At 54.4% G+C, this 110,440-nt stretch carries 92 protein-coding genes and 2 tRNA genes (1 of these 94 only partly in view); 55 read left to right on the top strand and 39 right to left on the bottom strand.

Annotation, left to right across the window (positions count from 1 at the left end; translation table 11 throughout):
• From Q8902_08380 to Q8902_08360, 5 genes are all read right to left on the bottom strand, one after another.
• On the bottom strand, positions 1-3,148 hold a 3,148-nt coding region (locus Q8902_08380), incomplete at its 3' end, for a hypothetical protein (protein ID MDP4199572.1).
• A gap of 735 nt (positions 3,149-3,883) precedes the next feature.
• Positions 3,884-4,222, bottom strand: a complete 339-nt coding sequence (locus Q8902_08375) for a DNA-directed RNA polymerase subunit omega (protein MDP4199571.1) — start codon at positions 4,220-4,222, stop codon at positions 3,884-3,886.
• A gap of 76 nt (positions 4,223-4,298) precedes the next feature.
• Positions 4,299-4,874 (bottom strand): guanylate kinase, encoded by a 576-nt coding sequence (gmk, locus tag Q8902_08370; protein ID MDP4199570.1) that lies wholly within the window; start codon positions 4,872-4,874, stop codon positions 4,299-4,301.
• 131 nt (positions 4,875-5,005) lie between these two features.
• Positions 5,006-6,523 (bottom strand): replicative DNA helicase, encoded by a 1,518-nt coding sequence (gene dnaB / locus Q8902_08365; protein ID MDP4199569.1) that lies wholly within the window; start codon positions 6,521-6,523, stop codon positions 5,006-5,008.
• A gap of 263 nt (positions 6,524-6,786) precedes the next feature.
• Positions 6,787-7,038, bottom strand: a complete 252-nt coding sequence (locus Q8902_08360; protein ID MDP4199568.1) for a hypothetical protein — start codon at positions 7,036-7,038, stop codon at positions 6,787-6,789.
• A gap of 204 nt (positions 7,039-7,242) precedes the next feature.
• Here Q8902_08360 and Q8902_08355 point away from each other — a divergent pair, with 204 nt between their 5' ends.
• The 4 genes from Q8902_08355 (at position 7,243) to Q8902_08340 (ending at position 12,045) form a co-directional block, all read left to right on the top strand.
• The gene (locus Q8902_08355; protein MDP4199567.1) at positions 7,243-7,707 is read left to right on the top strand and encodes a Rieske (2Fe-2S) protein; all 465 of its coding nucleotides are present in this window, start codon (positions 7,243-7,245) and stop codon (positions 7,705-7,707) included.
• Positions 7,708-7,711: 4 nt separating this feature from the next.
• Positions 7,712-8,980, top strand: a complete 1,269-nt coding sequence (locus Q8902_08350) for a hypothetical protein (GenBank protein ID MDP4199566.1) — start codon at positions 7,712-7,714, stop codon at positions 8,978-8,980.
• Positions 8,926-10,176, top strand: coding sequence for a hypothetical protein (locus tag Q8902_08345; protein MDP4199565.1), 1,251 nt, complete (start codon positions 8,926-8,928; stop codon positions 10,174-10,176). Before Q8902_08350 ends, Q8902_08345 begins: the two co-directional genes overlap by 55 nt.
• Before the next feature lie 114 nt (positions 10,177-10,290).
• Positions 10,291-12,045, top strand: a complete 1,755-nt coding sequence (locus Q8902_08340; protein MDP4199564.1) for a TIR domain-containing protein — start codon at positions 10,291-10,293, stop codon at positions 12,043-12,045.
• Positions 12,046-12,123: 78 nt separating this feature from the next.
• Here Q8902_08340 and Q8902_08335 read toward each other — a convergent pair whose 3' ends face one another.
• Complete coding sequence (locus tag Q8902_08335) at positions 12,124-12,606, bottom strand: hypothetical protein (protein MDP4199563.1); 483 nt, start codon at positions 12,604-12,606, stop codon at positions 12,124-12,126.
• A gap of 296 nt (positions 12,607-12,902) precedes the next feature.
• Here Q8902_08335 and atpD point away from each other — a divergent pair, with 296 nt between their 5' ends.
• Entirely contained in the window at positions 12,903-14,309 is a 1,407-nt protein-coding gene (gene atpD / locus Q8902_08330) for a F0F1 ATP synthase subunit beta (GenBank protein ID MDP4199562.1), read from the top strand.
• Positions 14,310-14,450: 141 nt separating this feature from the next.
• Positions 14,451-15,980: a tetratricopeptide repeat protein gene (locus Q8902_08325; GenBank protein ID MDP4199561.1), complete on the top strand. Its 1,530-nt coding sequence runs from the start codon at positions 14,451-14,453 to the stop codon at positions 15,978-15,980.
• On the opposite strand, the gene Q8902_08320 is transcribed toward Q8902_08325, so the two are convergent.
• Positions 15,977-16,558, bottom strand: a complete 582-nt coding sequence (locus Q8902_08320; GenBank protein ID MDP4199560.1) for a TMEM175 family protein — start codon at positions 16,556-16,558, stop codon at positions 15,977-15,979. The two genes, Q8902_08325 and Q8902_08320, sit on opposite strands and share 4 nt — an antisense overlap.
• A 57-nt stretch (positions 16,559-16,615) precedes the next feature.
• The gene (locus tag Q8902_08315; protein ID MDP4199559.1) at positions 16,616-17,044 is read right to left on the bottom strand and encodes a hypothetical protein; all 429 of its coding nucleotides are present in this window, start codon (positions 17,042-17,044) and stop codon (positions 16,616-16,618) included.
• A gap of 331 nt (positions 17,045-17,375) precedes the next feature.
• Between Q8902_08315 and Q8902_08310 the strand changes: the two genes are divergently transcribed.
• From Q8902_08310 to Q8902_08280, 7 genes are read left to right on the top strand one after another with little or no spacing between them, the layout of a single operon-like run.
• Positions 17,376-18,005: a 2-oxoacid:acceptor oxidoreductase family protein gene (locus Q8902_08310; protein ID MDP4199558.1), complete on the top strand. Its 630-nt coding sequence runs from the start codon at positions 17,376-17,378 to the stop codon at positions 18,003-18,005.
• Positions 17,999-19,186 carry a transketolase C-terminal domain-containing protein gene (locus Q8902_08305; GenBank protein ID MDP4199557.1) on the top strand — a complete coding sequence of 396 codons (1,188 nt, stop codon included), beginning with the start codon at positions 17,999-18,001 and terminating at the stop codon, positions 19,184-19,186. The genes Q8902_08310 and Q8902_08305 overlap by 7 nt, the downstream gene beginning before the upstream one ends.
• Positions 19,183-20,244, top strand: coding sequence for a thiamine pyrophosphate-dependent enzyme (locus tag Q8902_08300; GenBank protein ID MDP4199556.1), 1,062 nt, complete (start codon positions 19,183-19,185; stop codon positions 20,242-20,244). The genes Q8902_08305 and Q8902_08300 overlap by 4 nt, the downstream gene beginning before the upstream one ends.
• The gene (locus Q8902_08295) at positions 20,241-21,899 is read left to right on the top strand and encodes an NAD(P)-binding protein (protein ID MDP4199555.1); all 1,659 of its coding nucleotides are present in this window, start codon (positions 20,241-20,243) and stop codon (positions 21,897-21,899) included. The genes Q8902_08300 and Q8902_08295 overlap by 4 nt, the downstream gene beginning before the upstream one ends.
• Before the next feature lie 33 nt (positions 21,900-21,932).
• Positions 21,933-22,220, top strand: a complete 288-nt coding sequence (locus tag Q8902_08290) for a type II toxin-antitoxin system HigB family toxin (protein MDP4199554.1) — start codon at positions 21,933-21,935, stop codon at positions 22,218-22,220.
• A gap of 3 nt (positions 22,221-22,223) precedes the next feature.
• Positions 22,224-22,445 (top strand): hypothetical protein, encoded by a 222-nt coding sequence (locus Q8902_08285; GenBank protein MDP4199553.1) that lies wholly within the window; start codon positions 22,224-22,226, stop codon positions 22,443-22,445.
• Between the two features lie 3 nt (positions 22,446-22,448).
• A complete protein-coding gene (locus Q8902_08280) occupies positions 22,449-22,559 on the top strand; it encodes a 4Fe-4S binding protein (GenBank protein ID MDP4199552.1) in 111 nt (36 codons plus the stop codon).
• A 21-nt stretch (positions 22,560-22,580) separates the two neighbouring features.
• Here the strand turns inward: Q8902_08280 and Q8902_08275 are convergent, their stop codons facing one another.
• Entirely contained in the window at positions 22,581-23,339 is a 759-nt protein-coding gene (locus Q8902_08275; GenBank protein MDP4199551.1) for a TMEM175 family protein, read from the bottom strand.
• A gap of 678 nt (positions 23,340-24,017) precedes the next feature.
• On the opposite strand from Q8902_08275, the gene Q8902_08270 reads away from it, so the two are divergent.
• A complete protein-coding gene (locus Q8902_08270; GenBank protein MDP4199550.1) occupies positions 24,018-25,637 on the top strand; it encodes a hypothetical protein in 1,620 nt (539 codons plus the stop codon).
• Between the two features lie 467 nt (positions 25,638-26,104).
• Here Q8902_08270 and acs read toward each other — a convergent pair whose 3' ends face one another.
• The 15 genes from acs to Q8902_08195 all read right to left on the bottom strand — a co-directional run bounded on the left by acs (position 26,105) and on the right by Q8902_08195 (position 48,441).
• Positions 26,105-28,147 (bottom strand): acetate--CoA ligase, encoded by a 2,043-nt coding sequence (gene acs / locus Q8902_08265; GenBank protein ID MDP4199549.1) that lies wholly within the window; start codon positions 28,145-28,147, stop codon positions 26,105-26,107.
• A gap of 139 nt (positions 28,148-28,286) precedes the next feature.
• Entirely contained in the window at positions 28,287-30,917 is a 2,631-nt protein-coding gene (locus Q8902_08260) for a T9SS type A sorting domain-containing protein (protein ID MDP4199548.1), read from the bottom strand.
• Positions 30,918-31,119: 202 nt separating this feature from the next.
• On the bottom strand, positions 31,120-33,147 hold the full coding sequence (locus Q8902_08255) for an OmpA family protein (protein ID MDP4199547.1): 2,028 nt from the start codon (positions 33,145-33,147) through the stop codon (positions 31,120-31,122).
• 43 nt (positions 33,148-33,190) lie between these two features.
• Positions 33,191-38,434, bottom strand: coding sequence for a T9SS type A sorting domain-containing protein (locus Q8902_08250; protein ID MDP4199546.1), 5,244 nt, complete (start codon positions 38,432-38,434; stop codon positions 33,191-33,193).
• A 32-nt stretch (positions 38,435-38,466) separates the two neighbouring features.
• On the bottom strand, positions 38,467-39,543 hold the full coding sequence (locus Q8902_08245; GenBank protein MDP4199545.1) for a hypothetical protein: 1,077 nt from the start codon (positions 39,541-39,543) through the stop codon (positions 38,467-38,469).
• Positions 39,544-39,547: 4 nt separating this feature from the next.
• On the bottom strand, positions 39,548-40,114 hold the full coding sequence (locus Q8902_08240; GenBank protein MDP4199544.1) for an RNA polymerase sigma factor: 567 nt from the start codon (positions 40,112-40,114) through the stop codon (positions 39,548-39,550).
• A gap of 221 nt (positions 40,115-40,335) precedes the next feature.
• Positions 40,336-40,407 (bottom strand) — tRNA-Gln (locus Q8902_08235).
• A gap of 45 nt (positions 40,408-40,452) precedes the next feature.
• A complete protein-coding gene (gene yidD / locus Q8902_08230) occupies positions 40,453-41,655 on the bottom strand; it encodes a membrane protein insertion efficiency factor YidD (GenBank protein ID MDP4199543.1) in 1,203 nt (400 codons plus the stop codon).
• A 91-nt stretch (positions 41,656-41,746) separates the two neighbouring features.
• Positions 41,747-42,217: a PEGA domain-containing protein gene (locus tag Q8902_08225; GenBank protein ID MDP4199542.1), complete on the bottom strand. Its 471-nt coding sequence runs from the start codon at positions 42,215-42,217 to the stop codon at positions 41,747-41,749.
• A 123-nt stretch (positions 42,218-42,340) separates the two neighbouring features.
• Complete coding sequence (locus Q8902_08220; protein ID MDP4199541.1) at positions 42,341-43,009, bottom strand: outer membrane beta-barrel protein; 669 nt, start codon at positions 43,007-43,009, stop codon at positions 42,341-42,343.
• A 33-nt stretch (positions 43,010-43,042) separates the two neighbouring features.
• Positions 43,043-43,786 (bottom strand): hypothetical protein, encoded by a 744-nt coding sequence (locus Q8902_08215; protein ID MDP4199540.1) that lies wholly within the window; start codon positions 43,784-43,786, stop codon positions 43,043-43,045.
• A 31-nt stretch (positions 43,787-43,817) separates the two neighbouring features.
• Complete coding sequence (locus Q8902_08210) at positions 43,818-44,600, bottom strand: hypothetical protein (protein ID MDP4199539.1); 783 nt, start codon at positions 44,598-44,600, stop codon at positions 43,818-43,820.
• Between the two features lie 102 nt (positions 44,601-44,702).
• Positions 44,703-45,251, bottom strand: coding sequence for an ankyrin repeat domain-containing protein (locus Q8902_08205; protein ID MDP4199538.1), 549 nt, complete (start codon positions 45,249-45,251; stop codon positions 44,703-44,705).
• Positions 45,252-45,307: 56 nt separating this feature from the next.
• Positions 45,308-46,594 (bottom strand): ATP-dependent Clp protease ATP-binding subunit ClpX, encoded by a 1,287-nt coding sequence (clpX, locus tag Q8902_08200; GenBank protein ID MDP4199537.1) that lies wholly within the window; start codon positions 46,592-46,594, stop codon positions 45,308-45,310.
• A complete protein-coding gene (locus Q8902_08195) occupies positions 46,591-48,441 on the bottom strand; it encodes a M3 family metallopeptidase (protein MDP4199536.1) in 1,851 nt (616 codons plus the stop codon). The genes clpX and Q8902_08195 overlap by 4 nt, the downstream gene beginning before the upstream one ends.
• Before the next feature lie 84 nt (positions 48,442-48,525).
• On the opposite strand from Q8902_08195, the gene Q8902_08190 reads away from it, so the two are divergent.
• From Q8902_08190 to Q8902_08175, 4 genes are read left to right on the top strand one after another with little or no spacing between them, the layout of a single operon-like run.
• A complete protein-coding gene (locus Q8902_08190) occupies positions 48,526-49,011 on the top strand; it encodes a hypothetical protein (protein MDP4199535.1) in 486 nt (161 codons plus the stop codon).
• Between the two features lie 12 nt (positions 49,012-49,023).
• Positions 49,024-49,392, top strand: a complete 369-nt coding sequence (locus Q8902_08185) for a hypothetical protein (protein MDP4199534.1) — start codon at positions 49,024-49,026, stop codon at positions 49,390-49,392.
• A gap of 12 nt (positions 49,393-49,404) precedes the next feature.
• The gene (locus tag Q8902_08180) at positions 49,405-49,860 is read left to right on the top strand and encodes a hypothetical protein (protein ID MDP4199533.1); all 456 of its coding nucleotides are present in this window, start codon (positions 49,405-49,407) and stop codon (positions 49,858-49,860) included.
• A gap of 3 nt (positions 49,861-49,863) precedes the next feature.
• On the top strand, positions 49,864-50,631 hold the full coding sequence (locus Q8902_08175; protein MDP4199532.1) for a hypothetical protein: 768 nt from the start codon (positions 49,864-49,866) through the stop codon (positions 50,629-50,631).
• Between the two features lie 25 nt (positions 50,632-50,656).
• On the opposite strand, the gene Q8902_08170 is transcribed toward Q8902_08175, so the two are convergent.
• Positions 50,657-54,130: a DNA translocase FtsK 4TM domain-containing protein gene (locus Q8902_08170; protein ID MDP4199531.1), complete on the bottom strand. Its 3,474-nt coding sequence runs from the start codon at positions 54,128-54,130 to the stop codon at positions 50,657-50,659.
• Between the two features lie 223 nt (positions 54,131-54,353).
• Between Q8902_08170 and Q8902_08165 the strand changes: the two genes are divergently transcribed.
• Genes Q8902_08165 through Q8902_08155 form a run of 3 tightly spaced genes read left to right on the top strand, consistent with a single transcriptional unit; the run spans position 54,354 to position 56,235 of the window.
• Complete coding sequence (locus Q8902_08165; protein ID MDP4199530.1) at positions 54,354-54,971, top strand: sigma-70 family RNA polymerase sigma factor; 618 nt, start codon at positions 54,354-54,356, stop codon at positions 54,969-54,971.
• Between the two features lie 52 nt (positions 54,972-55,023).
• Entirely contained in the window at positions 55,024-55,593 is a 570-nt protein-coding gene (locus Q8902_08160; protein ID MDP4199529.1) for a hypothetical protein, read from the top strand.
• 36 nt (positions 55,594-55,629) lie between these two features.
• A complete protein-coding gene (locus Q8902_08155) occupies positions 55,630-56,235 on the top strand; it encodes a hypothetical protein (GenBank protein ID MDP4199528.1) in 606 nt (201 codons plus the stop codon).
• A 3-nt stretch (positions 56,236-56,238) separates the two neighbouring features.
• Here Q8902_08155 and Q8902_08150 read toward each other — a convergent pair whose 3' ends face one another.
• Positions 56,239-56,643, bottom strand: a complete 405-nt coding sequence (locus Q8902_08150; protein MDP4199527.1) for a DUF1761 domain-containing protein — start codon at positions 56,641-56,643, stop codon at positions 56,239-56,241.
• Positions 56,644-56,872: 229 nt separating this feature from the next.
• Here Q8902_08150 and Q8902_08145 point away from each other — a divergent pair, with 229 nt between their 5' ends.
• Complete coding sequence (locus Q8902_08145) at positions 56,873-57,256, top strand: Spy/CpxP family protein refolding chaperone (protein MDP4199526.1); 384 nt, start codon at positions 56,873-56,875, stop codon at positions 57,254-57,256.
• A 74-nt stretch (positions 57,257-57,330) separates the two neighbouring features.
• On the opposite strand, the gene Q8902_08140 is transcribed toward Q8902_08145, so the two are convergent.
• Both Q8902_08140 and Q8902_08135 read right to left on the bottom strand, forming a co-directional pair.
• A complete protein-coding gene (locus tag Q8902_08140; GenBank protein MDP4199525.1) occupies positions 57,331-58,575 on the bottom strand; it encodes a Glu/Leu/Phe/Val dehydrogenase dimerization domain-containing protein in 1,245 nt (414 codons plus the stop codon).
• Between the two features lie 103 nt (positions 58,576-58,678).
• Entirely contained in the window at positions 58,679-59,695 is a 1,017-nt protein-coding gene (locus tag Q8902_08135; protein ID MDP4199524.1) for a BadF/BadG/BcrA/BcrD ATPase family protein, read from the bottom strand.
• Between the two features lie 230 nt (positions 59,696-59,925).
• Here Q8902_08135 and Q8902_08130 point away from each other — a divergent pair, with 230 nt between their 5' ends.
• From Q8902_08130 to Q8902_08115, 4 genes are read left to right on the top strand one after another with little or no spacing between them, the layout of a single operon-like run.
• Positions 59,926-60,339: an NADH-quinone oxidoreductase subunit A gene (locus Q8902_08130; protein ID MDP4199523.1), complete on the top strand. Its 414-nt coding sequence runs from the start codon at positions 59,926-59,928 to the stop codon at positions 60,337-60,339.
• Complete coding sequence (locus Q8902_08125) at positions 60,336-60,833, top strand: NADH-quinone oxidoreductase subunit B family protein (protein ID MDP4199522.1); 498 nt, start codon at positions 60,336-60,338, stop codon at positions 60,831-60,833. The genes Q8902_08130 and Q8902_08125 overlap by 4 nt, the downstream gene beginning before the upstream one ends.
• Positions 60,830-61,333, top strand: a complete 504-nt coding sequence (locus tag Q8902_08120) for an NADH-quinone oxidoreductase subunit C (GenBank protein ID MDP4199521.1) — start codon at positions 60,830-60,832, stop codon at positions 61,331-61,333. The genes Q8902_08125 and Q8902_08120 overlap by 4 nt, the downstream gene beginning before the upstream one ends.
• A 25-nt stretch (positions 61,334-61,358) precedes the next feature.
• On the top strand, positions 61,359-62,558 hold the full coding sequence (locus Q8902_08115; protein MDP4199520.1) for an NADH-quinone oxidoreductase subunit D: 1,200 nt from the start codon (positions 61,359-61,361) through the stop codon (positions 62,556-62,558).
• Positions 62,559-62,581: 23 nt separating this feature from the next.
• On the opposite strand, the gene Q8902_08110 is transcribed toward Q8902_08115, so the two are convergent.
• The gene (locus tag Q8902_08110; GenBank protein MDP4199519.1) at positions 62,582-63,013 is read right to left on the bottom strand and encodes a phage tail protein; all 432 of its coding nucleotides are present in this window, start codon (positions 63,011-63,013) and stop codon (positions 62,582-62,584) included.
• Positions 63,014-63,204: 191 nt separating this feature from the next.
• On the opposite strand from Q8902_08110, the gene Q8902_08105 reads away from it, so the two are divergent.
• The 14 genes from Q8902_08105 to Q8902_08040 all read left to right on the top strand — a co-directional run bounded on the left by Q8902_08105 (position 63,205) and on the right by Q8902_08040 (position 76,931).
• Complete coding sequence (locus Q8902_08105) at positions 63,205-64,311, top strand: NADH-quinone oxidoreductase subunit H (GenBank protein ID MDP4199518.1); 1,107 nt, start codon at positions 63,205-63,207, stop codon at positions 64,309-64,311.
• A gap of 11 nt (positions 64,312-64,322) precedes the next feature.
• Positions 64,323-64,532: a hypothetical protein gene (locus Q8902_08100; protein MDP4199517.1), complete on the top strand. Its 210-nt coding sequence runs from the start codon at positions 64,323-64,325 to the stop codon at positions 64,530-64,532.
• Between the two features lie 149 nt (positions 64,533-64,681).
• On the top strand, positions 64,682-64,942 hold the full coding sequence (locus Q8902_08095; protein ID MDP4199516.1) for a hypothetical protein: 261 nt from the start codon (positions 64,682-64,684) through the stop codon (positions 64,940-64,942).
• Entirely contained in the window at positions 64,926-65,333 is a 408-nt protein-coding gene (locus Q8902_08090; protein MDP4199515.1) for a PIN domain-containing protein, read from the top strand. The genes Q8902_08095 and Q8902_08090 overlap by 17 nt, the downstream gene beginning before the upstream one ends.
• A 68-nt stretch (positions 65,334-65,401) precedes the next feature.
• Positions 65,402-66,076, top strand: coding sequence for an NADH-quinone oxidoreductase subunit I (locus tag Q8902_08085; GenBank protein ID MDP4199514.1), 675 nt, complete (start codon positions 65,402-65,404; stop codon positions 66,074-66,076).
• Positions 66,076-66,699: an NADH-quinone oxidoreductase subunit J gene (locus Q8902_08080; protein MDP4199513.1), complete on the top strand. Its 624-nt coding sequence runs from the start codon at positions 66,076-66,078 to the stop codon at positions 66,697-66,699. The genes Q8902_08085 and Q8902_08080 overlap by 1 nt, the downstream gene beginning before the upstream one ends.
• The gene (gene nuoK, locus Q8902_08075; GenBank protein ID MDP4199512.1) at positions 66,696-67,007 is read left to right on the top strand and encodes an NADH-quinone oxidoreductase subunit NuoK; all 312 of its coding nucleotides are present in this window, start codon (positions 66,696-66,698) and stop codon (positions 67,005-67,007) included. The genes Q8902_08080 and nuoK overlap by 4 nt, the downstream gene beginning before the upstream one ends.
• A gap of 17 nt (positions 67,008-67,024) precedes the next feature.
• Positions 67,025-69,238 (top strand): NADH-quinone oxidoreductase subunit L, encoded by a 2,214-nt coding sequence (gene nuoL, locus Q8902_08070; protein MDP4199511.1) that lies wholly within the window; start codon positions 67,025-67,027, stop codon positions 69,236-69,238.
• Positions 69,239-69,269: 31 nt separating this feature from the next.
• Entirely contained in the window at positions 69,270-72,257 is a 2,988-nt protein-coding gene (locus Q8902_08065) for a S8 family serine peptidase (protein MDP4199510.1), read from the top strand.
• A 164-nt stretch (positions 72,258-72,421) separates the two neighbouring features.
• Positions 72,422-74,071, top strand: a complete 1,650-nt coding sequence (locus tag Q8902_08060; GenBank protein ID MDP4199509.1) for an NADH-quinone oxidoreductase subunit M — start codon at positions 72,422-72,424, stop codon at positions 74,069-74,071.
• 9 nt (positions 74,072-74,080) lie between these two features.
• Complete coding sequence (locus Q8902_08055) at positions 74,081-75,826, top strand: NADH-quinone oxidoreductase subunit N (protein ID MDP4199508.1); 1,746 nt, start codon at positions 74,081-74,083, stop codon at positions 75,824-75,826.
• Between the two features lie 129 nt (positions 75,827-75,955).
• Positions 75,956-76,279, top strand: a complete 324-nt coding sequence (locus Q8902_08050; protein MDP4199507.1) for a rhodanese-like domain-containing protein — start codon at positions 75,956-75,958, stop codon at positions 76,277-76,279.
• A gap of 129 nt (positions 76,280-76,408) precedes the next feature.
• Positions 76,409-76,669, top strand: coding sequence for a DUF4160 domain-containing protein (locus Q8902_08045; protein ID MDP4199506.1), 261 nt, complete (start codon positions 76,409-76,411; stop codon positions 76,667-76,669).
• Position 76,670: 1 nt separating this feature from the next.
• Entirely contained in the window at positions 76,671-76,931 is a 261-nt protein-coding gene (locus Q8902_08040) for a DUF2442 domain-containing protein (GenBank protein ID MDP4199505.1), read from the top strand.
• A gap of 643 nt (positions 76,932-77,574) precedes the next feature.
• On the opposite strand, the gene Q8902_08035 is transcribed toward Q8902_08040, so the two are convergent.
• Complete coding sequence (locus Q8902_08035; protein MDP4199504.1) at positions 77,575-78,417, bottom strand: DUF2279 domain-containing protein; 843 nt, start codon at positions 78,415-78,417, stop codon at positions 77,575-77,577.
• Between the two features lie 18 nt (positions 78,418-78,435).
• Positions 78,436-79,875 carry a right-handed parallel beta-helix repeat-containing protein gene (locus Q8902_08030; GenBank protein ID MDP4199503.1) on the bottom strand — a complete coding sequence of 480 codons (1,440 nt, stop codon included), beginning with the start codon at positions 79,873-79,875 and terminating at the stop codon, positions 78,436-78,438.
• A 13-nt stretch (positions 79,876-79,888) separates the two neighbouring features.
• Between Q8902_08030 and Q8902_08025 the strand changes: the two genes are divergently transcribed.
• The 6 genes from Q8902_08025 to rlmB all read left to right on the top strand — a co-directional run bounded on the left by Q8902_08025 (position 79,889) and on the right by rlmB (position 85,521).
• The gene (locus Q8902_08025; protein ID MDP4199502.1) at positions 79,889-80,248 is read left to right on the top strand and encodes a hypothetical protein; all 360 of its coding nucleotides are present in this window, start codon (positions 79,889-79,891) and stop codon (positions 80,246-80,248) included.
• Between the two features lie 221 nt (positions 80,249-80,469).
• A complete protein-coding gene (locus Q8902_08020) occupies positions 80,470-81,309 on the top strand; it encodes a 2-phosphosulfolactate phosphatase (protein MDP4199501.1) in 840 nt (279 codons plus the stop codon).
• Between the two features lie 158 nt (positions 81,310-81,467).
• Complete coding sequence (locus Q8902_08015) at positions 81,468-81,956, top strand: hypothetical protein (protein MDP4199500.1); 489 nt, start codon at positions 81,468-81,470, stop codon at positions 81,954-81,956.
• A gap of 16 nt (positions 81,957-81,972) precedes the next feature.
• Positions 81,973-84,162 (top strand): hypothetical protein, encoded by a 2,190-nt coding sequence (locus Q8902_08010; protein MDP4199499.1) that lies wholly within the window; start codon positions 81,973-81,975, stop codon positions 84,160-84,162.
• Positions 84,162-84,734, top strand: a complete 573-nt coding sequence (locus Q8902_08005) for an LOG family protein (protein MDP4199498.1) — start codon at positions 84,162-84,164, stop codon at positions 84,732-84,734. The genes Q8902_08010 and Q8902_08005 overlap by 1 nt, the downstream gene beginning before the upstream one ends.
• Positions 84,727-85,521, top strand: coding sequence for a 23S rRNA (guanosine(2251)-2'-O)-methyltransferase RlmB (rlmB, locus tag Q8902_08000; GenBank protein ID MDP4199497.1), 795 nt, complete (start codon positions 84,727-84,729; stop codon positions 85,519-85,521). Before Q8902_08005 ends, rlmB begins: the two co-directional genes overlap by 8 nt.
• Here rlmB and rnr read toward each other — a convergent pair.
• A complete protein-coding gene (gene rnr, locus Q8902_07995) occupies positions 85,418-87,697 on the bottom strand; it encodes a ribonuclease R (protein MDP4199496.1) in 2,280 nt (759 codons plus the stop codon). The genes rlmB and rnr overlap by 104 nt on opposite strands.
• A 14-nt stretch (positions 87,698-87,711) precedes the next feature.
• A complete protein-coding gene (locus Q8902_07990; protein MDP4199495.1) occupies positions 87,712-88,554 on the bottom strand; it encodes an aldo/keto reductase in 843 nt (280 codons plus the stop codon).
• Between the two features lie 157 nt (positions 88,555-88,711).
• Between Q8902_07990 and Q8902_07985 the strand changes: the two genes are divergently transcribed.
• The 6 genes from Q8902_07985 to Q8902_07960 all read left to right on the top strand — a co-directional run bounded on the left by Q8902_07985 (position 88,712) and on the right by Q8902_07960 (position 96,247).
• Positions 88,712-88,784: transfer RNA gene (locus Q8902_07985), tRNA-Ala, on the top strand.
• Between the two features lie 10 nt (positions 88,785-88,794).
• Complete coding sequence (gene def / locus Q8902_07980; GenBank protein ID MDP4199494.1) at positions 88,795-89,388, top strand: peptide deformylase; 594 nt, start codon at positions 88,795-88,797, stop codon at positions 89,386-89,388.
• A gap of 104 nt (positions 89,389-89,492) precedes the next feature.
• Positions 89,493-90,506: an ABC transporter ATP-binding protein gene (locus Q8902_07975; protein ID MDP4199493.1), complete on the top strand. Its 1,014-nt coding sequence runs from the start codon at positions 89,493-89,495 to the stop codon at positions 90,504-90,506.
• A gap of 39 nt (positions 90,507-90,545) precedes the next feature.
• Positions 90,546-92,171, top strand: a complete 1,626-nt coding sequence (locus tag Q8902_07970; GenBank protein ID MDP4199492.1) for a hypothetical protein — start codon at positions 90,546-90,548, stop codon at positions 92,169-92,171.
• Between the two features lie 75 nt (positions 92,172-92,246).
• Positions 92,247-93,146 carry a class I SAM-dependent methyltransferase gene (locus Q8902_07965; GenBank protein MDP4199491.1) on the top strand — a complete coding sequence of 300 codons (900 nt, stop codon included), beginning with the start codon at positions 92,247-92,249 and terminating at the stop codon, positions 93,144-93,146.
• 35 nt (positions 93,147-93,181) lie between these two features.
• Positions 93,182-96,247, top strand: a complete 3,066-nt coding sequence (locus Q8902_07960) for a S8 family peptidase (GenBank protein ID MDP4199490.1) — start codon at positions 93,182-93,184, stop codon at positions 96,245-96,247.
• 6 nt (positions 96,248-96,253) lie between these two features.
• Here Q8902_07960 and Q8902_07955 read toward each other — a convergent pair whose 3' ends face one another.
• On the bottom strand, positions 96,254-97,195 hold the full coding sequence (locus tag Q8902_07955; GenBank protein ID MDP4199489.1) for a PfkB family carbohydrate kinase: 942 nt from the start codon (positions 97,193-97,195) through the stop codon (positions 96,254-96,256).
• Positions 97,196-97,375: 180 nt separating this feature from the next.
• Between Q8902_07955 and Q8902_07950 the strand changes: the two genes are divergently transcribed.
• Both Q8902_07950 and Q8902_07945 read left to right on the top strand, forming a co-directional pair.
• The gene (locus Q8902_07950; protein ID MDP4199488.1) at positions 97,376-99,901 is read left to right on the top strand and encodes a patatin-like phospholipase family protein; all 2,526 of its coding nucleotides are present in this window, start codon (positions 97,376-97,378) and stop codon (positions 99,899-99,901) included.
• An 8-nt stretch (positions 99,902-99,909) separates the two neighbouring features.
• Positions 99,910-100,611 carry an SDR family NAD(P)-dependent oxidoreductase gene (locus Q8902_07945; GenBank protein ID MDP4199487.1) on the top strand — a complete coding sequence of 234 codons (702 nt, stop codon included), beginning with the start codon at positions 99,910-99,912 and terminating at the stop codon, positions 100,609-100,611.
• Positions 100,612-100,734: 123 nt separating this feature from the next.
• Here Q8902_07945 and Q8902_07940 read toward each other — a convergent pair whose 3' ends face one another.
• From Q8902_07940 to Q8902_07920, 5 genes are all read right to left on the bottom strand, one after another.
• Positions 100,735-101,736 carry a hypothetical protein gene (locus Q8902_07940; GenBank protein MDP4199486.1) on the bottom strand — a complete coding sequence of 334 codons (1,002 nt, stop codon included), beginning with the start codon at positions 101,734-101,736 and terminating at the stop codon, positions 100,735-100,737.
• A 600-nt stretch (positions 101,737-102,336) separates the two neighbouring features.
• Positions 102,337-103,296: a hypothetical protein gene (locus Q8902_07935; protein ID MDP4199485.1), complete on the bottom strand. Its 960-nt coding sequence runs from the start codon at positions 103,294-103,296 to the stop codon at positions 102,337-102,339.
• Between the two features lie 459 nt (positions 103,297-103,755).
• Positions 103,756-104,844, bottom strand: coding sequence for a hypothetical protein (locus tag Q8902_07930; GenBank protein ID MDP4199484.1), 1,089 nt, complete (start codon positions 104,842-104,844; stop codon positions 103,756-103,758).
• A gap of 569 nt (positions 104,845-105,413) precedes the next feature.
• Positions 105,414-109,301, bottom strand: coding sequence for an AAA family ATPase (locus Q8902_07925; protein MDP4199483.1), 3,888 nt, complete (start codon positions 109,299-109,301; stop codon positions 105,414-105,416).
• A gap of 288 nt (positions 109,302-109,589) precedes the next feature.
• Complete coding sequence (locus Q8902_07920) at positions 109,590-110,177, bottom strand: hypothetical protein (GenBank protein ID MDP4199482.1); 588 nt, start codon at positions 110,175-110,177, stop codon at positions 109,590-109,592.
• 185 nt (positions 110,178-110,362) lie between these two features.
• Here Q8902_07920 and Q8902_07915 point away from each other — a divergent pair, with 185 nt between their 5' ends.
• Positions 110,363-110,440: the 5' end (the start) of a hypothetical protein gene (locus Q8902_07915; GenBank protein MDP4199481.1), read on the top strand. 498 nt of this gene lie beyond the right edge of the window; the window shows 78 of its 576 coding nt (coding positions 1-78); its start codon is at positions 110,363-110,365; its stop codon lies off the right edge, out of view.

Here is a 110,440-nt window from a genome sequence, read left to right as displayed (position 1 = left end):
CGTTCGCAATCGCGAGTACATTCTTCCATGTCGGAGCGCCGCCGCTGGCGGTCGTCTGGAGGAACGCACCGGCTCCGGCACTCGCGCCGCTATTGAGCACGGCGCTTGTTCCGTTGCCATAGAGTACCGCGTTGCTGGTCAATGTCGCATCGCCCGTGCCGCCATTGGCGACAGCAAGGACGCCAGTGACATCGCCACCCGCGCCGTTCGAGGCGAGATTAACCGGGCCACTGGTAAGATTTGTGCTGGCACCGGTCGAGTGCACGACACCGGAGGCAAGCTGCGTGTTGATCGCACCGCTAAACGTCGCGGTGTTGGTGACCGTCAATGCGTTGAGGGTGGTCAGGCCGGTCGTACCGTTCAGAGTGGCGACGGTCGTTCCGCCCGCATTACCTGTAAAGGTCAGCGTGTGCGTATCGAGATTGACATCGCGGTTGCTCTGGAAAGGATTCTCGGTAGTCGTTGTGCCGCCGAGCCGGTAGGCATTGGTGCCTCCAACGTTTGTGAAGACGACGCCTTCATTGGCTGTCCCGGACAGGGTCGTTACATGCGCGTGATTCGACGCGTCGAGTGTAACGGTCTGTGTCGGAATAGGATCGTTGGTCAATCCGACAATATTGAGATTGGCGCTGGTAGCATTGACCGTTGTGGTCGAGCCGCCCGCCACGGCACCGAGCGTGGTCGAGCCGTTAAAGCTCTTGTCACCATTGATCGTCTGCGCACCTTCGGTCATCACGAAGTTTGCGCCGGTCGTGACTGCTGGGATCGTGTAGCTCTTCGCACCGCCCATGTTGGCGACGGTCTGGACCTGTGTGTAGTTACCGTTGGCATCGGCGATCGTCACAGTACCCGCCACATTCGGAGCCACGTGACCCGCCTGAAGCGTACCACCCTGGGCAAGAACATTACCTGCCTGTGCTACGACATTTCCGGTGCTGGTCGTGATGTCGGTGACTGCAGACAAGCCTCCGGTGGTTGCAATAAAGCCGTTGATACCGTTGGAGTAGATGTCTCCATCGCCGGTGATGTCGCCGCCGACTTCCAGTGCAGTGGTCGGGGCATTCATTCCAACGCCGAGACGATGGTTCGTCGCGTCGTAGAAGAGATTAGCATTGTCTTGGGTCAGCGTAGTCGCGCCGGCGAAGACAACGCTTCCTGGTGTGAAGCTCGTCACGCCCGTACCACCGTTGGCTTCGGGGAGTGTGTTCGTCACGTCGGCTGTCAGATCGACCGCGCCGTAGGTCGGTGCACCGGCAGCATTGCCATGCAGGACCGTCGTTGTTGTTCCGAGCGGGCCTTGCACGATCTGCGTGCCGTTCGAGACCATGACAGCGGAAGCAGTCAAAGCCGTGCTGGAATTCGTACCGCCGTTAGCGATCGGGAGCACGCCGGTGACGGCTGCGCTCTGATTGAGTGCGACTTGCGTGAATGTCGGAACACCCAGCGAGTTGACCGCGAGCACATTGTACTGCGATCCCGCTGCCGTGACACCCGCGGCGCTTGTGCCATTGCCGAAGACTACGCCATTTGTCGTCAAAGACGCATCGCCAGTGCCGCCATTGGCCACCGGGAGAACGCCTGTCACATCGCTCGTTGCGGCATTGAGGTCGACCGCGCCGTATGTCGGGTCGGCGCCGGTATTGCCATGCAACAGTGTATGCGTTGCGCCGACGGCCGTCATATTAACCGCACCGGTACCGTTACCGACGAGCAGTCCATGCGCCGTGAGTGTGCCCGCAGCGACCGTCGCGCCGTTAACATCTGGAAGATTGAACGTATTCTTATTTCCCAAGGTCCAAAGACCTGCGGGACCGAAGAAGGCCTGATTCCCGCTCGCCGCTACAGGCTTGAACAAGGTAAACTGGGCATCCTGTCCAGCGTCCGGAATAGCCACAAACTCATTCGCAGCCATATTCCCAATCTTGATCGTCACACTGTTGGCGGACGTTCCAGCAACTAATCTGATTTGTCCCTGATGTCCGGCTCCGTCTCCAGCAACGAATGCAGGCGCAGTGGTAGCAACGTTATTCGTAGGATTACCGATTGAGGTTACCTGGCCTGTCCCGGTCGCACTGATATTGCCTGTGCCGGTTGTCGTGATGTTGCCTGTCGTCGAAACGTTCGTGCCATTGCTGGTCACATTCGCGGCCTCAATGATTGCGCCTCCACTGGAGACCATTATCTTGCCGTTTGCCAGAGCAGCACCAGAATTTGTACCGCCATTTGCCACCGGCAGAATCCCACTTACCTCAGAGGTGAGGCTGGTCGCGCCAGTCGTGAGCACGCCTGCTGCACCCGTACGAACTGGTGCATTGGCGGTAAGCCCACTCAGAGTCAGTCCGGTAAACGTCGGGCTGTCTGCTGTGCCGAGGCCAATATCCGAACGGGCACCGGCTGTATTAGCGAGCGTCATTACACCGGTCGGTCCAACGCCGTTGAAGACGATCGTTGCGTCTCCGCCTAATGTAACGTCGGTCGCGACATTGGTGGCATTACCAACGAAAATATGGTTCGTCGTCAGAGCACCAGAAGTCGGCACAACACCGGCGGCGGTCAAACGACCCTTGGCATCGACAGTGAATGTCGGATAATGAGTTGCATCGCCGTATGGGCCTGCCGTTACGGTCGTATTCGCGAGCGTCAGCGCACCGGTATTGTCGATTGTAGCATCCCCGGACATTGCGACGTCCGTGGCGATGTTACTGGCATTGCCAACAAAGATGTGGGCGTCCGTCAGCGCATTGTCCAGCAATCCGAGCTGTGATGATGTCGCGTAATCCCATGCGCCACCGGAGCCGCCGCTGTTATTGAAGCCCGTCTGATTCGGATACAACCAGTATGGGTAAAGATGTGCCGTCGGATAGACTGGCGCCGTTGGCGTCAGAGGTCCGGAGAAAATAAACCCACCTTGCGCGCCAGCCGCAGGAGGGATTGGTGCCGTCCAGGTATAGCTGGGGAATCCATTCGCCTGCCAGTTAAGCCAGGCTTGACTTCCAAATTGAGGTGTTTGAACGGTGATCGTGTGCCCCAGATAATCGTCGAGCACAAGGGCGCCGGCTCCGATGGAGCGGGTTTGAGCGAAAGCGCTCGTGGTGAGTCCGAGTCCGACGAAAGCGCCGGTTGCGAGCAATGCTAAAAATCGTTTCATACGAGTTGCTGTCTATGAGTTCAAGGTCTCGTTAGAGTACCGGATGATTTAAACTTGTTTATGCGAAGGAAGTTGATGCAACAGTGCTCGATGCGGGTATGCACACGAACCGCCGAGATGGATCCTGGCTATGCCGGAATGAGAAATCAACGGGTATCCGAATCATCGAGAAAAGATGCTGCTGCGGTGACCAGAGCGTTGAAACGGCCATGAATGGTCGATCATATAAGGGCCTCAGAGCCGAGCACAGCGAAGTTGCAGTCAAATCCTTTTGTGTTGAAGAAGGCTTATTAACGAACCAGCAAAACGGACGATCGCTCGTCCCGCCCGAATCAGATTACCGTTACGATCGGCATCCTGAATGCATGCCAGGTGTGTGGGCACCGAGCACAAAACCGGACTTCCGGAACCCCATCTCGGAATTCCGTCCCTCAAATATAACATATTCTTCGAGGGCTACGCAAGGAATCACAGAAAATTTATCTTTTGGTATTATGGGACGCTCCAACACGCGGATCATTCATTGAATGGGAAGTTCTGAGTCGGGGACGTATGAAGCCTTTGATAATAAAGGACTTTCTGAACTATTCGCCTAAGAAAAGCATCTTCGTTATCGCGAATTATGCGAAATTCATGTGGTTTTCCATTCCATGCGATTTTTTTGTCCCAGAGACACAAATGCCACTCCCCTTTGATGGGAGTGGCGAAAGAGGTAAATATTACCGGGGACCGATTTTACTCCTGATCCCGGAATCGGAAATCGAGTTTGTCGTTCTGAAACTCCTCAAGCGCTTCCAAAGTGGGCTTGCCCAGTTTATCAATTTCGAGTGAGATTTTGAGTTGATCGAAGTTCGGGGCCTCGAACTCCTCGTCCTCATCGAGTTCGACCGGCACAAGTGTCGAGATGCGCGCCTGATATTCGGTCTTGATCTCATCGTTGATCTGGCGTGCGCGCCGCGCCGTGACTGCAATCGCCTGGTAGAGCGACTTGCCCTTGATTGCCATTTCCCGCAAATCCACCGGCGTAATGCTTACGTGCTGCTTGTCGATCTGTTTTTCTTGCTTGATAGCCATTGGATAGTCTTTTCGTGTTCGACCGAGTTCTTAAGGCGGGCATCAAACGCTGAAAGTGCCGGTCGGGTTTCTCGGGCTAGGGATTTGGCTCGAAGATGATCTTTTCGACATCCGCGATAGCCTCTTCCAAGTTATCATTGACCACAATGTGGTCATAATCCAAGGCCCAATCCATCTCCATATTCGCGCGTTCGAGCCGGTGCCGGATGGTTTCCTCCGGCTCGGTTTTGCGCTCTCGCAGCCGGTGTTCCAGGATATGCATGTCTGGCGGCGCAATAAAAATCAGCATGCTGTCATCCGGGAATTTGTCGCGAATCGAAAGTCCGCCTTTCACATCAATATCAAAAACGAGCCGCTTGCCCATCTGCCGAGCGCGATCGATCTCCGCGACCGGGGTGCCATAGTAATTGCCAAAAATCTCTTCATGCTCGATGAGGGAGCCCGTGCGGATCAAATCTTCGAACTTCTCCCGAGTGACATAATAGTAGTCAATGCCGTCGCGCTCTCCTTCGCGCATTGCGCGTGTCGTCGCTGAGACACTAAAGATTAAATCCTGCGGATGTCGCGCGAGGATCGCGTGGGCGATCGTAGTCTTTCCTGCGCCGGATGGAGCTGAGAGAACGATGAGGGACGGCGCCTTTTTCTGAACCATGATGATATGAGATTAAGAAGATGCTTGAGATTGAACTCCGGTGGGATAACAACAAACTGATTGATCTCAAAAATCTCACAAAATCGGGGTATCACGGGCTTATTGTTCGCGGGCAAGGCGGATCGGTAGGATCAGAATGCCGCCTCGCCGCCAATCGAGGATTCCGGCAGCGCTTCAAACGAAGGCCAGTTCGTGTAGTTCTCGAATCGACCGTAGTGCTTTTGGAACGTCGCGGCCACTTCGCCGATCGGGCCATTACGCTGCTTACCGACGATGATTTCCGCGATACCTTGCGAGTCGACGGCTTCCCCGCGAACCATGGTCTTTTCCAGGCCATAAGTCTCTGCGCGATAAATGAACATAACGATATCTGCGTCCTGCTCGATGGCGCCGGATTCGCGCAAGTCGCTCAGCATGGGGCGCTTGTCGTTGCGCGATTCGACGCCGCGATTAAGCTGGGAGAGTGTCATCACGGGAATATCGAGTTCCTTCGCAAGCGCCTTCATCGAACGGGAGATCATGGAGATTTCGCGCTCACGGGACTCCATGTTATGTCCCCCACTCATGAGCTGCAAATAGTCAATGATGACAAGTCCGATATTGTGCTGCGCTTTCAATCGTCGGCATTTTGCGCGGACTTCAAGCGGCGTGATGGCCGGAGTATCATCAATAAAAATTGGCGCATCGGAGAGACGGCCAATCGCCATCGACATATTTCTCCATTCGGCATCATCCATGCGGCCGGTTCGCGCGCGCTGCATATCGACCTTCGCTTCGGCACACAGCAAGCGAAGCACAAGCTGCATGGCGCCCATTTCAAGAGAGAAAATCGCGACCGGAGTTTTGAAAATTGGATTCGAGTGCATTGCGGTAGCACGAGCGAAATTCAACGCGAGCGCCGTTTTGCCCTGCGAGGGCCGTGCGGCGAGTACGATGAGATCGGACTTCTGCCAGCCGCTTGTCAGGTTATCGAGATCAGTGAGGCCCGTTGTAACGCCGGTCAGGCCATTGTGCTGACCTTTGATCCGGTCCAACATCTTCATCGTGTCGAATGCAAGCGTCTTCATTTGCTTGAAGCTGCGCTTGTGCCGTGTTTCCGAGAGCTTAAACAAAAAGCTCTCGGCTTCATCGAGCAAGTCGAACGTATCGAATTCGCCTTCGAACGCACGGAGCTTGATCTCCTCGCAAATCCGGATGAGTTCGCGCGCGACGTGCTTTTCGATGACCACCCGAGCGTGGCTTTCGATATTGACCGTCGTAACTACCTGCGTTGTGAGCTCGACGAGATACGAGGGCCCTCCAACTTCATCGAGACGGCCATCCAAACGCAACTGGTTCGTAACAGTAAGTAAGTCGATCGGCTCAGCGCGGTTATCGAGCGTGACCATGGCGCGATAGATCATGGTGTGGGCTTCGCGATAGAATGGCGAGTCGTCATATCCACGGTCCCCCATGATTTCCAGGGACTTGTTCGCCGAGGCCTTGTCGATCATCATCGCGCCGAGCAGTGATTGCTCGAATGCGACAGCCTGCGGCGGGACGAGCCCGCCCGGAGCGAGTTTTTCGAATAGCTCGCTGAACGACTTTAAATAATTTCGGCTGGTCCGGAATCCCGGACTCATTTTCTGCGGAATTGGCTCGAGGCTCACGGATTCAAATTACGAATGACGAATGACGAATGGGGTCCACCTCTGTCATCCTGAGCGAAGCAAATCGAAGCGTTAGCGGAGATTTGCGTTTTCGAAGGATCTCCTTAGGGGATTACCGCGACGAGTCACTCAATCCCGCATGACTCAGTTAAGATTCCAACACACAGGGCGTGGATACTAACTTGTTAACGATTCGCGAATAGAAAGACTCAAGAAGCCTCATGAACGCCCGTGTGTTTTTTGCAGCTTGTTTCGAGAACATTTTATTCGTCGTGTTTTGAAGCCTCGCGGAGCCGGCGCTCGATCTCGCTCAATTCACCCGGCTCCATTGTGGTCGTGCCGAGACTGTGTCCCTGCCATGCTCCGTATATTGGACCGAGGGCCGTGTGTTCGCCGGTCTTCTTCTGCTCGGCCCACGTACGGAATGACCGATAGATGATATAGATCAAAAAAAGGACGGCCACGATGAGCATCGCCCACATCATAATTAGCTCAAAAATATCGGCTGCATCCATGACTTCAACTCATTTGGGGCACACGTTGGGCAACAGCGGTCTGCCCAGTTTCGTTGAATTCGATTCATGAGCATGCTTTAGCGTGTGAAAATTGAGATCATTCGGTGTTTTGATACATAGGCAGCATGAAGATCCGCTTCTTGTTGCGCTGTTTTTCATCGGCAAGTTGTTTCTTTTCGAAGATCCTCCATATTAGGCGTATAGATGACAAGACGCGACTTCATTGTACGGTCAGGAACGGCCCTTTCAGCGGGGGCATTGGTGCTGCCTGTCCTTTTGAATAGCTGTGCACCGACGTCCATTCCGATTATCGCGACCCAGAATCCACCACCGCCTCCCGGCCCGGACGGCCGCGTGCCCGTTGATGTCTCGGACCTTTCGAGCGCCAATCCAATGAAGGTAGTACCATCGATGATGGGTTCAGATGGAATGCCGGTGCTCGTGACGTTTGTTGGGGCTGGTGATTATCGCGCATTTTCCAGTAAGTGTACCCATCAGGCCTGCCAGGTAAATTCGACACTCACGAATGGGTATATCCTTTGCGCATGTCATTTGTCCCACTTTGGGCTCGATGGTTCGGTGCTTCAAGGTCCGGCGTCGAGTTCGTTGCTGCGATACGATGGAGTTTACGATGCGCCGAACAGCCAATTGCGTATTAAGTTAGTCTAAAGCCATGACTTTCATCCCAACCACAATCAGGCCTTGGCTGCACCGTTACGGTCATGCGGCATTTTTCTTGTTCGTCGCCATTGTTGCGTTCAAAGCCGCCGGCTGCGACTATAGAATCATTGCTCCTGCTAATGGAAGCAGTGGTCCGGTCACTGGACTTCAGGTTGCTGTATCGCCGAAAACCGCGACGATCATGCCCAATAGTGTGGTTACACTCACGGCTTACGTGAGCGGCTGGAAGCACGATAGTACTGTGCAGTGGTCGATTCTCGCAGGTGGTGTGGGCGCCCTGTCATCCAACGGGAATACAACTGTATTTGCCGCACCTGCAGCGATCGCGATGAGCCCGGTCCTGGTTACCGTGCGCGCTCGCTCGACCGAAGACACTTCACAGTATGCCGACGCGGTTATTACGATCTCGAAACAGCCGATCGACACGTCGCATCATGTCATGATTTCACTCTCGCCACTGTCTGTCACATTGCAGGCTGGGCAGACCCAGCAGTTTATTGCAACAGTCACTGGTACGACCAATACCGGAGTAACCTGGCTTCTCGTCAGTGGCCCGGGGGTTCTGACCTCGACCGGACTCTACACTGCACCAGGTTCTATTTCGCAGAAGTTGACGGCGATCGTCCGAGCGACTTCGCTTGCTGACACGTCCGCGTGGGCGCAATCCTCAATTACCATTTCGTTGCCCGACACGATGCCGTGCTTCACGCGAGATATCCAGCCGATCATCAACAGCAATTGCACGATGAGCGGATGCCATAGTGGTGGTGGCGGCGAGGCCCGCGACCTGACGACCTATGCGGGTATTATGTCATACGTACGGGCAGGGAATGCCGGTTCATCACGATTGTATCGTTCGATCACAGGCAGTGGTGAGGATGCGATGCCACCGTATCCACGCACGCCGCTGACCAGTGCCCAGATCAATCTGATCGCTCGATGGATCAATGATGGTGCACTCAACTCCACGTGCCCGGCAGACACATCGAACTGTGATACGACGGCCGTTAGTTTTTCTGGTTTCGTAAACCCAATCATTCAGAACGCGTGCCTCGGATGTCACTCCGGATCCAATCCATCTGGCGGCATCTCTCTCTCAACCTATTCGGGAGTCCAAACTGTTGCGAATAACGGCCAACTCGTCGGTGGAATCACCGGCACTCCTCCTTACTTCATCATGCCGCAAACCGGCTCGCCACTCGACGCATGTACGATCGCAAAGATCCGCGCGTGGGTAAACCACGGCGCACCCAACAACTGACATTCACTCGCACCGCTGCCATCCTGGCAGCGGTGCTGCTGTTCTCACATCTTACCTCGCCACTCGCTCGCGCGATCCCGCGGTTCTCGCTGTTGACAGGCACGCGATGCTCCGTCTGCCACTTCAATCCGCAGGGCAGTGGCGTCCGAACGCAGCTCGGATGGGAGATGATGAATGAGACCGGACTCTTTAAATGGCATGGCCCTTCGGAGGATACTTCTGCTGTTGTATCGAGTCCGACGAATACGTTATTTGGCGGTACACTAATCCCGGGTTTCGATGGCCGGTTGCAGCAAGTGCGGCTTTCGCGCACCGGGGAATCGATGCTGATTCCCATGCAGACGTCCGTGTCGCTTGGCATTCAGGCGAGTCATCAACTGACCGCCTACACGAACTGGAATATTGCGAGTATCATCGAGCGGGCGCGTAATGGCTCGCTCTATCCGGGCGAGACCGATTACGATGCCGCGATTCAATACCAACCGGCTGTGACGCTGCCAAGCATTCGGGTCGGCATGATCGAGCCGAGCCTCGGCATCCGGCAAGATGACCATACACTCTTCGCGCATGATGAAGCGGCGATGAACGGCATCGCGCTCATCCCACCCTACTATAACGAACTCGGCGCCGAACTGACTTTCGAAGGCATCCGCTGGATGACCGTGAACGCTGGTCTGTACAATTCGTACAATCTTTCACTTATCGATCCCTCGATCGGAACGGTCAAGTCCAATCTCGATTTCTCGCTTCCGAGTGTTTCCGCACGCGTCATGTTCTGGCCGCAACTTCTGGATGAAGGCATCAACGGGGAAATAGGCGGGTCCATCTTATCCAATGGCTCACTACTAATGGTCAACGGATTTGCGGGATTCGGACTCGCGGATAAGTCTACTCTCTATCTCGAAGCACTCTATGCCGAGAATGCGGACAATCGGATCATTCGAAATTTCAGTGTGATCGGCAGCTACGAACTCGCGCCATGGCTTGCGGCTGAATGGCGATACGATTGGGGACAAACCGAAATGTATCCGAGTGTCTCGCTCGCATGGGCGCAAGGATTTCTGTTCGGACTCGAGTTCTTCCCGTTGCCGATGATCGAAATTCGGCCCGAGTACAGGATTCTTCACAAAAATCCATACGCGCAAAATGCCACGTACACCGGCCAGTGGACCGGGCAGGTGCATGTGTTCTATTGAGGCAGTCTTGACTATCTGAGAGAGTCTGCTCTGAATGAACTTTGGCATTCTTGAAACAGTTGATTTTGTTCATACGAGGTTAATCGTCGCCGATTTTACTGCTTTTGAACACCTGTGCCTGACATATTTATTTCCTACTCGCGAAAGGACTCGGGTCACGCGGTCGAATTAGCGGACCGGCTTCGCGCACGTGGTTTCGACGTGTGGATCGATCAGCATGGCATCGAAGTAGCCACGCAGTGGTCCAAGCAGATCGTCGAAGCAATTGAGACATGCCGAGCCTTTCTTCTTCTCTTATCACCTGCGTCGCTTGCATCGCGGAATGTCGTGCGCGAACTATCCATCGCCAGTGAATGCGAGCGTAGAATCCTTCCTGTCGAACTTGAGGCGGTCAGTCTTACCAGCGAATTCAAGTATGCCCTCGCGGGCATTCAGCGGGCCCAGATTTCGGATTTCGAAGGCATCATCCGCTCTCTTGAGCGAACTCAGCATACCAGACCGGAATCAGAACGGGACATTGCCACAACTCCTGCGGAGCGATCGGACTTGCGAAAGAGCTTGATGGTCCTGCCATTCGAGGATCTCTCCCCGATGCAGGATAACGGTTGGTTTGCCGATGGCTTGACCGGCGAATTGATTTCCGGATTGAGCAACGTGAAATCGCTCCGCGTGATCGACCGCCAAACAACAATGTCCTTCAAGCACACAAAACTAAAAACAGTATTGCTTGCTCGAGAATTGGGCGTACGATATTTTCTCGAGGGCTCCGTGAGAAAGACCGCGATGCCCGCCGAGGCAGTGCGTGCCGATGCGGTTGCCACCGATCAGATCAAGATCAGCGTCGAACTGCTGGACATCGAGACCGGCGATCACATCTGGCAGTATGCGCACCGCGGGACCATGCGGGACATATTCGATGTGCAGGAAGAAGTCGCAAAAAAAGTCGTCGAGGGTTTTGTGCTCAAATTGACGGATCAAGAACACTCAGAAATCCGAAAGCGCGGCACGAACAACTCGGAAGCATACGAGTTCTATCTGCGTGGGACCCAACACATCCGTCGTATCACGCTTGCGGGCACACACATCGCGGCGTCACTCTTTACAGAGGCGACGAGGCTCGATCCGAACTATGTTGAGGCGTACGTTGGGCACGCCGCAGCATTAATCGAGCTCTACATTCATTACGAGCGCGACGAACATCATCTCAATCAGGCGGAATCGCTGATTGACCGGGCATTCCAGATCAATCCCATGTCGTTCGCCGCGTTTGGCCCTCGCATTGTTCTCCTCCGCGAACGAGGACGAATCGAAGAAGCTATCGCGGCTGCCAGGGAGTATGTCGCGCGCGCACCGGAGAGCCAGGACAGCCACTTCCATTTGGGCACCTTACTCTTGCGGATTGGGCGCCCGGCGGAAGCCATCGAACCGCTCGAACGGGCACTCGAACTGAAGCCCGACCTTCTGCCCACTTACTGGAATGTCATTCTTGCCTGTGAGAAGGCCGGCGATCAAGAGAAGCGAAGGTTCTGGGCCGACCGAGCGCTGCCGCTGTATGCCAAGTTCCTACGACTGAATCCCGACGATGAAAACGGACGTGTCCGCTATGCGAATATGCTCATGGACGCCGGCCGGCTCGGCGATGCGCATGACTATCTTGAACGGCTTGACGACGTCCGCGATCCGCGACAAATCTTCAATGTCGGAATCCTCGCCGTCATGCTCCACGACTACACGCTGGCCATAAAATATTTCACTCGGGCAGTCGATCTCGGGTTCCGGGATTTCAGTGAGATTCAGCCAGATGAAGATGACGAGCTATTTAAAATGCCGGAATACCAGGAGTTGATGCGGAGAATAGCCGAAGCGTGAACGGTTGACAGCGTAGGCCGGGCCCGTGCGAGTATTCGCCTGAGAAGGCTTAGCTAATCCCTCGCACGCTCGCCTTAGCTAATCCTCGTCCGCCTGCGAAGGATTGACCGGCCTGGAGCTTCCGGAGGCAATTTCCGTATGATGAATCTGGCCGCCGAAATAGGCAGTGACTCCGAAGAGGCTCGTGCTGACAGTCGTAAGTGCCAGCAAAGCCACGATGAATGAGCGCGAAGGAACAATCTGGGCACGCATTCGAAATGCCATCACGGTTGCAACGATGCCAAGCAGCACCGAAACGGCCAGAGCAATTCCGGCAATTTCTTCGTGGGCATCGATCGAGCCCGCGGCAATGCCGCTAACATGTTCGATCACGCCCTCTGCGGGTTCTCCCGTCAAATAGGCTGGAATGGCCACGAGAGCGCCGGCAATGAGGGTGAATAGACCAATCCGAAGGACCGCGGGACGATCGCCGATGCCAGATGCAATGACGAGAATAAGGCCAAAAAGGGTAGTAAAAACGGGAAGATGATTCAGAATGAGATGCAGATGTGCAAAATTCATAACGGACTCCGTTTGGTGAGAATTGACGGTCCGGACGGTGAGTGATGCTTCTTACGACCCCTGAGGCCGACTGTTACGGTTCGATTTCCGGAATTTCTCAATCGTGGAGAGAGCCCTGCTCGTAGCGGAGCAACTTACAATTTTTCGAACGGGAATGCGCCTCCAAGCGTTTGCGGGCGCGACCGAACCAGAGGAGATATCGTGCAGAGGCGAACTCTATTCGCCGGACATGGGTCGGCAACAATAATCACGAGGCACTGGGCAAACATTTGCCCCAGTACACTAATAGTTAGAGCATGAATCAGGGCGAAATCGTACAAGTCATTGGGCCGGTCATCGATGTGGATTTTTCGGGTGGGAAACTCCCCGCCATTTTGAACGCGCTCAGTATCGCGCGGAAATCGGCCGATGGTCTGGATGAAGAGCTGATTTGCGAAGTGCAGCAGCACCTTGGTGAAGACCGCGTCCGTGCCGTTGCGATGGATACAACCGATGGCCTCGTCCGCGGCACGAAGGTTACGGATACCGGCGCCCCGATCTCGGTGCCTGTCGGTCCGAATTCGCTCGGTCGTTTGATCAATGTCGTCGGAAAGACGATCGATGGTGGCGAACAAATCAAGAGCGAGTTTTCGTGGTCGATCCACCGTGATCCACCTGATTTCGAGCAGCTTACGACCAGCTCTGAAATTCTCGAGACCGGCATCAAGGTTATCGATCTTCTCGAACCGTATTCAAAGGGTGGCAAGACAGGTCTGTTCGGCGGAGCTGGTGTTGGCAAGACTGTTGTGATTCTGGAGTTGATCCACAATATTGCGACCCACCACGGCGGTTACTCGGTGTTCGGCGGCGTTGGCGAACGCACCCGCGAAGGTAATGACCTTTATATCGAAATGTCCGAAGGCGGCGTGCTGGACAAAACCGTCCTCGTGTTCGGTCAGATGAATGAACCGCCCGGAGCACGCCAGCGCGTTGGACTTACCGCTTTGACATTCGCTGAGTATTTCCGCGATGTCGAAGGCAAGGACGTGCTTCTCTTTATCGACAATATTTTCCGATTTACACAAGCTGGTTCTGAAGTATCGGCGCTGCTTGGGCGTATGCCGAGCGCGGTCGGTTATCAGCCGACGCTTGCCAGTGAAATGGGCCAGTTCCAGGAGCGGATTACTTCGACCAAGAAGGGCTCGATCACATCCGTGCAGGCGATCTATGTTCCGGCTGACGATCTTACAGATCCCGCACCGGCCACAGCCTTTGCTCACTTGGATGCTACGACGGTCCTCTCGCGACAAATCTCCGAGCTTGGTATTTATCCCGCTGTCGATCCGTTGGACTCGACAAGCCGCATTCTTTCGGTCGAAGTCGTTGGCGAAGAGCATTACTCCGTTGCTCGCGGCGTGCAAAAAATCTTGCAGCAATACAAAGATCTGCAGGACATCATCAATATCCTCGGCATGGACGAACTCTCCGACGAGGATAAAGTCATCGTCAATCGTGCCCGCCGCGTCCAGAGATTCCTTTCGCAGCCAATGTTCGTGGCTGAGCAGTTTACGGGATTGCAGGGCCGTTATGTGAAGCTCGAAGATACTGTCCGTAGCTTCAAGGCGGTGCTCGCCGGCGAATACGATCACCTGCCCGAGAATGCCTTCTATATGGTCGGCACGATCGAGGAAGCAGTCGAGAAGGCGAAGACGCTGGCTTCGTAAAGCACGGAAAGCTTAGAATAGGACAAGAGCCGCTTGGGAAACAAAGCGGCTCTTCTGTTTTTGCGTATTTTTGTTCAAACTCATTCCTCCCCGGATGACACAACCTAATGAACTCCAGCCTACTTCCCGCGAGGCTAACTCATGATCCCACTTCGACTCGCCCGTGAGTTGACGTATCAACTCGCTCGTGCCAACGAGCAGGAGCGCCTGGCAAACGCACTAGCACAAATTCCGCTCTTTGTGGCACTCTATGACAGTGAAAGCAAGTTCGATTTGCTCGCGCTATGGGCTCCGCTCTCGACAAGCGGTTACGAGCCAGCGCGATACTACTCTGATGCACTCGACCTAGTTAGAGGACAACGCTCCAGCTTATTACCCGATGCTCTGAAGTACCTGCACGCCTTCTTCGAGATTCGTGGAAGCTATGATGTTGCACTACAACTTGCTGAAGAACTGCTCGCTTGGTCGGAGAACGCGCATGCTCCGAGGTATCAATATCAAGCGCATTGTGGCATCGGCGAAATCATGCGGCGGCGTGGCGATTACGACTTGGCAATGTCTCATTTTGCTGCCTCGCTCAAAATCGCTGAAGCGCTTGGCGAGCCGCATCGCGTAATGAATAGTGTCGGGAGTATCGGCCTCATCCATTGGAGTCAAAGCCGCTATCCGGAAGCAATGTCGTATTATGAAAAGCGACTTGCACTTGCGGAATCAATCGGCGACAAGCACGGCGCATCGATCGCAATTGCAAACATTGGAAGCGTGCATGGCGAGCAGGGCCATTATAGTCTGGCGTTGGAGTGCTATGGGCGCCGCCTATCGCTTGCCGAGGCGATGGGAGACATGAGAGGAATGGCAGTGACGCTCGGCAATATTGGAATGATTGAGGTCGTTGAGGGACACTATTCAAATGCCAAGGTCAACCTGCGTCGGAGTTTATCGATCGCCGACGCACTGGGCGATGCACAATCGAGCGCAGTTGCGCTCGGCAACATGGGAACCGTTCTCCATAAAGAGGGGCATTTTGAGGAGGCGTTGGATTATCATCACCGTTATCTTGCTCTCGAGGAATCGCTTGGGGCGCGGCGCGGGATTGCGGCGGGATTCGGTGAGATTGGCGCCGTTTACGAGTCTCAAGGTCGTTACGATGACGCGCTACGGAGCTATCGCTTGGCTCTCGAGGGTCATTCACAAATTAGGTCACGATACGGGATGACAATCTGGCTACTATGCATTGCAAGAGTACTGTTGGAACAAGCCATTGAAAATAGACCAGATTCCTTTCCACGCCAGTTGGAAAAAGGTAAAGAAGAGTTGCTAGCAGAGGCACGGAGTAGCGCAATGGAAGGACTCGCTAGTGCCGTAGACCTTGGAATGTCAGATGTACTATTCACTGGCCAGCTACTTCTGGCGCGTATGGATGCCACAGAGGGCAAGGTGGAATCTGTAATAGCCAAGATGGAAGGCATGCTCGGAGATACAGTTGACGAAGAGCAGCGTGCCGAGCTTCATTATAGACTCTGGAAGTTTGAGGTGGCGGGACACGAGTCGGAGGCTCTCTCTCGGTACGTTTTACTCTATTCGAGGACTCCGGAGTTCGAATTCAGACAGCGAATCGCGGAGCTGAAGGGCGAACGAATTCCACTCAGCGCAGATGAGCTGAGAGACTAACCCTCGATCAAGATCTTCTCAACTTTCTTATCGGGAATGAACCACATCGTGAGCACCACCGCGAACAACCCGCAGGATATTGCCGGATGAACGAAGGCGAGCGGAATCGAGACTACGTAGAGTACCATTGACCATGTCCCCTTAATGCTCATACGCTGAAACACCTGCGTGAACTTGTGGTCGGTTGGGTAGTCGGCAGAGATGATCTTCGCAAGCATGAGAAAAGAGAGGCCACCACAAATGAGCAGTCCGCCATACACCGCGACCGTAACGGAATCGAAGCCGTTCTCTCCCATCCATCCCGTCGTAGTCGGTATCAAGGAGAGCCAGAAGAGGAAATGCAAGTTCGCCAGCATGATTGTACTATTCACCTGCTCGACGGCATGGAGCAAGTGATGATGGTTAATCCACCAGCTTCCGACGAATAGAAAGCTCAGAAGATAGCTCCCAAGAGTGGGCACAAGCGGCTTGACCGCGCTCCAGTCCGTGCCGTGCGGAATTTTAAGTTCAAGCACCATGATGGTGACGATGATTGCGAATACTCCGTCACTAAAGGCTTCCAGGCGAGTTTTATTCATCGGTATCTATGCAAGGAATGGCGATTGTGGAGCGCTGAATGGGTCTTAGGCCCGGGTCTACTGTACGCCAGGATTATCCTTGCCAGCACTGATCTTCGTGGCGAGCCCATATCCTATGATGAACGACATAAATGGCACCCAGAGGATGGAGTAGATTTTTAAGACGGCAATCAACCAAAACGGGTTCTCTGCCCAAATATAAACCAGGGAGGATCCCAGCCAAATTCCGGTGGTGACATGTGCTCGCTTAGACTCCACTTTATCAAAATAGTCAAGTGGGCGAAGATACCTGCCCGATGCAGCGCTTGCCTTTCGAATACTATCCCTTACGATGGTGGCCATGCGCCAAGCTCCGAAGAGCAGCGTCCCGCAAACGATCGGCGTCGCGATGTAGCTTCTCAAAAATGGTACATAGAAGGCGACGAGTATCAGCCCGCAGTACGCCATCCAAAATTCAAACAGATTGTTGGAAACGAAACGACTCATAGAGTTAGCGATCTTCACCCCGCCTGACTTGCGGTTGTTCCACTTCGTGGCAGATGGGATGTGTTAGGCGGATGCGCTCGACAGCACTCATAAATGCAACCGACGAGATTCCCGAACGAAATGTTCCTCCAGCCACTGCCCAATGCCGGTGTAAAGAATTCTAATCCACCATCCTTTTTGTGCGGAAGATTTGCCGGTTGACCGTTAAGTAGTTTTACGGTCCGAGCGACAGATTATGGGCGTTCGCGAATGGAAATATGGAAAATCGGAGCCTTTTGCGCTGATTGGTCCGCACGAGGTCACTGGCAAGATTCTGGAGCCACACGTGGGTATGTTTGAGATCCGCATTCACGGGCGCGGCGGGCAGGGCGTTGTCACCGCGGCTGAATTGCTATCGATCGCGGCGTTCCGCGAGTCGAAGCACGCGCAGGCCTTCCCGAGCTTTGGCTCCGAACGGACCGGTGCTCCCGTGCTGGCATTTTGCCGCATTGACGACAAACCGATCCGCTCTCGCGAACCAATCGCCCAGCCAGATGCACTGATTATTCAGGACCCCACGTTGCTCCACATGCCGGGCATATTCAACGGCCTTCGCAGCGATGGGTTTGTGTTGATTAATTCGAAGAAGACCCCAACGGAGCTCGGGTTGGCCAGTCTCGAGCATAAACTTCCTGAAGGTCACATGATTACCGTTCCGGCCACGGAGCTGGCGATGAATTACATTGGCCGGCCCATTCCGAACGCGGCACTACTGGGTGCGTTCGCAGCACTCACCGGCGTCGTCAGTATCAATGCTGTCGCCGAGGCGATTCGAGTGAAATTCAAAGGCGATGTCGCCGAAAAGAACATTCTGGCTGCCACGGCTGCCAGCGAAGCAGCCCGGCAAGAACGCGTATTGGAAATTGAAATGCTCGAAGAGGAAAAACTGGAATCCTCAAAGCTCGAGGAGGAGATTTGCTAAAACAGATTGAAGGCTCACGGGCCGTTGCTGAATCCATTGCGTTGTGCCGCCCCAAAGTGGTCTGCGCGTATCCGATCACGCCGCAGACACATATCGTCGAAGGCCTGGGCGAGATGGTGCGCACCGGCGAACTTCCCGATTGCGAATTTATCAATGTCGAGAGCGAGTTCGCGGCGATGAGCGTCGCCATCGGCTCCTCTGCGGCTGGCGTCCGGACCTACACCGCGACATCGAGCCAGGGCTTACTTTTTATGACGGAGGCCGTCTATAATGCAAGCGGTATGGGCCTGCCGATCGTGATGACGCTCGGCACGCGCGCCATCGGCGCGCCGATCAATATTTGGAACGACCACTCGGACGCCATGGCCCTCCGCGATGCCGGATGGATTATGCTTTTCGCTGAGTCGAATCAGGAAGCGCTGGATCTTCACGTGCAGGCATTCCGAATTGCCGAAGAACTTGGCACTCCTGTGATGGTCTGTGTCGATGGGTTTATCCTGACGCATGCCTACGAGCGTTTGGATCTTCCGCCGCTGGAACAAGTCCAGGCATTTGTCGGACCGTTCAAACCAGCTTACGAATTCGATCCGAAGCACCCGATGAGTGCTGGTTCGCTAGTCGGCCCCGAAGCATTCGCGGAGGTGCGTTATCTCGCGCACCGCAAGCAGCTCCAGGCGCTCGAACTCATTCCTCAGATCGCTGTGGAGTTCGAGGCCATGTTCGCGCGCGATTCTGGCGGACTCATTCACTCCTACGGAGTCGAGGGAGCCAGCACAATCGTCGTGGCGATGGGCTCGGTGATCGGCACCATACTCGATGTTTGCGATGAACTGCGCGAGGCGGGACACTCCATCGGGACACTAGCTATCACATCATACAGACCATTTCCGGTCGCGGCAGTGCGCGAGGCTCTCAAACATGCCGAACGCGTGATCGTGATTGAAAAGAGTATCACCGCCGGAATGGGCGGACCACTTACGGCAGACATTCGGCTGGCGCTCGATCGATTGCAGATTCCGCTCCAGAGTGTCATCGCGGGACTTGGAGGCCGGCCGATCACAAAGGACTCGCTGTTGAAGCTCCTCCAGCGTGCGCCACACGATGAGGTACCTGACACTACCTTCCTCGATCTCAATTGGGATATGATTAGAAACGAACTCGAACAACTGGAAGTCTCATGACCGAAGCGCCCCTCGTGGATGACATTCGCACCCGCGAAGACACATCCACACGAGTTAAATTCTATCAGACCGGGACATTCACCGCCGGCAATCGCTTGCTTGGTAGCGATTTGCGGACGGTCCAGTCCTCCCAGGAACGGACGAATGCGATCACGTGCGGCCACCGCGCGTGCCAGGGTTGCGGCGAAGCACTCGGTGCACGCTATGCACTCGACGCCGCGATGCGCGCGACGAACGGCAATGTGATCGCTGTGAATGCGACCGGATGCCTCGAAGTGTTTTCGACGCCGTATCCCGAGACATCGTGGCAGCTTCCGTGGCTGCATTCACTGTTTGGAAATGCTGCGGCAGTTGCTTCGGGTGTCGCAGCAGCACTACGCAGACAAGGTCGCGATAACATTCGCGTCGTCGCGCAAGGCGGCGATGGCGGCACGACCGACATCGGCTTCGGATGCTTAAGCGGCATGTTCGAGCGCAACGACGATGTGCTCTATATCTGCTATGACAATCAGGGTTACATGAATACCGGCGTCCAGCGATCAAGCGCCACGCCCCCAGCCGCTCGGACCGCAACCACACCGGCCATGGGATCAGCGCCGGGCAATCCGTTTGGTATCGGCAAGGATGTGCCGCGCATTGCGATGGCGCACAACATCCCGTATGTCGCGACAGCCAGCGTGGCCGATCTCCACGATCTCGAAGCAAAGGTGACGCGCGCGATGTCCATGCACGGCGCGCGGTACATTCATATCCTCGTGCCATGTCCGCTTGGCTGGGCACACGCAACGCGCGACACCATTCGCGTGGCCAGACTTGCGGTCGAGTCCGGCGTCTTCCCGCTGTTCGAAGCGGAGCATGGCGAAGTCGTTCGCTCGAACGCGATCCGGCGCAGAATTCCAGTCGAAGACTATTTAATGACGCAAGGCAGGTTCGCCCATCTCTTCAAGCCAAAGCGCGATGAAGCGCGCATTGCGGCACTCCAGCAAATTGCCGACAAGAACATCGACCGGTACAACCTGCTTCGTTCATCGTCGACGATGAAGGAGGTTGTAGCGTGAACGAGCACTTTGCGATTTCTCTCCCAGTCGGCTCGAGCCTCGCAAACCATACCGGTGCCTGGCGCACCGAACGGCCAAACTATATCGATCGTCTGCCCCCATGCAATCATGCGTGTCCTGCCGGCGAGAATACGCAGGGCTGGCTCTATCACGCCGAAGAAGGAAATTTCCGCGCGGCGTGGGAAGAGATCATGCGCAACAATCCATTCCCGGCTATCATGGGCCGCGCGTGTTATCATCCGTGCGAGACATCCTGCAATCGCGCCCAGCTCGATGAACCCGTCAGTATTCACGCCGTCGAGCGGTTCTTAGGCGACCGTGCGATCGAAGAAGGATGGAACGTCGAAGCTACCACCAAACCAAATGGCAAGCACGTGCTCGTTGTTGGCGCTGGCCCGAGTGGACTCTCTGCCGCATACCATCTCGCGCGACTTGGGCACGCAGTAACGATCGTCGAAGCTGGTCCTGCTGCTGGTGGCATGATGCGCTTCGGCATACCGGCATACCGGTTGCCACGCAATATCATTGACGCAGAGGTTCAGCGTATTTTGAATTTGGGTGTCACGCTTCGACTCAACGAAAAAGTCGAGGACATTCCGGCTCTGATGCAGCGGGAGAAATTCGATGCATGCTTCGTCGCGATTGGCGCGCATGTGTCAAAGCATGTCGACATACCCTCGCCGGACGCTGGTCGCGTGCTCGACGCGCTCTCGATGCTTCGCTCGCCGGGCGAGGCACAAGTTGGCCGAAAAGTAGTAGTGTATGGCGGTGGCAACACGGCGCTCGATGTTGCACGCACCGCGCGACGCTTAGGAGACGAAGCGATCATCGTGTATCGCCGGACGCGCGAGAAAATGCCCGCGCACGATTTCGAAGTGGAAGAAGCGATCGAAGAAGGCATCCAATTCCGCTGGCTCGAAACGATCAAGCACATGAACGACGAATCGATCACCGTCGAAAAGATGGCGCTCGATGCAGACGGCTACCCGCAACCGACCGGAGAGTTCGAAGTGATCTCTGGCGATATGGTCGTGCTCGCGCTCGGACAGGATGTCGATTCGTCAATTCTCGATAGTATTCCCGGCATCGAACACAACAAAGATGGCGTCGTGAAAGTCGGCGCGAACATGATGACAGGTCACGCCGGTATTTTTGCCGGCGGCGATATGGTCCCCTCTGAACGGACAATTACCGTTGCCGTCGGTCATGGAAAAAAAGCGGCGAGAAATATCGATGCGTACTTGAACGGCGTTGAGTATAAGCCGGCGCAAAAGCACGCGCTCGCGAGTTTCGAGAAGTTGAACACGTGGTACTATTCCGACGCCGAACAGACGGTGCAGCCGGTGCTTGCGATGCTCCGGCGCCGCTCGACATTCGAAGAAGTCGTGAGCGGACTCGACGAACAGACCGCGCTCTTCGAAGCGCGCCGCTGCATGTCCTGCGGCAATTGCTTCGAGTGCGATAATTGCTTCGCCGTCTGCCCGGACAACTCCGTAATCAAACTTCCAAAGAGCATCCCCTCTTCCTTGGCTCAGGGTGAGGGCTTCTCATCAACACCAAAGTTCAAGTTCAACTACGATTACTGCAAAGGCTGCGGCATCTGTGTTGCCGAGTGTCCCGCCGGTGCGATTGAGATGGTGGCGGAGGATATTTAGAGTAATAGACTGCCTCTGACGGCGTGTATAGCCATGCATGTAATCACACGCAAGCGTCTTAACGACTTTGCGCTGGTACACCCGGATGCCAGGGCGCCGCTTGCGGAGTGGTACCGCTCGATGAAACACAATACATTCTCGACATTTTCGGAGTTGCGAACGCAGTTCCCCGCTGCCGATAAGGTCGGAAAACTGACCGTTTTCAACATCGGCGGGAATAGATACCGGCTTGTCGCTGCGGTCCATTACAACCGGAAACGGATTTACATTCGGGCTGTTCTCAAACATGATGCGTACAACTCAGGAAAGTGGAAGGAGTAACTGATGTTCGTCTTAGAACAAATCGAAAGCAACTGGGGGCCGGTATCGAAGTACCTGCGCGTTCCTCATACCGAACATGAATACCACCAGCTTGTCGCGCTCCTGGATGAACTGATTGAAGAAGTCGGAGAAGAAGAGACACATCCCCTGGCTTCCTTGATGGAAGTGATCGGCACACTCATCGAGAAATATGAGGATGAACGTGTGCCAGAGTTGATTTCGTAATCCATTCCCTACGCCCCTTCCTTCAAGTTCAACTACGATTATTGCAGAGGCTGTGGCATCTGTGTTGCCGAGTGTCCCGCCGGTGCGATTGAGATGGTGGCGGAGGATATTTAGAGACTAATCCTGCAAGTCGATTTAATGCTCCCGCTTTCGCGCCACGGGACGAGGCTTCGCCCACGCTTTCGGTGGGATCGCAAATAGTACCGCGAGTGCGAACGTCAAGATCAGCGAAACGTAGGCATTCACGAATGCCAGGAGTAGCAGCGCAAACCGGAAGATCGGCCTCGAACGGTAGGAACGCGTGACGCCGCGCACAACCGATTGCTCCACGGACTCCGAGATCAATCGCCGCTTGTGCGCGGCGTGTTGCCACAATAGAAGAAACGCCAGCGAAATGGCAAAGAATGTGGCAGCGTACAGCACTGCGGCGGTCGTCTCCCCGCTCGATCCGAGATACTCCGCCAAGAGTGCCGTCGGGAATGGGACAAACGTCACCAGCAATAACAACAGCAGGTTAGTATAGAACAGCAAGTTGTCCGACCGTTCGATGTGCTTGAACAAATAGTGATGCGACATCCACAACATCCCGATCGTGGAGAAGCTGGTCAGGTAAGCTGCAAACTTCGGCCACTCGGCCAGCAAGTTGCGAATCAGTTGCCCATTATCAAGAACCCCGCGCGGAACTTCGATTTCCAACACGAGTAATGTCATTGCGATGGTGAATACACCATCCGAGAATGCTTCAACACGGGCGGTATCCCGTACCATGATTGTGTGAATGAGGTGAGATGTCTGCGTGCGAACGCCGACCGCGATCACACGTCTGACCGAGACCCGCACCTTCAGTCGGGGGGAGAGGAAAGCCGATTGCTGAGGCGCAGAATCCTGTGCCACCAAAACACCCGCTCCAGGAAAAACGTTAATTAGTCCCAGAAGGGAATCCTACGCGCGAAAACCGCGTGCGATCCGGCGAGTCACAGAGTGTTAAATATTTCAGAGGCTGCGACATCTGCGTCGGCGAGCGCCCGCCGGCGCAATCGAGATGGTGGCGGAGGATATTTAGGAGTAGCCCGTCATTACGAGACAGGCGGAGCATGACGAAGCAATTCCGCACTCGCTAGCTTTAAGTCTGATTCAGTTATTGGGATCCTAAGTATCGGGTATACGTATCTTCGAGAGAATCCTGACAATTGTTGGCGTAATCCCGCTTCTGTTTTGTCGAGTGTGCCTCTTCACCTTTGTCATCAGCGTTGACGCCCGAACATCGCAAGTTCTGGAAGGATCATTTCGAAAAACTTTCTTTCTATGTCCCTTTGAGCGAAATGACCCGCAGCCATCTCATATTTGATACCAGTTGAGTTTGCTCCATGTACCACTGTCTTACAACACCTTAGGTCACTTTTCGCGCCCTCACTTGCTGTTGGCATTTAAATACTGTATCTTCGTGAGATGATACGATCGTAAAACCATGGTCATTCTACTCGTTCTCACTTTCTGCCGCGCGTGGCCTCAATGATGGCCCATGCAGACAGATCCTCTCGTATTGTAATTCGTCCATTGGTCAACAACACAATGCCTACAACCAACCTAATCTCGTTGAACCGGCTGAAATCGGAATTTCACGATTGGAGTATCTCGGCTCTAATCGTTGCCCCGTTCGCATGGGTGTATGTCACACACTTTCTCTTCTCGCATGGTCAGGGTACGGGGTTTTTCGATTATGATATGCCCTATTACTCTGCGCTGGGTCGCGCCATCTTCTCGCGCGGCAATGGCATTCTCTATCCGAATCCCTATGACTTGAACGCACCGTCCATTTACTTCCAATGGTTTCCGTGGCTTCTCGGCGTCGGCACGGTGCTGCTCCACGCCGATTCCGGGTACTTATTCGATGCGCTCGGGCTCATCTTTTCAGTCGCGCTGGCACGCACAACGCTCGCGCTCATTCGGTCCTGCGTCACTATCGGCATGGACAGGAAGCATGAGATATTCTACCTGGCGCTAGCCTTTTGGGGCGGCGGACTTCTCTGCGCCGCCGGGATTGCAAACGGGTTCATCGATCGAGGCTGGCAGTTCCTGCAGTTGAATCACACCAATGCCCTCGCGATCCTCCAGTTCGATCCGGATCATGGTCTCTGGTTTCTCAATTGGGGTCGCAACACTTTCTTCACAACGGAAGCTCTATACCATCTCCTGGTCGCCATGGTTTGGCTTGGTGTTCTGCGGGATCGCTGGCGATGGGCTGCCGTCGGTCTCCTTCTGCTGGCCGCAACCCATCCGTGGACAGGGCTCGAAATGATCGCGATTATGCTCGCATATTTGGTGTGGACATATATCGCTGGACGTGCACGGCCACCGCTCTGGTTTCAAACGGTGACGGTGCTCTGCACGGCTGCGTTCATCTGGTACTATGGAGTGTACCTGAACCAGTTCGACAGTCATCGGCGAATTGTGTCATTGTGGAAGTCGGAGGTGTGGACTGTCTCCGATCTCTCATTTGTACTTAGTATTGCCTCGCTCCTGCCGCTCATTATCTATCGCATTGTCCTGCGTCCACCATTGAGGCGGGGCGACGAATTCCTGGCGGTCTGCTTTCTGATCTCTACAGTCCTTAGCATTCACCAGCATTGGATGACACCTATACAGCCGATCCACTTTCACCATGGCTATCCATGGTTCTCTCTGTTTCTCTTTGCTCTTCCGGCGATCGCAAAGCTAACGAATACAATAGCGATCAAAAGGCGGTCTCTTGGGGTCTGGGCAGTGTCAGTCATGATGCTATTCTTTATGTTCTCTGACAATGTTATTTTTGTCATCTCGCGAACCGCGGAGTCGATGAACATCATGCACACAATCCGCCTGAGTCCACCCGAGCGGCAACTCTTCCGCTGGCTGGCACAGAGCCGCGCACATGGACTGTTCCTGGCACGCGACGGTCAACTCTCGTATCTTTCATCTGCCTATACCAATGTGACTCCGTATCTCGGACAAAGCTACCTGACTCCAACCTATGAACGTCGAGTTGATACGACGACGAGGTTCTACTCGATGTCGTCTTCGGATCTTCCATTTCAACTCTCATATCTGCTGGTGGCCCCGTCCGATTCCGTTTGCGCTCCACAAGGGTGGAGCATCTGCTATGACCGTCAAGGCTATCGACTGTATCGTGTAGCAACTGGAGCTCCTCGATAGACAAGGTTCAGACGTGCCTTCTCCCTGCTGTCACGGCGTGACGTTTGAACCCGTCACGACGGGGCAGGCTTGGATTGATGCGACGCATTGGATGACTGGGAGAAGTGGTGATCTGCCGTGGCGAACATCACGTTCTTTCCACAATTTCAAAAATTCATCCAAAAATTGCGATGCCGAGGGTTTCGAACCTTGTTATATAGGGTGAAGGGCTCCCTCTTTCAATTACGAATTACGAATGAAGAATTACGAATTGGATGCAGAATAGGCATAGTGGCAACGGGCAAACTCTTGGTTGGCCAAGGGACACCGTGATTCATGAAAAATAATCGAAAACGTAATATAAAATTATTTGATGTGGCTATGCGGCAAACCTATCCAGGGGGTTGCGCTTCACACTGGGCTAAGTCCTTTCGCCCCTCCAAGGCTAAAATCATTCGTAATTCGTCGTAATTCGTCGTAATTCGTAATTACTCCTCCTCCCCCGCCCGGAGCCGTTCGAGTACGGAGAAATCCTCCAGCGTGGTCGTATCGCCGGCAACGGAGCCGGTGGATGCGAGTTCGCGGAGCAGTCGGCGCATGATCTTGCCCGAACGGGTTTTCGGAAGCGCGTCCGAGAACCGAATCTCGTCCGGCTTTGCGATGGGACCGATCATTTCGGAGACATGCTGGCGCAGCCGCTCCTTGAGTGCTTCGTCCGGCTTCCAGCCTTGCTTGAGCGTTACGAACGCGACGAGCGCGGAGCCTTTGATCTCGTCGGGACGACCAACAACGGCGGCCTCGGCAACAGCTTCGCTGCCGACAAGCGCGCTCTCGACTTCCATCGTGCCTAAGCGATGTCCGGCAACATTGATGACATCATCGACGCGGCCCATGATCCAGAAATATCCGTTCTTATCGCGGCGCGCGCCATCACCAGTGAAGTAGATGCCGGGATACTCGCTGAAGTACTGCTTTTGGAATCGCTCCGGATCTTTGTAGATGCCACGCAACATGGAAGGCCACGGCTTCTTGATAATCAGATATCCACCCTCGTTCGGCTTGCAGGGCGAGCCATCTTTGTGGACGACCTCCGGCTCGATGCCGAAGAATGGCAGCGTAGCCGATCCGGGTGTCGTTGGCACCGCACCGGGCAGCGGCGAGATCATGATCGCGCCGGTCTCGGTCTGCCACCAGGTATCGACGATGGGGCACTTGCCTTTGCCGATCACCTTATGGTACCACATCCACGCTTCGGGATTGATCGGCTCCCCGACCGTGCCGAGCAATCGCAGCGAGGAGAGATCGTGCTTATTGGGATGCTCGTCGCCGGCACGAATAAATGCGCGAATGGCGGTCGGCGCAGTGTAAAAGACGTTGACGCCGTGCCGCTCGATAATATCCCAGAACCGATCCGGCGCGGGATACGTCGGGGCGCCTTCGTACATCACGACCGTCGCGCCATTCGAAAGCGGACCATAGATGATGTAGCTGTGACCAGTGACCCAGCCGACATCGGCGGTACACCAGAAGACATCTTCATCGCGCAGATCGAAAATGTATTTCGTCGTAAGGTACGTACCGAGCAAGTACCCGGCAGTCGTATGGACGATGCCTTTGGGCTTACCGGTCGTGCCGGAAGTATAAAGAATGTAAAGCGGATGTTCGCTATCAACTGGCACCGCAGGACAATTGGCACTGGCCTCGGCCATCATGTCGTGCCACCAGACATCACGCCCGGCGATCATGTCAATCGCGCTTCCGGTCCGCTTCACGACCAGCACTTTCTCGACCGAGGGACAGCCCCCAAGGGTCTGTTCCTTCCCGTCGATCTTGATAGCCTCCAATCGGAGCGCGTGATCGACATTCTGTTTGAGTTCGACGATTTGGCCTCGACGATATGCACCATCCGACGTTACGATGAGCTTTGCATTCATGTCATTGACGCGGTCGCGAATCGCCTCCGACGAAAAGCCGCCGAAAATCACAGAATGCGTCGCGCCAATTCGCGCGCAGGCCAGCACGGCAATCGCAAGCTCGGGAGTCATGCCCATGTAAAGCGCAACGCGATCGCCCTTTGCGATGCCAAGCGACTTCAGCACGTTGGCGCACTTCGAGACTTCGCGATGCAACTGCTGATACGTGAGCGTGCGCTGCTCAAAGCCTCCGCCCACGCTCGGCTCACCCTCCCAAATCAGTGCCGCCTTGTTCTTGCGCGGAGTAGTGAGATGCCGGTCGATGCAATTATAGCTTGCATTGAGCTTGCCACCGACGAACCACTTCGCATTCGGTGCTCGCCACTCAAGAACCTTGCGCCACTTTTTGAACCACGTCAACTCTTCCGCTTGCTTCGCGAAGAACTTCTCGGGATCTTTGATGCTGGCGCGATAGAGCTTCTCGTATTGCGCTATCGAGCCGATGCGCGCCTGCTCGGCGAACGTCTTACTCGGCTTGAAGAGACGCTTTTCTCCGAGCGTGGATTCAATGGAGCGGGTATCGGATGCGGAGCGCTGTTTCGTTGATGACTTGGACATGATGCAAAACTACGACGGAAATGGCATTGCAGGCAAAGGCCCGGATAGATCAGGCCCCACAACGGATTCGTACAAAAACGCACAAGCCCTATCCACGGATGGACGGGGCTTGTGTAACTTCCCGAATTTGGCTTGAATCCTATTCCTTCACGATGCTGCATGTCATGCTGCCAACTCGGATGATGTACGTGCCGGCCGGCAATGTGCTGGCATCAAAAGTTGTACTGCCCTGCACCGAGAACCGCGCAACCTCGCGCCCGAGGAGATCGCGTACTTCCGCCGTCTGCGCAAGCCCCGAAGCAGAGCCCACGTCGATTCGGAAGACATCCGTTGAAGGATTGGGATAAACGCGCAAGTTAGCCGACTGAGCAGAAAGGTCATTCACGCCTTGATGCTCAACGGCCTTCGCGGCCAGCGTGAGTGTATCGCGTGTTTTGTTGCCGGCAATATCGACAGTACTCATGATCAACTGCGCGGCCATCGATGTATCGATCTGATGCACCGTAAAGCTGAACGATTTCAAGCCATGCACGAGTGCGCGAGTCGGCTTGACGTCAAACGATAGGTTCGTCGCAGAAGTCCGAATGCTATCGAGCCCACGGTCCCATGATAAGCTGTCGATGGCGGTGATGCTAATCATCGTATCGGTCTGTGCAAATGGCAGCCACGTCACCGCCGGCGCTCGAGTATCCGGGATTGTGCAATAGGTGATGGTGTCGAGTACCGGAATGCCAAGTGTATCCAAGAGGCGAACAACGATTCTGCCATTCTGCATGGAATCGATGACTTGAACAGAAAATGGGACTGTGTCCATGGAAGCATGCGCCGGAGTCGCCAATGTCATATTCGTAGCGCTGACCTGAGTAATACTTCGGAAGCCTACGGGCGCTGCGCTGGTGTCAATTGCTAGGAGGCTGGTCAGATGCGCATTGCACTCGCTGCCATCGAAGCTGCCAACTTGCTGTTGGACGTTAAAGATTGCATGTGCATGCGGAAGCTCCAAGCTTCCGTTACTGAGAATCAGTTGTGCATAGATGCTCGGATCCCCGCTACCTTTTCGGAAATCCGTCCACACGGCGATCGCTCCGCCAGTCCGAGGGGCAAGTGCGACCTGCCTAGCAGACCAATTCCCATGACAAATCGGAATTCCGTATGTGCTATTCGTCTTCCAGGTCGGCAAATGACGGTAACCCCACTTATCGATCACTTGCGCGTATATGCATGTGTCAGGATTCCCACCGTTTCGCGCGTCATTCCATACAGCCAGCAGAAGGCCGGTGTCCACTTTGACGGCTCTCAAGCCGATCTGTCCTAATGGCTGAGAAGCGATTTTATACCATGAACCTGGCGCCGGCAATATGCTCGATCCATCCCCACGGAGTCTTGTCATCCCGATGTCCCAATCGCTCGGCCCAGATCCAAGGGATCCAGTTCGGTACCCGACCATCAGGCCGCGAGTCTTCTTTCCACCAAACGCCGTCCAATCGGAGTCATCGGAAAATACCTGAGGATTCATCTGGTTCAGGAGGGCATCACCGGTAATTTGAACCGCACCACCGAAGGTAAATGATGTATCGGCAGGAGTTGCGCAATTCATTCGTGCTCCATACACATCTTGTGTATCAGCACTGTTGGTATTGGTGACTTCCCATACCAGCATCAGTTGGCCATTGGCCGTATCCCGTTTGATGTTGACATGCGATGCGTTTTGAGTCGTCACAGGAGCTTTATAGATCTGATAGCCCATCGGAGTTGTCCAGCGTGTGGTGCAAGTCGAGTCGAAATGCATACCACGAATCGAGATCGGAGCCGATGCGCCAGACTGCCACACTACATAACAGCCACCAAAGCCATCGCTGCAGATTGAAGGCTGAAGTTGCTTGCTTCCGGACGTATCCACTGGAATACCTTGGAGCCCGATGATATAGTATGAGAGATTATCGGCCAACGATGGATAGGTGTTGAGATCGAGCGTCGTATCGTCGATAACTGATGCGATTGGAAACCGGCCTTTTCCGACGATATTAATTTGAAGACTCGTAAGAATACCTTGCCCCTTACTTTTGAAGTGAGCATTGCCATCGAAGAACCGTATGGACGTTGAAGGCCATGGCAGTTTGCGCACCGACCCAGTATGGGACAAGGTGCTGGAGGAATCAGTGTACTTGACCGAATTCGGCCAAAGTCGATTGATAAATATGTCTGGCTGGGAGCCGGCATTCAGCGATCGGTTCTCTTCCCAAACAACGAAAGCATTACCCTTCCCATCATCAGTAATCGCCGGATTCTGCCGGCCATTCGGTCCAAGTCCCACTGGAAGGCCACTATCCGGATAGGCAAGGGCACCATTGGCCAAAACATGCTGGGCGTAGATGCAATTGCCGTAAGACGGATTTCGGCTATCGAGCCATGCCACGTAAGCTCCACCATTATTATCAGTCGTGATGATCGGGAATCGCTGGTTTGCATTGCCTCTGGCAAGCGCAATGCCCTGGCGGGGCCACATCGGAAAGCCGTATCTGTCAAGCCGCTGTCCGTATATTAGGAAGCTCCCGCTGGCCCGGGCATCTTCCCAGACGATGATTGCGCCATCGGCACCGTCAGATATCACGGCTGGATAGTCTTGTTGGCCGACCGTATCGCAGACCATGGTATTACGTGTCGAATCGCCAAACCAGTTGGTCTGAGAAATGGTGGTGCGAGGAACAGCAAAGAAGCACAGAATGGCTAAAATCGAGGCAAAACGCGCCTTAGGTTGTGAGGACCTCATAGTCGGTTCAAGTGCAAGATAATGTGGATACAGAAAAGTACAAAGCGTTCGGCCCAACGAAAATCATTCCATTTGACAGAACAGCCATGGGAAGCCGCGGGGTTACCCACTAAAACCCCGTGCATCCACGATCATAACGATGAATTCTGACGAATCGCATGGCTACTTTCGCCGCGCTCGTAATTAACGATCCCAGTATCGTTCATTGTCTCACTGGGGTTGTCACGATAACTGATACAGTACGCGAATAGAAACGGCCTTCTGGCAATGTGTTATCATAGAGCAAAACAGACCGGCCCAAGCCCTGCACATTAGTGGCCCTGACTCCAATTGTCTGCTCTGTCGTACGAGCCCGAAGTTCCGAAAGTTGCCGATTGTACTCATCCGACCCGATTCGATCGGTATAGCCAAAAATATTCGTTCGGGAATCCTGCGCAATTCTGCTCTTCACAAAATCGGCAATTCTGCGATTGCTCGCGCTCAATTCGCTTCGATCGAAATCGAAAAGGATTAGACTATACCGCGAGATGATGGTGTCCGTGGACCCTTCTTGATGCTTATCGGGCAGCGTATAGTGATGCACCGGAATCGGAACATCATTCGACTCGGCCTCCTGATCATGCTGGTTGGTCGCTTCGAGCACTGCGTGGATCGTATCGAGCTTGGCGAGCAGGGATTCAGGTTCCTTCCGCAGATCCCAGTCGAGATGCGTCGGAAGCGCTCCCTTGCCGGTGAAGTCCTTTAGCTTCCGATTGCTTTCGCCTGCTGCGATCTCCCATTCGGTCACCTCGCTCGAACTTTTGCTCGACGGCAAGAAACGGAGTATCTCTGGTTTCGGAATGTGCGCCGTGTCTCGCGTCAGGATGGGCTCCACGACGGGCCACAAATCTGAATATATTTCCACGCGGCGATTTTCTTCCGCCCCATCCGAATCATCGATAGGCGAGGGCCTCTGCGGCAATTCGCGCGACTCGATTTTCATTCGTCCGGCTTCGATACCCCATACATCATGTAGATAGCCGGAGACTGCTGTTGCTCGTGTTCGAGAGAGAGCTTTACCTCCCGGCTCGACGCCATCACTGCAACCCACGATGGTGATTTTCCCGTTGGGAATCTCCCGCAGCCGCTCGCCTATTACATTCAATAATTCATAGTAAAGCTGCAACGTCGGGTAATTATTGAACGAGTGAAAATCATAGGTTTTTAATTGCTGTGAGGTCATTGCATGGTAGCGCCCTGGAATCACAGCCGATCCCTTGTCAAAGAAGACGTAATTAAGCAAGGGGCGATATTGAATTCGGACGTAGTCCTCCACCACCAGCCGTTTCATCGGCCGAACTGCTACGGATGATGAGCCATCCACAGAGGCTGAGTCAATCGTCGTAGCCGAGAGTCCAACTGTGAAGACCGGCGGAGCGACCAATGGTAAAACCGGCGGAGGTGGGCTTGGAATCGCCGCAGGTTGCGGCGTTGGCGGGAGCTGCGGTGGTTCCGATCTCAAATGATATTCAACGAGAAGTCCTATGGCGACAGAATTGGCTCGCCAGTTCATACCACTAACAAGCGGTGTTAGTCCCCATGAATAGAACGCTTCAGGAAACGCCAAAAGCGTCTGGGACGAGTTCAATGGAAGCTGATATTGGGCACCAAAGTTAAGACCGAAATAGAATTTGGAAGCATGCGGGGTGACACCAGAATAGACATTACGAGTGCGCAGACCATTCTCGAATGTGCCGACAGTTACCGGTTGGATGAGAGTCTCGCGCTCGCTAAAGTTATTGAATGCAATATATCCGAGCGTCGGCCCTGCAAGAATTCGGGCATTCGAGAATAATGAATAGCCTGCCATGGGCATGAGCGCGATCATTCCCGCTGTGGCGTCGACTGTATGCTCGAATGTCGCTGGAACCGCATTACCTCCGACAAGTACGGTCGTCGTTTCGTCTGCTTTGAGCGTGCCGTTGAGTGGAACATAGCCAAGACGAGCCTCAAAAGAGAGCGGCAATGTGAAAGACAATTTGTACGATACGCCGAAGCTCAGAGCCGATCCCGTTCCGCTTTCAAATCGTGGGCAGCAACTCGGAACACCCGGAAGTGTTTGGAAATTAGCGGAGTGGATATTCACTCCATCATGGACGAATGCACCGAACTGTGCATCTTCACTTGGGATGCGTCCAAGGTTTTGGGCCTCCAATCGCGATAGGGGAAGCAATAAAAAGATTGCGAGCAAACTTTCTATTGCTACACAGCAGCACGCCGACCCCTGCGGAGATCTAATGGTATACCTCCATTCTCGTACTGAATATCTGGCTCGGAGTCCGAAGAACGATGGTATATACGCCGGTTGGTAATTCTGTGGCGTTCACACTGGCGTGATACGATCCAGGTTCGGCATTGCCACTTACGACAACGGCCGCAGTGCGACCGAGCATATCGAGCACTCGGACCGAAGTCTCGCCAGGCTCGGCAAGCGAATAATCCAATGATCCTGCATCGTGGACAGGATTTGGGACGATTGAATGAAGAAGGACATGCCCGCTCTCGCTAAAGTAACGGTTTCCACCGGCGGGGCAGATCCCGAGTAGCATGAAGCGGCCCGTGTCAATGGTCGTCGATATGGATTTCCCTCCACTCCAAACGATCGTATCGATATAGATCGGCGTCTCGGAGGTATCACCAAGTGCAGCAATAAATTCGATCTTATCCACGGGCGTGGACGAAAGTTGGTTCGTGAGTGTGCCGTGTCTTGTCACGCTTCGATCTCGTCCGCTCACAGTTGATGGGGCACTCAAGTCGGCAAGTCCCAGCAGTGATTTGTTAAACCGAATCGTATAGGAAAAATCAATCGACGCCGGGAGCCCTTGTGAGGTAACCACTCGAAGTGGAAGCGAGACATGATCGCCAGGAAATGCTTGAATTGATCCAAGAGATAGCTCCACATGTGGCTGCGCCGAATTCGGCTCGTATGCTAACGGATCAGATGAACTGGAGCATCCATGTGTATCGATAATGGAAACAACGTATGATCCGGCGGAGTCGGCCATGATTGTTTGCGCGGTGTCTTGCGGAATCACGGCTCCATCGCGCATCCATGAGTAGCGGGATGCGGCGCTTGCAGTAAGCTGCTGACCCATCACCGAGATCATCGGCTTCGGCGGTGAGGGATATACCGTAACCGACATGGCCTTCGAATTCCCCGAGCAACCGCTCGCAGCCGACACAGTGACTCTGTATGTTCCACTCTGCGCTGTCGTTAGGGTCTCCAAAGAATCCTCCAAAAGAGGAATCCCGTTCTCCGACCACTGATAACTCAAATAGCCACTTCCGGCATCGAGCGTAACGCTATCACCTTCGCAAATTTCGAGTGGACCGTTTGCCAGCACCGTGGGTGAAAGTTGCGAGTCGATCGTGACCGGAATCTGAGTCAAGCCGAGGCAGCCATCCCTCGAAGTTGAAAAAACAGTGAGCGTTCCTGTTGCCGGACCATTCCAGTGCACCGCAATGGAATCAGTTCCTTGGCCGGCTATTACTGTACCGAGCGAAGATGGACTCAGTTGCCATTGCACACCGTCGCTTGCGGCGCCTGAGCCTTGCAGGATTCTGTAATTGGATATCGATCCGACGCAGATAGATGATGGTCCGGAAAGAACTGGCTTCGGCACAGGATTTACCGTGATGGCAACCGGCTGAGTTGCCACCGAACAGCCTGCCGAGTTAGTCGCTGTAACGGATGCGACGCACGATGACTTTACGACAAGTGATCGTGTCGTGTCGGACATAGGTTGGCCGTCCTTCGTCCAAACGTAACTAAATCCAGGTGTAGCCGAAAGCACGACGCTATCGCCTTCGCAAAATGTGGTCGGACCGGCTGACGTTAGCGACACATTCGGTTTTGGAATCACAGAGAATGTCAGCGGTTGGCTCGTGCCTTCGCAACCTTGAGAATTGGCAGTTGTGACATAATACGAGCCTGCCTGCGAAACATAAATAGATGGTGTGATTGCCCCGGTGGACCAATGATAGTTTGAAAAACTGCCATTGACTCCCAGTTCGATACTGTCCCCTTCGCAAATCATGGTGGCAGGTGCAGTCAGGACTGGACGGGGAATGCTATCAGGCAGCACTGTGACGTGGACGGCCTTAGAGGTGCCTTCACATCCACTGCTGCTCGTAACGTGAACAAAATAGTCGCCACTCTTCGTCACCGAGATCGAAGGTGTGTTGTCACCGCTGGACCAGGCATAACTGGCATATCCAGAGGCGACGGTAAGCTTCGTGGTATCTCCAGTACAAATCGTGAGCGGCCCGGACGCCGCAATCGCAGGAAGGAGTGAATCTGAAACGGTGACTAAGATGCTATCTATTACTATGCATCCAGCCTTTGAAGTCACCCGCGCGGTGTAGAGCGTGCTCGCTGAAGGTGATGCCACAGGCTGCAATATCGTTGGATCGCTGAGCCCGGAGGCCGGGCTCCACTGTATGGACTTCGGTGCATCGCCTGAAAGCTTCGCACCGATCTGAATAGACGAACCCGGACAAATCGAAACGGCCGGACCAAGGGAAAGTATGGGTGGCGCAATGACCGTGATCAACACAGAGTCCTGCGCGATGCAGCCGCTAATGTCCGTCACAGTGACGAAATATTTGGTCGAGCTTGCGGGCGCGGCGAGTACCGTACTGGAATCGTTGCGCTTGAGATCCGTGCCGGCCCAGGAGTATCGGAACGGTCCCATGCCACCACTGGTCGTCGCATGCAACTTCAGCATCGAACCTTGACAGACAGTCTGATTGCCTCCAGCGCTTACCGTTGCGAGGGGGTTAACGATCGCAGTCACTTTGCCGGTGGTCACGCATCCATTGCTATCGGTGACTGAGAGCGTGTAGGTCGTCGTCATAGTAGGCGAAGCCATGGGCTGAGCAGAATCGGGATGATCGAGACCAATGGCCGGACTCCATGAATAACTCACCGGCCCGCTCACGATAATGGTGTCCAGAAGCTGGACAGACGTGCCCAGACACAAAGCTGGTACGACACCGATCTTAATCTTCGCTCCACCAATCACGATCCGCACTGGCCATGATGCGGCTTCGCACACATTTGCGTCTGCCGGAGTACCGTGGACCGTATAAAGATATGTGCCGCTGGTAAGGGATAGTGGTGTCGTATAGGTGCTCGACGTCGCGCCGGGAATTGGCGTACCGTTCAGGTTCCATTGATAAGACGACAATCCAGCGCTAGCTCGCAACGTGACGGCCGTGCCTGGACACACATTCGCCGATGGTGAGGCCGTCACCGGAATCTCCAACGTGTCACAAAACCGGGCAACAAAGATGTCTTCGCCGCCGGCTGGGGTTGCCTCCCAAACTCCTGGCGTAGCATAGACTCCTGACAATGTCGACGTGCCACCAACAATTGCCGCATGATTGTTGCGGTCAATGGCAATGGCGACCGCTCTTCCGCTATCGCCATAGTAGGTACCCCAATGAAGCTGTCCAGTACTGTCGAACTTTGCGAGAAAGGGCGTCTGCGCTCCGTGAAGATGCGTTGTCTGATATTCACCGCGGCTCGCAATGCCGGTGTCGCTGGTCGTGTAGCCGCAAACGACTACATTCTCATTGGTGTCAGCGGCTATGCCAAGGATTTCAGTGGTATCGGCGCCTCCATAATACGTGCACCAAAGACGGTGCCCAGCCGAATCGAAGCGGACGATCGCACCATCAATAATTCCATGGGGCTTCGTTTGATAAGCACCGGGCGTTGCCAACGTCGAATCTATGACTGGGCCACCGATATAGAGATTGCCCGACCGACTCGCGGCAATCGCAATCGGCCATGACCAAATAGGAAAATAGGTTGACCAATCGAGCCTTCCATTTGGAGAAAACTTCCCGTAGAGCATCCCATTGTTTGCGGTATCAAAAGCACCCGCAGTCGCGAGGCCATAACTCGCCGTGTACATTCCAAAGTAAATGTTGTTCTCTTTATCACAACTCACATTGGTCCACCAATCTGTGCTCGATCCTCCGAGAAAGGTTGACCAAAGGATAGTGCCGGCCGGAGTAAACTTCGCAAAGAATCCGTCATACGCGCCAGCATTGGTTGTTTGGTAGGCTCCGGGCGTGGCAATGCCAGACGTCGAGTAAGTAAAGCCGGTCAGAAGGATATTATTGGCGCTGTCCACGGCGACTCCCGCTCCATATTCGAATATGTTCCCGCCAAAATATGTCCCCCATCGGCGCATTCCATTACTGTCGAATGTAACGAGGAATAACGACACACTGGAGTTTGGCATTGCCGAGCGATAGGCTCCGGGAGTTGCTATGCCTGAGGTGCTTTCGGTATAGCCAGCGGCAACGATTCCACATGCTGTATCGCAAGCCAGCGCATTTAGTAAGTCCCAATAATTGCCACTGTAATAGGTAGCCCACCTCATCGTGCCGCTTGGCGAAAAACTCGCAACATAACCGGACTGGTACCCATTCGTCGCGTGGACCTGGTAGGCGCCGCTGGTAGCGATCCCCATGGTGCTCTCGGTGTAGCCCACAATATTGACATTGTTGCGCCTATCGACACCGATTGCCTCCGCGAGATCGTAGCTTGGCCCTCCAAAATACGATCCCCACAATCGTGGAGGATCGATCGTCAAATCGCGAGAATGGTCATATCGACCAACAGTAAAGCGGAGCGTATTGCCATGCAATGCGAAGTGCGAGACAATGGCATGTATCCGCGACCCGCCAGTTGATTGGAGCGAGTATGGGCGCTCCTCGATCATTTCGCCGTATGGTGTAACGAAGCGCAGCCATCCATTCTGGCCAAGCACGAGAGAATCCGCATGGTCATATCGAAGTTGAATCTGTCTCGGATCCCCGCCGGGATGAACGATGAAGTCATACTCCATGCCATGATCTGAACCGGGAATTATGAGATGATCGTGATTCGCGGGTTGGCTTCTGTCTGCATTTCTGCCCCCCGCATACAGCACCAAATCGATGTGCGGATAGAGATCGCGGAAGATAAGTGTCTGATACGCCGGTACGCGGGTAATCCCATCTGGACATTGCGGGAGATAGTAGTTGTAATAGGTTGACGAGGCATTGCTCGTCTCGATACGGGGATTCGGATTTGCGCCGACAAACGCAACATCGACACGATACAGCAATACCGAGTCGGCATGCATCAGCGAGTCCATCACGTGCGGGTCTTTCGGTTGGGGCATCGGTCCATGACTCGGATACTTACCGAAGACATAGTGAAAGCCATTCTTCGTGACGTAGAATTTCACACCACGCGCATCGAGCGAATAGATCACTTCCGGCATTGGCTTACGAAATTGATCGGCAAGCTGGCCACGATTTGGGATGAACGCGATGGAAGAATTGTCAGGTGAACGAGGGGAGCGCTTCGATAGTATTGAAATGGGAACCTGGGCATGAACGGTGAGTGCGAGCACGATCAAGACCAGCAGAATCGCAATCGTGCACAGTAATGCAACGCCGATTAGTCTGGAATTCATCGGGCTCTCTGCATGCGGTTGAATAGAAACGATCATTTGATCAGCTTCCAGGTTGCGCCGGCATCTTGAGTCATGAGGGATATGCCACCTTCTCCGTGGACTTCGCCAATAGAGCCATTTTCGAACCGCATTCGAAAGAGATTTGCTGTCGTTCCAGTCTTGAGCAATGTCCAGGCAGCGCCTCCATTGGTACTCCGCAGGAGTGTGCCCTTCTCGCCGCAGGCATAGAGTGTGTCGCGAGTGACATAGCGGACCGTCGCCAGATTAGCGGTCGTCATGCTCGGAATTGTCTTCCATTCTCGTCCCTCATCAGATGTCAGCAAAATCGTCCCGTGGGCACCAACTGCAACCCCGGCAGCAAGGTCAATGAAATGCACGCCGCTCAAATCGGCTTGCGTCATGCTTGTCTGAAGCACCCAGGTCTTTCCTCCGTTTTCGGAACAAAAAATCTTCCCGGCATCGGCGACGCCGATGATCTTCTCCGGAGTCAGATATGAGACGGAAGAGAACTTACCCGGGTCTACGTAGGATGTGACCGGCTCGTTCGGTATCTCTGGCCCACGAGGAGCAAGTCGCCCGAGAGAGGGATCCTCCTGCACCTTTGCATTGCTTGTCGATCGCGGTTCGGCAGCGATTGCAGATGTTTTGCTCGCCCCCTGTACCTGCGACTGTGAACCGTTCTCTATGGGAGGTGACGGTTGCATTGCTTGCGCAGGCGTTACCGACTGCATGGGCGATGGAATCGATTGGGCAGGTTGGCCTTCCGATTTGAAGGCTATGCTCGTAAACGCCAGATACGCGCCGGCGCCGAGCACGAGAAGTCCAACACCAGCCATGGCAGGAAGCGGGAGACCAAATAGGCGCATAGCCCCGAGGTGCATTATGCCAGATGTTTGATTAAATCCCAGGCGCGAAAAAATAGCTGAGCGCGCCGCAGGGGGCACAGTCAAGGATGGAAGGTCGCGCTGCGCTGCCTCGTGGATCTTGAGTTGCAGTTGAAGCTCCTCACGCCACTCGGGATGGTCGGCCAGACCTGTGAAGAGCTGCTCTTCCTGATCGTGGGTCGCGTCACCGGCAAGATAATGGTGGATGATTTCTGGATAGTTCATGCGCTTAAGAATGCTTGACGAGATCGTGAATATAGGGCCGAAGTACGTGGCGGACTTGTTCCTTCGCGCGCCAGACCCGATTGCGGAGAGCGTCGATACTTTCGCCGGTCAATGTGGACATCTCTTCATAGGAATACCCTTGATAGAATTTTAGAACGAATGCCTCGCGATATTCGAATTCGAGGAGTTCGAGTGCGAGGTTAAGAATATGAAGCAGATCATCCCGTTCAAGCCGTTCATCGGTCGCTGCCGCGAGTTCGAGATCGTCGAGCGAGAGCGGCGCTTTTGTATCCCGTTTCCAATTCAGGCAGAGGTTCCGCGCGACCCGAAGAATGAACCCACCGGGATTCGTAACGAGCAAGTCCTGGCTGGCAGCCGAATAAAATTTTAGGAACACCTCCTGTAGCAGGTCCTGGCTTGCCGCAGTATCACCAGTCATCCGGAGCAACAACGCATACGTACGCTGAGCATACCGGCCATACAATTCACTAAAGGCTGCCTCGGCTTCGCGGCGGGAGCCTCGAAGGTCGTTTGCCAATTCCTGATCGGTCCTTTGGGATGAGCGTTTCACGATCTATGGGATTCAAGCAACAGTGTTCCGCTCGTCGCGGCTATTACAAAGACACAACTGCAGTAGAAATGTCTCAGGCATTTCGAGAATCATCAACCAAGGAGTCCGTGGGATTTCTCCCGTTCAGAGTAAGGACAGTCTACAATAGTGAATCGAAAGGCATACCTGGGACTTGACAAAAACAGAAAAGCCGCTAAGTGCTTGGCACCTAACGGCTTATGCTGCCTCGCCAGGACTCGAACCTGGAATCTACTGCTCCAGAGGCAGCCGCCATACCATTAGGCCACGAGGCAATGCACGGCCCTAACAGGTTTCCATCATTGGAGGTTTCGTCAGAGTTATTTCCAGCAACGATCGAGAAAATCGGTGGAAAAGTAAAAATCCAATTGCAGTGCATGGCGCAGTGAGCCGAGCGCAATCGCTTGGGATCGTGCATTTTCCGCAGCAGCCGCATTGTATGAGCCGACGATATTTCCCAAATAGAATGGAAGTGCGATCGAACTCACCAGAATACCGGATCCAGTATTATGGTTTTTAAACAGCGAGTAAATTCCCCATCCGAGCAGACCGTTAAAGGTCAGTGCGGAAATGCCTTCGCCGAATCGTCCCGCATAGACGTATCCCGATCCTGGCAGAACAGCCCCCATAATACCAGCCAGCGTTGGCGATTTATGGCCGCTGTTCCGAACGCTCATAACATAATCGGTCGAAGACGGAACAGCTGCAGCAGCACTATCATACTGCTCCTCTTTTGTCAACGCATACGCCGCAAGGTTCGAATACATCTGAGATTTGTGTGAAGCATCTCGACAACGGCCGGCATTCCAGGCGTCGAGATCTTCTGCATCTGCAATGAGATAATCCACAAGGAACGCATTGCGCTGTCGGACGGAATCAAGGGTGTTGGGAATTACCTGATCGATAGCCGCTCGAGCTTTCTTGAGAGATTGTTGTCGCAAATAATCGATTGCAACCAGGGCATTCGCATAGTTCGAGAGTGTACTATTTTCGGAGTTTGACTGCAATCGCTTGAGTTCGATGATCGAGAAATCAAACTCTTGCTCGAAGTATAAGGAATAAGCAAATCGAAGAGGTATTAGCACTGCAGTATCGGTCAATCGCGGAATGGACCGGTTGTGCGCATTGAGTCCGAGTTTCCACATTCCACCCTGACCAAAGACGTAATTCTTTTCCGGCGGATCGTAGAAGAGCTGACCATCATAAGGATAATCACTTCGGCTGGCATGGGTGCCACAGCGCATTAGGCGGTCGGCCGCGAGCATCGTCCCGACGAATGGTCCGTATTGCGCCACTGCTTCCCTGGCAAATTGCGAGCAACTTGGCTCGAACTGACATTTACTCGTGGGTTGACGGATCGGCGAGAGAACGTGCTGGTAAAAGTCAAGCGCCAGTTCGGCCGTCGAGGAAAGATAGGATTGATCACTCCGGTTCTGATTCTGTCCTCTCGCAGCACCCGAGGCAAGAAGAATTAGAATGAAGAAGACCGGGCGCAAGCCGGGCTTGGGATTCGGATTGAACATTAGCAGTCGACGGGCGATAAGTACGTGTAACAACCAAAAAATCCGCATCTCCCTTTCCGTGGAGAGCGGATTTCCTGGAATTGGAAAATGCTTACTGCCAGTTGATGTCGATCGACGCGAGGCGCTCACCCTCTGGAGAATTCACCGTCAGGTGACCGAAATTCTCGTTGACCGGCACTTCCAGCATTCCCGTTCCACGCTCGAGCGTTACGTTAATGTGGTCGGGATCGACATCGTACGCAGAGCCCGTGATTAAATCAACGGCACCACCCGGAATCCCGCCGCAAATCAAGTTGCCCCAGAACCACCCGGTGATACTCTTATCGGTAGTCACCTTCGCCGTACGATAGTTATCGAGCTTGACTTCAATGACATGTTCCTTGCCGCGCGTAAGTTTTGTCGTGGCCGAACCTGTGCCGGCAAGTTCACCATCAATATAGATTTTGGCTTGCTCAGGCGTCGCGCGAACATTTACCTCTTGCTTGCTCCCATTGACAATCGTCGAGCACGAGTTGAAAGCGAGTGCCGACATCAAGACTAAGACGGACAATTTGATTTTCATCGATATTCGGTTTAACAGGGTTGAAAGAACAATAGGGATTGGAGACCCTCGAACTGGGAAACACAAATATAACACGTGTTCCGGCACAACACAAACAAACGAATGATTTTAGTGGCCCGTCCATCAAAACCGCACTGCCAGTGAACCATAGATTGTGGTAATGCCCCAATATGAACTCGCCACGTTTTTGGCATCCACGGAGTAGATCTGCGAAAGCGGGAGATCGGCCGTGATACTCGGTGCAACCTGCAGTCCAAGCAATGCAAAGTCATATCCCGCCGAAATATGAGCCGAGTATCTCATGTTCGCGGAATTCTCTAAAGGACCATTTTGCCAGACTGAATCAATAGTAGCGTTGTACTTCCGTTGATAAAAATGGCTCGAAACCATATAGGCTGCAGAAGGAGCAGCCTGAACAAACACCCCGACAACGGGGATTGTATACCTCACATACGGCTCGAACGTAATGTAAGTCTGACTGATATTCGCGCTGTCGCGAATGGAAAATGACGGATCATTCGGATTCGTCCAGGTATGAGCGGATTCAAATTGCTTATAATCGACACCAGGCATGACGCCGATCGAAAGTCCGAATAGCGAAATCACATCATACGAAACAGCACCCCGCACGGCGTAACCGGAACCATCGGAATAAGGACACGCGCATGGAGCGGTGAACGTACCGCCCTGAATATCATAGCCGACACCGGCTTCGACGCCCCACTGGGCACGAGAAGCGTATGGAGCAATGACGAGGAGTACCGCAATCACCGCATAATGTCTAAATATCATAAACCGACGAGACTTGTGAGTGGAAGAGCGCTCCTACAAACCAAATTTCAGCGCGATTGTGCCATAGACCGAAGAAATCTTCCACCCACTCGCGTTCAAAGATCGGACATTCGTAAGCGGAGCATCATACGTGATCATCGGCGCAAGAATTGATCGGCTGATTGGAATCTCATATCCTGCCGAAATGAACGCAGCTACGCGCAACTGGCTTGCATCTGCAATGTCGCCATTGGCTGTGGTCTCTTTTCGTGATCCATCGGGGAGCGAGATGTTGTTGTAGGTTGTCCCGTTCATCGTCACCGTTGATGTTGTGATCGCCCGCGTCTCCGTCAACTCGCTCGAAACCAAATCGGACACGCTTGCGCCGAGCTGAAAGAAGAGACCTAGTCCCGGAAGCTTGTAGCCAAGGTACGGCGAGAGCGTCAGATAGCCTGCCGAGACGTCGAGCGTGTGCTCAATCGGAATCCGGCCCGCGTTGTCTGGCGATTGGAAAACGACAGAATCCTGAAAGATGCCTGAGCTGCTCGTCTTCTTATAATCCAGCCGAGCCTTCATGCCCGCTCGCACCCCCGAAAACATTGGCATCTCAAAGAAGAGTGCACCCGTAAAGCCGGTACCGGTTCCGTTGCCTGGAATGCAGCCACAAGAATCCTTGATAGCGCCGGACTGCATGTGTCGGCCGATACCGAACTCGAGTCCGATCTGGTTCTGAGCGAGAACGTTCATTGGCTGGAAAATCAGAACAGAAATAGCTGCGAAGCAGAATCGAAGCGTCATAATGCTCGATGTTAGTGATGACCAATCGACATTACAAACCAAATTTCAGCATGACCGTGCCGTAGATCGAGGAAATTTTCCAGTTCGTCGCAGTGACATCGCGGACGGTTGAGAGCGGGAGATCGTAGGTCACCATCGGCGCAACTCCAAATCCAAAAACATCCACCACATAATAACCGATTGACATCTGCGCGGCGACGCGTAACTTGTTCGCATCTTGGATTGGACCATCACTGAGCGTCTCGGTGGTCGCCCCGTTTTGAAACCTCATGTCGGGAATTGTGTGACCGTTCACGGTAAGAGATGTTGTAGCCAACTGCCGCGTTTCTTTGAACGTACTCGACTGAAGGTCGGACACAGTGGTCCCAAGTTGCAGGAATAACGGGATACCCGGAATGAAGTAGCTCAGGTATGGCATGAAGGTGATGTAAGTAATCGACACATCGAGTACCCGATTAATCGGCATTTGCATCACAGTATCCGTCCCGCTCCCAGACGCCTGGATGATAGCTGGTTCGGTGATTGCGATGGAGCCGTGTGTCCTTTTGAATTCGAGTCCACTCTTGACACCACCTCTGATCCCAAAGAAGAGCGGCGCTTCGTATGAAACCGCTCCCCTAAAGCCAGTACCGCTACCATCCGCGAAGGAACAGCCGCATGCCGCATCCACTTCACCGCTTTGCGTGTCTCGACCGACACCGAATTCAAAACCGATCTGAGACTGAGCGCGAAGTCCGGGACTCGCGACAGTTAACAACAGGGATATCAAAGCAACTCTTCGCATCATGTGACTATCCTCCGTGCGTGTGGACATTACCCTACCAAATAACACAAATAGGACATCAGAGTTACGCTGCACTTCAACCAGCATTAAGATTTAGCACACCTACATCTTCGAGATCGAATACTGGCAAGACTATTCGAGCAATGCCCTCACGCCATCGCTGCAACCATGAGATTTTGCAACATCGAGTGGGGTTTCTGCTTTCATGTTTTTCACATTCTTGATTGCTCCATGCTTAACCAAAAGAGTGATCATCGCTGAATCGCAGAACTTCGCAGCATCGAAATGCGGGGTTCCGCCCCATTTATCCGGCACGTTCGGTGAGGCTCCATGATACAGCAGATAGATAATAATCTCCATGAACTTCGCATGTCTAGCATTGCCAGAAGAATCTTGCCAAAGCGATAAATCAGCAGCCGCCTGAAGTTGGCGGTTTGAATTGCCTTCGTAGTAGATTACAGCGTCGTAAAACGGCGTAAAGCCCACGCTGTCCTTCAAATTTGGGTCCGCCCCACTTTCAACAAGATGTTTGATTGCACTTAGATTTCCATCGCTGACGGCGAGATGGAGAGGTGAATCGCCCAATAAGTTGCGATTCTCAGTCGAATCGCGTGCATTTTTGACTCCATTGCATGCCGAGAAAATGAGACATGACGTTATCAAATAAGATAGGACCTGCATAATCTTAGAAGAATGGACCATCTTCGGCGAGGTCTTACTTTACTTTCACTTGAACTCTACGCCGCCTTGCGCTCCGCGTTGATATAGAGTGCTGCGCCGCCCTCGACGGTCTCGCGAGTGATCACGACCTTCTCGACGCGATCGTTCTCGGGCAAGTGGAACATGATATCCATGAGGCAAGCCTCCATGATGGAGCGCAAGGAGCGCGCGCCGCTACCGCGCTCCATGGCGCGGTCGATGATCGCCTCCAGCGCCGGACGATCGAACTCGAGCTCGACGCCTTCCATCGCGAAGAGCTTGCGGTATTGCTTGACGAGCGCATTGCGCGGCTCGGTGAGCACGCGGAACATGGCATCGCGCGAGAGACCATTCAGCGGTGCGAGTACTGGCAAGCGTCCGATCAGCTCCGGAATAAAGCCAAACTTGAGCAAGTCCTCAGACTGGACGAACTGCAGGAGATCGACAGCCTTCTCGTCGATGCGCGACGGGATCTTCGCGCCGAACCCAATTGGATACTTGTGTATGCGCCGGAGAATGATCTTCTCCAATCCATCGAACGCGCCACCACAGATAAAGAGAATGTGCTTGGTATTGATATGCACGAGCGGCTGCTCGGGATGTTTGCGCCCACCCTTGGGCGGCACGCCGGCGATTGTCCCTTCGAGCAGCTTCAGCAATCCTTGCTGCACGCCTTCGCCGGAGACATCGCGCGTGATGGATGCCGAGTCTTGCTTGCGCGCAATCTTATCCACTTCATCCAAATAAACAATGCCGCGCTCGGCCTTCGCCTGATCGAAATCCGCTGCCTGCAGGAGCGCGCTCAAAATGGATTCGACATCATCACCGACGTATCCTGCTTCGGTCAGCGTCGTCGCATCCGCAATGGCGAACGGCACGTCCAGAATGCGCGCAAGCGTTTGTGCGAGCAGCGTCTTGCCGGTGCCGGTCGGACCGAGCAGCAAGATGTTCGACTTTTCGATCTCGGTATCTTCAAATCCCTCGACGCCGATCAGAGTCTCGGATTCGATCCGCTTATAGTGGTTGTATACAGCGACGGCCAGGGTCCGCTTCGCACGGTCCTGCTCGATGACAAATTCCGAAAGAGCTTTTTCGATCGATCGCGGAGTGAATGTCGCGAGCTGCATCTTGCGCGATGCCTTCTTCTTCGTGTATTGCGGCAGATGCGCGCGCAGCAGCTCGACGTGGTTCGAGGTGCAGATGTCACAAATAAATGCACCTTCGAATGGCGCGCTTATGAGCGTTAGTACCTCCGAGGACGAACGTCCGCAGAACGAACAAAATGCTGGACGCTCATCATCTCCACTGTTGTGCTTCTCTGTCATTTTTTGGTTTCTCTTGGATAATTCTTTCGGATCCACATCTTGAATTTGTCATTCGCGCCGTCGAATGTGCCATTCTCGAACTCGCAAATTGTTTCGGTGCCATGCATCACGCGGACGTGCGCGTCGAGATTGGGCTCGCCGGTGAATTCCGGAATCGTAGGCAGCCACTCGACATCTTGTTTTGCTTTCGCAATGGTGTCCTCCACCGATCTTGTCACCTCGCGTATGAGCGCTTCGGCCGAGAACGGCCCGCCCGTCAAGTCGTTTACCATATCAAAGAACGCTTTCGCGTTCCCCGGCTCCCAGTAGGCCTTCGCGAGTTCCGGCCCAACCTTGGGATTATCGACAATGTAGCCGTACTTCGAAAGAAAGTACTCGCGGGTCTGATGCACCGCCATCTCTGCGAGCAAATACCCATGCGTATAGGCCGGAGTATCGAGCGGGTGGGTTATTGAAAGCATGGGCATTGTGCCCGCATTGATCAACATCAGCCGCTGTTCGGTATCGCGGGCAAGTTTCAGGATGTTCTCGCGTGTCAGTTCCGCTTCCGGCATTTCGTACATCGCCTTCTCGAAATAGCTCACCATCGGAATGCGACGGATAACGACAGCTTCGAACGGCTGTTCCATTCGAATGCCCCGCTCGATCAAATCCAATGGCATCGTTTCACCGCTCAGCGACTTGGCATATCGCGTCAGCCAGTCGGCATCATGAAGAATACGGTCGAGAAACATCGACTGCGTCTCCGGATAGGAGTGCGGAGCGGGGTACATCGAGAAGACCGGCGATGGCTGCGTCACATTCGAGTAGTGCGCCGCATGACCACCTTCATGGAACAACACCTGGAGTCCGCGCTCGCCAGCACCAACTTGATTGGGTGTTGCGTGCGAGCAAAAATTGATGCGCGCGGCATTCCATGCCTGGCCATCGAAAAAGCTCGGGACGGGCGCATGCATGAAGCCATTCTCGTACTTACCGTGCCGATCGATGAGATCGAGCGTGAGCTGCGCGTTCCGGAAACGAATGCCGAGCGCCGAAAAGGACCGCACCCATCGCTCCAATGCGGATTCGAACGGCAGATAGGGGTCGCGTTCTTTCGAAAGATCGCCTCTGCGGAAGTGGGAGAAATTCCATGGCTCTCGCGCACTTTCACCATGCGAGCGAACGAGTGCTGCGACCGATCTCGAGGCCGCATCTCGCGTCTTCAGTTCAAAGTCTTCCAACAACTCGAAAATCCTCTGCTTGGAAAGCCCTTCGGAACGCTGCACTTGCATCTCATAGAAATCTTCATAGTCCAGCATTCGCGCCATCCTATTGCGGGCACGGATAATATCGAGAAAGCCATTATCGAGCACGAACTGCTCATAAGTCAACAAGGCGTGGTAGGCCGCCTTTCGCGTCGGCTCATCATCCGAGATTGTCAGGATCGTCGGAAGCTCATTCGACGTGGCACGGACGAATTCACCACTTTTCGGGTCGGTATATCCCCATTCGTACTTCGCGTTTTTCGCTTGAAATTCGTGCTCCAACTTCAGCAAGGTTTCCGAAAACGCGCGTGCCGCAGCATCCTCGATCACAGAGCTTCGGAACATCCGTTGCCAGGACTGGACGAGGTTCCGCTCGCGAGAATCCATTGTCTGAGCTTCGAGATCGGCGAGCATTCTCAGCCAGGCCGGATCTTCGGAGAACTGCTGAAAGGCAAGGTCAGCCATGGTCAGTTGTTCCTGACTCTTATCGGGATCCGAGCCCAATCGCATTTTGGTCTCCCAAAACAGATCGTTCGAGAGCGTATGGTGACCCAGAAACTGCTTTGTAAGACTCTGTAAGGCGCTGGCAACTTCTGACATAATAGTGCGTTCGGAATTGAGATTGAGGAATTACGGAACCCCTATCCCCAATTCTTAATTCTGCACTATCCAATCATAATTATCATGCTCACAACGATCCAATCCCTCCCCGATTCCTCGCGCATTTGGATTTTCCCGGCCGACCGAAAGCTGACAGCGTCAGAATCATCAGAACTGTTGGCACTTATCGATGCGTATCTCGCCAACTGGAAAGCGCATGAAGTGCCGGTGCAGGCCGCCCGCGATTTGCGATATGACCAGTTTCTGGTCATCGCGGCCGATCCGCAAGTGACAGCCCCAAGCGGCTGCTCGATCGACGATTTGACGCGCGCCATCAAAGCGCTCTCGGCCAAGTTCGGTGTCGATTTCTTCAGCGCCCTGAAAGTGTTTTATAAGGAAGGCGACGAAGTCCGCGTCGCGAGCCGTAGTGGATTCAAGTCCACTGCGAATCCGGATACGATCGTCTTCGATAATTCGATCACCACACTCGGTGCCCTGCGTGCCGGCAAGTGGGAGTTACCAGCAAGTGAGAGCTGGCACAAAGCATTGCTGAACCTCATTCCCGCATAGCCATTTCGCTCTATGGATATCGATCAGGTTTACCGGATTGCATTTGAAGCGTTCACGAATGCGCTCGACCAAAAACTGACGACGCCGGATACCGACGTTGCAATCGCGCCAAAGTTTTACCACGGGACGTTGGTGTTACAACCTAAAGACACTTCACTGCAAGCCAAAGAAGTCGATCTCGAAGTCTTCTTCAAGAAGATCGTCTCGCTCCGCAACAACCTTCGCGTGCTCGAACAGAAGATCAATAGCAGCAAGCTCGAAGAAGGCGAGAAGGTCGAACTGGAGGGCTATGTCACACGCTGTTATGGGAGCCTGACGACGTTCAACGTGCTATTTCAAGATCAAGCAGAGAGGTTCGTGGGTTCCAAGTCCGATTCATGATTGAGCACGGGAATGAAGGTTCGTGCGTCCCTGCTGATTCTCATCATTTCGCTGGCCGGTTGCTCTGCGACTCATAAGCCTTGGACAATCTTCAGAGCGTGGCACGGCGCAATGGTGACGCTTAGCGATCCGCATCTCAATGAGTCCATCACCGAGCCGATTGAAAAATTCGGTTACTTGAACCTGACACTCAGCAGGGATAGTACCTTCGAGTTCAGTCTCGGCGTTTTGAAGGATGTGGTCCTTGCACGAAATGTATTTGGCGTCGAAGGCAATGTCGTGTTATTGAAGGCCGTTTACAAATCGGAGCGTTTCGGAAAGCTACGGCTTCAAGATTCAAGCTTAATACTATCCTCGCCCGAAGGTGTTATCTTTGTGAGTCAGGACTCAGTCCACTCGGAGCTTCATCTTCGCTACACCGACCGGGAGCATCGAAAGTGGCTCTGCACTTTAGCCGCAAAGGAATAGATCATGAAATACCGCCTTCCCGCACTTGCCCTCACGATTGGCATTGCGGTGTCACTCTTTTCGAGCTGCAAAACAAGTTCTACGTCGCCAGCTGTGAACGTTGATACCACGGGCTTTGACGCGCGCGGAAGCGATTATTTTCCCGTGAGCGCAACGGACATCGTGTCCGCCCACTTTCGCGGGGCCGAAAGTCGATTCGACCTGAATGGGAGCCTCATCGAACTCGATAGCATCGATCAGGACCGAACAGCATTCGTGATGGGATCGGCGCAGTTGCTTGGTCTTCCCGGATTTTCCATCGGTGCCTACAACGATCGCGGCAACACCACGAACAGCGGCCGGCCTTCGGCGTATGTTGCTCTGGCAAACGGCAACGTCTATGGCAGCGACAAAGATGCTTCCACTAAAGCTCTCGCATTGCCAAATGCTCTTAGCCTTGGATTTTCCTGGAATCCCGATCCAAACGGCGATCCACGGTACAAAGCATCACTGGCACATTATCTGACGAGCTTTACGAATCACAACGGTAATACGTATCAGAGTGTCATCCAGGTTGAAGGCACCTACACGGATTCGACCTACAGCCTCCAAGGCTCAAGTGCACATATCAACGTGGTGAATGTGGGAGCCACATTCTACTTCGCAAAAGGGATCGGACCAGTAGAGATCAATCTTCATCAATATGACCTTCATGGTTATACAGTTGATGCCGGTGGCATCCATGAATACGAGCGCGACATAATGAATGGAGCTATCTCACGGAATAGATGAGATGATTCTTCCCGCGCAGCTCGAATTATCGCAATCCGTCTAAGACGACCTCGAGTTCTGCTTCTGATTCGCATAGCACTTCCCGTGCTTTTGAACCATCGAATGGTCCGACGATGCCAGCTTGCTCAAGTTCATCGACGATGCGCGCAGCGCGGGAGTAACCTACCTTGAGTCGCCTCTGAAGGAGCGATACGCTTCCCTGCTGGTGCCGAACGATCGTCTTCGCAGCCTCTTCAAACAGTTCGTCGCGCGAGTCCTCTTCATCATCGTAACGGCTGCTACCATCTTCCTTCGTGCGAAGAGATGGGAGTGTCCACGGACGTGAGTAACTGAGTTTGTCGCCCTCCTGCACCGCAATAGCGTCGATGATCGCCTCGACTTCTTCTGTCGAGATAAACGGTGACTGCAACCGGATCGGCTTCGGTGTGCCACTGGGCTGATAGAGCATGTCACCATTGCCGAGCAATTGCTCGGCGCCCATGCCATCGAGAATGGTGCGCGAATCGACGCGCGTCGCGACCTGGAAGGCCATACGCGCTGGGAAATTTGCCTTGATAACTCCAGTGATGACATCCACCGATGGCCGTTGCGTCGCGAGAATCAGATGAATGCCAACGGCGCGCGCCATTTGTGCAATACGACAAATCGGCTCTTCGATCTCGCGCGCGGCGGTAATCATAAGATCGGCTAACTCGTCGATGACAACGACGATATATGGCAAGTGATAGTGTTGCTCTTCCTGTGTGGAGCGCAATCGGCCTTGCGCGACCTTAATGTTGTAATCGGCCAGTGAGCGGACGGCGGCCTTGGCAAGCTTGTCGTAGCGCCGTTCCATTTCAATCTCGACCGCTTTGAGTGCGAGCACTGCATACGCCGGAGTCGTCACAATATCTTCGCCCGCTTCCGGCGAAACGATCAGATAGTGTTTGCGAAGCTTCTTATAGAGTGACAGTTCGATCTTCTTCGGATCGATAATAACGAACTTCACATCGCGCGGAGCTTTCGCATAGAGCAGACTCGCGATGATGCCGTTGACTCCGACGGATTTTCCTGAACCCGTCGCACCGGCAATAAGCAAATGCGGCATCCGGTTTAGATCATCGACATAGACATCACCTGAGATCGTCTTGCCCAAGGCGACCGGCAGGTTCATCTTCGTCTTCTTGAAGCTCTCGCTCTCGAACATCTCGCGAATGCGGACGATCTTCGCGACATCGTTCGGAATCTCAACACCGATGGTGCCCTTGCCCGGAATCGGCGCGATGATACGAATGCCGCGCGCCTTCATTGCAAGCGCGATATCATCCGTCAAATTCTCAACGCGCGAAACCTTTACGCCTTCGGCCGGAGTAAATTCGTACAGCGTAACCACAGGACCCGGCGTGACCGTGATATTCTCAATCTCGACGCCAAAGGTCGCGAGCTTATCGCGCAGAAGAAGTCCCTTCTTCGCCAGCTCTTCATCGTGTGCATCCAAAATATCTCGCGGATCTGCCGGCGTAAGAATATCGATCGGCGGATTCCGGAATTTTGTGAGCAACTCCAGATATGGATTTTCTGGCACGACGGGCTTCTTCCCTTCTTCGAAGAAAAGATCTTCCGATTTGCCAGGCACGATTGCCCCAGCCACAATTGCTGGCGCCGTATCGAGTGGAAGTACCGGCAATCCCTTATCATCGATCACCGAGTGTGGCAACGACTCATTGGAAAGTGTCTTCTCATCACCGAGCAAGACCGCCGCTTCCGACTTCAATCCCTTCTGCTTTGGTGGTGCTGTGAATGGTGAAATAACTTGCTCCGAAGAATCGACATTGCTTGACTCCTCGACTGCCGCTGCTTGCGCGGCCGAAAGCACAGGCCCTTGTGTTGCTGGTAGTGGTGTTGGTGTTGGTACAATCGCAGGACTTGATTCCGGTGGCTGAGGAAGTTCTTCCTCGACTGGTACAGCACCATTTGTCAGGCGGCTGAAATGCACTGACTTGACACCAAGTTTGTCCTGACCGTTGCGGGTGAGTCGTGGAATGGGCGCGCCGTTCTCAACCGGCTTTGGCGCGGGCCGGACCTTCAGCAACGGCTGGCCAGGCGTAAACTGAGGGCGTGGAGGAATCGGGGGAACGGGCATCGCAGCAACCGGCGCCGCTGTGACAGGCATCGCCACAGTTGGCGTGCTGAAGCTCTGACTAACCTGAGATTCAGAACTAACCGGAGTCGCAGAATCCTCAGTAGCGCTCTGTGATCGAGCCGATGCTTCCGGAATCACGACCGGGCTATCGGGTAGCTTCCCCCGCGCGGCAACCGGGGTTGGTTCTGCAACAAGTGATGCAGCAATCGTGGGTGCGACTGGCAATGGCGCGCTTTCGTCCGGCGCATCAGATTCCAACTCAGCCTCAGCCGCTTCTTCTTCCGCCCGACGTTCGGAACGCTCCAGTTGCCGTGCTTCGCGTTTGTCCCAAAACTCGATCAGCTTGCGACGCGTGAACATCACGATTGCCGTCCACCATCCATGCAGGCGCCGGGCCGTCTTTTCGATGTCGAGATCAATCGAAAAAATGAGCATCACCGTGAATGCGGTCGCATAAATAATAAATGCGCCCGTGCCCCCGATGGTACGCGTGAACGCAAGTCCTAAAAATTGGCCGACCGAGCCAAACCACTCACGAGGAATATTGGCAAAGTTCGCGGCCGTGCCCATCGTCGCGCTGAAGAGCACGCCGCTAATGAGAAAGAAGGTGGTTGCAAGTGTCAGCCGCCGCCGCTGCCGGTACGTGAACCGAAAAAACGCGAGCGACCACGCGCCGAAAAAGATAGGATAGAGGATTGCGGCAAATCCGATCGTCTTGTTGATCAGGAAGTTTGCGAGCATCGCGCCGACGAGTCCAAGCTTATTATGGACGAGATCGGCATTCGCACGGATCTGATCGCGTACCGGATCGGGCGCATCGCTTGCGGCCGGTACAAACAACGCCGGTAAGTCACTGATCTTCGTTTCGGATATGGCCGCGTCGTTGCTGGAATAACTTACGATCGCGATCAGCACCAGCACGGCAGCCACAATACAGGCCAGTCCGAGAACCTGCCGCTGCTTGACCATGGAATCGGTCTTCTCGCGTGGCGTTTTCAAGGGCAACGGAAGTTGGTCGGCTCCCGATCGATCGCTGGCTGCATCGGACTTCTTCCTCCGCGGCTTGGAAGACTTTGCACGTGTCTTGGGTGCTGGCTCGTCTGGTTCGACGTCCTGCTGTCTGCGCGCCTCTTCCATCTCACGGACTTCTTCGGAGAGCCGCTTTGGCATAGGCCGGACACCCCGAAGTGTCACAAGATCGCCATCATCCGTTGGCGTTCGATCATCCGGCGGGAAGCCGCGATCGGTTGTCGCGCCAGGCCGCACGGGGGTCTGCCGCTCGGCTGCTTGCCGTTCGGCGGACGCGACCTGCGTGATCGAGCCGCTGCGAGAAATTCGAATGTACGGACTATCGGTGGCAGTGAATTCGTCGGCCATGGGCGTTCACGATGATATCGAGCATGCTTTCGCGCCCACATTGGGGTGCATACGCTATGGCACGGGACCATTGGGGCAAAATGGGCGACGTGGCGTAGTGGGTTTAAAGGGGAGAGAGTGGGAAAAGGTTCTCAATAATGATTCGAAATGAGTATTTTTACACGCATTAAACCGGGCCCACGAGGCTTTGCTCCAATGTTCATTATATCGACCCCAAGACACGATGCCCTACTGGCCCGAACACACAAGCATGACGGACGAGGAGCTGGTCCGGCTTTGCCAACGGAGTGTGGCCGAACGGGACAGCGCGTTTACGGCACTCGTCGTCCGGTATCAGAAACGCATCTATCTCGCCGCTCGAAAGATGGTACGCGGCGATCACGATGAGGCTGATGAGATTGCGCAAGAAACATTTGTAAAGGCATATCAGGCGCTGGCCTCGTTTCGGGGTGATTCCCAATTCTACACGTGGCTCTACCGGATCATGATGAACGGGGTAATCCAGCGCTCCCGCCGCAAGAGCATTCGGGAGTTCGTTCGGATTGATGACATGGATTCGGCTCCTCCATCAGAAGACATCGCGCCCGACCAGGGACTTATCGGCTCGGAGACAACACGTCTTCTCGAAGAGGCCATCGAATTGCTGCCGCCAAAGCAACGAAGAGTCTTTCTCATGCGGTTCTACGATGAACTCCCATACGAAGAGATCGCAAAGATCGTCGGTACATCGGTGGGTGGCCTCAAGGCGAATTATTTCCATGCGGTTCGAAAGATCGGCGAACATCTGAAGGCATCAGGCCAAATTCGTCCGGAATTTCTTGCGGAAGCTCCATCGGATTAAGCTATTCTAACAATTAAACTTACCCTGTATTTAGGCGTCAAACAAGATGAACATGCGAAGGCTCAATAATAACGAATCGGAGATGGAGCGATTGGCGGAGGAAATCCGAAGCCAGGGCATGCCATACGAGCATTCCCAGCCGGATGAACGGTACTGGGCGAACTTTCGTGTACGAGTCATGCAGCGCATCACCGAGAACGAAGAGCGAAAGGCCGCTCGGTGGACAACCATCGCATTGGATTGGATTCAGGACCACATTTTAACGGCAAGTCTTAGCACGGCGGCGGTACTCTTTACAATCTCGCTGGTGCTCATGCTCCAACCTTTCGGGACGAGTGAGTCAAGCCGGCCAAAAATCGTCAGCCCGGAGTTGGCAGTCCAGTCACCAGCCATTCCGCCACCGGCAGAAGCCGCGCCTGATGTGATTACAAATGAGTCACAAGAAGCGCACGCGCCTCATCATCCGAGGATGACGAGGAAGCAACCGCAGGAGATGGCTTCACTGGATGTTACCGCGGAGAATCAAATCGATGCGGCCGATGCCATTGCACCCGTCAGTTTGGAGGAGTTGTCAGACCCGGAACTTGAATCGGTCTTACAGAGTCTCCAGTCGGAGAAATAAATTTTGTCGCGATCGCATCTATCGATAGGTTAGATTATGAAACGCATTCTATTACTCACGATCATCCTTGCTTGCGGGTTCATCCCGCAAAGCAGCACGTTCGCGCAAGCCGCAGATGCACAATCTCCGGCAGAACAGAAGGCCGGGCAACAGGCACGACGCGAGGAGCTCGTGCGAAAGATCGAAGATCTGAAGCACGCGAAATTGACAAATGCATTGGGACTCGATGCTGAAACCGCGCCAAAGTTTTTTGCCATCTATGGACCGGCCGAAAGAGATATTCAGTCGCTTGCACAGCAGCGCAATGCGGAAATGAAAAAGCTCGGTCAGCTTACGAACGGTGCGAAGAGCGACGCCGACGTCGATCCGGAGATTGCGAAACTCCGCGATCTCAATCAGCAAATCGAATCGCGGGCCCAGCAGCTCGATGCCGATCTCAAGGGCGTCCTTTCATCACGTCAGCGGGCACGGCTGCTTGTCTTCGAGCATGAATTCAATCAACGAATTCGCCAGGAAGTTGCACAACACCAGGTAGCGCGCGGCGGCACGGCTCGCGCGTTGCGACAGCAATTACGCCAGGAACGTGTTCGCAATCGCTTACTCCGAAAGCTCGCCAAAGGTAAGGCCGCGGAGCAGAAGTAGTCGTCAGAGCATCAGTCCTAGCACGGCGCCGATCATCGCAAATTGCACAATGTGATAGCCGGCATCGACGAGCCAAAGCTTAAAGCTTCGGTTGCCAAAGATGTAATTGATCCCGAAGCTCGTCGCCGCGACGCCAAAACCAAGGGCGGCCGCCCTGCGGATGGCATGTTCGACGCCGGGATTTGGTCCGACGAGTCGCGCAACAACAGTCGCGGCAATGAAGGCGAGTGCATACGAAAGACCGAATGTGAAAGCAGGGTTGCGATTCTTCTTGTCGAGCCGGGAAATCAAACCCGACTCCCGACCCCAGATCCCGCCAAAGACAGACTGCGAGTACCAGATCCCTCCGATGACGAACGTCGTCATCGCCGCAATTGCGACGGCTATGAAGTTAATGTTGTGGAGCATCTCAAATCAGTAAAGACAGAACAGTGTAAAGAAACCGCCAACTAGCGAAGGCCACTCAAGTATTGCCGATAGCGGTGTTCCGGCATGAAGAAAGATAAATCACTCCTTTGGTAACAAAGTTCACGTTCCACCTGTATCGCTATACAACGAAACAGCTCATGACGAAATTATTCGGTCCATGGAGCGCTCGGATCTCGTCACGATAAAGAATTCTCAAGAAAGAAACACGATGAAAACAATCAAACGCACACTGATGGTATTCTTGGCCGCCGGGTCGCTTGCGATCGGCGCCTATGCAGCGTTCGGCGCGTGGCATCACGGTTCGCCAGACAAGATGATCGATCACATGAAAGCGAAACTTGGCCTGAGCGACGGGCAGGTCTCGCAGATCAAGGCGATCTACGCAAAGAAAGAAGCAACATTCAAAGCCGATCGTGAGGCCATGAAAGCCGCTGCCGATAAATCGGACGCCAAGAAGGCCGCATTCCAAAAGATGCGTGCCGATCGCGAGCAAGTCATGGCGGAAGTCCGGCCAATCCTAACGCCGGAGCAGCAAGCCAAATGGGATGAGTTCAGAGCCAAGCACGAGAAGCGGGGCGAAGAGAAGAAGTAAGACGTGTGGATCGAACGTAAACAAAAAGAGCGGGCTTAGGCCCGCTCTTTTTGCATATGCAAGTTAACGTTTGGTTATCGCTGCCAGGACTCTCCGAAACGTCCGCTGAACTCGGACTTCGAAGCGTAAATGCGCTTCGTTCCGCCGATTGCGCGGAGCCGGTCCTCGGCAACCTGATTGGAGGCTTCCATGGTCGTGATGTCTTTATCTCGCGCCAGAATGAGCACGCGCTTCAGGACATCGTAAATCCCTTCGGCTTGCTTCAGCGCGCGCGGCTGCGAATAGCCCTCAAGCTCGTTGGCAACGTTGATGAGGCCGCCGGCATTGATGACATAGTCCGGTGCGAAGAGAATGCCGCGGTCTTTCAGAGCCTGCGCGTGTTCTTCTTCATGTGCAAGCTGATTGTTCGCCGGTCCGGCAACGATCGCGCACTTGAGTTTCGGAATCGTATCATCGTTCAGGATCGCGCCGAGTGCCGCCGGTGCGAAGATGTCGCACGGAATATCGTAGATCGACTCGGGACTGACGACGGTCGCGCCCGTTTCTTTAGCTACCGCATTTGCCTTGTCGGCGTAAATATCGGTGATGGAAACCTTCGCGCCTTCATCGACACAGTATTTGGCCAGGTACTGCGCAACGTGTCCCGCACCCTGAATAACGATGTGCTTTCCGGCGAGTGAATCATTGCCAAATTTTACGGACGCACACGCCTTGATTCCGACGTAAGTGCCGCGCGCGGTGACAGGTGAGGGATCTCCGGAGCCGCCAAGCTCGACCGGAATGCCAGTCACATATTTCGTCTCCGAGCGAATCCAGACCATTTCGGTGAGCGAGGTGCCAACATCTTCGGCAGTGATGTACCGTCCGCCGAGCCCTTCGACGTAGCGTCCGAAAGCACGGAACATCTGCTCGGTCTTATCCTTGCGCGGATCGCCAATGATGACAGCCTTGCCGCCACCAAGATTAAGTCCGGCAACCGCCGCTTTATAGGTCATCCCGCGCGAGAGGCGGAGCACATCGCGGAGTGCATCGAAATCGCTGGCATAGGTCCACATGCGGGTCCCGCCAAGGGCCGGACCAAGCGTGGTATTGTGGATGCCGATAATAGCTTTCAGCCCCGAACGCTGGTCGTGGCAGAAAACGACCTGCTCATGATCGCGCTTGCCCAGCAAATCGAACAGCCCTTTGAATTCATCCGATCGCTCATACGAGACCGTACCGGGCGTCGTAATGGCCGCAACAACCTGACTGTCGCCGTTTTTGCCTAATCCGTTCGGAGCCACAGAAATCTTTGACTTTGGAGTGAGTAGTTCGGCCATCTCGCGTGTCTAATTGGAAGTTCTATAAGAACAGGAGTGGAGGAATTGTTAAGGGATGATTCTGGCTCACAATGCATACAGGCGAACCCGCACGCATGCCGAATCATCCACGGTGGCGCGTAAACGAGGATGAATGAATGCCCGTTCCACCTTCCGCTGGCCGAAATGGCGCCGATTCCAGAGTCAGGGATCTTGCGATTTCCAGTGCTTTGGCACAGGGGGCAAGATCATCGACGAGAACGAGCGAAAGGTCGGTCTCTTCGAACGACATACGAATGGCATCCTGCGTGATTGGATGCTTCGCTATTGAACCGGAGAGATACAGTGTATATGGCTTTGGTCCTCTCAATACGTTCGAAAACACGATCGAAGAGAGCATGGTAAACAGATCGACTAATTCCTCATAGATGAAGTCCCGGACCCCCTCAAGCGTTGCTGCGGTCTGAAACGCATCACTGGCGATCGATGCAACAAATTCCGGATCGCTCGCCGCGCGTCTGGTGATGGCTGTGCGGTCATCCCGCTCCTCAGGCCCAAGACGCATAGCGATTGCATTTGATAGCGCCGCTCGCGGGTAGATTCCATCTAAGACTCCGATGTATCTTCTGAGCGCACGAAGTCCAATTCGGTATCCACTTCCATCATCCGAAAGCAGCGGCCCCCAGCCTCCGATGCGCCGCACCTGACCATCGTCGGTGCGATAGTAGATAACCGAACCGGTCCCGATAATTAGCAGAATGCCCTCTTCTTCCTCCGGGATGGCGGCCTTCAGGGTTAGCGTCGCGTCCCCTTCGAGGTGCAGCTTCGCATGATGGAAGAATGGAAGAGCCACTAGAGCCGCTTTCAGCGATGCCTGGTCTTCGGTCCGGCTCATGCCTGAGAGTCCTATCGCAACAGTCAGCCGCGTTGCAGAGCCATCCAGACCTGGAAGTTCACTCAGAATCTTTTGGAGATTACTGGCGGAAGCTGCAGCATTGCCATCCCGGACTTTGATCGAGACCGGTCGTTCGTAGTATTGCGGTGATTCATCGCCCTGCTGAACCAGCATTCTCGTGCGCGAGCCGCCGGCTTCTATTCCAATGAATGTGCTGCCCGAACTGGGAGGTGGACGTTTGTTCACTGCGTTCGCATGTTGTTATAATACCGAATGGATTGGCGGCGCCCACCATTTTCAGGCATGACCGCACCACATCCTGGGAGCAAAGATACAAAACTTATTTTCATACACCGTGGTGCGCCCTCATCGCGCATCACTCCACGTTGGTAAACAATCGCTATCGTGTGAGTCTGTGGAACGCTACAAAGCGTTTTAGCACTTTAGCAGTTGCATTTTCGCCGACGGCCTTTTTTATGCTCACAGAGTTTAGCCATGTGTTTGCATTTCTCATTCTGGCGATCTTATTCGTCGCCGGAGGGCTCGTCACGAGCAAATTGCTGAGACCACGGAACCCCAACACGTTTAAGCTCTCCTCATACGAGTGTGGCGAGGACCCGATCGAGGGTCCCTGGATCAAGTTCAACATCCGCTATTACGTCATTGCACTCATTTTCATTTTATTCGATGTTGAAATTGTGTTCCTTTTTCCGTGGGCGCTGGTGCTCAAGCCAATGGGCTGGCTCGCGCTCAGCGAAATGTTCACATTCCTGGGGATCTTGCTGGTCGGTTACATCTATGTATGGGCAATGGGCGATCTTGAATGGGCGCGACCGAAACCATTTGTGGCCCGGTTGAAGGATGTTGTATCAATTACGAATTACGAATGAAGGAGCTATTCGACATCCTTCCCGCTGACGCGGGCGAGCGAGACGGTGCCAGTAGCGTGCTCGTTACGAACAGCGCGACGTTGTTCAGTTGGGCGCGGCTTTCGAGCTTGTGGCAAATGAGCTTTGGGCTTGCCTGCTGCGCCATCGAAATGATGGCGACCAGTGCATCGCATTACGACATGATGCGATTCGGCGTGATTCCGCGACCGAGTCCGCGGCAATCCGATCTGATTATCATCAGCGGCACCGTGACGCTCAAAATGGCCTCGCGCATCAAGATGCTCTACGAGCAAATGGCCGATCCGAAATACGTCATCTCGATGGGTAACTGCTCGAACTGCGGCGGACCGTATTGGGAATATGGCTATCACGTGCTGAAGGGAGTCGATCGAGTCATTCCGGTCGATGTGTATGTGCCGGGCTGCCCGCCTCGGCCCGAAGCGCTGTTGGAGGGGTTGTTACGGTTGCAAGAAAAAATCCGTTCGCGAGAATGACCCAGCAAGAGATCGTCGAACACCTTCGCTCTACCTTCGGTGGCACACTCGGCGCCTGGCGCGAGATGGCCGAGGGCGGTAACTATCAACGCCGGAGTGGATCATATCTCGAAATCGTGGATGTGCGAATCCTACGGGATCTCGCATTCTATCTCCGTGATGAGCCGGGGCTCGATTTCAACAATCTCATGCTGCTTTCCTCGCTCGATAACGGTGATGGGACTCTTTCTGTGGTCTATCATATCGAATCAACACATCTTCACCACCAGCTTGCATTGAAGGTTACTCTGCACGCGGAAGGTGCGCACGTACCATCTGTTACTTCCGTTTGGGCGCACGCCAACTGGCAGGAGCGCGAGGCTTGGGACATGATGGGCATTCGGTTCGAGGGACATCCCGATCATCGCCGCATTCTGCTCGATGAGGATTATCCCGGCCATCCGCTCCGCAAGGATTTCAAAGAGCCGGATTTTTATCACGGTATGAAGGTACCGTATTGAGTGACGAGTAACAAGTACAGAGTGAATGCCTGAACTTCTCGAGCGACGCGCACTTATTTCTTCCTCCTCTTCAAAGAGGGGGCAGGGCGTGGCTGATCCAAATCGTCTGCGTACGGAGGAGATGGTACTGAACATGGGGCCGCAGCATCCTTCGACACACGGTGTGCTCCGGTTGGAAGTCGTGCTCGATGGTGAGGTCGTCGTCGATGTAATCCCGCACCTCGGGTATTTGCATCGCTGCTTCGAGAAGCACGCGGAGCACATGACCTATCCGCAGGTCATTCCGTATGTCGACCGGATGGACTACATCGCTGCCATGTCGGGCGAGCATGGCTACGTCGTTGCGGTCGAGCGCATGATGAATATCGAGGTGCCGGAGAAAGTCGAGTACATCCGCGTGCTCTTCGCAGAACTTCAGCGCATCGCATCGCACTTGATTGCGATCGGTACGTATGGCCTCGATGCCGGTGCCTTCACGCCTTTCCTCTACTGCTTTCGCGACCGCGAGACTATTCTTGAAATGTTCGAGAAAACGTGCGGCGCGCGCTTCCTCTATAATTACATGTGGGTCGGTGGCGTCTCACAAGATCTGCATAAGGACGTGTTGCCGATGTGCCGCGAGTTCGTCAAAGTAAATCGCAAGACGCACACGGAGATCAATGAACTGCTGACGTTCAATCATATTTTCGTCCAGCGCACCGCAGGAATCGGCGTGCTCGATCCGCAGGTTGCCGTGAATGCCGGAGCATCGGGGCCGATGCTTCGTTCGACCGGTGTCAAGTGGGACGTCCGAAAGAACGACCCCTATTCAATCTACGATCGATTCGATTTCGAGATTGCCGTTGGCTCGGACACGTTAGCCACGCTTGGCGATGCCTTCAATCGCCATTGGGTGCGAATGCTTGAATGGGAGCAGTCGCTGAATATCATCGAGCAGATTTTGGAGCAGTATCCCGAGAACGATGCGACTGATGTTCAGTCCGCTATCCCGAGACGGCTGAAGCCACCGGTCGGTGAAATATACTCGCGTACTGAAACCCCGCGGGGTGAGTTGGGATACTACATTGTTTCGCGAGGTGATGTGAAGCCCTGGCGCGTGAAAGTCCGCTCGCCAGCCTTTGCGAATTTGAGCATTTTACCGATCATCTCACGGGGCTATTTGGTCGCCGATCTTGTCGTGATTTTGGGGTCGATCGATATTGTGCTCGGGGAGGTGGACCGGTAGAGAATAGCGTTTTAGTGACCTGACTACGAATACTCCACTGAAATTCCTTCATGGACAAGTTCCAGCTCCTCGATCGCAATTTCGCTATCGGAGGAAAACAGAAATGGACCCGAGTAACGAACGGGAAATGCATCGTGCAGCGTCCATACTACCGCCGGAGCATGCTCATCGTCCAATAACTTGATGACCACGTCGCGACGCTCGATCGATCCCATCGTTTTTGTATTGATCCATTGGAAGAACTCGTTATCACCTTTGATAATGCCGCGTTTGAGAATCACATTGCTGAACTTCCGGAGTCCCGGCATTTTCTTCATCGAGTCTTCGGGCGAAGATCCATCGCGGACCGCGACGGCATCGATCAGAATGTCGAGTCCTTTAACTTCCAAAAAACCCGTTCGACTTCCGCCCCACTCGACACTGAAATGATACGCTGGTAAAGGATAAGTCGCCATAGTGCGCCTCGTTAAGAAATAAATCAGAATGACAAAGATCCCGAATAATATCAGGAAGAGAACCGCGATGGAGAGCCAGATGATTTGCATAATCGTGCAAATGACACCACAAAAATACGACGGCAAAAGATCTTCCCACTAAGATGGTGCATAATAACCTTTCATTGCGTCCACACGTTTAGTGTCCATCCATGTTCGATTTCATCTACGAATTCGTCGCCAATATAATTGGTCAAAGCATGGCGTCGCTTGCACTGACGACGCTGGTCTATTGCGCCGTTCCGCTCCTGTTCATTCTGGTCTACGGTCTCATCGCGATCTTAGGTGAGATGAAGATTTCCGCGTGGGTGCAGGACCGTTTGGGACCCATGCGCACTGGTCCGAAAGGCACGCTGCAACCGATTGCTGACATCCTGAAGCTGCTACAGAAAGAAGATACGATGCCGCTCGTAGCGGACAAAGCGATGTACCGGCTCGCGCCGTGGATGATCTTTCTGGCGAGCTACGCGGCATTCGCGGCGCTGCCATTTTCAGTGGCGTATGTTGGCGCGCGTTTGAACACGGGCATTTTTTACTTCATCAGCATCGGCTCGCTCGCGGTGATCTCCATTCTGATGGCCGGCTGGGGATCGAACAATAAGTATTCGATGCTCGGGGCGATGCGTTCTGTCGCTCAAATCATCTCATATGAGATTCCGGTCGCGCTCGCGATCCTCACGATCGTCGTGGTAGCCGGCTCGATGGATTTGCAGACGATCACGAATTTGCAGGCCGGTGGTATTCAAAACTGGTTTCTCTTTGGTGGGCCGAAGCACCTGCCCGGCTTTGGCGGCATGTCGAACCTCGCGCTGATCCCAGTCATGCTCATTGCGTTCGCGGTCTATTTCGTCGGCTCGCTGGCCGAGACGAACCGCGTGCCATTCGATGTGCCTGAAGCCGAATCGGAACTTGTCGCCGGCTATCACACCGAGTATAGCGGTATGAAGTTTGCACTGTTCTTCCTTGCGGAGTATGCGAGCATGTTTGCCGTCGGCGCGGTCGCATCGGTCTTATTCCTGGGTGGCTGGCAATCGCCATTCGGTGGATCGAGCATCGTGGGCGATGCGAACGGACCACTCATCGGATTCGGGTGGTTCGTGCTCAAGGGACTCAGTTTCGTCTTCGTTCAGATCTGGATTCGCTGGACGCTGCCCCGCTTGCGCGTAGATCAGGTCATGCATATTTGCTGGAAGGTGTTGATTCCGTTTAGTCTTGTTGCTGTTCTTGCTGCGAGTACACTTAGCGTTGTTCTTCAATGACGCAACACGGTATGCGACGGCGACGACTCATCTACACCTTGCTCTTCTTCTTCGGGACCGTCCTCGCCGCTGTTGGATGGATCGCGGAGTGGAAACACCTGGATGATTTGTTTCCACTTCTCACTCATACCGCCATCATTGCTGGCGCGGGACACCTTCTGCAAGTCATTGGGGCATTTGGAAGTTTGGTGACGCCGGACCGCATCTTTGAAGATGTGTGAGGAAAAGTCGCCACAGCATCGTCGTTAGTTATTTCTTGTGACAAAATACTTCTCAGATATCTGGCGAGCTCTTCTGACGGCCTCCGAAGGCCTTCGGATCGCCATCCTTGCTGTAACGAACTAATCCCATTGCCGAAACATTTTAGTTTATGATGAATGGATCTGAGCATTTTACCATCGACTTGCCGGCTTCCGAGGCGGCGTTTATTCGCTCGTTTGCCGAACGGACGAAGATGAAGGTCGATGATGTCTTCGATTACCTCGTTCGCACGCTTCGTCATGCCACCGATCGGGACATCGATCCTATGATCCAATCATGGGCGGGCATTTTGCCGCCGGATAGTGACCTCGAGGCTCTGCGCATGCAATCCTTGACGGAGAAGTTCCTCCAGCATGGTCGCAACGATTGACCTGAACGTCATTCTCGACATCTACCTGCTTCGGGGTGACTTCGATTCCTCGATGGCGGTGCTCAGTCTTTGCCGAAGATGGAAGGTGTCCGGCAACATTCCCTCTCACGCTGCTCCCACGATTTATTATATTCTGAAGAAGTCGCTTGGAATCTCGAAAGCGCGGGAGCTATCGGGGCAACTTTTGGATGTACTCGAAATTGTGCCGGTGAACAAGGCAATGCTGACAGAGGCTCGGAATAGCGCGATCGCAGATTTTGAAGATGCTATCGTCGAGGCAGCGGCCCATGCTGCTTCTTCCACGTTTATCATAACGAGCAACGTAAGGGACTTCGCGTCTGGCAGAATCCCCGCCATAACATCATCGGAGTTTCTTCTCCAATTTTCATAAAGGCTCCGGCCCTTACGGATTGCTCCTCTCCTGAGGCGTGTTCAGGCTTTCCGCCATTTTCAAACTCCGTGGGAAAATACTTCACTGACATTTCGCGTGCACTGCTGACGGCCTCCGAGGGCCTTCGGATCACGATTCGTCACCTTCTGCGAAAGAAGGTCACGCGCCAGTATCCTGCGCCGCGCGATGCCTACGTGCTGCCCGAACGAGCGCGCAACAGGTTGTACGTCAATATGGACGATTGCATAGGCTGCGATAAATGCGCGCGCGCCTGTCCGGTCGATTGCATCGAAATCGACACAGTAAAGTCCGTACCGGGCGAAGATCTTGGCATTACCACCCGCAATGCGAAGAAGAAATCGCTGTGGGTTACGCGGTTCGATATCGACATGGCCAAGTGCTGCTATTGCTCGCTGTGTGTGTGGCCGTGTCCGACGGAGTGTATCGTGATGACCGAAGTGTTTGAGTTCGCCGAGGACAAGCGCGAGAACCTGATCTATCACTTTGCCACGATGGACAAATCGGAAGCCGAAGAGCACACCGCAAACTGGAAGAAGTGGGAGGTTGAAGCCAACGCGCTTCGTGCCAAACAAGCGGCGGAGCGCGCAGCAAAAGTGGCCGAGCAACAGCAAGCCTCCGGAGGGACCGTGAAACCACCGTTCGTAGCCAAACCCGGAATGAAGCCTCCGCCATTTAAGGCGCCGGGAGCCGGGCCCGGGAGCGGCGACGACCACAATAAATAATGCCAGGACTCTTCGACATATTTTTTTATCTGTTTGCAATCGCGATCGTCACGAGTGCGGTGCTGGTCGCGTTCTCGCGCAATATCGTCCATGCCGCATTTTCGCTGTTATTTACATTTTTCGGAATTGCGGGCATTTATGTTATCCTGAGTGCGGATTTCATTGCCATCGCCCAACTCCTGATTTATGTTGGCGGTATCCTCGTGCTTCTTGTCTTTGGCGTGATGCTTACGAACCGCGTTTCAAACATTGACATTCGCGCGGCAGTACGATCGCGCATCCCCGCGTTAATTTTGTGCGGCGCGCTCCTCTTTCTGATCGCCTCGCTTACGATCTCGGGCCATTGGATCCGATACGATCAACCACCGTGGAACCGCAGCCCATGGAGTCACGATGCCGTTCAGCAGGTGACATCACAAGTGCAGGGCACGCCCCGCGAAATCCTGGACAAGAACGGGAGCGAGGGCACCGCCTCAGAAATCGGCAAGCTCGCAATGACCGATTATGTTCTGCCATTCGAGTTAGTCTCCGTCGTGCTGCTTGTTGCACTTATCGGCGCGGCCACGATTGCGCGTCAAGACAAATCCGTTTCGTCCACTATACCGAGGAAGGAAACCGCATGATCCCAGTAGGCCTTCCCCACTTTCTTGTACTCAGCGCGATTCTTCTCGTGCTTGGGATCTTCACGATGCTGACTCGGAAGAATGCCATCGCCGTGCTCATGGGTATCGAACTGATCCTGAATGCCGCCAATATCAATTTCGTGGCATTCACGCGGTACGGTGCAATTAACTTCGGCGGACAGATGGCGGCAATGTTCGTGATCGTGATCGCCGCATGCGAAGCGGCGGTTGCGCTCGCCATTGTGCTAAATCTCTATCGCCGGTCGCAGACGATCAACGTTAACGAAGCGAACAAACTGCACGACTGATATTCGCGACACGCTCCATGGACCAACTGCTACTTCTTGCACTCGTCGCGCTCGGGCTTCCGCTGCTCTCGTTCGTGTTAGTCATATTCAATCAGCGAGCGCTCGATCAACGAGCGCACCTCATTTCCATACCGGCAGTTGCGTTTAGTTTTGGACTCTCCTTATATATCGCGTGGCTCAAACTTCAGACGGGTGCCGCTGCCCTTGGGCCCTATGAGTGGAGTATAGATTGGATTCGATTTGGCATCATTCCGGGATTCGGTCCGCTGACAATTCCAGCCAGCGTGCTTATCGATAATATCACCGCGATCATGATGGTCGTAGTTACCGGCATCAGCGTCCTTGTCCATGTATTCTCGATCGGGTACATGCGGAGCGACGAGCGATATGCGCGGTATTACGCCTTCCTTGGCATTTTTACATTCGCCATGCTTGGCCTCGTCCTATCGAGCAATCTGTTCATGCTCTATGGCGCATGGGAATTGGTTGGCTTTTCAAGTTGGGCGCTGATCGCTCATTGGTACGAACGACCTGCTCCACAATACGCAGCGAACAAGGCATTCATCACGAATCGCATTGGCGATGCGGTGCTGTTCACAGGGATTCTACTCCTCGATGGAGAATTTCATACGTTCAACCTGCGTGAGATCTTTGGCCTTGTCGGACAAGGACTCCCGATCACGTTCAGCCTTCTTGGTTTTTCTCCGGAGACCACACTCACGATCGCCGGTCTGCTGCTCTTTGGTGGCGCAATTGCGAAGAGCGCACAATTTCCATTGCACGTGTGGTTGCCGGACGCCATGGAAGGTCCAACGCCGATCAGCGCACTGATTCATGCCGCCACGATGGTCGCTGCCGGCGTCTATTTAATGGCCCGTATTTTTCCGATCCTGACCGCGGATGCCATGCTGGTCGTCGCATGTACCGGGGCATTTACTAGTGTGCTTGCAGCAACGATTGCGCTCACGCAGACAGACATCAAGCGCGTACTTGCGTATTCCACGGTTTCGCAACTTGGGCTGATGATGATGGCCATCGGAGCCGGCGCGGTTAGCGCAGGCATTTTCCATCTCGTTACCCACGCTGCCTTCAAGGCATGCTTGTTCCTTGGCGCAGGCTCCGTGATTCATGCGGTCCATCGGGCACAGCACGAAACGAACGATCACGAATGGGATGCGCAGGACATTCGCACGCTCGGAGGTCTGCGAAAGAAAATGCCGCTGACAGCATACTCGTTTGTGGTCGCAACGCTTGCCGTCACTGGCCTCCCGTTCCTGGCCGGCATGATGTCAAAGGATGAGATCCTATCTGGAACGCTTGCATACGGCGAACTACAAGGCGGAATTGCCATGGCCTTGCCCGTGATCGGTTTCATCGTCACAATATTGACAGCAGCCTATATGTGGCGGCTAACCTTCCTGACGTTTTTTGGACCGCCCGCGCGCCGCACTCTGTACGATCGCATTCGCGAATCACCGCTGGTCATGACAGCCCCGCTGTTACTGCTCGCCGCCGCATCCTTGTGGATCTGGTACTCGATCAATCCATTCAATCCGGAGACTGGCCGGTTTCTCACGAAGTGGGTTAAGACGACCGTGCAAGTCATTCCCCCACAAACGGCGCCGCCGTTCCGAACTGGATTAAATGTGACTCCTCACTCGGAGCCGTTCGGGTTCGCGATCGCACCGTCCGCAACAAGCGTGCTGGAATCGCCAATGCCGCATCAACTTGCGCTTAGTGAGAAGTCGCGGTCGCTGACGCCGCTCTCCATGTGGCTCGCACTCGGCTCCGCCGTAACGGGGTTACTGCTCGCGTTGTGGCTCTATCTACTTCGCTCCAAACGAACCCCGAGCAAGCCGCGAAGCCGCACGCTCGGAATTCTTCATGAAATTGTTTTTCGAGGATATTATATCGATTCGGTCTACAATTTTGCAGTGGTCGGCACCGTTCTGCTAAGCTCGCGCATTGTAGCATGGGCAGACGAAGCGGTCATAGATGGCGTGGTGAATGCAACTGCCCGCATGACTGTTATCCTCTCGCGAATTTTGGGTTATTTCGACCGGTTTGTCGTGGATGGCATAGTAACCTTCGCGGGTGCAGCCATGCAGTTCTTAGGGCTGATGATCCGCTCGCTGCAATCCGGCAGAATTCAAACCTACCTCGCGTGGGTTGTTGCATCTGTAATTGCGATCTTCATAGTCATTCGATACGTTGTTCTTGCGCTGCCATAAAGGCTTTCCGTATATCTTATTTGATACCGATATGAAGCAGAGTATCCTCGCCGTTCTTGTTCTTTCTATCGCATCCATTGCTGCGGTTGGACGTGACCGACACCCCTCGAGCGCAGCACCTGTGGTTACAACGCCGTATGCGCCTGGCATAATCTATATCAAGCTGCGGCCGGGCTCGAAAGCTTTGGAGGGATATACCCACGTTGGAATCGTGCCGCAATCAACCGGTGTGGCGAGCGCCTTCACGCACATACTCGATCAGCTTCATGCGACGGCCACGCTTCCGTTCGATGCCGAGGCGCCGAACGATGCAATCACCCACAATCTCGGAATCGACCGAATGTATGTTGTCTATTATACAAACCGAGCGATCGACCCAAGAGCAGCGCTGACCATGCTCGAAAGCACTGGCCAGGTCGAGTGTGGTTCGGTGCGATACTTATTCCCGCTATCGAAGACACCGAACGACCAATATATCTCGCAGCAATATGCATTGAACAAGATGCACTTGTTCAGCGCGTGGGACATAACAACGGGCGATAACACGGTGCTCATCGCGGATGTGGATGATGGATTCAATATGCTGCACGAAGATCTGATGAACGCCATCAAGCTTGGTTACGATGTGGTTGGAAAGGTCAATGCCTCCGCTGGTGAGCCGTTCCAGCCGGATAACGACCCGAGTCCGGATGATCCAGCTGCGACGCATGGTTCGCATACTTCCGGATGTATCGCAGCGTCAGGCAATAATTCTGTCGGAATCGCCGGAGCTGCGTACGGTTGCCGTTTGATAGCCATCAAGTGTGCTGGTACTGACGCGCAAAACATTTCTGGTGGCTATGAGGGCATTCACTACGCGTCCACGCACGGAGCGCGGGTGATCAATTGCTCCTGGGGCGGTCCTGTCTCAGGAACGGACGTCGCTTTTGGCAACACGGTACTTCAAGAAGCAACAGCGCGGAATGCCCTCGTCGTAGCCGCGGCCGGGAACAATGGGACGAGCAATGATAAAACGGCTTTCTATCCTTCGAATGGTCCCGGCGTACTTTCGGTCGGAGCGACGGATCAGTCCGACGGGCCGGCATATTATTCAGACTTCGGTCATAGCGTCAGCGTCTTCGCGCCTGGGTCCGGTATTCTTAGTTGCACCTATCCTGGCAGCAATGTTTATAATGCAGAGGATGGGACCAGCTTTGCGTCACCACTGACGGCGGGTGTTGCTGGACTTGTAGTTTCGCTCCACCCAAGCTGGCCACCGCAATTCATCGCAAGACAGATTATTCAGACCTGCTTGAACAATGTGCAGCCAGCAGATCAGTATGATTTCTGGGGCTGTGTCGATGCCGATAGCGCGCTCAGAGCGATACCCGCTCCGGGCCTTCTCGTGACCGGTTACTCCATCGATGGCGTTGCAAGTGATTCGCTGCGTACCGTTGGCGCTCCCCATGCGCTGAGTGTCACGTTCAAGAATGTAACGGCTGCCGGAAGTGGCATCACGGCTAAACTCATCAGCGGCACTGGCTATTCTGGATCAGGAACAGTGGCCACCCTTGGCAGCGTGGGACTGAATGTCACGGCCCAGGGGAATTTTCAAATCACACGCAACGGTATTTTTAGCGAAGGCAATCTGCCCATCCGATTCTTTTTGACAGACGGTGGCGACTATCACGATACGATGACGATGTACATCCCGCTGACGCGGGTGCCTGGCTTCCGGGTTGAGCAGGTCGCACCGGCTGGTTCGAGCCTCAAACGAACGTCGCATACCGCCGCCTGGGCGTCGTTCGGAAATGAATCGACAACGGGCGGTGTGGCCATCGCCGACTATGCCCGCGAGACCGCCGGAGCGTGGAGTGACACAGCGGCGGTCTGGGACCGCTCGCAAGCTCCGTATGACGTTGAAGCTTTTGACTCCACGACTGCGTGGTTCGGTACCGGACCGCAAGGCGGCGGGCCAGCGTCCGTCTTATGGACGACCGATGGCGGCAAGACGTTTGGGCAGTCCGACGTCTCCTCCTTCACGGCTTTTGTCAATACCATCCACTTCTTTGCCCCGAAGAATGGAGTACCAATGGACGGTATTTTGATCGGAGACCCAGCTTCGACTACGTCCATTAATTCGTGGGGTATCGGGATTTCCTCCGACGGCGGCAAGACCTGGGATCTGAGTCCGACTGCACCGGATAATATGAAATCCGGAGAAGCCAGTTGGAATAATGCGACGGCATGGGTCGGCGATTATGGCTGGTTCGGCTCGAACAGCTCGCGCATCTGGCACACGAGCGATCGAGGGAAAACGTGGACTCCGGCCTCGACCAATTATCCAAACTCGTTATCGCTTGCGATGGACGATGATACGCTCCATGGCTTCGCGTGCTTTAGGAAGGTGACGTCCGCAAGCGGGACCAGCGGAGTCAATGGGATGCAGAAGACGACCAACGGAGGGATAACGTGGACTTCGATGCCCATGCCAGTCGCTAAAATGATCCCGGGGGCTGTTGCCTTCGTGCCAAATAGCAACATGGGTATTGTTACCAGCGACTCTGGAGTCTTTCGGACGACGGATTTTGGCGCAACCTGGTCTCCGATCGGATTCCCGATTGGGTACGATGCCGCCAGCGCAGAAGTGCTAAGCGTCTATCGCGGGCAAGGAAAGTTGACACTCAGCATGATTTCCTCGGGTACCGGCGTCGCAACATATTCGGAATCGATGGCTGAACAACTGCCACCGGCGTCCGTTGAGCCGAACTCACAACCGTTGGCATTTTCGATCGCACCAAACCCATGCGAGCAAAACGCGGAAATCACATTCGATCTGCCGGAGCGCCAGCAGGTTCGGCTTGTGGTACTCGATGCACTTGGCAGAGAAGTGGCTGTTCTTTTGAACGGCATTGAAACCGGACCAGGAGCGCAGACGGTGAATTTCCACTCCACTCCGCTGGCTGATGGCGTGTATTATGTTATGCTCACCACGGATCGCGGCATCAAACTCACGCGTGCGATCAGCGTCATTCGGTAACGGATCGTGGAGAACGAGCCGTGGAGAATGAACTATGACGAGCCGTAGCAAATGGGTCGGCCGTCATGGATGCTGCATGAGACTTAAATAATTTTCAAGCAGCCGCTTCACTTCACGACCCACGAGCTACCGTCGCTATCAGTTTTTCACTCTAAGTTTTGACCATTTCAGAGTTTCCGTTACTTGGCGCGATAACCTTCCTGCCGCTGGTGGGAATGATCGCGCTCGCCTTCGTGCCACGCGAGCGCATCATGGCGCTTCGCAGCGTTGCCGTTGCCGTGACACTGGCCCAAGTCGCAATTGCAGTTGTGATTTGCCTTAACTACAATACCGCTCTGGCCGGAGTCAACGATGTCCATAGCTTTCAGTTTGTCGAGCGTCTTCCGTGGATTCGACTTGCCGGCCTCGGTGTCTTCGGCAACGTTTCGATCGATTACTTCATGGGGATCGATGGACTCTCGGTTGGACTGGTCCTGCTGACAGCGATCATTACAACGATCGGAGCGCTTGCAAGCTTCTCCATCGACCGCAACGTCAAAGGGTATTTTCTCATGTTCCTCTTGCTCGATGTGGGCATGATGGGGACGTTTTGCGCGCTGGATTTCTTCCTGTTCTATATCTTTTGGGAGGTCATGCTGCTCCCGATGTATTTTCTCATTGGTATCTGGGGAGGCGCACGCCGGGAGTATGCAGCGATCAAGTTCTTCATATACACGCTGCTCGGCTCGGTCGTGATGTTGCTCGTGATGATCGGGCTATACTTCTCGACGGAAGTGATGCTCTACATGCCCGGCACGCATAGTCTGGTGATGAGTCCGGTCACGCACAAGCCGGAGTTGTATCACTCCTTCAACATGCTGCAAATGATGAACCCCGCCGCGATCCTGAAGGGCAGCATTTTCTCGGGCATTGGCACGACCTGGCGCTATGTCGGATTCATCGGATTGCTTTTCGCTTTCGCCATCAAGATTCCGATGGTGCCGTTTCATACCTGGCTGCCGGATGCGCACGTCGAGGCGCCGACCGCAATCTCGGTTCTGCTGGCCGGTGTACTGCTCAAGATGGGTGGCTACGGAATTATCCGGCTCTGTCTCGGCATCTTCCCCGACATTGCAATTGCGCTCAGTTGGTATCTCGCCATGTTTGGCTTTATCAATATCGTCTATGGCGCGTTCTGTGCAATGGCGCAGAGTGATTTCAAAAAACTGATCGCCTATAGTTCGATCAGCCACATGGGATACGTGCTGCTCGGCATTGCGGCGTTGAACACGCAGGGGTTGCTCGGCGCATCGCTCCAGATGGTCAATCATGGTATTGTAACCGCGATGCTCTTCGTGCTCGTCGGCGTGCTGTACGACCGCACGCATACGCGCGGCATTCTCGAGTTCGGCGGACTTGCCAACAAAATGCCGAAGTACTTCGCGTTCGTGGTCATTGCATTTTTTGCGGCGCTCGGGTTGCCCGCGTTGAATATGTTTGTCAGCGAGGCGTTCGTCCTGATCGGATCCTTCCAAACCTGGCAGACCTGGACCATTCTTTCGACGTTCGGCATCATCTTGACCGCCTCTTATTTTCTGTGGACACTTCAGCGGATGTTCTTCGGGACGCTGCCGGAGAAATGGAACGGCCTGACAGATGTAACACCGCGCGAACTGGCAACGCTGATTCCGCTCGTCGTGATTATCGTTGCCCTCGGTGTCTATCCGGGGCCGCTCGTCGATCTTATGACTGCCAGTGTGAATCAACTCGTTCTGGTTGTCCACGCCCACGTACCTCCAAGCGCTGTGGTTGGCAGCGCGGCATTGCTGAACTAGCCGGAAGCAATGCCTCCACCAAGATTGCCCGAGTCGCTCTCTGCAATTGCCACGACGGTCCAGTGGTATGTGCAATACAGCGTTATTCATTTTTTGCCGGAAGTAATATTGACCGGCGGCTTCCTGTTGGTCATCTTGCTCAACGCGCTTGCACGGAATGACATCGGCCAGAAAGCGACCGTGTATCTCAGCATTCTCGTGCTTGTGCTTGCGGGGTTCGCCTCCGCGCTTCAGTGGCATGGCGTCGATCCGGGCCACCCGCGTGAGTGGAAATCGGGCGCAATAATCTTCCCCTACACGCAAACACTGTTCGCGCCGAATGTACGCAATGGAGAACCGGTGAGTGGATATGGCATGGCTGTCGCCGATAACTTTGCGGTATTCTTCAAGCTGCTCATCGCGGTGACAGGCATTCTGGTGCTCTGTATGTCGCTGGCATCCCGCGAACTCATGGCGCGTTCGCGAAGGCTTGGCGATTACTCCTCGCTCTTGCTCGGTATGATGGTTGGTCTCTTCCTCATGCCGGCCTCGACCGATCTGCTCATGATGTATCTTTCGCTCGAACTGGTTTCAATCGCAGGATATATCCTGGCCGGATTTTCAAAGGACACACCGCACGCATCAGAGGCGGCGCTCAAGTATATTCTCTTCGGCGCGCTTTCGAGCGGACTCATGCTCTATGGCTTCTCGCTATTCTATGGACTGACTGGCACGACACAGATCATCGCGATTCGCCAGGTGCTGGCACTCTCGCCTGCTACTCACACAGGATCGAACCTTCTGATTCTGTGGCTTGCAACCGCACTCGTGCTCGTCGGCATGTGCTATAAGATTAGTGCGGTGCCATTCCACTTCTGGACGCCGGATGTCTATGAAGGCGCACCAGCGCCGGTTGCAGCCTTGCTTTCGGTGGCGTCGAAAGCGGCAGGCTTTGGGCTGCTCGCCCGGTTCGTTATCTTTACATTCCCGCTCGGTGCAGAGCAAAACCTGCCGGTGATCAACTGGCCGCTACTGATTGCAGCGCTAAGCGTCATCACTATGACGGTCGGTAACCTGGCCGCCCTCCTGCAATCGAACGTGCGGCGATTGCTGGCATACAGTTCGATTGCCCATGCCGGATATATTCTGGCTGCACTTGCAGTCAGCGGTGCCTCCATTCCGGCAAGACTCTTCTTCTCTCCGCCCGGAGTGGTCGCGATCATGATCTATCTCGCAACATATCTCTTCATGCAGTTGGGCGCGTTTTATGTTATCATGTTGATCGAGAATAAGATCGGCTCGGAGGAGATCGATGACTACCGCGGACTCGGCGCGCGCTCGCCAATCGTGGCCTCCGCGTTCGTAATCTTTCTGGTCTCGCTCACCGGCATTCCACTGACGGCAGGATTTATAGGCAAGTTCTACCTCTTCACCGCGATTCTGACACCGAATCCGGTAACGCACGGCATGCCCTGGCTCTGGCTCGCAATCGCGGCGATCCTGAATTCGATCGTATCACTTTACTATTACTTGCGAATTGCCAGCGCGATGTTCCTGAAGCGACCCCTGCAGGAACTGGCACTCCAGGGCGTAACGGATAGTGGAAAGTGGGTAGTGGATAATCCGGATGCCCGCTATCCTCTCTCCACTCTCCGCTATCCACTGTTGCAGCGCATTTTGTTGTTTGCATTCGTGATTCCGGTGATTGCATTGGGCGTCTATTTCCAGCCGCTTATCGACTTTGCGAGCGGGGTCGTACGATTCTTCAATTTCTAGAAGTATGTTGTGCGTCCATGCGGCATTCCTCAACACTACATTGTTAAAAACTTATTAAGAAACCACGCGGTACGCATTACCCGTTTACGCCTTGCGAATCCCACGCCGCCAATTACACATCATTACGCTATGCAAATCCCGTTTGAAATCACCGTTCATGAGTTAAAGGAGTGGCGCGATCAGGGCCGCGAGTTCACGCTGATCGATGTGCGCGAGCCATCCGAATATAATATCGCGAACATTGGCGGCAAGCTCATTCCGCTGAACTCACTGCCACAGCATTTGGCCGAATTCGATCCGGAGGCCGAGATCGTTGTACACTGCAAGCTGGGCGGACGGAGCGGTATGGCCGTTGAGTTCATGCGCCGCAACGGATTCCCGAAGACCCGCAATCTTCGCGGCGGCATCATCGCCTGGAGTAAAGAGATCGATAAGAGCGTGGTGCAATACTGAGCGGAACGTCCGCGTCACGTGGCTCCTCCGCCTTGGTATCGTGTGCTGTGTGGAATCCTCGACCCAGCCGCGAGGCGGCTCTTCTGCGTTTGCTGAGCATCTTCTTTGGCAAGACGACGTTTTCAGATCATCCCAGAAATCAGCAGATTCTTGGGAATCGTAATCACAATGTACGAGAAAGACCACGGGCCGCCGCATTTCCATGCGAGATATGCGGAGTACTTCGGTAAGTACTCGATTCAAGACCTCCGACTTCTGGCCGGCAACCTTCCTCGCCGCATTCACTCCGCTGTTCTCGAATGGGCCTCCGATCACCGGGAGGAACTTATGGACAACTGGAATGCGCTACTGAATGACCAGCCAATCAAGAAAATCGAACCATTGATCTAAAATGGAATACGTCATCGCTGTTCGTTACATATCAGGATACACGCTCGAACTCACGTTCAGTAACGGTGTGACCGGGACCGTTGATCTTTCGAATGAACTATCCGGACGACACTTCGAGCCATTGCGCGACATCAACGAATTCCGCAAAGTCCGAGTAGAGCCAGATCTCAGCACGATCGTCTGGCCAAACGGCGCCGACATCGCACCCGATTATCTTTACGAACTGATGCTTCGCTCGCATCAGCAACCGGTGGCCGCGTAGATTTCATGCGCCGCAATGGCTTCCCCAAGGCCTGCAATCTCCGCGGCGGCATCATCGCCTGGAGCAAAGAGATCGATAAGAGCGTGGTGCAATACTGAGTTGCTTTTCCGCAGACGCGATTTCTAGATGTCGGAACTGCGCTCTTAACTTGGCGAAAGTATAACGAAGGCCCATGGGGCGTCCAATCCCTGCCGCGAAGCGGCTGCGCAAAATCCAATCAATCGCGAAATCCAAATCCCGATGGACGGCCCCTCCGCGGCGAGAATAATTTCTTCAGAATTCATCGAAAACTTGCGATGCCGGGAGGGTCGAACAACGTTGTAATAGATGGAAGGGGGTCGCTTCGCTAAAAGTATGAAAGATGAAGCATGGAATATGAATTATTTCGGAAATCTTCATTTTAGTATATAAATATTTGATGTTGCTGCAACGCCGGAAGGGTCAATCCGCGTTTTATAGGGTGGAAGGGTGTTTCTTCGCTAAACTTCCGATTCGGTGAACTGGGCTGCAGGTCCATGTATGCTTTGCATGAGTGGCTGCACAACTTGGGACTGGCGGGAGATAGGTGGGCTGTGTAGGGGCGACTTCCAAGTCGCCCCTAATGCGGAACCCCGGCGACTTGGAATTCGCCGATGCACGGCTGCTAACGAAACGCCCACACCTTCAGGCGGGGATAGAACTGGAGCGCTGGCATCGGAATCCGGACATAGCTCAGGATGCTGGCGATGGTCTTCCAAACCGGACCATCAATCGGCAGACCTTTGAGGTTGATGTCCGGCGAGAGATAGAGATCGGTGTATGGCGAGCCATACGGAGAGGGCACCGCGTACTTGGCCAGGCGGAGGTTTTCACAGCCGAAGCCGAGCGCGAGGTTCAGCCATTTGGGCAGCGGGGTCCAGTCGTGGAGATCGGCGGAGAGCCAGTAGTATTGGCTCTCGTAGTCATCGGCGATGGTCTTATACTGGTTCTCTTTGTATGCGCGCGATGGCCAGATGCTTATCTTGGTCTCAATCCGCTCCAGCACCGGATAGTAGTGGCGCAGCACCGGCAAAGCAGAGCCGATGATGTCTCCGGCGAGATCGCCGGGTGAGAAACCATATTGCGGGTCATCGCCGTGCCGCGCGTCTTCCATCTCGATTGCGAAACTACACGCGAGGCTGAGGCCCGCTCCAAGCCACGCGGAAGTGCCTTCGGAGAGTCCGGCCAGTTGGTACGAAGCGCGCATGCCGTCCGAGCCGATTGCCGAGACGTAGAGATGCGAGAATTTGTCGATGTGCATCGCGTAGGGCGGATCGTTCGAAATGTGGAACGGCACTGCGGTTGCGTATCGCCAGAAGGCGTTCTGGTTCAGCACGATGATGGCGGTCATGCCCGCAGCCGGCAGGAGCGAGACAGCGGCGACCGAAAGCACGGTGGCAGAATCTTTCTCCTGCGCGCGAGCCGTGGAGAACGATAGGACGACGAAAATGGCGAGTAACTTACGCACACACAAAGATACGCATGCTTACGGCGTAATGACAATCGAGCCGCAACAAAGTTGGTCTCCACCTTCCGCGATGATACGATAATAATAGACGCCAGCCATGAGCGAACCGCGCTCGAAATGCATGGTACCTGCTACGACCGGGAGCACATCACGGCGTGCCAGCGCGCCGGTGGCATCGAGCAGCTCCAGCGAGACGTGATCGCCCGCGAATGTTGCGGGCACCGCGATCATGCCTGACTGCTGAAGCGGATTTGGATAGACGGAAGCTGGAAGAATGATTGCGCTGCGTTCGACGGCCTGTGGCGCCTGAAATGGAAATGCGCCGATCTGGAGCGGCTGATCGTTACGCGACATGCTATCGAGCGGATCGACGTAGCTGCTGATCGGGCGAAGAGAGAAGCCATGCGCGCTACCGGGATCCGTCGTCGAGGTCATTCCGGGAAACGCGGCAGTTGGTTGGTAGTCGTAGGCAGCGGCATTTCGGAAGTGAAAAAATGACACGTCCGAGGTGATGACATTCGAAACGGTATCAGCCGTTGGATTCAATGGGTGCATATTGCCGGCGAAGATATTATTTATCAAGATCGCCTTCGCACCGGGCTTGATGGTGTCGAGCCTCGTCGGGTTACGATCGGTGACGACAGTATTATTGACAAAGTACAGCTCGGAGTCGGGATTGATGATACCTTCCTCGCCATAGCAAAAGATCGTGGAGTTCGATGCGTTCGGCCCTTTCTCAATCGAATTGCCGATTACGAAGGCGAGCCCGCCATTCGGGATATCGATTGAATAGCTGCCATCGCCATCGGGACCATCGACGATATGATTGTAGAGAATATAGTTGACGTTCGCTCGGGTCTTGAGTTCGTGACCCACGATCGAGCGATGGAAGTAGCAGTACTTGACCGTCGCAATGCGGCTGTGACCGATATAAATGTTATGCTCGAAACCTGCGAGAGACGTACCTTCGACACCATTATGATCGAACTCGCAGGCCTCGACCGTAATCTCGGTTGTCGTGTCATTGCCCGTCAGGATGCCCTCCTGATTGTCATGGAAGTAGCATCGGCGGCATCCGAAGCTGTTGGATTGCAGGCGAATCCCAGCGCCATTATCACCATCTGCAAAAGAAATCGCACAACCTGAGAATTCGATGCCCTCGACGTAATTGTGCTTTCCGTTGATAACCCAAATAGCTTTGCGTTGCGCGGCGGTACCCTGAGCGTCCAGATGTGCATAACCAGTCGAGCAGCGAAGGACGAGCGAATCGGCATTCCAGGCGCCTACGTCCTTTACGTAGAGTCCGGGGTCGATTTCGACCGTATCGCCATTCGAGACGAGGGACATCACCTTACTCGGAGCGGTGTATTGGCGGCCTGGGCCGACCCGCCAGGTCTTCGCAATCGCCGGATATGCCAAGCACAGGAGAACCGCAATCAAGAAAAAGCGTTGTTTCATTGGTCTATGCGTGATGGGAAATAAACAACGGAATCTCAGAATCCTCACGGCGCTCTTGGTGCTGATCGTATGCAGTTGCCGGACGGTTTCGCCCGTCCGCGAAATTCGCACGGCCTGGGAGCCCGACATATCGCGGATCACACTGAAGAACGGCACGATTATCGAATTCGACGAAAACTTCGGGTGGTATGACAAGCAAGGCGGCATCGTCGAAGGGATGACTCGGAACCACGAACACATCCAGTATCATTTGATCGAGATTGCCAAGGTGGAGACGGTCCGGAGCTACTCCATTTTCTTTGCGATCGCGTCGGCGGCGGCAGTCTTCGCGCTCGGGATTTATCTTGTGTACAAGCTGCTGACTCTGGTGTAGAATCGAAAGAAGTTCCGAGTCTCTTTTTCAAATGAGGGCCTCGCCAGAAACCCAAGCAGTTGACTCCGGCGTTAGGCCGGTCGATAATCTCCCGTTCCGGCGAGAGGTCATCTGGGTGACGATTATCTGGACGATGGTTCATCCGTCTCGCCTTGAAACAACAGGCGTCTTTTCACTTTCATGTTGGCGGCCAGCGGGGCCGAATTTGACCTAATATCATAGTGCAAGTCACTGCTTATTTTAGCCCGAATCATCTCGACGAACTCGAGTTGCGCGACAAGATCGTCGTTGTGATCGACGTATTGCGTGCCTCGACGACGATCACCTACGCGATGCGCGCCGGCGCCCGAGAAATTATCCCTGTGGCATCGGTCGAAGCGGCGATGAAGATCGTCGGCAATCTCCATTCGACCATGATGAGCGACCGCCCGGCAACAATTCTCTGCGGTGAACGCGGCGGCAAGCGGATCGAAGGATTCAAGCTCGGAAATTCTCCTTTGGAATACACCGAAGAGGCCGTTCGAGGAAAGGCGCTCATTCTGACGACGACCAATGGTGCGGTCGCCCTTACTAAAGCGAAACATGCGCGGCAATGCTTCGTCTCAAGTTTTGTGAACATGACTGCATCCGTCGATGCGATTGCTTCGATTCCTGGAATCGAAGCCGAGCAACTGGTGATCCTTACCAGTGGACGTGAAGAGGAATTCTCCCTTGAAGATGCGACCTGTGCAGGAATGTTGATCACACGGCTCATGACCCGTCTTGGGTCTCTACAGCTTTCGGACTCGGCACGCGCGGCACTTTCCGTGTATCACCAATATGGCTCGGACATTTATCGGACCTTGCTCGAATCCGACCATGGCCGCACACTATCCGAACTTGGTTTCGAGGCGGATATTCTCGCCGCCAGCCAGATCGACTCGATGCCGCTGGTACCAGTGCTCGAGCAAAACGCCATTAAGAAGAAACTGATCTTTTCGGAATCACTACGGGCCGAACTCGAAGGCCGAGGTATTCTCAGCACGGACGGGAAGGCTGCACGCGCCGTTCGTGTTGCCTGAACCAGCCTCAAACACGATGCGCGATGACCAAACGTGATACGCGGACTTTACCCAGTACCTCTCGCCTGCTATCTTTTTGGTTCGCTCTGGCCCTCGGCTCGTTCCTCAGCTTCATTCCAAGAAGTCCACTAAACGCCCAGTCGTTTAACATCGCCGGCATGATGCAGCACTCCACGCTTGAAGGTGGCTGCTGGTACCTTCAGGGCAACGATGGCAAGCATTACGAGCTATTCGGAGATTCCGGGACGCTCGCTCCGCTACTGATTAATGGTGCCATGGTGGATTTAGTCGTTGAACCCGCCAAGGGCGCATCGATTTGCATGATCGGCGAGATGGTGCGAGTGCTCCACATCGAGAGTGTCCATTTGCAGCCGACCGACCTGCCCGTCAATTTCATGATCCTCGATGGTATGATCCATCGGACAAAACGAGGGATCTGGTATCTGCAGAGCAAAGATGGAGCGCGCTATGAATTTCAAGTTCCACCGGCAAAACGCAAGCGCCATATCGGTGCGCATTTTCACGCCCGAGCGCGTGTCCTGATTGATCCCAAGAGCACGAAAGAGCAAATGGATGGCTTAATCCTATCCGATGCACCACCGCCAAAGCCAAAAATGGCGCCCGGCAAGAAATACGACTCGAGATAATTTGGTTAGAGCCACCGTGCGGGCCGCCGTTCTTTCTATCATTCTCTCGCTTCTGGGATTTGCCACTGTCCGGGCTCAAGTCTCAGGAAAGGCTGGTACTACCGCACCGATGGATACCAATCGTAGCTCGCCATCGCGCGACACAACGTTATCCAATTCACCACATGCGGAAGGTCTCTGGCGGAGGCCACAAGCCGACCGAAATGACGGTGATCTCTATGTTACGGGCGAAGCGATGCGCTATTACGCATCACCTTCCACACCGGCTGCTATCCTCGAAGCCACGGGTGGACCATTTCCGCTGATGCTCGGTGAGGAGGCTTATGGTCGAGAATCATTCGAACTCACCGCGCGGACGAGTGAAAGCCTTATATCCACGCTCATTGATGGTATATTGCCGATCAACAGCATCCTGAATGGGGCCAATTTATCGAATTACTATCCGCTCGATGCCTTCGATGATTTTCGGGTCAACAGCGCATCGCCAGGCGCGAGCATGACCGGAAGCGATTATGCTGCGAGCGATGTGACGAATGCCTCACTCGAACGGTTTCGTGCGCCGGTCCCGTATTCACGTGTCCATTACACTCAGGACTTGCTTCGTAGTTTTTCCGATTTTGATGGGATCTTCAGCTTGAATGCTACACAGGGCACCAATATTACTCTCGGTGTACATCGTCGCAGTGCCGGGCATGCTCCCGTTCCGAACGATCTTTCATTCGACCCTCGTGCCGATCTATGGAGTGCCCGTGGCTCGATGAGTTTCACCAAATATCTTGGGACCATACCTCATGATAGCACGTGGACGCAACACCGGATCGATTCGCTGCTTGCCACCTCAGACGCAAGAAGGCACACGCTGGATTTCTACCTCTGGGGCCAATATACAACGGCATTCAGTGGCCTTTCAGGCGGCATTGCTTCGCGCGATTCGATTGACATCTTCAACGAGCAATTGGCACCGATGATCGATCCGAACACATTCGATCATCGCGTTCGAATGGATGCTATCGCCAAACTGGACTTGCCACTCCTGGCCGAGGCACGGACCACAATTGCCGCCTTTGCCTCTGGCGAATCGCGACGGATCCTCTCGGCCGACTCCACATTTCCGATTTGGCTGCCTGAGCTCACAACCGGCACCCGCTACGGCGCGTCGCTTTCGCAGCCGATTGGGCTCTCGGTCGGCGATTTTCTTACCCGAGCGATGCTGCGTGGTGATATCGAGCTAACATCACGAGACTCTCAGTCCACGTTCACCCCGTCCGTGCGCGAAACACGACTGGCTGCGATGTTTTCGGACTCGCTCGCACTTCGGACTGCGCTGCGTGTGTCAATATTCGGGTTTGTTCGGACTGTCGAATCAAATCTTTCGCTCGATGGCGGACCAGTATCCTCGCTGGTGCTTCCAAGTCTTGGGCTGGCGGCAAGCGTGGGAGTGACGAACGCGCTCTCGTTCTCGGCAAGCTATCACTATGCAAAAGACAGGGCGGCACTGAGCCCATCGCCAGACGAGACGTATCAACTCCAAAATATCGGAGCCTGGATGGATCTGCGCGTGCCATTTTCGCGAGGCGATAGTATCGCGATCCATGCCGGTGTCCTCGATCGACATGAACCGGAAGGAATTGTAGATGTCATCGCCGCCGACTCGATTCATGCCCATCCTCGATTCTCGAACACCCCTCTCCACACGCAATCGGCCAGCGCGGCGATCGATGCATATGTTTCGCATTTTCATTTCGGTTATTCGCTCACGTATTTTCCGTCGTTATCGCCGATGAGTGCCTATGCCACTGCGTTTGCGACCCAAAACGCGTTGCCCCGACGGTTTTTCGGATGGGCGGGTATTTATTATGAGAACGAACTCGCGGAAGGAAATCTTCGGCTTGTTGCCGGACCCCGGGTACGGTTTACGAACACACTCAACCCGCAACTCACCTACGATCCAGCATCCGACTATTATGTCTATCGGGGATGGCCAGCCTCGACAGTCGATTCCGCGACGACGTTCCCCATGTCCGATTCACGCATCAATACTCCAAAGTACGTCATCGATGTTCTGCTATCGGCAGAACTCGACCGCCGGGCGCAGGTGAACTTGTCATTACTGAATATTCTCAGTACACCCTATTACAACGTGAGCATCTATCCGCGTCCGGGCTTTCACTGGCGGTTGGATGTCACCTGGGCATTCCTCGACTGATGAAGAAACTGGTTGCTGTTTTTGGACCTGCATCGTGCATCGAGGGTGATGCGCTATACACTGAGGCGCAGGAGCTTGGCCGAATGCTCGCGGAAGCTAACTTTTCAGTCGTCACCGGTGGCTATGAAGGCGTGATGGAAGCCGCTTCGAGGGGCGCGCACGATGTGGGTGGCACAGCGATCGGCGTGACTGCGGAAGTCTATTACGCTCGCGGGCGCGAAGCAAACCCATATCTCACACGCGAGATCCGCGTCAAGAGTGCGAACGACCGCACGATGGAGTTGCTCGATCTCCCCGATGCATTCATCGCGATTGGAAACTCGACCGGCACACTCGTTGAAGTCGCGCTCGCGTGGGACTATATGGTTAAGCGGTTCTTGCCGGAAAAGCCCCTCATCCTGCTGGGGACAAGCTGGCACAACTTCATCGACTGTCTATCGAAAGGATCAGACTTTCAGCGTACAATCCGCGTCGTCCATCCTGTACATTTTGTCCATGAAGCCGCCGAATATTTAAGAGAATTCTTTGGACCATCGGCACAGTTGCCATCTTTGGATGTAATCAATGTCTGAACAAAATCAATATGCCGCGGGTCGTCGATCAGCGCTCGAATTGCTGCGCGATGCCGAGTCGCGCGCGCGAATCGAGAAGGTCTATATTGCGCATGGTGTGCATGGGCCGCAGATCAGTGAGATTCTGCATCTCGTACGGTCGAACCGAGTCGCGCACAGCGAACTGGACCGCGCGAAATTTCGCGAACTGGAAAAGCGCGCCGCCAAAGGCACCGATTCGCAAGGGGTTATTGTCCTGCTCTCCCAGCGGGAGTATCTGGAATTAGAGGACGTCTTGGAGGCAAATCCGAACGCACTGCTTGTCGCTCTCGATGGCATCGAAGACCCGCACAACATCGGCGCGATCATTCGCTCGGCAGAAGCTGCGGGAGCCACGGCTATTCTGCTGCCGAAGCGCGGCGCGGTGCTCACCCCAGCGGTTTACAAAGCGAGCGCGGGAGCGGCCAGCCATCTGCCGATTGTCAAGTACGGAAATCTTGCCGAGACCATCCGAAAGCTGCAGGAAGAGTTTGGCGTTTCCTGTATTGGACTTGCGGGAGAAGCAACAGAATCGATTTACGAAATCGGGTTTACCGGACCGATCTGTCTCATTATTGGCAGCGAAGAAAAAGGTCTCCACCGCCTCGTCCGCGAGCGGTGCCAGCAATTAGCATCGATTCCGCTGGCCGGCAAGACGGCCTCGCTCAACGCGAGCGTCGCTTCGGGCGTGGCTCTTTTCGAGGCCGTCCGGCAACGCGCTCTTGGCGAAGTTTCGGCCGCCGAGCCTTCTCGCCGGCGAGCGGTTTGATCGTCTCGCCGTCGGATACATCCGCCAGGCGGAAGTCGATCTTCCGTTTCTCTTCGAGCACGCGGACAAGCTGCACGCGAACAGGATCGCCAATCCGGTAGCGTTTGCCTTCCGCACCGTGCATCCCACGCTTCTGTACCAGCGAGTAGTGCGCTTCATCGAATTCGAAATATCCGGGCAGCTCACGAATATGGACGAGTCCTTCGGCGCCCGATGAAATCGCCACGAATATCCCGAAGTGCGTCACACCCGAGATGATGCCATCGAACTCATCCCCGATTTGTGATTTCAGAATGTGGATTTGCGCGAGCTTGACCGATTCGCGCTCAGCTTCGGTTGCGCGGCGCTCTAACGCGCTCGTTTGGTCGGCAATATCCGGGAGTAACTCGAAATAGTGGTGCTCTCGCTCTCGGTTCATGCCGCCGGGCCGCTGATACTCCGCCAGCAACCGGTGGACGATCAGATCGGGATAGCGGCGGATCGGCGAGGTGAAGTGTGTGTAGTGCAAAAACGCAAGACCGAAGTGACCCACGTTATGCTCGGCATACACCGCCTTCGCCATCGCGCGGAGCATCAGTTGGTTGAGCAAGTGCTCTTCGGGCTTGCCCTTCAGCGTTTCCAAGAATTTCTGGACAACTTTCGGCGTCGGCTTCTCGGCGTTCAGTTTGTATCCTAAGGTTTTTGCCAGTTGCGCAACTTCGCGGACCTTCGCGGGATCGGGCTCGGCATGGATGCGATAGATAAATGGCCGTTCGCTTCCCTGCTTCGCTTTGCGCGCAATGAACTCCGCAACCGCGCGGTTCGCGGCAAGCATAAAGTCTTCGATCATCCGCATTGAGCCCAAACGTTCTTTGCGGATAGACTCGATCGGCTCTCCTGCCTCGTTGAAGTTGAACCGGAATTCTTCACTTTCGAAATCAATTGAACCGGCCTCGCGGCGGCGTTCGTACATTTTGAGCGAGAGCGCCCGCATCTCCTTGAGCAGCTTTGCGTATTTTCCGCGGCCAGTCTTTGTCCGTTGCTCCGCCTCGTCATACGAAAACCGCATGACGCTGCGAATCACCGTCTTCTTAAGCTCCGAGCTGATTACGATACCAGTCTTCGGGTCCATTCGCATGAAAACTGAGTAGGTCAACTTGTCCTCGTCGGGCCTAAGCGAGCACAACTCGTTCGAAAGCCGCTCGGGCAGCATCGGAATCACGCCACCCACGAGATAGACGCTTGTTCCCCGCTCCAACGCCTCTTTATCCAACTGAGAGTTTTCGGTCACATAGTGCGAGACATCAGCGATGTGAACACCGAGCGTGACCAAGCCATCATCATTGTGCGTGAGCGAGACGGCGTCATCGAAATCTTTCGCGTCCTCGGGATCGATCGTGAAGATGGTCTCGCGCCTGAGATCCAGGCGCTTCTGGATTTCCGATTCTGGAATTGTCGCTGGAAATCGTGCCACTTCCTTTTCCACAGACGACGGAAATTGTCTCGGCAGATTCAGCTCTGTAACGATCGACTCATTATCGAACGCACCGGGACGGGCTGGTTTTGCGAGGACTTCGAGCACAAAACCCTCGGGCTGGAGATACTCATCGGTCCATTCGTAAAGTTCAACGCGGACGCGATCACCCTCGCGTGCGCCGTGTAAGTCCTTGCGAGAGATAAAGACATCCCGTTTGATCTTTGCACCTTCCGGCCGTAGGAGAAATCCCTGCCGCGTGTGCTCGATCGTTCCGGTGACCTGATGCGCCGCCTTGCGAATGATCTCAAGGATTTCGCCCTGGGGACGCTCCCCTTCCTTTGGGGCAAGAAGACGAACCCGGACGTAATCGCCGTCCAACGCGGTCGCGAGATTTCGCGAGCGAACGAGTATGGTGTCGCCAACATCGAACTCCGCTGTCGGAGTCACGACTGCGTTACCGGTCGCCTGCATCCGAAGCTCACCTTCGATCTCGGAGAAGATCGGACGCGCCAGACCGTAACGGCGGCGCGATCCACGGACGATTCGTCCCTCCCCTTCGAGCGCGTCCAACATTCGACGCAAATCCTGATACTGCTCACTATCGGACTTGATTGCGAGCATTTTCGAGATCTCGTTAGTCTTGAAGTATTCTCCCGGACTATCACGGAGTAAATTCAGCAGGTCGTCACGGAGTGACACAGAGTTCTGGTTCTTTTTCATTGGTCTGACAGGGCCTATCTACCGTTTGACAACTGTTCGAACTCTTCATCCGAAAGTTCAATGGAAGCGGCCGCAATATTCTCTTCTAAGTGCTTGACCGAGAGCGTCCCCGGTATCGGCAACATCACTGGCGAGCGCCGTAAAAGCCACGCAATCGATATTTGAACGGGAGTCACGCCATGTCGCTCAGCAATATTGTGAAGCACGGGCGATTCGGCCTTCCCTTTTGCGATCGGATACCACGGGATGAAAGCGATGCCTTCTTGCTCGCAATATTCGAGCACAGCCTCATGCTTGCGTTCGATGATATTGTATTGATTTTGAACCGAGACTACCGGCACGATCTTTCTGAATCGCTCGATCTGTTCCACACTCACCTCCGAAAGGCCAATGTTCCGCGCTTTGCCGTCGTCGAGGAAGGATTTCAGCACTGCGGCCGTCTGCTCGATGGGCACCGCCGGATCCGTCCGATGCAACTGGTAGAGGTCGATTTGGTGTGTCTTCAGACGTTCGAGGCTTCCTTCGACCGCGTGCCGAAGGTAAGACGAATCGTTAATGGCGCTCGAATCCTTGAACGACATTCCGCCTTTGGTGGCGATCACAACCCCTTCTGGATATGGCGCGAGCGTCTTGCCGATCGTCTCTTCGCTCCGGGTGCTCTGGTAAAGCTCTGCGGTATCGATGAAATTAATCCCCAACTTGACTGCGCGCCGGAGCATGGTGTGGGCGGCCTCGGTATCAGTAATCCGGTTAGTGCCGAGTCCGATGCGGTTGACCATGAAGCTTCCGAGGCGAATTTGTCCTGGCTTTGCGGTCGCTGCGGAGGCCGCAACAGCGGCAGTAGGTGATTGTGTCATGGCTAATGTAGCGGTGATCGAAAAAAGTGCGCCGATGGCGATTGGCGGCCAAATTGGCTGCCAGAATGGCAGCCGGAACTCAGAAGCCGCAAAGAACATTCTCAGCCCCGCGAATAAACATTCGTCATTCGTAATTCGTCATTCGTAATTGCGAGCCGGGCCTGTAGCTCATCTGGTAGAGCGCGTCGTTCGCAACGACGAGGTAAGGGGTTCGAGTCCCCTCAGGTCCACAATAGTACTGTGCCAATACTTCCCATCTATACGTTCGATCACTCCGTTCTTCGGCAAGAAACGTCCCTTGTCGAGCAGGATTCTGCGGATTTGCAGAAGCTAATCAAGAATATGATTGGTACAATGCGGAACGCCGATGGGTTGGGTCTGGCCGCCAATCAAGTCGGGCGCTCGCTCGCCCTGACAGTGATCGATCTCAAGCATGTCCCCGGCATGGAAGAACGGGATTCTCTCGTGCTGATTAATCCGGCCCTGACCGGCACTGAGGGGGAATCGGTCTTTGAAGAGGGCTGCCTGAGTTTACCCGGAATTCGAGAAGAGATTGTACGTCCGGCACAAATCGGTGTTCGATTCCTCGACAAAAATCTGAAGGAAGTCGAACTCGAAGCCGATAAGATTTTGGCCCGTGTGATCCAGCACGAGATCGACCATCTTCACGGCAAGTATTTTATCGACTATCTCTCGCCCTTCAAGATCTCGCTGTTGCGCTCGAAACTCTCGCGGATGTCGCGCGGCGAAATGGACACGGATTATCCGCTGGCACCACCCGAGCCGCAACACGCGAAGCCAAAGAGCAAGGCCAAGCGGCTGCGTGGCATGTAAACCAGAATCAAGAGTACGCAGATGATGCGGATTCAGAGGATTGATTGTCAGGATTGGGTTTTGAGACTGCGCCGGATTATTAAGGTCTGCAACAATTGAATAATTTGAATCCACAGCATCCACATCAATCGCCGGAGCCGGATCTCGTACTGGAAGTGCGCGGCCTGAACAAGTCGTTTGGCGATACTGCCGCGGTGCGGAATCTCGACTTAGTCGTCAATCCCGGTGAGATGTTGGCCATTGTCGGACCAGATGGTGCCGGCAAGACGACGCTTATTCGGATGGTCTGTGGAATTACAAAGCCGGATGCCGGATCGATCATGGTCCTTGGTCTCGATCTATCGCACTATGCTTCCGAGATTAAGCCACGCATTGGGTATCTCTCGCAGCAATTCAGCCTCTACCTCGATTTGACAATCGACGAGAATATCGAATTCTTCGCGGAAATTCACGGCGTCAAGAACTACCAAACACGGCGTGATGAATTGCTCGAATTCACACGGCTTACTCCATTCCGCGAGCGACTCGCCGGGCAGCTCTCCGGAGGAATGAAGCAAAAACTTGCTTTGGCCGCCACACTGATTCACACTCCTGAGATTATCTTTCTCGATGAACCAACGACGGGCGTTGATCCGGTCTCGCGAAGAGACTTCTGGAAAATCCTTTCGTCGCTCACGGCGCAGGGCATGACGATTATTATGACGACGCCCTATTTGGATGAGGCCGAGCGAGCCTCACGCGTGGCGCTCATGGACCACGGGTCGGTCCTTATCGTTGATACGCCACAAGCCCTTCGAAAGCAGATGAAAGGCCAGCTTTTCGAAATTGTCACGCCGGACATCCGCAAAGCCATCGAACTACTCAAGGACAACACGCACGCGGTGCAGGCATTCGGCGATCGGCTGAATGTCATGCTGGACGCGGATTCGGACGAGGCATCGCTGCAAAACCGGCTCCATTTGGGCGGAATCCATATCGAGAGCCTTCGCAGCGTACAGCCGTCGCTTGAAAATGTCTTTATTTCACTACTGGAACGCACCCAGGCGGAGCACCCGGGCGAACGCCAAGCCGAACGCGGAACAGAGGAGGAAGAAACCAGTAGGGCAGCAAAAGCGTAGTATATTACCTTCGAGTCAAACCGTAATTCCAGATCGCCGATGAATACCCGTTTCCTCTCTGTTGTCCTGTTTTCTCTATTGCTGGCCGGATCCCTTCAGGCCCGTGAGTTGCACTATGCCGTTGATTTGGGCCAGACCCAAATGCATCAGGTCCACGTGACGCTGACCCTGGTTGGTTTCAAGTCCAAAAAGGCGGTTTTTCAAATGCCGGTCTCGGCTCCGGGAGCTTATAGCGTTACGCATTACGGACGATATGTTCGCGAATTCCATGCGTTCGATAAAGATGGCACCGAGTTGCCCGTCACGCAGGAGAACGAGGACCGGTGGGATATCGCCAAAGGACAAACGCTCGCCAAGATCGAATATGATGTGCTTGACTCGCATTCAGACACGACGAGTTTGTACTTCGCAATGGCGAATATGGATACGTCGCTCTTTTTTGCGAATGCCACCGCCCTATTCGGATACGTTAACGACGACAAGAAGGCGCCAGCTTACGTCCACTACGATAAGCCTGCCGCCTGGACGCTTGCCTGCGCGCTTCCGCCATCGAAGTCCGGTTACGGTCAAGATACAAACGCAACGTTCCAAAATACCGATTTTTATGCGAAGGACTACGATGCGCTTGCCGATGCACCTATCATGGCTGCACCGGGCGAGGGGCCCCCATATATGGTGACCCGCAGCTTCCGCGACGGCAAGGCGGTATATGATTTGGCGATCGCAAGCGACGTCATGCTCGCACCCGCGAAGATGGATTCTCTCACGTTGTATCTGCGGAAGATCGTCCATGCCGAAACGGATTTCTTCCATGACACCCCGTTCGATCACTATACCTTCGTGGTCTATGCACCGAGCCTGCGACGCACACCGAGCTATGCGCAAGGTGCGCTCGAACACATGAATTCGAGCGATTATATGCTGAGCAATTTTGCGTGGCCGATGCTCAAGCGATCGTTCATCAGCATCTACTCGCATGAGTTCTTCCATCTATGGAATGTCAAGCGCATCCACTCCGCTCTGCTGGGACCATTCGACTACACGAAGCGTGTGAAGACGACGAGCCTATGGCTTGCCGAAGGAGTGACCGAGTATTACGCGCACACACTGTTGACACGATATGGCATTCTGCCAGCGTCGTCGTTTTACGAAACGATCGGACAGTGGGTAGCCGCGATGCCACAAGTTAGAGACTCCGCGAGCCACAAATCGCTCGAACAACTTTCAATCGATGAGAGCGATTTCCACTTGGATGAAGCGGAGATTTTCTACATCAAAGGCCCACTCGTGGCGTTGATGCTCGATCTGGAAATCCGCAACAAAACAAATAACAAGCGATCGCTCGATGATGTGATGTTCGCGCTCAACAACGAGGCGAAGCACGGCAAGACGTTCAAGGACCAGGATCTGATCCACAAAGTTGAGCGGATTTCCGGGGTCGATCTTACGGATTTCTATAATCGCTACATTCATGGGACCGATACACTCCCGATGTCGCACTATCTATCGATGATCGGCGCCACGCCGCATCGAGAGAGCGAAGAGGCCGAGGTAGTACCGCCAGAAATTGCGAGCGGCAAAGCGAAGCGGGAAGGACCAATGCTGATCGATCTTGAAGCCCCACCAGCCGCCCAGGCGATGCGCAAGGGAATCGTTGGCGAGTAGTGAAGTAATTGAGGCGCAACAGATCGCGCTAGGCACTCGTTATTCGTTACCAATCACTCGTTATACCTGAAACAGTTGGACTTTCAGCCGGCGGACTTTGAATCACTTTCCTGCGATCTCTGCGGTGCAGATGCACCACGTCTGCGCTATGAGAAGCGGGGATTCCGCATCGTCGAATGCTCTCGGTGCGGCATGGTCTACACCAATCCGCGGCTGAAGGGTGCAAAGATCGGCGAGCTCTATGATGCCGATTATTTCCAGGGTCACGGATTCGATCAGAGTGTCAACTACGTCCGCGATGTCGATGAGTTTGGCGAACATAAAGCGTCTTATGATCTGCACGATTGGGATCTCGATACGATCCAGACCATGCTTGCCAAGCCTTCCGCTCGGTCGTTGCTGGAAATTGGCTGTGGTACCGGTGTGTTTCTCGCCAAGGCCAAAGCGCATGGATTCGATGTGCATGGGCTCGAACTCTCGGAGTACGCAGCCGGCTTTGTCCGCAACATGGGGATTCCGGTTGACACAAAGTCCATCGAAGATGCGGACTTTCCGCAAAACTCATGGGATGTGATTGTTATGCGCGAAGTAATCGAGCATTTACCACATCCGCTGGAATCGCTGAAGACCATCCACGGCTGGCTCAAACCCGGGGGTGTTCTCTTTATGGCGACGGGCAATTACAACTGCCCGGAGCGGAAGATCAAGGGTAAAGACTGGTTTTACTTCATGCCCGAAGGTCACCTCTATTATTTCTCGAACCGGACGATGCGAAAGTATCTGCGAACGGCCGGTTTTCGGACTATCCGCGTGACGAATCAAGGCGATATGCTGATGGAGTTGCTGCGAAAGCGGGGCATCCTCGAGGCAGGTCAAGCGGCTCCCCGCAACGCAGTCAAACGACTGGTGTTCTATCTGGTGCGTGCCGTCAATCATTTCATTTCGAGTGGGATGAGAGTGTACGCGGTGAAATAATGCGAGTTGAGTGGAAAAGGATAAGGGGATGAAGTATGAAGTATGATGGGAAGAGCGTATTTCAGAGATTGGGCCGAGCGATTCTGCTGCTTATTTGCCTTTATCCTTTATCCCTCATCCTTCACCCTTCCGAAGCAATAGCACAGGGGAACGCGCTTCCTGGCACAATCGCCATTCGCATCACGTCGGCTGCTGAGGCTGCCATCTCCGAGGCCTTCGCGCAAGCAAGACCCGTTGACGACCCCACCTTCCGCCATGCCGATATTTATTCCGCATCACTCTCGGATGACTCGATCGTTCGAAGCCTCCTCGGCCTGCCGGACAATTTTCACGGACTGAGACTTCGTCCATACTATCCAACTCATTCGATAGCATTCGAGGATATCCGCGAACGGTCGAACCCCGGATTGTTCGGTGAAAGAGATGGGACGGATGGGCCGTATGGGACCGAGCTGCTTCGTTCGACTGAGGAAAAGCTCTCGCGGTGGCTCGTCCTTTCATTTTCAGATTCGCTCACTCCGGAGGTGGCCGTGCAGCTTGCCCGGAAATCTCCCTCAATCGAACTGGCGGAGACGCGCTCTGTGCGCAGGCCACTGTTTACGCCGAATGATTCGCTCTTCAGCCAGCAATATGGTCTCGCCCTGATCCATGCCACCCAGGCCTGGGACATTGTCCGATGCGATTCGACGATGCTGCTGGCCGATGATGATGTTGGTACCGACTGGACACATGAGGACTTAGCCGCCAACATCGCCATCAACTGGGGCGAGACTGGCATCGATACAAATGGCGTCGATAAGCGCGCCAATGGTGTCGATGACGATGGCAATGGCTTCATCGATGATTGGCACGGATGGGATTTTGATGGAGCCTATGGTGATACTCCGGATAATGATCCGCGCTCACCTGACAATCATGGCACGCACACAGCCGGAATCATGGCGGCCGTTGGTAATAATCATAAGGGTATTGCGGGCGTCGCATTTGGAGCGCGCCTGCTGCCTATCAAGACGGCGTGTGATAATTGCGCTGGTTTGGATTTTGGGTTTCAGGGTATTATCTATGCCGCGGACATGCATGCGAAAGCGGTGAACTGTTCGTTCGGAGGATCCAACTTCTCGCAGGCCGAGCAAGACGCGGTGAACTATGCATTTGCGAAAGACTGCGCGGTGGTCGCTGCCTCCGGCAATGATGGACAATTTCTCGATATTTATCCGGGCGCGTATCAGCACGTGCTTACCGTTGCCGCAGTCGGACCGGATGGAACGGTCACTGGATACTCGGACTACAATACACATGTCGCCGTCTCGGCGCCCGGCGGAGTGAACTATGATATTATCAGCACCGTGCCGGTAAACTCTTACGCCGGAGAACATGGCACCAGCATGGCATCCCCGCATGCCTGCGGCCTTGTTGGACTGGTACGGCAGCGGTTTCCCTGGATGACCGCCGGGCAAGCCATGCAGCAGGTCCGCGCAACGGCAGTGCCGCAACCAAGTGATGCGACGCGCCACGACCTTGTCGGTCATGGACTTATCGATGCGTACGCAGCGGTCACAGACACGAAAACGTATTCCGCACGCATCGAGAACGTCAGCATTGAAGACGATCTGAAACTCGGCCATTTTGTGGCCGGCGAGAGCGGCGGGATTGTACTCTCGGTGCAGAATTATCTCAAGCCCGTTCAGCAGTTATGGGCCACGCTGGAAATATTTCAGGGCTCGGGAGCCATCACACTCCAATCGAGCACAGTCCAGTTCGGGCAAGTGGGTGAGAACCAAACGGTCCAGAATGCTATGGCTGATCTTCGACTCTCGGTGAGTAATGCAGTCACTGCGAATACATTAGTCACAGTCAAAGTCACGTTTCACGATTCGATCGTCGGCTATGGGCCGGACATCGACTATTTCTCTTTTATCGTCAGTCCGAATTATCTCGACTTGAACGCGAATAACCTGACGGTAACGTTGAGCTCGCGTGGCACCATTGGCTACAACGATCCGGTCACAGACCATGAGGGAGCCGGATTTATCTGGAGAAATGCACCGCCCGCGATCGGTCCACTGGCACGAAGCGTTCTCTTCAATGGCGGACTGATGATCGGAACGGACCCGCAACATTTAGTCGATGTCGTCATCAATCAGTCCGATCAAGATGCGAACCATGATTTCGCTGCCACGGAAACGATCCATTCCGTCACGCCGGACCGTGGCGCAATCCAGGAATTGGTCTGCTCCTATTCTGATTCTCTCGCAGACTCTGTAACACGCGTTGGCGTGAATGTCACGCAACGCGCATACGCGTTTTCGCAGGGAGTTGCCGCCAACGCGGCTATCGTCCAATATGTCCTTCGCAAACAGTCGGGCCTGACCGACTGGCCAGCGAGCGACAGCACTGCCGCTGCACTTTATCTGGATTGGGACATCGGTCTCTCGGGCGCGCTGAATGTCACGCGTTTCGATTCGGCGCAGAATGCCGCAATCACCTATCGAATCGAGCCCAATTATCCGTTCGTCGGCATGAAGGTAATCTCCGCTCTGCCGCCGGGCACATCACTGAACTATCACGCAATCCGGAACGATGGCTCGCAGGGAGACATCAATACCTACGCCGGTGGATTTGACAAGAGCGGCAAATGGCGCGCGATGACCGAATTCTTTAACCCCGCCGGACCTGGCGATATTTCCATGGCTTTGGGCCTCAAGAATCTCCCGATGGCGTCCCGCGATTCCGTTGAGATGACGGTTGTCTTTGCACTCGCCCAAAGTCCGAATCTATTGAAGGAGACCATGGACAGCGCCGCCGCATTGTGGAATGGAGGACCGGCAGCCGTGTCGCCAGAGACAATCTACTCCCTTAATGATCTCGCGATCTACCCCGAGCCATTCCGTGATGCCTTGCACGTCGAATGGCCACAGCAGTCCGGCACTGGGACTCGGGTATCGATTATCGACGTGCTGGGTCGGGAAATAGTCTCGCAACAAGCTCGCGGCAATGGGTGCGACTTCGAATCGTTGCGGCTTGCCCCGGGGGTCTATTTTATCGAAGTCCAGTTGCCCGGCGGCCGACTGACAAAACGAATCATCGCTTCGGGATCCTAAACTGGATCAGGCATTCTCCTCGAAGTCGAACGCGGAGAGCGTTCGCAACAAGCGGAACCGCTCGACGATCTCTTCCATCGTCAGGTCTTCAATGCCTTCGGTTGAGAACTTCGAGCACGCATAGCTTGCCAGCACGGTCCCATAAATCACCGCTCGCTTGGCATCTTCGTAGCTGACGGATTCTCGCTTGGCCAGATAGCCGATAAAGCCACCCATAAACGTATCGCCCGCGCCCGTCGGATCGAAAATATCTTCGAGTGGAAATGCCGGCGCGGAAAAAAGATGCTCGTTATAAAAGAGGAGCGCGCCGTGCTCACCTTTTTTGATGACGACAATTCGGATGTCCCCCGGCGCCAGCATCTGCTGCAACCTTCGGCCTGCCACGATAAGGCTTGGATGATCGATCAGCAAACGCGCTTCGCTATCGTTCAGCACCAGCGCATTGGTATATCGCAAGGTGTTCTCGAGCCCTTCGCGGAATCCGGTGATCCAGAAGTTCATCGTATCCAGCAGTGTGAGTTTTGGCACGCGCTTGAGCTGGCGAATCACATCGAGTTGGAGGTCTGGCTGGATGTTACCTAAAACCAAAAAGCTCGGCGAACTGTACTTGGCGGGAATTACCGGCCTGAAATCGGCGAAGACATTCAGGTTGGTCGCGATCGTATCGCGAGTGTTCATGTCGTAATGGTAGCGGCCATGCCAGGAAAATGTCTTACCTCCCGGGACCACCTCGATGCCGGTCGTATCGATCTCGCGCTTTCGGAACAACTTCCAGGCCCGCTCGGGGAAGTCTTCGCCAACGACGCCGACGACGCCGACACTCTCGGGACTAAAATAACTGGCAGCGAGTGAGATAAACGTGGCGCTGCCGCCGAGCGCATCCTTGCGTGCCGCGAACGGTGTTTCGATAATATCGAGTGCGAGTGAGCCGACAACCAAAAGTGACATTATAAAAATGCTGAGTACTAAGTGCTGGTCCGTTTCCTGCGTTGGAATCTGGCAAAAATACGACAGATACCGATTGCCAACGTTACTAACCTCGGTTTTGTCCTTTGATCTTTTCACGAAAGCGGGCCTCGCACTTCTATGTGAGCTTTGCTGTTTGGGGTGCCGCATCTCCCCCACGTCATGGCCCGCGTCGCTCTACTTCTGATTACTGGATTTTTGATTGGATGCCCGCTACATGCGCAGCCGCTTCCTGAATCCACGCGGCTGCCACATCCGCCGGGGATCGCCCTTGTGCTGTCCGGCGGGGGGGCAAAGGGCTTCTCTCATATTGGCGTCCTCGAGGTCCTCGATAGCGCACATGTTCCGATCGATCTTATTGTGGGCACGAGTATTGGCGCGGCCATCGGCGGACTCTATGCTGCCGGTTACTCACCACAAGATCTGGAGAAGTTTGCCACGACCACGGATTGGCCTGAGATTCTTGGCCTCGAGGACGAAACGCATCGGGCAGAGCGTATCATGTCACAGAAGGATGCAGATCGAGCATTGCTTTCCCTTCGCTTTAAGGGCTTTCTTCATCCGGTGATCCCGCAGGCCATTTCCAGCGGCCAACGACTGACCATGCTTTTGAATTCGATGGTGCTCCGCGCACCGTCCGGCGTACCGAATGACTTCCTTCGCGATCTACGCGTGCCGTTTGCCGCAGTCACGACGGACATTGTGCGCGGTGAGCGGAGGCTCCTGACCAGCGGCGATCTGACCGAAGCGCTTCGGGCCAGTGCCACGCTTCCGCTTCGGTTTAGCCCGCTGCCACAGGATTCGACGATCCTGATGGATGGAGGTCTGATGGCGAATATCCCGGTCGATGTCGCTCGCGGTTTAGGAGCATCGCAAATTATTGTTTCGAATGCGACTGCGCCGTTACGATCCCGCGAGGAGTTGAATACTCCATGGGATGTCGCCGATCAGGTAATTTCGTTGATGATGCAGCGTCAATACGCCTCTGAGCTATTGCAGGCCAACATTATTATCACACCCGAGGCCACTCAACATGGTGACTATGATGCGATCAGCATTGCGGAAGCGATCGAATCCGGGCGCGTGGCTGCTCGTGCGATGTTGACGCGCATTGCAGCATTGGCCGCAACCGATCCACCTGCGACAGTTGCTGCAGGCGAACCCGTCCTCGATTCACTCGTCAGACTTCGCGTGATTACGCGTGGAAGGATAAATTACGATCCCGACTATGCAAAGGCGTGGATCGGCCATCAGCTCCGTTCTGAATCATTGGGCGAACTCGAGCACGCAACGATCCAGGACTACCGTTCTCGCGGCTTCAGCCTTGTTCGAATCGATAGCGTTGTGCTCCATCCTTCGAGCCGGTCTGCCGACCTATTCGTTGATGCCGGTTCGATTGCGAACATTGTGGTTCGAGGCGTTGGGATGACGGAATCCAGCCTGGCCACGGGTGAATTGCCATTTGCCATCGGTGATGTGTTTCGGGCCACCCAGGCCGATCGGGCATTGAAGAACCTTATTGGCACAGGACTCTTCGATTTTGCAATCCTTCAAATTTCCTACGATTCCTTGTGGCCCGGAACGCGGCTTCTCACTCGTGAGGATACCATGCTATCGCCACCATCACGCACTACCCTTCATGGCCCGACCGTGCTCGTCACGGTGCATGCCCGAGCCTCGAATGTCCTTCGTTTGGGAGTTCTGGCCGATAATGAGTTTGGCGCTCAGTTCTCCGTTGAGTTAGCGAATGAGAATATCGCCGGCAGCGGCGTCGAGTATTCGCTCATGGGTAATCTTGGGCCGGCGTCACGCAATGCTTCGCTCACGTTGGAGGCGCCGCGCCTGTTGCGCGGCTTCGCACTGTTGGAGGCGGCGGTCTATACCGGCTATCTCGACATTCCATCCTATTCACTCCAAACGATCACCGAAGATAATCGGATTAGCAGCACCACTACCGATGCCGTGCGTGAAGAACGCGATCTTGGCGTTCGATTGAAAGCTGGCGGGCAGGTCGAGCGGCTGGGCGCAATCACGGGCGAGGTCCGGAGTGAGCATCAGCGCTGGTTCTCCGTCCGCGATCTCGACCCGGTTGTCAATACGCTCCTTCTGAACGCCGTGCGAGGCGAGCTCATCATCGATTCGCGCAATGACGCCTCGTACCCGCACGATGGCACCTTCGTACGAGCCTACGCCGAAACCGGTCAGCCGGTTGCCGGCGGAAGTCCCGCCTATACGAAGCTCTATCTCGACGTGGAACAAGCGATTCCGGTTTCGGGCTTGCACGCAATCGTCCCGCGCTTTCGCATTGGGTTCGCGGATGCAGCGTTACCGCAACTCGAACAGTTCAACCTTGGCGGCATGGAGTCCTTTTATGGGTTGAACGCCTATGAACTCCGTGGCAAACAGATGATCGCCGGGAGCATTACGTATCAGATCGAGATCCCTCATGTGCTTTACTTCCCTACATTCGTTTCCTTCCGGTACGATCTCGGCGAAACCTGGCCGGAACCCGAAGAGATCAAGTGGGAAACGCTCGTCGATGGCATCGGCGCTCAAGTCGGCCTAAAGACACCGATCGGGCTGGCGCGCTTCGGCATCGGCGAGAACTTTCGGTTTGTACAGCTAGGCTCGCACCGGCTTGCCTGGAACACTCCCCGGTTTTATTTTTCTATCGGCTCCAACCTTTAGTCATTCTCATGCATGCACTCATCACCGGAGCTTCTCGCGGCATTGGTCTTGCCATTGCCGAGCGGCTCGCCACGCAACACGGAGCACAGCTTTCGCTGTGTGCTCGAAGCGAACCGGACTTGTTGGCCGCTCGCAACGGGATTGAGTCCAGAACATCGTCGAAGGTATTCACCGCCGTCTGCGATGTCACGAGCGAACGCGATATCGCGCGATTAGCCGAAGACGCTCAGAAAGCATTCGGCCCTATCGACTTACTCGTTAATAATGCGGGCATCGGTATCTTCCGCCCTGTCCAGGAGATGACCTCCGTCGAGTTCGATCAGGTCCTTGCCATTAACCTGCGGGGCGTATTCCTGATGACGCAAGCGGTGCTCCCGCAGATGAAGCAGCACAAGAGTGGTACGATCGTCACCATCGGATCGCTGGCCAGCAAGAACGGATTCGCGGGCGGAGCAGCATATTGTGCTTCGAAGTTCGGCGTGCGTGGCCTCATGCAATCGCTCTTTCTCGAAGTGCGAGCCTTCGACATTCGTGTGATGACAATCTTCCCAGGCACTGTCGAAACCGAGTTTTTCCACTCGAACGAACCTTCGAAGATTACGCGGCCCCTGCAGGCTGAAGACATTGCGGAAGCTGTTGCCGCTGTGATTCATCTGCCGCCGCGTGCAACCATCTCCGAACTCGACATTCGGCCGACGAATCCGAAATGAGGACTGCCAGAACCCCCGCTCCGCATCGCACGGCTGATCCCATTCTTCCAAAATAAAAAACCTCCGACGCGTTGCGTCGGAGGTCTCTGTTCTTCTCTCTTTCTCTCTGTAGGAGCCCGCTGATTAATTGTGATAGGTAAGAGTCATCAGCGAGCGCGTAAAATCTTCCTTCGTAAAGTTGGTACCATCGGTCGTCACGTTCCAGACATCGTACTCTTTCGCGAATCCGACGCCATACGAGAACCACTTGGTCTCAGTGATCGGCATGTTATATCCGCCAGAGTTATCCGGAGTTTTGATATCGAGCTGCGCCGTGGATGCGAAGGTCCCCGCCGGTACCGTGAGCGATACGTTCGCGTTATCGACGTTGATGGAAGTCTGGCCCCAAATCAGATCGTAGACCCAATTGATATTCGCTCCCGTCCCGTTGGAGTTCGTATTGTTCAGGAAATCCTTTGTGAAGACGCAACGCGATTGCGACAGCTTCGTCGAGCCGGGGAAACATTCCCAGACAAAAACGCTATCGTTGCGCGATGATGCAAACAGCGTATCAGTCTGCCAAACGTATGAGCTGGTGTTCGTAAAATCATCCGCAAGCGTACGGACACGACCAACGACGCCGGCAAGGATGGTATCGGTCGAAACCGGACGCGGCTTCTTGAGCATGTTGACCATCCCCATGACCTGCGCATTGCCATCGACGAACGCACCGTTCGAGCTCTTGCCGTTCGCGATGTACCACATGTCGATTTGGTTGCGACCGGCATAGGCTGCACTCACACGATACGTAATAGCAAAGCGATAGAGTGAATCGCCATTTGGTGCGAGTCCACCATAGCCAAGTGTCCGGACAGTATCCGGCGCACCGACGAGCGTCGTGATCGTCCCGTTGCTATTATAAATGTTTTCAATATTAGAGAACGCGTAGGTCCAGCCCGCACTCTTCTTATAATAGTAATCGCACATGTTATCCGACGCAAGCGAGCCGTGGGATGCACCTGTTGCAACCGGTCCGTTTGGCGTAACAGAACATGAGCTGAGAGTGAGGCAAAGGGTCAGGCTCAGCGCGAATCCAGCACAGCAGAGTGCCACGCTGGCTAACGATAGTGATCTGGGGGCTTTCATGGCTTAGGTTCGTTGTAATAAGGAAATCGTCCAAGAACTTGGGACTGAGCGAAACCCAGACTGCGGGCAAGCAGTCCGGACTCGGCAGTCCAATCATCATTCATTCTATAACAGGCAAACAAACCAGCAAGACTCACCGAATCGCGCGCCAAGATTGCGCGCCGAGTCCCACCAAGGCTCCGCATAACATTCTTTCCCGACTGAGCTCGACGGGGCCGGCCTACGGCCAAGTCCGCCTTGCAAAACGGGCAGATAAACTCTCCATCGTTACCGATGTATGAGCAGGATGGACAAGACTTTAACATGCCTACAATATAAAGTCGGTTCTGGCACCGGGACTGACAGCTCATGCTCAAAGCTTGCTATTATGCGATAATTTCGTGGAAGCCACGAATTTTTGTCAAAACAGGCGATTGCCACCCCTAAATTATTTGGAAATTCTCAACTTTTCTCGGATCCATTTAGGTGCTCCATTGCAAAGTGAAACGTCGAGGTCCCATGTGTCCGGAAATGAGATAACCGGTTCAAAAGTGAACAGCCCCTGACGCATCGCGCAAGGGGCTGTTCTTCAAATTCTCGGTATGGGGCTGTTCGGAGGAGCTAATTGTGGCTTATGGATACCAGCGACCGGGCAAAATCCTGTTTATTGAAGCTGTTGCCATCTGTGGTCACGTACCACCAGTCGTACTCATAGACGGGACCATAGAATGCCGCGTACCACTTATTCTCGCGATTAAAGTCCTTATCTTCGATTTCGGACGTTTGCACACTGATATTCACACAATGCGAAAATGTGCCGGCAGAAGTCGTCCTCGAACAATCTTTATCAGCGACCCTGTAATAGGTCCCATAATTTGGGGCATTAATGATGTCGTATCCCCAGCTATCGTTTGTTTTGAAATCGCGAAGGAACACCCGTCGGGACTGCACTTTGGTCGTCGATCCGGGCAGGTATTCCCAAATAAAGACCGTATCAAGTCGCGATGTGACCCAAAGCGTGTCCTTCTGCCACATATACATATTCGATGAGTTATTCGAAAAATCATCGACGATTGTGCGGACGCGACCCACGAGGCCGGCCAGGATTGTGTCCGTCGAAACCGGGCGAGGCTTCTTATAGTATGTAACCTCACCCTGAAGGGCGGCGTTGCCATCGACGAACGCGCCGTGACTATCGTCATCCCCTGTGGCTGGGATATAGTTGATATCAAGGAATGGCCGGCCCGAATAATTACTGAGAATTCGGTATGTGATTTCCATCCGGAACAAGGAATCACCATTCGGCGCAAAGCCATCAAAACCCATGGTCCGCACGGTATCCGGGGCCCCAGTATACGTATGAGCAAGATTTCCGCGCTGATCGTAGATGTGTTCCACGTTTTGGTAGACGTAGGTCCATCCCGCATCGCGCTTGTAAAAATAATCCGACATATTTGTCGAACCAAGGGCGCCATGCTCGGCCCCAGACATGGCCGGACCGCTCGGGTCAACTGAGCATCCGCTAGCGGTCAAGAGAAGTGCTCCGGCAACGGCCACGAGCATGAAATGAAGAGTTTTCATACTGAGAAAAAAGTTGAAGAAATTAACTCGGTTTTGCTTTCGGGGAATTGGCTTCAATAGCCCAGCCCATGGCAAAGGGCGGCTCGGCAGAAAAATGCGAACATGCTCACCATCGTTCCTCAATGGCAAGTTGAACAGCATTATAAATATAGTGCCAGGCCTGTCACGGAGCGTGACACCTCATGGATCTCGTTCGCCACGGGATTGAATAATACGTTAATAACGCCTGCAATCGCCACTAATGCTTAAGAATGCCTGACGGAGGAAGGACAAATCAGCCGTTCGAAAGAACGGTATATCCATTACAGGCTGCATGTGCGCTTCGCCGACTGTATCAAAACGACACAGACTGTACAGAAATAGAAAAGTCCTGACGCATCGCGTCAGGACTTTTTCTTCTCTTTCTCAATTACGCTCGCCTACGATGAGACGATATGTTTGGTGGGGGGATGGTAAGAGTTAGTTGTGAGTCACCGACACCAGCGAGCGTGAAAAATCTTCCTTATTAAAGCTATTGCCATCGGTGGTCACATACCACCAATCGTATTGGTATACGGGCCCATAGAAGCAAGCGTACCATTTGTTCTCGCGATTGAAGTCCTTATCTTCGATCTCCGTGGTCTGGACGGCAACATTCACGCAATGGGAAAATGTACCAGCCGCCGTCGTCATCGAGCAGTCTTTATCATCGACGAAATAGTAGGTGCCGTAGTTCGGCGCGTTGATGATATCATACGCCCAAGAATCATTGTTCTGGAAATCCCGAAGGAAGAGGCAACGCGATTGAACTTTGGTCGTCGTTCCGGGCAAATACTCCCAGATGAAGACCGTGTCGAGCCGCGAAGTGACCCACAGGGTATCCTTTTGCCAGGTATAGGAATTCGCGGAGTTGTTTGTGAAATCATCAACCGTCGTTCGCACTCGGCCGACAAGCCCAGCGAGGATGGTATCGGTCGAGACCGGTCGCGGCTTTTTCAGCAGCACGGTTTCACCGGTGAGCCCCGTCACACCGCCATCGACGAACGCGCCGTTGGTTGAATTCTTCTTGGTCGATGGAATGTAATAGACGTCAAGATACGGAAGCCCTGCATAGGTGCTGAGGATCCGGTATGTGATTTCGATGCGGAAGAGCGAATCTCCGTTCGGAGCAAACCCATCGAAGCCCATGGTCCGAACAGTGTCCGGCGCGCCAGTGAGCGTATGAACTACCGATCCGTTCGTATCGTAGATCTTCTCCACGTTCTGGTACACGTAGGTCCAGCCCGCATCGCGCTTGTAATAGTAATCCGACATATTCGTGGAGCCTAAGAGTCCGTGCTCAGCTCCAGACATGGCCGGACCAGCCGGATCAACGGAGCAGCCGGTCGTTGTGACACTCAAAAGCCCAATCACTAAAGCAAGAAAGGTAAGGGTCTTCATATTAAGACCGGAGGCGCGATTGCCGGAGGAACGCCGCGGTTTACCGGCAGCAAGATCGGCCTTGCAAAACGGGCAGACGTGCTCGCCGTCATTGCCGATATACGAACAGGATGGACAGGATTTCAACATATTCTATTTTACTGAGAAAGAAGTCAGTGGAAATTCCACTCGGCGAACAACTCACCTCGTGGTTTTTCTATGTTTTACAATATACTCTCAAGTCTGTCAGCAAAGCTGACACCTGACCCTAAATTTGATGAATTTCAGAATGTGCTGAATTCAACCTGCAATCGACACTTTTACTTTCTGAAATGCCCGATTATGCTACCCAGCAATGTCACCATAATTCCATTTTGGAATCATGTGTCGTCCGCATGTGCTGTTATGGTACATAATGCAATTTCTTGTGGCCACTCTTTTGCATGGCATACCGCATACGGTTCCGGTGTGAATAGATGGTGTACGGATTTGAACTTCACACCGCCCGCACTGGCGGGGCTTTATATTCATCACCCCTTAACCAGCTTCGGCGTCTCTCGGGTGGCGAGATGCGATGGTAGTAGACACTGCTGGTAGGCTCTCAAATTTAGTTGCCCGTTGAGCACGAACAAAGAACTTCGCTCGATGAGAATAATTATACTTACACGGAAAATTTCTCATTCACGCGCGAATTCCGCCCGGAACAAGAACATTTTTGCTCACTCCACCGCCACGCCGGTAGTCAAATCGGAATAGAGCGCGAGCAAATCCGCGGAGGGTTCGGATTTGAATTCGAGCTTGAGTTTTTGCGAGTAATCCGAAAATATCTTGGCGAGTTTGCCGGTCTGCCGGCGTCGGGCGCTGACAATGAGCAATCCACGGAGTGCCTCTTCATCGAACTCGTCGAGCGCAAGGAGTTTGTGGCACATCTCTTCGACGCGATCGAATAGGCCGCGCTCGAGATCGGTCTGGATGAGCCGGAGCGCTGCCGTGCGGCGGAGCGTGGCGAGCCGCGAGCGCATGCCATCGATCCAGGGACCATAAATCCCTTCGAGAAACGGTCCGCCGTCCGTCAGGCGAACAATCTGCTCGTAGTGAAATGAGACGGAAAAAAGTGCGTTGCGTTTGCGGGCTTGCCGCGCGTCTGCGTAATGCCGGAGCACGAGTTCGCAATCGGTTTCGACTGTCGGAGAGAGCTGATAGCCATCTTCGGTGAGGATAATGGTTTCGGACCCACCCAAAAACGCGCGCGCGCGCTTGACAGTCGTATGCACGGCGTTACCGGCGCCGGCGCCGTCTGGTCCGCCAATGCCATCAGGCCAGAGCCGATCGATCAGCGTTTCGCGTGAGATGCCACTTCCGGCAAATCCTTTGGAGGAGGTCCGAGAGTCCACGGCCTCGGCGCGCATTGTCACGAGCAATGCAATCAATTGCCGGACTTTTGTCTCGCGGTCACGCTCTCGTTCTCTGCCTTCTCGTCCATCGCGATCGCGGCCATCGCGTTCACGTCCATCGCGGCCCGAACCGTTCTCGTGGAAGCTATCCTCCATTGTGTCGAGCCGCTCGATGGCTAACGATCCGAATGTGCAAATGCGGATCGTGGCCGAATCCTCTGATTCACCATTCGACTCCTGCACCGTTGCGGATGTGGAAAGCGCGGTTGGCGAGCGCCATTCGTTTTGCTTCGGAATGGAATCTTCAAACTCTTTCTGGATTCGCTCTCGCAGTTCGGGCGCGTCCCATTGCTCGGCAAGCGAACGAATATCGGCAACACGATTGGCAAGATGCGCACGAATACTCTGACGCTCGTTCCCATCGCGCGCCTGTCCCAGGGCCTGCCGGAGCAATCGGGCCTCGGCCAGCGCAAAGCGGAGAAAATAGGGATTGCGCTCTTTGTAGTCCGGCCGAAGGTTCTCCACTTCACGCCGCGCTTCATCGATCCGTCCAAGTCCGGCGTAGGCACCGATCAACGCGGTGCGAGCGGTGCGCCTGGCCGTGAGTTGTTCCCCGGCTAACTCGATCGAGGCGGTTGCCACCGCAAGGGCATCCTCGTAGCGTCCCAGGCCGACGAGTGCCAGTGCCTTTTCATTCTGCGCCCAGGCCGCGAAGGACTCATGGTCGTGGCTGCGTGCGAGCTGGATCGCCTCTTCGGCAAATTCGAGTCCCGCGTGGTAGCGACCCAAAAAATTCATCGCGGTCGCGCGGCCTTCGATGAGTGATATTCGTTGGAGTAAATTCGGTGACTGGGCCACGACGCGCGCATCTTCGACCAGGGCCGCAAGTTGTTGCGAGCACTCACGGACTTTTTCCGGGTCCTGCGTAACACCGGCGATGATCATGCGCCAGAGATTACTCATGATTTCGGCAAAGCGAATGCCGTAGCGGCGTCCATTCTGAAGTCCGAGATCGCAGTAGCGCGCCGCGGATTTGAGATCGCCGGTGGCGAAGGCGGCGAGCGCTGCTTGTACCAGGAACATCGTCTCGACCAGCGTATTGCCCCGCTGCTTGGCGAGCGCCATGATCTGTTCGGTCAGCTCGCTGGCTTGCGCGTTCTGATCCTGTTTCAGCTTGCTGTTAACGGCGACGCGGTAGTAGAGCGAATACTCATCGAAGCGCGACTCGGCGAGCAACTGCGCCACGGGCATGCCTTCCTCGATGAGTGCATCGGCCTCGCGGAGCCGGCCGGAATTCAGCAGCGCCTCGCCCTTGGTACGCACTAAAAGTGTAAGCAGCCGCGCCCGCTCCAAATTTGTTTCCGGCACTGAGGAAAGTGCGGAGCGCGCCTCAGCGGCCCACCGTTCGAACTCCGCGTAGGATGTGCGGCCGTGGTGCAAGATCGCCCGCATGCAGGCGACTTTGCCTTTAGCGATCCCTTTTAGTATTGGAGAATATATGGCGGACGATTGAATAAACTTGTTGAGGACCGCCGCGTGCTCCAGATCTCGCTCCGCTTCGATGGGGGACGTTGCGCGCAACGCTTCGACGAGTAGACTGTGCAACTCCAACAAGTCACTCATGGCCGCTTCGCTCAGATCCGGGCCGAAGCGCCAGGTGATCTCATCTCGAATCGGACGCAGGGCCATCAGCAGACGCAAGCATTGTTGCGGCTCCTGCGACCAAAGCGATTTGACGACACCGGTCGACCAATGGAGAAAATACTCGGCCCGCTCCGGCATCGTGGACGATCCATCACCCGCGGCGCCCAGCTTCGAAAGCGTGAATGGAAGTCCGGTGACCGTCAGGAATGCGCTGCTATAGAGCGGCAGCCGGTCGCGCCCGGCTATCCAGACGATCGCCAGCACCAAATCATGCTCGCGCACTACACTGCCCCGCGCCTGATCGAGCACCGTATTCCAGAAATGCTGGTGCGAAAATTCATAGCATCCGTTCGACGATCGATCATCGAGTGGGGATGACCGGTCCTCGATCGGCTCGGCGGACAATACGATCGAGGGCGTGGCCCGGCGAATAATCGATTTGAAGGTTAGCAGATCGATCGACCGCTGAAAAATTTCGTCCGAAAGATCTTGCGCGCCAAGACGATACGTCAGTACTTTCCGGAGCAAATGGAGATCGAACTGCTCGCCGAGCAGCGCGGCATGGGCGATCACGATTTGCTCGTGCTCGTTCAATCGTTCGAGCTCCCGCTGGAATCGGACGAGGGCTTCGGTTTCACCGGCATCCTGCGTCGCTGCTTCCAACTCCGCGTGCTCGTCCTCCATCCAATGACCCTGATCGTACTGGACAACGCCGGCAGAAACGAGTTGCCGCAGCATCGTGCGCAGCCGAAGCGGCCGGCCCGATGTCCGGTCGCGAATGGTCTCGATCAGCCGTTCACTCGGTGCGATTTCAAACAACATCTGGAACATCCGCCCGACGTCACTCGGTGGCAAGTCTGTGAGATTCAGGATTTCACTTGCGCGTTCTTCGCGTAGCGCGATCTCCCGCATCAGATGCTCGGAGCCGTAGCCGCGCGGATGCTCGCTCCTTCCGGAAGTGCGGCCATCCGAATTTCGTCCGGTGCCGGAGCTGATATGGGTGCGCTCCGTAAGAATTACAAATTTCGATGCTGACGACAGACCAAGAAAGAACTGATCGAAAAGCGGAAGGTCTTCAATATTATGGACATCCTCCAGAATGATGACGAGCGGATATCGCCGCGCCAGTTCGGTCATCGAGTCGAGCAGTATCTGGAGTGCGGGAGGACCGGACTCGGTTTCGAGCAGCAGACCAGACCCGGAGGAATTAGCCGTCGCGGTTTCGCCCTTCAAGATACGAAGGCTGCGTAATAACTGCGCGAGGTGCTCCTGGTGTGCTAATGTTGCGCCGAATGCATTGACAATCGGCTGCAGGGCGGCGGCATTCCCTTCGAGATAGCGGGCATGCACAATCGTACACGACTCCCCATACTCCCGAGTCAGATAATCTTCGAATTCGCGCACCAATCGCGATTTTCCGCCGCCGGACTCCCCAGTAATCAACGCATACTTCGACTCGCCTTCTTCCAGAAATTCACGAAATAGCCCCGAAAGACGACGCAACTCCCCTTCCCGACCCACAAAGGGCAGGATATTCTGATTCAAATACTTATGACATAGGGAATTCATGCAAGCGAATGAATCCAGGCGCCCTTTATAGAACGGGCCTTGGTGGCAGTCGAACTAGACAAAAGAGACTCAGAAGATAACCACTCCCATGCGCGGTGAGTTCGGATGGAAACTCAAACAATTGTCCGAAACCTCCGCCGCAGGAAAAACTCAACAATAATAAGACCAACCATCTCAGGTCCGCAACAAAATATCGATCGGCATCCCGCGACCCCGGATCATGACGCGGTTAATTCTCGATCCAGGGTCTCGGGCAAATGGAATCTCGCGCTACATCGGCCTCTCCCCTTACTTGAGGATATTAAATTGGCCGAGAGCTTTGCTCAGGTCGTTGGCCTTACTCACGACGTTCGGATTTAGCTTGGCCGTTCCGAGCGCTTGATTGATGATCGCGGCTTTTTGTTGCACGTCTTTCGTGTCGGTCTCGCTAACCGGAATCGTCGGCACCGTGCTGATATTCTTCGTCGCCGCTTCCCGGACGGCAGGATTGTTCGAACGCGATGCATGGCTTAGCACCTCCAGCGCCGTAATCCGATCGGATGGTGTCGCTACCGAGGCATACGCGGAGACAAGGTTCACGAGCCGCACATCGAACTGGTCCGACTCGAGCGTGATGATGCGCAGCGCCAGATTGCGCTCCATCGGATTCTCGCTGGTCAGGTGCTTGATATACGACTCAACGAGCGCGCTTTTTCGCTGCTCATCGGCCTGCTTTTGTTCTTGCACGCGCTGCTTCTCCTGATTGCTGTTCATTGCATAGTTGAACCAGGTGCCGAGCACCAGAAGCAACACAGGCATGAGTATCTTGGATATTACTTCGAGGACTTTTTCGGTATCGCGCAGAAGAAGGCTCTTGGGCTTTGTTGGCTCTTCCATATTACAAAGAATAAATAAATTGGACTACTAAACCACAGCACATCCATTGCGGGCAATTGCCGTGCCTGAAGGGGGAAGTGACTCCTGCTTTCGCGGCAGGGATTACCAACGGGAACGGTGGGGATGGGAGCCGATACTAATGTAATCTGAGGGCTTCGGCCCTTTTTTCATTGGAGGGGATTCCTATGCGTAAGTTTGCACCCATGATCCTTCCATTACTCACGCTCGCCGTAGTCCTCGCCGGAGAAGATGTGTGGGTTTCC

The organism is Bacteroidota bacterium (assembly GCA_030706745.1).
Classification (GTDB): Bacteria; Bacteroidota; Ignavibacteria; order Palsa-1295; family Palsa-1295; genus PALSA-1295.
The sequence above is the reverse complement of the archived record's forward strand: the minus strand, read 5'-3'. Positions and strand labels throughout refer to the sequence as shown.

Coding starts and splice junctions, on each gene's coding strand:
- Q8902_08210 (MDP4199539.1), bottom strand. CDS start 44,600: ATGTCCACACGCACGGAGGATAGTCACATGATGCGAAGAGTTGCTTTG.
- Q8902_08065 (MDP4199510.1), top strand. CDS start 69,270: ATGAAGCAGAGTATCCTCGCCGTTCTTGTTCTTTCTATCGCATCCATT.
- Q8902_08310 (MDP4199558.1), top strand. CDS start 17,376: ATGTTTGAGATCCGCATTCACGGGCGCGGCGGGCAGGGCGTTGTCACC.
- Q8902_08195 (MDP4199536.1), bottom strand. CDS start 48,441: ATGTCAGAAGTTGCCAGCGCCTTACAGAGTCTTACAAAGCAGTTTCTG.
- Q8902_07950 (MDP4199488.1), top strand. CDS start 97,376: ATGGCCCGCGTCGCTCTACTTCTGATTACTGGATTTTTGATTGGATGC.
- Q8902_08100 (MDP4199517.1), top strand. CDS start 64,323: ATGCGACGGCGACGACTCATCTACACCTTGCTCTTCTTCTTCGGGACC.
- gmk (MDP4199570.1), bottom strand. CDS start 4,874: ATGGTTCAGAAAAAGGCGCCGTCCCTCATCGTTCTCTCAGCTCCATCC.
- Q8902_08345 (MDP4199565.1), top strand. CDS start 8,926: ATGTACGATCGCAAAGATCCGCGCGTGGGTAAACCACGGCGCACCCAA.
- Q8902_08015 (MDP4199500.1), top strand. CDS start 81,468: ATGATGCAGCACTCCACGCTTGAAGGTGGCTGCTGGTACCTTCAGGGC.
- Q8902_08005 (MDP4199498.1), top strand. CDS start 84,162: ATGAAGAAACTGGTTGCTGTTTTTGGACCTGCATCGTGCATCGAGGGT.
- Q8902_07960 (MDP4199490.1), top strand. CDS start 93,182: ATGAAGTATGATGGGAAGAGCGTATTTCAGAGATTGGGCCGAGCGATT.
- Q8902_07945 (MDP4199487.1), top strand. CDS start 99,910: ATGCATGCACTCATCACCGGAGCTTCTCGCGGCATTGGTCTTGCCATT.
- Q8902_08250 (MDP4199546.1), bottom strand. CDS start 38,434: ATGAATTCCAGACTAATCGGCGTTGCATTACTGTGCACGATTGCGATT.
- Q8902_08290 (MDP4199554.1), top strand. CDS start 21,933: ATGCATGTAATCACACGCAAGCGTCTTAACGACTTTGCGCTGGTACAC.
- Q8902_08115 (MDP4199520.1), top strand. CDS start 61,359: ATGCCTGAACTTCTCGAGCGACGCGCACTTATTTCTTCCTCCTCTTCA.
- nuoK (MDP4199512.1), top strand. CDS start 66,696: ATGATCCCAGTAGGCCTTCCCCACTTTCTTGTACTCAGCGCGATTCTT.
- Q8902_07940 (MDP4199486.1), bottom strand. CDS start 101,736: ATGAAAGCCCCCAGATCACTATCGTTAGCCAGCGTGGCACTCTGCTGT.
- Q8902_08320 (MDP4199560.1), bottom strand. CDS start 16,558: ATGAATAAAACTCGCCTGGAAGCCTTTAGTGACGGAGTATTCGCAATC.
- Q8902_08120 (MDP4199521.1), top strand. CDS start 60,830: ATGACCCAGCAAGAGATCGTCGAACACCTTCGCTCTACCTTCGGTGGC.
- Q8902_08325 (MDP4199561.1), top strand. CDS start 14,451: ATGATCCCACTTCGACTCGCCCGTGAGTTGACGTATCAACTCGCTCGT.
- Q8902_08355 (MDP4199567.1), top strand. CDS start 7,243: ATGACAAGACGCGACTTCATTGTACGGTCAGGAACGGCCCTTTCAGCG.
- Q8902_08335 (MDP4199563.1), bottom strand. CDS start 12,606: ATGAATTTTGCACATCTGCATCTCATTCTGAATCATCTTCCCGTTTTT.
- Q8902_08245 (MDP4199545.1), bottom strand. CDS start 39,543: ATGAACTATCCAGAAATCATCCACCATTATCTTGCCGGTGACGCGACC.
- Q8902_07925 (MDP4199483.1), bottom strand. CDS start 109,301: ATGAATTCCCTATGTCATAAGTATTTGAATCAGAATATCCTGCCCTTT.
- Q8902_08225 (MDP4199542.1), bottom strand. CDS start 42,217: ATGAAAATCAAATTGTCCGTCTTAGTCTTGATGTCGGCACTCGCTTTC.
- Q8902_08165 (MDP4199530.1), top strand. CDS start 54,354: ATGCCCTACTGGCCCGAACACACAAGCATGACGGACGAGGAGCTGGTC.
- Q8902_08160 (MDP4199529.1), top strand. CDS start 55,024: ATGCGAAGGCTCAATAATAACGAATCGGAGATGGAGCGATTGGCGGAG.
- Q8902_08090 (MDP4199515.1), top strand. CDS start 64,926: ATGGTCGCAACGATTGACCTGAACGTCATTCTCGACATCTACCTGCTT.
- Q8902_07935 (MDP4199485.1), bottom strand. CDS start 103,296: ATGAAAACTCTTCATTTCATGCTCGTGGCCGTTGCCGGAGCACTTCTC.
- atpD (MDP4199562.1), top strand. CDS start 12,903: ATGAATCAGGGCGAAATCGTACAAGTCATTGGGCCGGTCATCGATGTG.
- clpX (MDP4199537.1), bottom strand. CDS start 46,594: ATGACAGAGAAGCACAACAGTGGAGATGATGAGCGTCCAGCATTTTGT.
- rnr (MDP4199496.1), bottom strand. CDS start 87,697: ATGAAAAAGAACCAGAACTCTGTGTCACTCCGTGACGACCTGCTGAAT.
- Q8902_08260 (MDP4199548.1), bottom strand. CDS start 30,917: ATGAGGTCCTCACAACCTAAGGCGCGTTTTGCCTCGATTTTAGCCATT.
- Q8902_07920 (MDP4199482.1), bottom strand. CDS start 110,177: ATGGAAGAGCCAACAAAGCCCAAGAGCCTTCTTCTGCGCGATACCGAA.
- Q8902_08125 (MDP4199522.1), top strand. CDS start 60,336: ATGAAGGAGCTATTCGACATCCTTCCCGCTGACGCGGGCGAGCGAGAC.
- Q8902_08190 (MDP4199535.1), top strand. CDS start 48,526: ATGCTCACAACGATCCAATCCCTCCCCGATTCCTCGCGCATTTGGATT.
- Q8902_08375 (MDP4199571.1), bottom strand. CDS start 4,222: ATGGCTATCAAGCAAGAAAAACAGATCGACAAGCAGCACGTAAGCATT.
- nuoL (MDP4199511.1), top strand. CDS start 67,025: ATGGACCAACTGCTACTTCTTGCACTCGTCGCGCTCGGGCTTCCGCTG.
- Q8902_08185 (MDP4199534.1), top strand. CDS start 49,024: ATGGATATCGATCAGGTTTACCGGATTGCATTTGAAGCGTTCACGAAT.
- Q8902_08150 (MDP4199527.1), bottom strand. CDS start 56,643: ATGCTCCACAACATTAACTTCATAGCCGTCGCAATTGCGGCGATGACG.
- Q8902_08270 (MDP4199550.1), top strand. CDS start 24,018: ATGCCTACAACCAACCTAATCTCGTTGAACCGGCTGAAATCGGAATTT.
- Q8902_08350 (MDP4199566.1), top strand. CDS start 7,712: ATGACTTTCATCCCAACCACAATCAGGCCTTGGCTGCACCGTTACGGT.
- Q8902_08040 (MDP4199505.1), top strand. CDS start 76,671: ATGGAATACGTCATCGCTGTTCGTTACATATCAGGATACACGCTCGAA.
- Q8902_08315 (MDP4199559.1), bottom strand. CDS start 17,044: ATGAGTCGTTTCGTTTCCAACAATCTGTTTGAATTTTGGATGGCGTAC.
- Q8902_08025 (MDP4199502.1), top strand. CDS start 79,889: ATGGGAAATAAACAACGGAATCTCAGAATCCTCACGGCGCTCTTGGTG.
- Q8902_08205 (MDP4199538.1), bottom strand. CDS start 45,251: ATGCAGGTCCTATCTTATTTGATAACGTCATGTCTCATTTTCTCGGCA.
- acs (MDP4199549.1), bottom strand. CDS start 28,147: ATGTCCAAGTCATCAACGAAACAGCGCTCCGCATCCGATACCCGCTCC.
- Q8902_08140 (MDP4199525.1), bottom strand. CDS start 58,575: ATGGCCGAACTACTCACTCCAAAGTCAAAGATTTCTGTGGCTCCGAAC.
- Q8902_08055 (MDP4199508.1), top strand. CDS start 74,081: ATGCCTCCACCAAGATTGCCCGAGTCGCTCTCTGCAATTGCCACGACG.
- Q8902_08095 (MDP4199516.1), top strand. CDS start 64,682: ATGATGAATGGATCTGAGCATTTTACCATCGACTTGCCGGCTTCCGAG.
- Q8902_08030 (MDP4199503.1), bottom strand. CDS start 79,875: ATGAAACAACGCTTTTTCTTGATTGCGGTTCTCCTGTGCTTGGCATAT.
- Q8902_08300 (MDP4199556.1), top strand. CDS start 19,183: ATGACCGAAGCGCCCCTCGTGGATGACATTCGCACCCGCGAAGACACA.
- Q8902_08080 (MDP4199513.1), top strand. CDS start 66,076: ATGCCAGGACTCTTCGACATATTTTTTTATCTGTTTGCAATCGCGATC.
- Q8902_07930 (MDP4199484.1), bottom strand. CDS start 104,844: ATGTTGAAATCCTGTCCATCCTGTTCGTATATCGGCAATGACGGCGAG.
- Q8902_08145 (MDP4199526.1), top strand. CDS start 56,873: ATGAAAACAATCAAACGCACACTGATGGTATTCTTGGCCGCCGGGTCG.
- Q8902_08170 (MDP4199531.1), bottom strand. CDS start 54,130: ATGGCCGACGAATTCACTGCCACCGATAGTCCGTACATTCGAATTTCT.
- Q8902_08110 (MDP4199519.1), bottom strand. CDS start 63,013: ATGGCGACTTATCCTTTACCAGCGTATCATTTCAGTGTCGAGTGGGGC.
- yidD (MDP4199543.1), bottom strand. CDS start 41,655: ATGTTCAATCCGAATCCCAAGCCCGGCTTGCGCCCGGTCTTCTTCATT.
- Q8902_07970 (MDP4199492.1), top strand. CDS start 90,546: ATGAATACCCGTTTCCTCTCTGTTGTCCTGTTTTCTCTATTGCTGGCC.
- Q8902_08220 (MDP4199541.1), bottom strand. CDS start 43,009: ATGATATTTAGACATTATGCGGTGATTGCGGTACTCCTCGTCATTGCT.
- Q8902_08215 (MDP4199540.1), bottom strand. CDS start 43,786: ATGACGCTTCGATTCTGCTTCGCAGCTATTTCTGTTCTGATTTTCCAG.
- Q8902_08360 (MDP4199568.1), bottom strand. CDS start 7,038: ATGGATGCAGCCGATATTTTTGAGCTAATTATGATGTGGGCGATGCTC.
- Q8902_08130 (MDP4199523.1), top strand. CDS start 59,926: ATGCTCACAGAGTTTAGCCATGTGTTTGCATTTCTCATTCTGGCGATC.
- Q8902_08105 (MDP4199518.1), top strand. CDS start 63,205: ATGTTCGATTTCATCTACGAATTCGTCGCCAATATAATTGGTCAAAGC.
- Q8902_07990 (MDP4199495.1), bottom strand. CDS start 88,554: ATGACACAATCACCTACTGCCGCTGTTGCGGCCTCCGCAGCGACCGCA.
- Q8902_08050 (MDP4199507.1), top strand. CDS start 75,956: ATGCAAATCCCGTTTGAAATCACCGTTCATGAGTTAAAGGAGTGGCGC.
- Q8902_08180 (MDP4199533.1), top strand. CDS start 49,405: ATGAAGGTTCGTGCGTCCCTGCTGATTCTCATCATTTCGCTGGCCGGT.
- Q8902_07955 (MDP4199489.1), bottom strand. CDS start 97,195: ATGTCACTTTTGGTTGTCGGCTCACTCGCACTCGATATTATCGAAACA.
- Q8902_08155 (MDP4199528.1), top strand. CDS start 55,630: ATGAAACGCATTCTATTACTCACGATCATCCTTGCTTGCGGGTTCATC.
- rlmB (MDP4199497.1), top strand. CDS start 84,727: ATGTCTGAACAAAATCAATATGCCGCGGGTCGTCGATCAGCGCTCGAA.
- Q8902_08285 (MDP4199553.1), top strand. CDS start 22,224: ATGTTCGTCTTAGAACAAATCGAAAGCAACTGGGGGCCGGTATCGAAG.
- Q8902_08175 (MDP4199532.1), top strand. CDS start 49,864: ATGAAATACCGCCTTCCCGCACTTGCCCTCACGATTGGCATTGCGGTG.